The organism is Bordetella tumulicola (assembly GCF_054779135.1).
Genome location: NZ_BAAGYU010000006.1, coordinates 913,340 through 999,545, shown reverse-complemented (window position 1 = coordinate 999,545; position 86,206 = coordinate 913,340). Strand labels below are relative to the sequence as shown.

Annotated in this window: 72 protein-coding genes and 1 pseudogene (1 of these 73 only partly in view); 47 read left to right on the top strand and 26 right to left on the bottom strand. The window is 60.6% G+C overall.

From position 1 onward, the window contains the following. Together ACYVDM_RS08390 and ACYVDM_RS08385 are read left to right on the top strand one after the other, a co-directional pair. Window positions 1-278 (top strand): hypothetical protein (locus ACYVDM_RS08390; protein WP_460475338.1); only part of this gene is annotated, 278 nt, incomplete at its 5' end. A 19-nt stretch (window positions 279-297) separates the two neighbouring features. Further along, the gene (locus tag ACYVDM_RS08385) at window positions 298-699 is read left to right on the top strand and encodes an SRPBCC domain-containing protein (protein ID WP_415792102.1); all 402 of its coding nucleotides are present in this window, start codon (window positions 298-300) and stop codon (window positions 697-699) included. Window positions 700-716: 17 nt separating this feature from the next. Here ACYVDM_RS08385 and ACYVDM_RS08380 read toward each other — a convergent pair whose 3' ends face one another. Then, the gene (locus tag ACYVDM_RS08380; protein ID WP_415792101.1) at window positions 717-1,043 is read right to left on the bottom strand and encodes a zinc ribbon domain-containing protein; all 327 of its coding nucleotides are present in this window, start codon (window positions 1,041-1,043) and stop codon (window positions 717-719) included. Between the two features lie 93 nt (window positions 1,044-1,136). On the opposite strand from ACYVDM_RS08380, the gene ACYVDM_RS08375 reads away from it, so the two are divergent. Then, window positions 1,137-2,501: a UbiD family decarboxylase gene (locus ACYVDM_RS08375; RefSeq protein ID WP_415792100.1), complete on the top strand. Its 1,365-nt coding sequence runs from the start codon at window positions 1,137-1,139 to the stop codon at window positions 2,499-2,501. Between the two features lie 45 nt (window positions 2,502-2,546). After that, a complete protein-coding gene (locus tag ACYVDM_RS08370; protein ID WP_415792099.1) occupies window positions 2,547-3,338 on the top strand; it encodes an aminoglycoside adenylyltransferase family protein in 792 nt (263 codons plus the stop codon). Between the two features lie 36 nt (window positions 3,339-3,374). On the opposite strand, the gene ACYVDM_RS08365 is transcribed toward ACYVDM_RS08370, so the two are convergent. Next, on the bottom strand, window positions 3,375-3,998 hold the full coding sequence (locus ACYVDM_RS08365) for a LysE family translocator (RefSeq protein ID WP_415792098.1): 624 nt from the start codon (window positions 3,996-3,998) through the stop codon (window positions 3,375-3,377). A 191-nt stretch (window positions 3,999-4,189) separates the two neighbouring features. Beyond that, window positions 4,190-4,840 (bottom strand): dihydrofolate reductase family protein, encoded by a 651-nt coding sequence (locus tag ACYVDM_RS08360; RefSeq protein ID WP_415792097.1) that lies wholly within the window; start codon window positions 4,838-4,840, stop codon window positions 4,190-4,192. A 255-nt stretch (window positions 4,841-5,095) separates the two neighbouring features. Here ACYVDM_RS08360 and ACYVDM_RS08355 point away from each other — a divergent pair, with 255 nt between their 5' ends. Continuing rightward, window positions 5,096-5,884 carry a nucleotidyltransferase domain-containing protein gene (locus ACYVDM_RS08355; protein WP_415792096.1) on the top strand — a complete coding sequence of 263 codons (789 nt, stop codon included), beginning with the start codon at window positions 5,096-5,098 and terminating at the stop codon, window positions 5,882-5,884. Between the two features lie 260 nt (window positions 5,885-6,144). Here the strand turns inward: ACYVDM_RS08355 and ACYVDM_RS08350 are convergent, their stop codons facing one another. Beyond that, window positions 6,145-6,627, bottom strand: a complete 483-nt coding sequence (locus tag ACYVDM_RS08350) for a cupin domain-containing protein (protein WP_415792095.1) — start codon at window positions 6,625-6,627, stop codon at window positions 6,145-6,147. A gap of 232 nt (window positions 6,628-6,859) precedes the next feature. On the opposite strand from ACYVDM_RS08350, the gene ACYVDM_RS08345 reads away from it, so the two are divergent. From ACYVDM_RS08345 to ACYVDM_RS08245, 21 genes are all read left to right on the top strand, one after another. After that, the gene (locus ACYVDM_RS08345) at window positions 6,860-7,654 is read left to right on the top strand and encodes a citryl-CoA lyase (protein WP_415792094.1); all 795 of its coding nucleotides are present in this window, start codon (window positions 6,860-6,862) and stop codon (window positions 7,652-7,654) included. A gap of 9 nt (window positions 7,655-7,663) precedes the next feature. After that, window positions 7,664-8,638: a Bug family tripartite tricarboxylate transporter substrate binding protein gene (locus ACYVDM_RS08340; protein WP_415792093.1), complete on the top strand. Its 975-nt coding sequence runs from the start codon at window positions 7,664-7,666 to the stop codon at window positions 8,636-8,638. Further along, complete coding sequence (locus ACYVDM_RS08335; protein WP_415792092.1) at window positions 8,638-9,786, top strand: acyl-CoA dehydrogenase family protein; 1,149 nt, start codon at window positions 8,638-8,640, stop codon at window positions 9,784-9,786. Before ACYVDM_RS08340 ends, ACYVDM_RS08335 begins: the two co-directional genes overlap by 1 nt. 16 nt (window positions 9,787-9,802) lie before the next feature. After that, window positions 9,803-10,498, top strand: a complete 696-nt coding sequence (locus ACYVDM_RS08330) for a dienelactone hydrolase family protein (protein ID WP_415792091.1) — start codon at window positions 9,803-9,805, stop codon at window positions 10,496-10,498. Then, the gene (locus tag ACYVDM_RS08325) at window positions 10,495-11,661 is read left to right on the top strand and encodes a CaiB/BaiF CoA transferase family protein (RefSeq protein ID WP_415792090.1); all 1,167 of its coding nucleotides are present in this window, start codon (window positions 10,495-10,497) and stop codon (window positions 11,659-11,661) included. The genes ACYVDM_RS08330 and ACYVDM_RS08325 overlap by 4 nt, the downstream gene beginning before the upstream one ends. Window positions 11,662-11,685: 24 nt before the next feature. Next, window positions 11,686-12,660, top strand: a complete 975-nt coding sequence (locus ACYVDM_RS08320) for a Bug family tripartite tricarboxylate transporter substrate binding protein (protein WP_415792089.1) — start codon at window positions 11,686-11,688, stop codon at window positions 12,658-12,660. After that, complete coding sequence (locus tag ACYVDM_RS08315; RefSeq protein WP_415792088.1) at window positions 12,660-13,775, top strand: mandelate racemase/muconate lactonizing enzyme family protein; 1,116 nt, start codon at window positions 12,660-12,662, stop codon at window positions 13,773-13,775. Before ACYVDM_RS08320 ends, ACYVDM_RS08315 begins: the two co-directional genes overlap by 1 nt. Next, window positions 13,772-14,233 (top strand): MaoC/PaaZ C-terminal domain-containing protein, encoded by a 462-nt coding sequence (locus ACYVDM_RS08310; protein ID WP_415792087.1) that lies wholly within the window; start codon window positions 13,772-13,774, stop codon window positions 14,231-14,233. The genes ACYVDM_RS08315 and ACYVDM_RS08310 overlap by 4 nt, the downstream gene beginning before the upstream one ends. Further along, on the top strand, window positions 14,230-15,783 hold the full coding sequence (locus ACYVDM_RS08305) for a class I adenylate-forming enzyme family protein (RefSeq protein ID WP_415792086.1): 1,554 nt from the start codon (window positions 14,230-14,232) through the stop codon (window positions 15,781-15,783). The genes ACYVDM_RS08310 and ACYVDM_RS08305 overlap by 4 nt, the downstream gene beginning before the upstream one ends. A gap of 22 nt (window positions 15,784-15,805) precedes the next feature. After that, entirely contained in the window at window positions 15,806-16,786 is a 981-nt protein-coding gene (locus ACYVDM_RS08300; protein WP_415792085.1) for a Bug family tripartite tricarboxylate transporter substrate binding protein, read from the top strand. 18 nt (window positions 16,787-16,804) lie between these two features. After that, on the top strand, window positions 16,805-17,977 hold the full coding sequence (locus ACYVDM_RS08295; protein WP_415792084.1) for an acyl-CoA dehydrogenase family protein: 1,173 nt from the start codon (window positions 16,805-16,807) through the stop codon (window positions 17,975-17,977). A 49-nt stretch (window positions 17,978-18,026) separates the two neighbouring features. Continuing rightward, a complete protein-coding gene (locus ACYVDM_RS08290) occupies window positions 18,027-18,983 on the top strand; it encodes a LysR family transcriptional regulator (protein WP_415792082.1) in 957 nt (318 codons plus the stop codon). Between the two features lie 138 nt (window positions 18,984-19,121). Continuing rightward, complete coding sequence (locus ACYVDM_RS08285) at window positions 19,122-20,105, top strand: Bug family tripartite tricarboxylate transporter substrate binding protein (protein ID WP_415792081.1); 984 nt, start codon at window positions 19,122-19,124, stop codon at window positions 20,103-20,105. Window positions 20,106-20,111: 6 nt separating this feature from the next. Next, complete coding sequence (locus ACYVDM_RS08280; RefSeq protein ID WP_415792080.1) at window positions 20,112-20,588, top strand: (2Fe-2S)-binding protein; 477 nt, start codon at window positions 20,112-20,114, stop codon at window positions 20,586-20,588. Then, the gene (locus ACYVDM_RS08275) at window positions 20,585-22,744 is read left to right on the top strand and encodes a molybdopterin cofactor-binding domain-containing protein (protein WP_415792079.1); all 2,160 of its coding nucleotides are present in this window, start codon (window positions 20,585-20,587) and stop codon (window positions 22,742-22,744) included. Before ACYVDM_RS08280 ends, ACYVDM_RS08275 begins: the two co-directional genes overlap by 4 nt. Window positions 22,745-22,767: 23 nt before the next feature. Beyond that, window positions 22,768-23,460 (top strand): molybdate ABC transporter substrate-binding protein, encoded by a 693-nt coding sequence (locus ACYVDM_RS08270; RefSeq protein WP_415792077.1) that lies wholly within the window; start codon window positions 22,768-22,770, stop codon window positions 23,458-23,460. 68 nt (window positions 23,461-23,528) lie between these two features. Then, window positions 23,529-24,398, top strand: a complete 870-nt coding sequence (locus tag ACYVDM_RS08265; RefSeq protein ID WP_415792076.1) for a fumarylacetoacetate hydrolase family protein — start codon at window positions 23,529-23,531, stop codon at window positions 24,396-24,398. A gap of 24 nt (window positions 24,399-24,422) precedes the next feature. Continuing rightward, window positions 24,423-25,157 carry a FadR/GntR family transcriptional regulator gene (locus ACYVDM_RS08260; protein ID WP_415792075.1) on the top strand — a complete coding sequence of 245 codons (735 nt, stop codon included), beginning with the start codon at window positions 24,423-24,425 and terminating at the stop codon, window positions 25,155-25,157. A gap of 121 nt (window positions 25,158-25,278) precedes the next feature. Continuing rightward, a complete protein-coding gene (locus tag ACYVDM_RS08255) occupies window positions 25,279-26,763 on the top strand; it encodes a phospholipase D-like domain-containing protein (protein ID WP_415792074.1) in 1,485 nt (494 codons plus the stop codon). A gap of 111 nt (window positions 26,764-26,874) precedes the next feature. Continuing rightward, entirely contained in the window at window positions 26,875-27,303 is a 429-nt protein-coding gene (locus ACYVDM_RS08250) for a DUF2231 domain-containing protein (RefSeq protein ID WP_415792073.1), read from the top strand. Continuing rightward, window positions 27,300-28,628: a PQQ-dependent sugar dehydrogenase gene (locus tag ACYVDM_RS08245; RefSeq protein ID WP_415792072.1), complete on the top strand. Its 1,329-nt coding sequence runs from the start codon at window positions 27,300-27,302 to the stop codon at window positions 28,626-28,628. The genes ACYVDM_RS08250 and ACYVDM_RS08245 overlap by 4 nt, the downstream gene beginning before the upstream one ends. A 74-nt stretch (window positions 28,629-28,702) precedes the next feature. Here ACYVDM_RS08245 and msrA read toward each other — a convergent pair whose 3' ends face one another. The 5 genes from msrA to ACYVDM_RS08220 form a co-directional block, all read right to left on the bottom strand. Continuing rightward, complete coding sequence (gene msrA / locus ACYVDM_RS08240; RefSeq protein ID WP_415792071.1) at window positions 28,703-29,446, bottom strand: peptide-methionine (S)-S-oxide reductase MsrA; 744 nt, start codon at window positions 29,444-29,446, stop codon at window positions 28,703-28,705. A 24-nt stretch (window positions 29,447-29,470) separates the two neighbouring features. After that, a complete protein-coding gene (msrB, locus tag ACYVDM_RS08235; protein ID WP_415792070.1) occupies window positions 29,471-29,971 on the bottom strand; it encodes a peptide-methionine (R)-S-oxide reductase MsrB in 501 nt (166 codons plus the stop codon). Window positions 29,972-30,035: 64 nt separating this feature from the next. After that, the gene (locus tag ACYVDM_RS08230) at window positions 30,036-30,347 is read right to left on the bottom strand and encodes a pentapeptide MXKDX repeat protein (RefSeq protein WP_415792069.1); all 312 of its coding nucleotides are present in this window, start codon (window positions 30,345-30,347) and stop codon (window positions 30,036-30,038) included. 45 nt (window positions 30,348-30,392) lie between these two features. Continuing rightward, window positions 30,393-31,184 carry a molybdopterin-dependent oxidoreductase gene (locus tag ACYVDM_RS08225; protein ID WP_415792068.1) on the bottom strand — a complete coding sequence of 264 codons (792 nt, stop codon included), beginning with the start codon at window positions 31,182-31,184 and terminating at the stop codon, window positions 30,393-30,395. Between the two features lie 10 nt (window positions 31,185-31,194). Further along, window positions 31,195-31,827: a cytochrome b/b6 domain-containing protein gene (locus tag ACYVDM_RS08220; RefSeq protein WP_415792067.1), complete on the bottom strand. Its 633-nt coding sequence runs from the start codon at window positions 31,825-31,827 to the stop codon at window positions 31,195-31,197. A gap of 150 nt (window positions 31,828-31,977) precedes the next feature. Here ACYVDM_RS08220 and ACYVDM_RS08215 point away from each other — a divergent pair, with 150 nt between their 5' ends. Genes ACYVDM_RS08215 through ACYVDM_RS08205 form a run of 3 tightly spaced genes read left to right on the top strand, consistent with a single transcriptional unit; the run spans window position 31,978 to window position 34,550 of the window. Then, window positions 31,978-32,694, top strand: coding sequence for a response regulator transcription factor (locus tag ACYVDM_RS08215; RefSeq protein ID WP_415792066.1), 717 nt, complete (start codon window positions 31,978-31,980; stop codon window positions 32,692-32,694). Continuing rightward, window positions 32,691-34,157, top strand: coding sequence for a sensor histidine kinase (locus ACYVDM_RS08210; RefSeq protein ID WP_415792065.1), 1,467 nt, complete (start codon window positions 32,691-32,693; stop codon window positions 34,155-34,157). The genes ACYVDM_RS08215 and ACYVDM_RS08210 overlap by 4 nt, the downstream gene beginning before the upstream one ends. Before the next feature lie 51 nt (window positions 34,158-34,208). Beyond that, entirely contained in the window at window positions 34,209-34,550 is a 342-nt protein-coding gene (locus ACYVDM_RS08205) for an enoyl-CoA hydratase/isomerase family protein (protein ID WP_415792110.1), read from the top strand. A gap of 106 nt (window positions 34,551-34,656) precedes the next feature. On the opposite strand, the gene ACYVDM_RS08200 is transcribed toward ACYVDM_RS08205, so the two are convergent. The 10 genes and pseudogenes from ACYVDM_RS08200 to hutC all read right to left on the bottom strand — a co-directional run bounded on the left by ACYVDM_RS08200 (window position 34,657) and on the right by hutC (window position 43,853). After that, a complete protein-coding gene (locus tag ACYVDM_RS08200; RefSeq protein WP_415792064.1) occupies window positions 34,657-34,905 on the bottom strand; it encodes a helix-turn-helix transcriptional regulator in 249 nt (82 codons plus the stop codon). Beyond that, window positions 34,906-35,316, bottom strand: coding sequence for a hypothetical protein (locus tag ACYVDM_RS08195; RefSeq protein ID WP_415792063.1), 411 nt, complete (start codon window positions 35,314-35,316; stop codon window positions 34,906-34,908). Between the two features lie 140 nt (window positions 35,317-35,456). Then, window positions 35,457-36,251 (bottom strand): N-formylglutamate deformylase, encoded by a 795-nt coding sequence (gene hutG / locus ACYVDM_RS08190; RefSeq protein WP_415792109.1) that lies wholly within the window; start codon window positions 36,249-36,251, stop codon window positions 35,457-35,459. A gap of 30 nt (window positions 36,252-36,281) precedes the next feature. After that, window positions 36,282-36,707: pseudogene (locus ACYVDM_RS08185) on the bottom strand (HutD/Ves family protein); the annotation flags it as partial. Then, on the bottom strand, window positions 36,707-37,528 hold the full coding sequence (locus tag ACYVDM_RS08180; protein WP_415792061.1) for a phosphate/phosphite/phosphonate ABC transporter substrate-binding protein: 822 nt from the start codon (window positions 37,526-37,528) through the stop codon (window positions 36,707-36,709). The gene ACYVDM_RS08180 and the pseudogene ACYVDM_RS08185, both read right to left, overlap by 1 nt. Before the next feature lie 4 nt (window positions 37,529-37,532). After that, window positions 37,533-38,537, bottom strand: coding sequence for an ornithine cyclodeaminase family protein (locus ACYVDM_RS08175; RefSeq protein WP_415792060.1), 1,005 nt, complete (start codon window positions 38,535-38,537; stop codon window positions 37,533-37,535). A 13-nt stretch (window positions 38,538-38,550) separates the two neighbouring features. Continuing rightward, the gene (locus tag ACYVDM_RS08170) at window positions 38,551-39,537 is read right to left on the bottom strand and encodes a Bug family tripartite tricarboxylate transporter substrate binding protein (protein ID WP_415792059.1); all 987 of its coding nucleotides are present in this window, start codon (window positions 39,535-39,537) and stop codon (window positions 38,551-38,553) included. A gap of 42 nt (window positions 39,538-39,579) precedes the next feature. Beyond that, window positions 39,580-41,358 carry an HAL/PAL/TAL family ammonia-lyase gene (locus tag ACYVDM_RS08165; RefSeq protein ID WP_415792058.1) on the bottom strand — a complete coding sequence of 593 codons (1,779 nt, stop codon included), beginning with the start codon at window positions 41,356-41,358 and terminating at the stop codon, window positions 39,580-39,582. A 36-nt stretch (window positions 41,359-41,394) separates the two neighbouring features. Next, complete coding sequence (gene hutU, locus ACYVDM_RS08160; RefSeq protein ID WP_415792057.1) at window positions 41,395-43,077, bottom strand: urocanate hydratase; 1,683 nt, start codon at window positions 43,075-43,077, stop codon at window positions 41,395-41,397. 20 nt (window positions 43,078-43,097) lie between these two features. Beyond that, a complete protein-coding gene (gene hutC, locus ACYVDM_RS08155) occupies window positions 43,098-43,853 on the bottom strand; it encodes a histidine utilization repressor (protein ID WP_415792056.1) in 756 nt (251 codons plus the stop codon). A 104-nt stretch (window positions 43,854-43,957) separates the two neighbouring features. Between hutC and hutI the strand changes: the two genes are divergently transcribed. Continuing rightward, window positions 43,958-45,205: an imidazolonepropionase gene (gene hutI / locus ACYVDM_RS08150; RefSeq protein WP_415792055.1), complete on the top strand. Its 1,248-nt coding sequence runs from the start codon at window positions 43,958-43,960 to the stop codon at window positions 45,203-45,205. A gap of 32 nt (window positions 45,206-45,237) precedes the next feature. Then, the gene (locus ACYVDM_RS08145; protein WP_460475334.1) at window positions 45,238-46,626 is read left to right on the top strand and encodes a formimidoylglutamate deiminase; all 1,389 of its coding nucleotides are present in this window, start codon (window positions 45,238-45,240) and stop codon (window positions 46,624-46,626) included. A gap of 146 nt (window positions 46,627-46,772) precedes the next feature. Here ACYVDM_RS08145 and ACYVDM_RS08140 read toward each other — a convergent pair whose 3' ends face one another. The 4 genes from ACYVDM_RS08140 to ACYVDM_RS08125 form a co-directional block, all read right to left on the bottom strand. After that, window positions 46,773-47,765, bottom strand: a complete 993-nt coding sequence (locus tag ACYVDM_RS08140) for a Bug family tripartite tricarboxylate transporter substrate binding protein (protein ID WP_415792052.1) — start codon at window positions 47,763-47,765, stop codon at window positions 46,773-46,775. A gap of 69 nt (window positions 47,766-47,834) precedes the next feature. Continuing rightward, window positions 47,835-48,749, bottom strand: a complete 915-nt coding sequence (locus ACYVDM_RS08135; protein ID WP_415792051.1) for an NAD(P)-dependent oxidoreductase — start codon at window positions 48,747-48,749, stop codon at window positions 47,835-47,837. Between the two features lie 53 nt (window positions 48,750-48,802). After that, a complete protein-coding gene (locus ACYVDM_RS08130; RefSeq protein ID WP_415792050.1) occupies window positions 48,803-49,594 on the bottom strand; it encodes an SDR family oxidoreductase in 792 nt (263 codons plus the stop codon). Continuing rightward, window positions 49,591-50,412, bottom strand: coding sequence for an N-acyl homoserine lactonase family protein (locus ACYVDM_RS08125; protein WP_415792049.1), 822 nt, complete (start codon window positions 50,410-50,412; stop codon window positions 49,591-49,593). Before ACYVDM_RS08125 ends, ACYVDM_RS08130 begins: the two co-directional genes overlap by 4 nt. A 118-nt stretch (window positions 50,413-50,530) precedes the next feature. On the opposite strand from ACYVDM_RS08125, the gene pcaC reads away from it, so the two are divergent. Further along, window positions 50,531-50,941 (top strand): 4-carboxymuconolactone decarboxylase, encoded by a 411-nt coding sequence (gene pcaC / locus ACYVDM_RS08120; protein WP_415792048.1) that lies wholly within the window; start codon window positions 50,531-50,533, stop codon window positions 50,939-50,941. Window positions 50,942-51,034: 93 nt separating this feature from the next. Here pcaC and ACYVDM_RS08115 read toward each other — a convergent pair whose 3' ends face one another. Continuing rightward, on the bottom strand, window positions 51,035-51,745 hold the full coding sequence (locus tag ACYVDM_RS08115; protein ID WP_415792047.1) for a GntR family transcriptional regulator: 711 nt from the start codon (window positions 51,743-51,745) through the stop codon (window positions 51,035-51,037). Between the two features lie 76 nt (window positions 51,746-51,821). Further along, on the bottom strand, window positions 51,822-52,865 hold the full coding sequence (locus ACYVDM_RS08110) for a TRAP transporter substrate-binding protein (protein WP_415792046.1): 1,044 nt from the start codon (window positions 52,863-52,865) through the stop codon (window positions 51,822-51,824). Window positions 52,866-53,022: 157 nt separating this feature from the next. Between ACYVDM_RS08110 and ACYVDM_RS08105 the strand changes: the two genes are divergently transcribed. Beyond that, window positions 53,023-55,122: a TRAP transporter large permease subunit gene (locus tag ACYVDM_RS08105; protein WP_415792045.1), complete on the top strand. Its 2,100-nt coding sequence runs from the start codon at window positions 53,023-53,025 to the stop codon at window positions 55,120-55,122. Continuing rightward, window positions 55,119-56,519, top strand: coding sequence for an MmgE/PrpD family protein (locus tag ACYVDM_RS08100; protein WP_415792108.1), 1,401 nt, complete (start codon window positions 55,119-55,121; stop codon window positions 56,517-56,519). The genes ACYVDM_RS08105 and ACYVDM_RS08100 overlap by 4 nt, the downstream gene beginning before the upstream one ends. Window positions 56,520-56,637: 118 nt before the next feature. Here the strand turns inward: ACYVDM_RS08100 and ACYVDM_RS08095 are convergent, their stop codons facing one another. Further along, window positions 56,638-57,099 (bottom strand): methyltransferase family protein, encoded by a 462-nt coding sequence (locus ACYVDM_RS08095; protein ID WP_415792044.1) that lies wholly within the window; start codon window positions 57,097-57,099, stop codon window positions 56,638-56,640. Window positions 57,100-57,533: 434 nt separating this feature from the next. On the opposite strand from ACYVDM_RS08095, the gene ACYVDM_RS08090 reads away from it, so the two are divergent. The 13 genes from ACYVDM_RS08090 to ACYVDM_RS08030 all read left to right on the top strand — a co-directional run. Continuing rightward, window positions 57,534-58,040 (top strand): UpxY family transcription antiterminator, encoded by a 507-nt coding sequence (locus ACYVDM_RS08090; RefSeq protein WP_415792043.1) that lies wholly within the window; start codon window positions 57,534-57,536, stop codon window positions 58,038-58,040. Window positions 58,041-58,388: 348 nt separating this feature from the next. Beyond that, complete coding sequence (locus ACYVDM_RS08085) at window positions 58,389-68,885, top strand: SDR family NAD(P)-dependent oxidoreductase (protein ID WP_415792042.1); 10,497 nt, start codon at window positions 58,389-58,391, stop codon at window positions 68,883-68,885. A gap of 11 nt (window positions 68,886-68,896) precedes the next feature. Then, a complete protein-coding gene (locus ACYVDM_RS08080; protein WP_415792041.1) occupies window positions 68,897-70,675 on the top strand; it encodes an aminotransferase class III-fold pyridoxal phosphate-dependent enzyme in 1,779 nt (592 codons plus the stop codon). A 6-nt stretch (window positions 70,676-70,681) separates the two neighbouring features. Beyond that, the gene (locus ACYVDM_RS08075; protein ID WP_415792040.1) at window positions 70,682-74,335 is read left to right on the top strand and encodes a beta-ketoacyl synthase N-terminal-like domain-containing protein; all 3,654 of its coding nucleotides are present in this window, start codon (window positions 70,682-70,684) and stop codon (window positions 74,333-74,335) included. 163 nt (window positions 74,336-74,498) lie between these two features. After that, a complete protein-coding gene (locus tag ACYVDM_RS08070) occupies window positions 74,499-77,072 on the top strand; it encodes an efflux RND transporter permease subunit (protein ID WP_415792039.1) in 2,574 nt (857 codons plus the stop codon). Window positions 77,073-77,138: 66 nt separating this feature from the next. After that, window positions 77,139-78,047 (top strand): outer membrane lipoprotein-sorting protein, encoded by a 909-nt coding sequence (locus tag ACYVDM_RS08065; protein WP_415792038.1) that lies wholly within the window; start codon window positions 77,139-77,141, stop codon window positions 78,045-78,047. After that, a complete protein-coding gene (locus ACYVDM_RS08060) occupies window positions 78,044-79,411 on the top strand; it encodes a DUF1302 family protein (protein ID WP_415792037.1) in 1,368 nt (455 codons plus the stop codon). Before ACYVDM_RS08065 ends, ACYVDM_RS08060 begins: the two co-directional genes overlap by 4 nt. A 25-nt stretch (window positions 79,412-79,436) precedes the next feature. Continuing rightward, on the top strand, window positions 79,437-80,720 hold the full coding sequence (locus tag ACYVDM_RS08055) for a GMC family oxidoreductase N-terminal domain-containing protein (protein WP_415792036.1): 1,284 nt from the start codon (window positions 79,437-79,439) through the stop codon (window positions 80,718-80,720). A gap of 62 nt (window positions 80,721-80,782) precedes the next feature. Continuing rightward, the gene (locus ACYVDM_RS08050; protein ID WP_415792035.1) at window positions 80,783-81,535 is read left to right on the top strand and encodes an SRPBCC family protein; all 753 of its coding nucleotides are present in this window, start codon (window positions 80,783-80,785) and stop codon (window positions 81,533-81,535) included. Window positions 81,536-81,555: 20 nt separating this feature from the next. After that, entirely contained in the window at window positions 81,556-82,929 is a 1,374-nt protein-coding gene (locus tag ACYVDM_RS08045; RefSeq protein WP_415792034.1) for an ANL family adenylate-forming protein, read from the top strand. A 16-nt stretch (window positions 82,930-82,945) separates the two neighbouring features. After that, window positions 82,946-83,683, top strand: a complete 738-nt coding sequence (locus tag ACYVDM_RS08040; protein WP_415792033.1) for an SDR family NAD(P)-dependent oxidoreductase — start codon at window positions 82,946-82,948, stop codon at window positions 83,681-83,683. A gap of 18 nt (window positions 83,684-83,701) precedes the next feature. Next, complete coding sequence (locus tag ACYVDM_RS08035; RefSeq protein WP_415792032.1) at window positions 83,702-83,968, top strand: acyl carrier protein; 267 nt, start codon at window positions 83,702-83,704, stop codon at window positions 83,966-83,968. A gap of 62 nt (window positions 83,969-84,030) precedes the next feature. Then, window positions 84,031-86,206: the beginning of an SDR family NAD(P)-dependent oxidoreductase gene (locus ACYVDM_RS08030; protein WP_415792031.1), read on the top strand. The gene runs 13,862 nt beyond the window's last position; only the first 2,176 of its 16,038 coding nucleotides appear in the window; it begins with the start codon at window positions 84,031-84,033; its stop codon lies off the right edge, out of view.

Below are 86,206 nucleotides of genomic sequence, written 5' to 3'. Positions count from 1 at the left end.
ACCTGGATGACAAGACCACGTTGCGGGCCTATGCGGCCTTCGGGCTGCGTTATACGCCGGACAACACGCATCGCATTGACGCCAGTTTTGCGAATGCGACGGCGGATAACGGCACGTTCACCGACCGGGTGCGTTCGCCGGAGCTGCTGGGCAAGGTGGACTTGGGCTTGCAGATGTTCCGCGCGGGCGGGTTGGAGATCAAGGCGGGCTATAGCGCTGACTTCAGCAGCTCGTTCCTGAGTCAGTCGGCGAACATCCGACTGGGTTATTACTTCTGACTTCAAGGCAGGCCAATTCATGATGACGCATTCACTTCGCCACGCCGTCAATATCAGCGCGGATCACGCCAGGGTTCGGGAAGCGTTGACCACCGCCCGCGGCCTGGAGCACTGGACCGCGGCAAAGGTTTCCGATCAGGGTGCGGCAGGCGAGTGGTCCTTTAAACACCTTGATGGTCCGAGCTTCGTATGGAGGATCACATTGCCTGATGCCGATACGGTGGTCTGGACCTGCATCGCTGGTCCTGGCGATGCCGCGGGTACGACGGCGACCTTCCAACTGGCCAGCGCAGCCGATGGCCGGCTCCATCTGACGCTGGATCATGGCGGCTGGCCCCATCAAGAAGGCAACTTCGTCAAGTGCAACAGCCTGTGGGGCATGATGCTGCACAGGCTCCGCGATTATGCGGAGCAGCGGTAGGTTGACTGCTCCCTTCCCTAAAGGGAAAGGGATTCCCACTTCACAGAACCGAGCCATTGCGCATCAACACTCATGCACTCAGGTCTTACCGTTTCTCCATGGGCTAACACCGCCAGCCCGGCGGCTAATACGTTATGTGCTGCGTTGAGGTCGCGGTCGCGGTCGTGGTCTGTGCGGCAAGCCGAACAAGTCCAACGTCGCACTCTCAACGGCAGCTTCGGTGACACATATCCGCAAACGTGGCAACGCTTGCTCGGGCGTGGGATAGAACCGGAATCGGTAGACACGTTTGGTTTGGATGCCCAAGATACTATCCGCGCCAAACCAAATAACTGGATATTCATCCAGATAATCGCTCAAATCAGACCAATCCTGCAGCCTTACGGCTGCGCCCCTTTCCTCCCCGGCATGAATGCCGAGGTTTCTCGGAGTAATGGATGAATGGAATGTGCTATCAGGATTTCCGCGCGTTTCTTGCTGTTCTACGCGATCAAGGTGAGCTGGTCGATATCGACCGGCCGATCGCGTTGAAGTACGACGTTGCCAAGGCGCTTGCGAAAAGTAGTTCGGTCGACGGGCCGGCGCTGATGTTCCGGAACAACGGCACGGCCTTTCCGCTGGTTGCGGGTTTATTCGGCACGCGTCGGCGTGCCTTGATCGCGTTCGGCGCGGACGACCTGACGATTCATGACAGGGTGCGCAAAGGCATCGAACAACCCATCGGGCCGGTCGACTTCGAAGGCATACCGCCCTGCCAGGATGTCGTGCTTACCGGTGAGCAGATCGACTTGGCCAGACTACCCGTGCCCATCTACAGCCCCAAGGACGGCGGCCCGTATATTACGGCGGGGATCGTCATTTCCGAAAACCCGGAAACCGGCATTCCAGATATCGGGAATTACCGGTTTCAAATTCATGGACGCGACAGGATGGGCGTATTTTCGGCGCCCAATCACCGGTTCGGCAAGAATATGGCCAAGGCGACGCAGATGGGTGTGCCCCTGCATGGCGCGCTCGTCGTTGGCCTTGACCCAATGACGGCCCTGTCGTGCCAAGTGCAATCCAGCGACAAGACCAACGACTGGTTTGTCGCGGGCGGCCTACGGGGCGCGCCGGTCGCGTTGGCCAATGCCGTCACCAGCAGCCTGAAAGTGCCTGCCTATTCAGAGTTCGTCTTGGAATTTACAGTGGATACGGTGGACCAGCAGATGGAAGGCCCCCTTGGCGAATACACGGGTTATTACACCCCCGCCACCCTTAAACCTACCGCCAAGGTCACCGCGATTACGCATCGCAAGGATGCGATCTTCCAAGGACTGTTGACCGGCAAGCCGGTTACCGAGAACCATGTCCTGAAGCAGATACCGTTCGAGGCGTCGATCTTGCGCCAGCTCCAAACCCAGTTCCCGACCATACGGGACGTGGCGATTACGAGTTCCGGCGGCGTTCAAGTGTATGTGGTCATCGCGATCAGCCCCCGCTATGCGGGCGAGGCGCGGCAAGCGATTCTGGCCGCCATGGCGTCCAACCTGCATCCCAAATGGATTGTGGCCGTGGATCCCGATATCGACATCCGTAAGTCCGCCGAGGTGGAGTGGGCGATGTCATTTCGGGTCAAGCCCCGCCAGGACGTGTTTATTGTCGATGGCACGGCAGCCGCGCCGCTGGACCCCTATACCGACGGCGGCTATTCATCCGCAGTAGGTATCGACGCGACCCGCCCCTTTGGGGTCGAGTTTCCGGAAGTTTCCGAAGTACCCGGCTGGCGTGACTTTGACTTGCCGGAGATCGGAAGGCGGTAGTTCCCGGGCGCGTTTGCGCTTTGCGCTGTTTGTTAGTATCCCGCAATGCGCAACAATCGTACATTTTCAATTGAACATCAGGTGGCTCAGGCGCGCGTCATACTTGAACGGCATCTGGGGCCGAGCATCGTGGCAATTCACTTGTTCGGCTCGGCTGTTGATGGTGGGCTTCAGCCTTATAGCGATATTGACTTGCTTGTTACCGTGGACAAGCCTCCCGGCGCAACGGCGCGACATGAGCTCATGCGGGAACTGCTGACCGCCTCGTCCCCTCCAGGCGTATCCACTTCACTACGCGCACTTGAGGTCACTGTGCTGGTGCTTGCGAGCATCGTGCCTTGGCACTATCCCGCGAGGCGAGAGGTTCAATTTGGCGAGTGGCTGCGTGAAGATATTCTCGCGGGTGTTTTTGAGGCGCCGACCATAGACCATGACTTGGCTATTCTTATTGCGAAAGCCCGGGCACACAGTACCGCCATCGTCGGCCCTGCGGCCCACATTCTATTTCACCCGATACCACGAGCCGATCTTGAACGCGCGCTTCTGGATACCGTGGCGCAATGGAGCAAGCCTGAGGATTGGGCAGGCGATGAACGAAATATCGTGCTCGCCCTTGCCCGCGGTTGGTACACCGCCGTTACTGGCGACATCACGTCGAAGGACGCGGCTGCGACTTGGCTAATGGAGAAAATTGCACCTCGACATCAGCCTGTGTTGAGCAGGGCGCGCGCAAGTTACTTGGGGCAAGAGCAGGACAGCCTGAGCAATTATCCGGCTGACGTCGCAGGATTTATTGCCTACGCCAGAAGATCAATCGAGCAAATCTGCTCTGCGTGAAATGTCGCGTTGGGACAGGCTGCTGGCCCTCTCGCGTTAACGGCTGCTGGCCAATCGAATCCCCAATCCCACGAGTGCTGCGCCCATCAAGGCATCGACGACTCGGCTCACGCGTGCATAGACGGATCGCACGCGCCCCACGGAAAAAAATGCAGCAAGAGTCCCCAGCCACCCTGCCGTTATCAGGCCGACCATTGCGACCAGGCTGACATACACCCAGGTGGGTGCGTCGACCGGCAGTACGGTCACGAATAAGGTGGCAAAGAAGGTCGCTGTTTTCGGATTGGTGATGCCGACCATGAACCCTTGGCGCCACGCTTGCAGTGCTCCGACTCGCGGAGCGCCGTCCACGCGTGGTTCGCTGTTCCTGGCCCTGAAAGAGGCAATCAGCATCCGCGAGCCGAGGTAGATCAGGTAAGCCGCGCCGGCCAGACGGATGGTTTCATAGAGCCAGAACAATTCCTTGATCAGCAATCCAAATCCGAGGACAGCCAAGGTTGCCCAGATGACGACCGCGCAAGCGATGCCCAGGCCGACGAACATGCCGGATCGGCGGTCATTCAAGGCATTGGACGTGACGGCAACGAAGTCCGGCCCGGGACTGATGCAGGCCAGGAGAACGATGCCCGAGAGCGTGAGCAATTGAGGCAGGTATTCCATGAATCCAACTCGAGACGTGATTGATCGGAGCTCAGCGAATGCGCCAGCTGGGTATATGGAACCTTACCATTGCCTTAGCACCGATTGCGCATGGCGTCGGCCGTTGGATTGCACAACACACCGCGTACGGTCGAGCTAAAGCCGCAGGCCATTACGGACGTTGGCCTTTCAGCGACTGATTGGGCGTTCGTTTATCCTTGGCGCCTTAGGACGACATGCGTGGCCTTTTCCGATGCGGCGAATTCAACGCATTCGTATCCCAGAGCCCGCAAGTCAAGTCCATCGAACAGCGATTCCCCCCGGCCGAGCAGAACCGGCGCGATAGCGATATGCAGTTCGTCAATGAGGCCCTCACGAAGATACTGTCGGATGGTGTCCGGCCCACCACCGATCCGTACGTCTTTTCCGGCAGCGGTTTCGCGTGCGCGGTCGAGCGCCTCGCGAATGCCGCCTGTGATGAAGTGGAACGTCGTGCCACCTTCCATCTCGATGGAAGGGCGCGCATGATGGGTCAAGATGAAGGCTGGAACATGATACGGTGGGTTGTCTCCCCACCAGCCTTTCCAGGTAGTGTCCGGCCAGTCCCCGCGAATGGGGCCGAACATGTTCCTGCCAAGAATCCAGGCTCCGACATTCCGAAAGCCACGGGCCGCGAAATCGTCGTCAAGCCCAGTCGTACCGTCGTCCTTGCCGAACAAGGCCCGCTGGAACGTGCGTGTTGGGAATGCCCACGGGTGCAGTTCCGTTCCGCCAACGCCTAGCGGATTGTTGATGTCTTGATCCGGACCGGCTCCGTATCCGTCGAGCGAGATGGTGAAGCCCTCAACGCGAACTCGTGTCATCTTTGTCTCCGTGTAGAAAAAACTCGAACACGACCTGCTGCAAGAACAAACGACCTTTCAGGCCTCTTTAGGACCCGCGAGCTCACTCGCGAGAAGGGGTGAAGTACCCTCGAAAGCACGGTCACGGAGTTTTTTAACAGATTTTGCCCGAAGCGGACGCTCCACGACAGACAACATCCCGCCACTCACTCGGGAGTGCGTTTGTATGGCGAGAACGAGTTTAGTAATCTGAGCTGCCGGCTATCAGGGGTTTATATGTCAAGCACACTACCTACGTTACATCGGGAATTCGTGGAGCGGGTTCGCAGCGAAGTGCAGCGCGACCGGCGGTTAACGGCGTTGTTGGCTGGCGGTTCGTATATCCACGGGGGATTTGATGAACACTCAGACCTTGATTTCGTTGTCGTTGTAGAGGAAGAGTATTACAGCGAGGTCATGGCCTCGCGGCAAGAGATAGCGACGAGGGTCGGAGGGCTGTTGGCCGCGCTCAGTGGCGAGCATGTCGGAGAGCCGAGGCTGCTGATCTGCCTTTACGGGCCATCGCTGATACACGTCGATCTGAAGTTCGTGACGCCATCAAATCTGGACTGTCTAGTCGAGCGTCCCGCCGTGCTGTTCGCGCGTGATCGAGATCGACTCGAAGGTTATCTCAATGCAGCTGTTATCGCGTGGCCCAATGCATCGCCAGACTGGTTCGAACAGAGGGCGTGGATATGGCTCCATTACGGGGCGACAAAGCTGGCCCGCGGCGAGCTCTTTGAGGCGATCGGAATGTTGGGCTTTTTTCGAGATCAGGTGCTTGGCCCGATGCTACATCGCCGTGCAGGACACCCACAGCGTGGCGTGCGCAGAATCGAGATGATCGGGGGACTCTGCATCGAGCCGTTGGCAAACACGATCCCGACGTTTGATGCGGTATCGGTGCGCAACGCATACATGGCCGCAGTGGATTTGTACGTCGAACTTCGCGCTGATCAGCCCCCGAGTCAAACCGTCAAGTACATGCCGCAAGCGATTAGAAGCTATCTTGGGGCGAGTGCGTAAGCGGTTCCTTTGTTGGATCAGAGGGCACCACCTCGGTGGCCCATCCGCAATAGAGGCTGGTTCTGGCCGATGGCTGGCCCTGGTATTTGATGATACTTCCATCTCCGTACGGAACCCGCACTGAGCGATCGGCATGCGGGTTCACGTGCATGCCGATATCGAATAGGCAGTGGCCGCAAAAGCATTATGCGGCTCAGACCTTTCTCCACATAACTCTTCAAACAATAAGTCCGGTTCGCGTGACCGGCCATGCCACGTACTCAATCTGGCATCCCGTTATGGTCCCCTAGTGGTCTGGCAGGCCAGTCCACCCAGCGGTCCGCGAGGGTAGGTTCGTACGCTTCGTTGAGCGGGAAACGGACACGGTTGTCATCGCGTGGACGTTCCCCGATCACCATCAGCCGCACTTCGTTTTTCGTATTGTTAATGAAGGTGTGGCAGATTCCGGTGCCAGCCGGAAACGCGACGGAATCGCCTTCAGTAATGGGATGCAGTATGCCGTCGATCCACACCTCGGGCTCGCCCTCGAGCACGTACACAAACTCCTGCTCGGTACTTTCGGCATGCGGATATGACGTCCGTCGGCCGGGCAGAAGCCTGACATGATGAATGCCTATACGCGTGACGCCGAGTGCTGCGGAAAGCGGCGCGTCTAGCGCCATTGGCTCGGTATCGCCGGGATAGGTCTGCGCATCCGGTTCTTCGAGTTCAGTCCAGTGTTTGATGAAATCTGGCCGGCGCATTGGCTGTCCTCCTTTAGGTCAAGTATCGATAGTAGCGGTTGTGGATCGGACGTCAGCCCGCCGGTGTTTTCCGTGGGCTAGCGTCGCTGCGTACGACCCATTATTCGTTTCATGCATACTGGGAATGATGGCCTTCTATTGGACAGGTTCCAACGGCAAGGCCTATCTTTCGTCTCCAAGAGGTGGCCGATGTCACCCACAACAGGCTCCATCCAAAGGGGCAGGAGACGGTATGAACCAAACACGCCAGCCTATCCGCAGTGGCATGGGCCGTAGCACGCCCGACCAAATTTTCGTTCGAGGCCACGATCTGGTCCAGGATGTCATCGGCAAGCTCAATCTTGGCGATATGGCCTATCTGGAGATGACGGGGCGGCTGCCCGATGAGCATCAATCCCGCGTATTCAACGCCATTTTGGTCACGCTCGTGGAACACGGCATGACACCCATGGCGATTGCGACCCGACTTGTCTACCTGGGTGCACCGGAATCCCTGCAATCGGCGGTGGCGGCGGGTCTGTGCGGTATGGGGACGACCTTTGCCGGAACTGCCGAAGGCGCCGCCCGCATGCTGCAGGCGGGATGGGCGGATAACAGCAGCGAGGACGCCGACGCACTGGCCCGGAACATCGTGGCTGACTTTCGCAAGCGGGGCCTGTCCATCCCCGGCATAGGGCATAACCTGCACAAGCCGCACGACCCTCGCACAGCTCGTCTGTTTGAAGTCGCCACGGAAGAAGGCTACGCCGGGCGCTACGTGGCACTGATGACGGCCATTGGCCAACACGCGCAAGTCGCGTACGGCAAGCCGTTGCCGGTCAATGCGACGGGTGCCATCGGTGCCTTGTGTTGTGAACTCGGTTTTTCGTGGAAGGCAGCGCGCGGGGTCGCGGTGATCGGGCGGGCTGTCGGACTGGTGGGGCACTTGGTGGAAGAACAAGCCAATCCCATTGCGCGCGAGATCTGGCTGCGTACCGAAGAAGAAGCAAGCCGCCAGGATGAGACTGCGGTCGACACCGGCCGATAAGGAGGCCCCATGTTTATCAAAGCAAGGTGGTGCAAAGCTGTGGTGGCCCTGTGCCTGGTACTGACTGCACAGGCCGCGGAAGCAGAATGGCCGGATAAGCCTATTAGGTTCATTGTTCCCTACCCCGCCGGCGGGGGAACCGATATCGTGGCGCGTGCTGTCGGCAAGAAGATGGCCGATAGTCTTGGGCAACCCATCATCATCGAGAACCGGCCGGGTGCAAGCACCATCATCGGCACCGAGGTGGTGGCTAGGGCGGCGGGCGATGGTTACACCATTGGCCTGATCACCGATTCGCATGTGCTGAATCCCATTTTCTTTGGGAAAAAACTGCCTTACGACTCGAGCAAAGACTTCGCGCCGGTCAGCCAATTGGTATCCGTGCCGTTCATTCTGGTGGCAAATCCGAAGACCGGCGTGTCTACCGTCGGAGAGCTGATCGAGGCGGCCAAGACGCACCCTGGCAAGATTACTTACGCATCGATCGGCAATGGCACGCCGCACTACCTGGCCATGGAATGGGCCAGGGCGCTGGCCGATATCGACCTTGTGCATGTTCCCTACAAGGGCGTGGCGCCAGCGCTGGCCGACGTGGTGGGCGGACAGGTGGACGTGATGTTTACCGGCATGTCCTCGGGCTTGCCGCACGTGCGCGGTGGCCGCTTAAAAGGATTGGCCGTGTCCGGCCCGCAGCGCTCACCTATTGCGCCCGACTTGCCGACCGTGGCTGAGTCGGGGTTGGACGAGTTCGCATTCATGACGTGGTACGGCGTGGTGGCGCCGGCCTCGACGCCGCCAGAACTGGTGTCGCGGCTAAGCGCCGAGCTGCGCAAGGCGCTCGAAAGCCCAGAGATACAGGATCGGTTTCTTCAACTGGGTGTCGAGGCGGCGCCGTCCAGTCCTGCGGACTTTGCCAGCTTTATGGACAAGGAGTCGGTCAACTATGGCCGCATCATCAAACTGACCGGCGCGAAAGGTGAATAGTGGAATTGACTGATGAGCAGCGGCTTATCCGCGATACCGTACGCGCGCTAGCGCAGAAACAGTTTGCGCCGGTGGCGGCTCGTGCCGATAAAGAGTACCGGCCGCCGGTCGAGAATCTGAAGGTCCTGGCCGAGCATGGGTACACGGGAATTTTTTTGCCCGAGCGCTATGGCGGTGCGGGATTAGGGTTGCTGGAAACAGTCTTGGTCGTGGAGCAACTGGCGCGATCGTGCGCCAATACGGCCATGCTGTTTTCCTGCACAGATGGTGCCACGCCGCGCGCCATTTTGCAGATCGGATCGGAGGAGATCAAGCGCCGCTATCTTCCCGCTTTCGCGAAGGCGGAACTGTACGCCGCGTGGAGCATGTCCGAAGCGAATGCGGGTTCGGATGTGGGTAACGTGCAGACGCGGGCCGTCAGGCAGGGCGACCATTACGTGCTGAACGGCAGCAAGCTGTGGTGCAGCGCCGCCCAGGTGGCCGATGTGTTCCTGGTGCTGGTACGCCTGTCTGACGAGCCTGGCATGAAGGGTGTCGGTGCGGTACTAGTAGAGCGCGGCGCGGCGGGTTTCTCGGTGGGGCGTCATCTGGACTTGCTGGGCCTGCGCGGCACGGGCATGGCTGAACTGGTGTTTCAGGACTGCCGGGTACCAGCGGAAAGCCTATTGCTGCCCTCCGGCAGGATGAAGGATCTGCTGCAGGTGCTTGATGCCGATCGCATTACCGGGAATCCGCCTATTTGCCTGGGGCTGGCACAGGCCGCCCTGGCGCAGGCCGTGCAGCACCTGAAAGACCGGATCCAGTTCGGCCGACCCCTGGCCGACAACCAGGGGTTGCAATGGAAGCTGGCAGACATGGCGATGGATATCGAGGCGGCGCGTGCGCTGGTTTATGGGGCGGCCGTTGGCCTGGACCAGGGGCGACATTCGGTTGCGCAGGTGTCCATCGCCAAGACCTACGCCAACGAAATGGCGGTAAGAGTCACGAATCAGGCCATGCAACTGGCCGGTGCCTATGGGCTGTCTGAAGAGTACCCCTTCGAGCGGTATTTCCGCGATGCGCGCGGCATGTCCATCGGCTACGGAACGACAGAGATTCATCGCAATTCGATTGCGCGCGAAATACTGAAAGGCAATTACCTGACCTGACCCGGACGAGGATTCCATGCATTCCAATATCGAACTGATCGAAGCGGCGGATGGCCGCTCATTCCAGGCCTACATCAGCAAGCCGGCGCGTCCCAACGGACATGCGGTAATCGTTTTGCAGGAGATCTTCGGCGTGACGGCCACGATCCGCCAGGTGGCCGATCATTATGCGGAGGAGGGCTACCTGGCGCTGGCTCCGGACCTGTTCTGGCGTATCGAACCAGGTGTTGAGTTGGGCCACGACAAGGCCGGCGTGGCGCGTGCCTTTGAATACCTGCAACGTTTCGACGAACTGGCGGGCATTGAGGACATCGGCCGCACGGTGGAGCATGTTCGCACTATGGAGGGCTTTCATGGCCGAGTGGCGGTGATTGGGCTGTGCATGGGCGGGAAGCTGGCTTATCGGGCGGCCGCAAAGCTTCCGATTGATGCCGCCGTGGCTTTCTATGGCGTTGGAATAGAAAAGAATCTGGACGAAGCGGCTGCGTTGCAGTGCCCATTGATGTTGCACTATGGCGACCTCGACCGCTATGCGCCGCCGGAAGCCGTCGATCTGATCGAGGCGGCGTTGCCCGCGGCGCCGCGCGCAGTGTTGCATCGCTATCCGCAGGCCGATCACGGTTTCTATACCCGCGGTGCGGCGCAGGATGCCGACTTGGCGCATGCACGCACGCAGCGATTCCTGGTGTCGGTGCTGGGGGTGGATCAATGAAGGTCCTGCAGGGCGTCCGGATATTGGATCTGGGAAATTTCATTACCGCACCACTGGCCGGCATGCTGCTGGGTGAGTTGGGCGCCGACGTGATCAAGGTCGAGCGGCCCATTACCGGCGATCCGTTCCGTGCGTTCAAGGGCGGGTTGTACAGCCCGCAATTCCAGGCGCACAACCGGAACAAGCGTAGCCTGTCATTGGACTATGCGCGGCCTGAAGGGCTGGCGGTACTGGATCGGCTTGTCGCTGGGGCCGATGCCATCATCCTGAATATGCGTCCTGGCGTGGAAGAAAAGTTGGGGCTGGGCGCACAACGGCTGCAGACGCTCAATCCGCGTCTGGTGTATTGCGCGATCACGGGGTTCGGGGCAACCGGCCCTTATGCGACCCGGCCTGCCTACGACAACGTGGGGCAGGCCGCCTCGGGCTGGTTGTCCATGTTTCACGATGGGCCGGATCCCAAGGTGGCAGGTCCGGCGGTGTCGGACGCGGCCGCCGGTATCTATGCCGGGTTGGGCATACTGGGCGCGCTGGTCGAGCGTGCGCGTACCGGCCGGGGACGCAAGGTCGAGGTCAGCATGCTGGAAGCGATGATCGCGATGGCATGCGAACCGCTGGGGTCGATGCTGGCTACTGGTCAAGTCCCTTCCTTGTACAGCCGAGCGGCAATGTCTCAGTCTTATGTGGTGACCTGCCGCGACCAGCGCCGGATCGGGCTGCACTTGTCTTCACCCGAGAAGTTCTGGCGTGGCTTGGTGGCGGGCATCGATCGCCCCGATCTATTGATCGCTTACCCGACGCGCACCGAACGCGTCGACCGCTACGTCGAACTGGCCGCGACACTGGCGGCGGTGTTTGCGGAGCAGGATCGCGAGTATTGGGTTCCTCGCCTCGAACAGCATGACGTTCCGTTCACGCCCGAACGCCGGTTAGACGAACTGGCGGACGATCCGCAGGTTCGTCACCAGGGCGTGTTCTATGACCAGGTTCATCCGCGTCATGGCACCTTGCGTGCCGCGCACCGGCCCATCCGGTTCGACGGCGACAACCGTAGTGATTTTCTGCCTCCGCCCGATTTGGGCGAGCACACCGACGATGTGCTGCACGAGGCAGGCCTGTCAGATGAAGAGTTGTGGGATCTGCGCCAAACCGGCGTTGTCTGAACAGCTTTGAAAGGGGAGCGTCACATGAGCACACTGATGCAATGCGCACGCGCCGCCGCCGCGATGCTGCTGGGCCTGGTTTGTGGAGCGGCTCATGGCGCCTGGCCCGAGCGGCCCGTGCGCCTGGTGGTGTCGTCGGGAGCGGGCGGAACCGCGGATATTCTGGCCAGATCTCTGGCCGAGAAATTGACGGCGGCGCTGGGTCAGCCGTTCATCGTGGAAAACAAGCCGGGCGCGGGCGGTCACCTGGGTGCGGCTCAGGTGGCTCGCGCGCCGGCCGACGGCTATGTGTTCCTGGTAAGCGGCAGCCCGACGCATTCGGTCGGCCCGCACCTGTACAAGAATCTGACTTACGACCCCATGCACGATGTGCCGCCGGTGGCCATGGTGGCAGTGGCGCCTAATTTGTTGGTGGTGGATACCGAGTTGCCGGTCCAGTCTGTGGCGCAACTAGTGGCTCTGGCAAAGCAGCGCCCCGGCGAACTCACGTACTCGTCGGCTGGCAGCGGAACGTCGGGCCATCTGGCGGGCGCCATGCTGCAGAGCATGGCGAACATCCGCATCAAGCACGTTCCGTATAAGACCGGGCCCGAGGCGGTGACCGCCGTGTTGGCTGGAAATGTCTCGATGACCTTTTTTACGATGCCATCAGTGCTGCCCCAGGTGCAGGCCGGAAAACTGCGGGCCCTGGCGGTGACATCCAGTACGCGTACTGCGCTGGCACCCTCAGTGCCCACGATCGCCGAAGCGGGTTATCCCGGTTTCGAGGCGTTGGCCTGGTATGGACTGTTCGCGCCCAGAAATACGCCGCGGGAGGCCACGGACCGGTTGAGCGCTGAGATCAAGCGCATCGTGCAGCATCCGGACATGAAAGAAAAACTGATCCGATTAGGGGCAGAGCCGCATTACTTGAACGCCGAGCAACTGGAGGCGTATGTGCGAGTGGAGTCCCCCAAGTGGAAGGCGTTGATAGATGCCTCCGGCGCGGAGTCGGATTGATGGACACCTCTATGCCGAACGCCGAGCGGATCACGGGCTGGAAGGTATATGTGCGTCAACTGGCCTACGCTCGGCCGGTTCAATGGAGCGATCTGACCGAATCGGCGGCGAGCTTCGTGGTGTTGCGCATCGAGACGGAATCCGGCTGCGCGGGTGCTGCCGAATTGGCCGTCAAGCCCACTTGGGTCGGTGCCACGGCCGCCAGCCTGCGCTGCGTGTTGGCGGAGGTATTCGAGCCATTGGTCCGCAGACAAGGCCTGTCTGACCCGCACCATTTGCGCGTCGCCCTGGAAGCCATTCCTGGTAACCAGCCTGCCAAGACACTGATCGATAACGCATGCTGGGATTGGCTGGCCGCGCGTTCTGGCGTGCCGCTGTGGCGTCGACTGAACGGCACACAAAAGGTGTCCATGTCGTGGGCTGTTACGCGCCAAGCGCCCGAGACGATGGCGCGCGAGGCCCAGGACATGGTGCAACGCTTCGGATTCCGGACCCTGAAGATAAAAGGTGGGCAGGGGCAGACCACGGATCTGGCTTGCATGGCCGCGGTCAGGCGGGCTGTGGGGGACGGCGTCACGCTATATGTGGATGCCAATGGCGCCTATCCGGCCAGCGACGCGCCGACCTATGCCCGGGCCATGGTCCAGGCAGGCGCGGTGCTGGTCGAGGATCCTTGTCCGTTTCATCCGGACCGCGCTTTTGCGACGCTACGGCAGGAAGCGGGCGTGCCGCTGCTGGTGGATTTCGGTATGACGAGCCTGCGCGACGCGCGCCTGTTCCTGGAGCGTGGCGCAAAAGGGCTGAGCCTCAAGCCCGGCCGTTTCGGCCTATCGGATGTATTGGCAATGCAGGAATTGGCTATCGCTTCCGGTTGCAGCATGGTGGCAGGCCTGATGGGCGAGAGCGCGCTGGGAACATGGTCCGGCCTGCAGTTCGCCGCCGCTATGCCTGACCCGGTATTGCCGGCCGAGCTCAGTTGGTTTCTGGCAATGCGCGAGCAATTCATCGCCGACGTGCCATGTGTCATCGATGGAGAGGTTGCCATGCCCGAGTGGCCGTCGGTGTGCGAACGGGTCGACTGGACGGCGATGGCCGATTTCCAGGTGGCGCCATGAACCCCGTGCGCTATCGCGATCTTGCCGTGGGGGCAAGCTACGTTGGTACCGCCCGCACTTTGACTCAATCCGACCTGTCGCTGTCGTGCATGCTGACGGGAGACTGGCATCCCATCCACGCGGATGAGGTCTTCTGTCGCGCCGAAGGCATGCCAGGGCCCATGTTTCATGGGCCCTACGGAATCCTATTGGCCATGGGCATGTCGACCCGCCTGCCCGAGTTCGCCGAGCCGGTGATCGGAGCATTGGGCCTGAGAGAGTGGTGCTACCGGCGTCCCCTGGTGGTAGGCGATACCGTGCACGTTCGCACCTCGATTTGCGAGAAGCGTATCGCGTCGAGCGGCGGGCGTGCCGTGGTCGAGCGGCGTTTCGAACTACTGGACACCCAGTCACGGATCATCCAGGAAGGCTACGGCAGCACATTGCTGCGCTTGGTTTCGGAAGAGGAAGAAACATGATTCTTGGAGATGTCATCGAGCGCAACGCGCGCTGTTATCGCGACCACCCGGCCTTTGTATTCGAGGGGTGCAGCATCAGCCATGGCGAGTTCGCCGAGCGCGTACGGCGATTATGCAACGCTTTGATCGACCTGGGCCTGGAGCGAGGCAGCCGGATCGCCATCCTGGCCCAGAACTGCCCAGAGTACCTGGAACTCTACGCCGCCGCGGGCACCTGCGGATTCATCGCCGTCGGGCTCAATTACCGACTGGCGCAGGCGGATCAGGCGGGTATTCTGCGCGACTGCGAACCCAGTCTGTTGGTGTACGAGCCAGAATATGCCGAGCGAGTTGCCGCATTGCGAGCGGTATTGCCCGAGCATGCACAGGTACTGCGTCTGGGGCCCGGGCCGGATCCAGAGAGTTATGAGCACGCCGTGGCCCGCGCTGACGCGAGCATGCCAGCCTGGCGAGCGCAGGCGGGCGACACCTTGTTCCTCATTTATACCAGCGGTACGACGGGCACACCCAAAGGCGTCATGCTGGGCAACGCGGCGCAGGTGGAGCAGGCACGTATGCTGGCCCTGACCCATGGGGCCAGGCAGGACGACAGGATGCTCATAGTGATGCCCGCCTATCACATCGGTGGGCCCACCGAGTTGCTGAGCTACCTGATATGCGGTGCGACCATCGTCCTGCATCGGAAGTTCGACCCCCGCGAGATACTGACCAGCATCGAAAAGCATCGGGTCACCGCGGCGCATTTCGCACCGATCATGATTCAGGCCATGATTGATGTGCAGACCCGGACGCCTTTCGATGTGTCCAGTTTGCAGATGGTGTGCTACGCCTCTGCGCCTATGTCGGTGGCATTGTCTCGCTTGGCACGCGCGACATTCGGGCCTATTTTTATGCAGGTCTACGGGATGACAGAGCACGGGCCGGGAACGGCCTTGCTCAAGCACCAGCATCTGCCAGACGGTTCGATCTCCGAAGCGTCGCGCATGGCCTCGGCCGGGCAACCCATTCTAGGCGTGGATATCCGTATCGTCGACGAGCACGGCGCTGTGCTGTCCGATGGCCAGATCGGTGAAATCCACATGCGCTCCGCCGCCATCATGCAAGGGTACTGGGGCAAGCCGGACGAGACCGCCGTCGCGTTACAGGATGGCTGGATGAGGACGGGTGACCTTGGCTACTTCGACGAGGACGGCTATCTGTTCATTGTGGATCGCAAGAAAGACATGATTATCTCCGGCGGCGAGAATATCTATTCGCGCGAGGTCGAAGAGGCCTTGCTACTGCATCCGGCGGTGAACGAGGCCGCCGTTATCGGCGTGCCCGACGAGAAATGGGGCGAAGCGGTCAAGGCCTTCGTGGCCCTCAAGCCGCATGCGAGCGTGGATGAGGCAACGCTGATTCAGCATTGCCGCGATCTCATCGCCAGCTACAAGAAGCCGCGCAGCATTGAGATCATGGATGCGCTGCCCCGCCTGCCCAGTACTAACAAGATAGACAAGAAGGCGTTGCGAGCGCCGTACTGGCGCAAGGGTGCCAGACAAGTTGCTTGATATCCAATAACCGGAGACAACAATGAGCGTGATCAGGAAATTGGCAATAGGGGTTGCCGCACTGGTCCTGGGAGCGGGCCAGGCGGCTGCTCAGGACGAGGCATTTCCCACGAAGATGGTGCGCATCGTGGTTCCCTTTACCGCCGGCGGGTTGGCCGATACTGTCGCCCGCGGGCTGGCTCACGAGCTGGCCAGTCGATGGTCGCAATCGGTCGTGGTCGAGAACCGGCCAGGTGCCAATACCATCATCGCGGCCGAATATGTGGCACGGTCCGAGCCGGACGGCTATACCTTGCTGATGGCTAATGATCCCACGGTGTCATCCAATCAGTATCTGTATAGCAAGTTGCCCTATGACCCGGTCAAGGATTTCACGCCAGTCGTCAATGTAGTGCAGACCCGGGAAATCCTGTTGGTGAGTAATGATTTTCCGGCCGGAGACGTGCAGGAACTGATTGCGTTGGCCAAGGCCCAGCCCGGCCACCTTACCTACGGATCCTACGGACAGGGGAGCAAGGCGCACCTGGATGCCGAGACGTTTTCCGCGCTGGCGGGAATCAAAATGAATCACGTGCCTTACAAGGGTGTTACCGACGTCATGACGGCGCTGGTGGGAGGGCAAATCAACATGGCCATGGTGGGCGTGCCGCCGTCCATCCCCATGGTCAAGGCGGGCAAGGTGCGTTTGTTGGCCGTGGCCGCACCGCAGCGGATCGCGGCCTTTCCCGATACGCCCACGTTCGCTGAACTGGGCTTCGAAACAATGGTATCGCAGGCCTGGTTTGGACTGATTGCCCCCGCAGGGACGCCGCCCGCCGTCGTCGCGAAGATCGCGGCCGATGTCCAACAGGTAATGAGACAACCCGCGTTCCAACACAGATATGTCACGAGCGTAGGGTTGGAGCCCCTAGACCAGGGACCTGAAGAATTCGCCCGTTTCCTGGCGCAAGACCGCCGGGAATACGAGCGCAGCATACGTGCCGTGAACGTGAAGCTGGACTGAGAGGCAGGAGAGTTACTCATGAATTTCGAGCTTGCGCCTGAGCTGCGCATGTTGCGCGACTCGGCCCGGCGTTTCGTGGCAGAAGAACTCGCGCCGCTGGAAGCCCGCTACGCCAATGAGCCAGACATTCCGGACGATGTGCGCCGGGTGTTGCAGGACAAGGCGAAAACGCTCGGCTTCTGGGCCTTCGACTTGCCTGAAGAGGTGGGCGGAGGCGGCGTCGGGGTGACCGGCATGTGTGTCGTTTTCGAAGAGCTGGCGCGTTGCAACGTGCCGTCGTTCCGTGCTCCTACGGTGTTCACCCCTTATCTGGGGCCGGTACTGTTCCATGGCGACGAACGCCAGAAGGCACAATACCTGATGCCCGTCGTGCAGGGTTCGAAACGAACTTGCTTTGCTTTGACCGAAGCGGGCGCGGGCTCGGATCCGGCAGGCATGAGAACCACCGCCGTGGCCGACGGTGTGGATTTTGTTATTAATGGCGCCAAGATTTTCATCACTGGCGCCGACAAGGCAGACTTTGTGCAGTTGTTTGCCAGAACGATGCGAGACGGGCAAGACCTGGGCGTTTCATGCTTTCTGGTTGATCGCGCCACACCAGGCCTTCGACTGGGGCAATGCTTTGATCTGATGTCGCCAGACAAGCCCTGGGAACTACTGTTCGATAACGTCAGGGTGCCGGCCGAGCAGATTGTGGGCGGAATCGGCAGGGGATGGGAACTGGCCCGCGAGTTCCTGGACATGGGGCGCCTGATTCACGGACCCAAGTCGATCGGCCGGGCGCAGCGGGCGCTGGAACTCGCCATCGATTACGCGAATACTCGCCATACCTTTGGGCAACCGCTGGCCAAGCGACAGGCCATTCAGTGGATGATCGCTGATTCTACGGTGGAGCTGCACGCGGCGCGTGCCATGGTCTACCATGCCGCATGGAAGGCCGACCAGGGGCTGGATTATCATCTCGAGGCGTCTGCCGTGAAGCTGTATGCGGACGAGATGTTGATTCGGGTCGTCGACAGGGCGATCCAGATACACGGCGGCCTGGGGCTATCGCGCGAATTGCCACTGGAACTGATGTATCGTGACGCCCGTAGCCGAACCATTACCGAGGGGTCATCCGAGATGCAACGGATGATCATCTCGACAGGCGTGCTGTCCGGCCGGCATGGAGTGAATCGCTTCGACACCTGAACCTGCCGCGCCGTCACCAGCGAACAAGATCGCTCTACGGACAAGGACGATGAATATCGAGACTATCGATCTGAATCTGCTGGTGGCATTCGATGCAATGATGCAAGAGCGCAATGTGACCCGCGCGGGCTTGCGGATAGGCTTGTCGCAGCCCTCGATGAGTCATGCCCTGGTCCGCCTCAGGCAGTTGTGCGGCGACCCATTGTTCGTCAGGGTCAAGAGCGGCATGGAGCCCACCCCGTTCGCCCACCGCATGGCCACAAGTGTCAGGGCGGGGCTGTCCATCTTGCAGGCTGGACTGGAAAGTGCAGTGGCTTTCGATCCGACACAGTCTGAACGTATCTTCCAGGTGTTGCTGAGCGACCTGGGAGAGGTCGTCTACCTGCCGCGCCTGATGCGGCATCTGAAGTCGGCCGCGCCCGGCGTCAGCCTGCGAATTTTGCAGTTGCCGCGCGAAGGCTATCGCGACGCCCTGGAGACCGGGGATGCCGACCTGGCGATAGGTTTTCTGCCGGCATTATCGGCGGGGTTCTACCAGCAGCGACTGTTCAGCGATCAACACGTTTGCCTCATGCGGGCCGGCCATCCCCGCATTGGCCGCCGGCTGAACATCAGCCAGTTCACGGCGGAATCCCACATCATGATCGAGCCAGCGGGTTCGCGCTATAGCCGCGTTTCTCCGCATTCATCGACCACTACGCTGATCGAGCAGTACCTCGAAAAACAGGGACTGCGCCGCCATGTGGCATTGCGGGTGCCGCACTTCACGGTGGTGCCCGAGATTCTCGAAGCGACCGATCTGCTGGCTGTCATCCCCAGCACTGTGGCCCGGGTCATGGCGCCGCTGCGGCGCATCAAGATTCTGCCACTGCCGCTGACGGCGCCCGACTTTGAAGTCAAGCAATTCTGGCACGAGCGCAGCCACCAGGACGAAGGGACGCGTTGGCTGCGAGGTGTGATCGCCAGCCTGTTCATGGAGAGCCGGCCCGTACCAACGGCACCATGAAAGTCTCCACGTTTTGCATATACCAATATTTGTACCAATATAAAAATAGGTTTTCAATTTGGTCTGGTACTGGTACGCTTTGCTGCCATCCAGATGGCGTGATGGCCCACTAAAAATGTCAGAACAAGGAGGAGCACGGTGAATAAAAAAATATTGGTACCGCTAGCTTTTGCGGCAAGTATGGCGTTCTGCGCCGCATTGTCGAACGCGGCGGAGCCGGCCGACTCCTACCCTCAGCGACCTATTGTCATAGTTGTACCATTTGGTGCTGGTGGTTCTGCGGACGTTTACGCGCGTTATCTGGGTGAGCAGCTACAGAAGCAGTTCGGTCAGTCCGTCGTCGTCGAAAACAAACCCGGCGCCGGCGGCGTCATCGGCACGGCTGCCGTGGCGCGCGCTCAGCCTGACGGCTACACCCTGCTGGTCATGTCCAATACGCAGACCGTTAACGAGACCCTGCTCAAGGATAAGCCCTACGACTTGATGAAGGATTTCGAACCTGTTGCGCCGATCAACGAGGCGAGCCTTGTTTTGGTCGGCAAGAAAGGCCTCGACGTCTCCAGCGTGCAGGAGCTGATTGCGCTCGAGAAGAAAAAGCCAGGCGAACTTAACTATGCAAGTTCCGGTATCGGCACGCCGTACCACATCGCCGGCGCCTTGTTCGGGTCGATGGCGGGGACCGACGCGCAGCATGTGCCCTACAAAAGCAGTGGCCAGGCGCGAACGGGCGTGGCGGCAGGGGAGGTGGACTACATGTTCGATGCGATCGCCACGATGCAGGCGTTCGTGAACGACGGCCGCGTCAAGGCGCTGGCCACGACAGGTAAGAAACGTTCGCCCGTGTTTCCGGATATCCCCACTGTCAGCGAAGCCGGCCTGCCTGGCTATGAGGCCAATATCTGGCTGGGTCTGCTGGCCCCTAAGGGTACGCCGCCTGGCATTGTCGCCAAGCTGAATCAGGCCGTCAGCGCGATCGCCAACAATCCGGCTGTCCAACAACAATGGGCCAAGGACGGGGTCGCCCCGATGGCGATGACCCCCCAGGCCTTCCGGGAATACCTGCAGCAGGACATCGCGCGCTTGCGCAAGATCGCGTTGGACGCCAACATGGTTCAGCACTGAAATCAGATGATGCCAGTGAACATTCATGTAAACGGCACGCGTCACGAGATCGTTGCACAAGATCAGCGTTTTCTGCTGGACATCCTGCGCAACGAGCTCGGCTTGAAAGGGTCGCATTTTGGCTGCGGCGAGGGCAATTGCGGCGCGTGCATGGTTTTGGTCGATGACGTGCCGGTCTATGCTTGCAATACCCCTCTATGGTCGGTGGCCGGCAAGCAGGTGGTTACGGTAGAGGGGCTGGGCCGGCATGGCGCCGGCGCTGCCGTGCAGTGCGCCTTTATCAAGCACGGTGCGGCACAATGCGGCTACTGTACGTCCGGCATGGTGGTGGCGGCCACCGGACTGCTGATCAACTGTTCGTCTCCGGACGGCAACGCAATCCGCGAGCACATGGCCCGCAATTTGTGCCGCTGCGGCAGCCATCTGCGGGTGATCCGGGCTATTAACGAGGCGGCGGCCGATATCGGTGCAGACCAACCATGAAAGCCGCATTTTCCCCGCTTGCCTCTGATGATGGTGTACCGGTCAGCCTGAAGAGCAACCCGATGCTATCCACCTGGATCAGCATCGCCACCGAAGACGCTGGATACGTGTGCATACGCTCCGGTAAGGTCGAACTAGGGCAGCACATTCTTACCGCGCTCGCGCAGATCGCGGCGCAGGCGCTGGCCGTGCCCATCGCGCGCATCAAAATGGCGCCGGCCTGCACGGATAGCAGTCCCGATGAATCCTTCACGTCGGGGAGTCTGTCCATCCAGCATTCGGGAATGGCACTGCGTGTGGCATGCACTCAGGTACGGCAGCTGTTCTTGCAGCACGCGGCATCTGTGGCCGGTGTGGATGCAAGCGTGATCAGCGTGCGCGATGGAGTTTTTTTGGCAGTGGACCGGGAACTGGGCACTTACTGGAGTCTGGCTCGCGATGTGGATCTGGCGGTGCCGGTCGAACCGAATTCTGATCTGGTCGCGGCCCGATTCGAGGCCGGGTCGAGCGAACCGGCGTTCGGTCTGGCTGACAAGGTGCATGGCCGGTATGGTTTCATTCATGACATGCCGCTGCCGGATGGTTTGCATGGCCGCATGTTGCGGCCGCCCGCTATCGGCGCTCAGCTCTTGCACTTGGATCTGGCTGCTGTGCAGGGTCTGGAATGCGCCGTGCAGGTAATACGGGACGGTTCGCTCGTGGGTGTGTTGGCCGAACAGGAACACGTGGCCGATTTGGCCGTGACCAGGCTGGCGTCATCCGCTCAATGGCGCGAGCAAGCCTGCCTGCCGACCCAGGACGAACTGCCGGCGTGGTTGCGTCGCCAGCCGTGCGATACCCTGGTCTATCGGCAAGCCGGGCAAGCTGACCTGGACGGCGTGGCCGTCGCGGCGACATATACAGGCGATTACTTCAAACCCTTCATCAAGCATGCTTCGATTGGGCCGTCTTGTGCGTATGCCTGCCTGCGCGACGACGGCACACTGAAAGTGTGGACGCACGGCCAGGGCATCTACAACCTCAGGGCCGACCTTGCTGTTTCGTTCGGTATGGATCCAGAGCAGATCGTCGTCGAGCATGTGCCGGGGTCGGGCTGCTATGGCCACAACGGCGCCGACGATGCCGCCTTTGACGCAGCCTGGTTCTCATTACATGCGCCAGGGCGCCATGTGCGAGTGCAGTGGTCCCGCGCCGATGAATTGTGCTGGGCGCCGCAAGGACCGCCGATGTCCGTGCGGCTGCAGGTTGATGTCGATGCACAAGGCCGGATACTCGACTGGCGCACTGACGCGTGGGGACCAGGCCACAGCCTGCGGCCCGGCCGGGCGCAAACGCCGACGCTGCTGGGCAGCTGGTATCGAGAATCTCCCAGCCCGTGGCTATCGGCGATCAACGCACCGATAGCGGCGGGTGGAGGTACCGAGCGCAATATCATTCCTTGCTATGACATCCCGTGCAGCGCGCTGTCGTCGCACCGTGTCATCGATATGCCGGTACGCACCTCTTCGCTGCGCTCTCTGGGGGCGTTCGCCAATGTGTACGCCATAGAGGCCATGGTCGACGATATCGCGCGGGCCCATGACATCGATCCGGCGCAATATCGCTTGAGCATGCTGTCTGATGCGCGTGCCATCGCCGTCATCAACGCCGTGCGTGACATGAGCGGCTGGGACACCAGGCAGGGCGGCGGCCAGGATATCGGGTGGGGAATGGGTTTTGCCCGCTACAAGAACAAGGGCGCGTACTGTGCCGTTGTTGCCCGAGTGTCGGTGGCCCAAAAAGTGTCTGTGCATGATCTGTTCATCGCGGTGGATGTGGGCGAAGTCATCAACCCGGATGGGGTGATGCAGCAGATCGAGGGCGGTGCCATCCAGGCTTGCTCTTGGGCCATTATGGAACAGGCGCGCTTCAGTGACAGGATGCTGATCGACGACACATGGGACAAGTATCCGATCATCCGGTTTACCGATGTTCCTGATGTGCAGGTACGGATACTGGCCCGGCCGGACGAGCCTGCGGCCGGCGCCGGAGAACCCTCGTTGGGGCCTGTGGCAGGGGCAATCGGGAACGCAGTGCGTGACGCGCTGGGGGTGCGGGTGTCGACTTTGCCCCTGGATTTTGACAATATCGTGCGGGCCATCGAGGCTGCCGCATGACGTGTGCAATAAAAGGAGCATAAATGAAGCTGTCCATCTTGAGCGGGGGCGCTGCCTTGGGCCTGGTCGACACGGTGCGTGCCGGATTCGAAGCCGAAACCGGTTGCCGAATTGAGGGTGAGTTCGGCGCCGTGGGTGCCATGAAAGAAAAATTGCTGGCCGGGGCCGATTGCGATGTCGCGATCCTGTCGCGCAAGCTGGTCGATGATCTCGTCAGCGCCGGCCAGTTGCAGGCGCAGAGCGTGCGCGACCTGGGCGTCGTGAGCACCGGCGTGAGCGTCAAAGCAGGCAATCCGTCGGTGTCCGTGGATTCGCCAGCGGCATTCGGGCAGGCCTTGCAGGATGCAGACGCGATCTATGTGCCAGACATGCAACAGTCCACGGCGGGAATACACATGAAGAAAGTATTCCAGCAATTGGGTGTCCTGCAAGACATTGCCGCGAAGATCAAGGAATTTCCCAACGGTGCTACCGCCATGAAAGCAATGGCGACGGCACCTGGCCGGCCTTTGGGCTGCACGCAGATCACCGAAATCCTATATAGCCCGGGCGTGCAAGCGGTGGGCCTGCTGCCCAAGGGTTGCGAACTGGACACGGTGTACGCCGCTGCCGTGTCCACCGACACTCGCCAGGCTGAGCTGGCACGCCAGCTTATCGATGTGCTGACCGACAGCGGCCTGGACGCATACAAGAACGCGCATGGATTCCGAGTGTGATCCCGGGTATCGGCGTTTGCGCAGACGGCAACTAGACGGCAACCATTTTTAACGAAAAAGGAATCAACGTGAGGCTAGCAGCATACGAAGAACAGGGCATTGCCCGTATCGGCATCGTCTCGGATGACGGTCAGTCGATCCAACCCCTGGATCTGGACGGTGTGGATGCCAGGTTAGGGATCCTACCCCTGATTACCGCGCAGTTGCCTCTTGCCGATCTCGCCCGCCAAGCGGGTCCGGCCCGCTCGTTGAGCGGCGTGCGCTTGCGCGCGCCCGTACCGCGACCCGCACGCAATGTTTTTTGTGTGGGCCGCAACTACCATGAGCACGCCAACGAGCTATCTGGCTCCATCTTCAAAGACAGCAAAGACGGCGAGGATTGGCCCATTATTTTCTCGAAGGTGCCCGAATCGGTCGTGGGCCCCACCGACGATGTGCGCTTGCCCCAGGGGATATCTGCAGATATCGATTACGAGGCCGAACTGTGCGTGGTGATCGGCAAGCAGGGTAAGAATATCACCCGCGCTGATGCGCTAGACCACATCTACGGCTACACCATTGTGAACGACGTGACTGCACGCGATGTACAGCAGCGGCATCGTCAATGGCACCTGGGCAAATCGTTCGACACGTTCTGCCCCATGGGCCCCTGGATCGTCACCGCCGACGAACTGCAAGCCGGTAGCCTCGACATTCGCTGCCTGGTCAACGGCGAAGTCCGGCAGTCAGCCAATACGCGCGACCTGATTTTCGATATCGGCACCATCATCGAAAACTGCTCGCGCGGTATCACGCTGTATCCTGGAGACGTCATCGCGACGGGTACGCCGGCGGGTGTCGGGATGGGCATGAACCCGCCGTGTTTCCTGAAAAACGGTGATGTCGTGCGCGTCGAAATTCAGGGCATCGGTCACATCGAGAACGTGTTCAAGGTATAGTGTGCGCTCTTCCTGAGCCACACCATGCAAAACTTCCCAGCCGATGATCATGCTCATCCGGGCAGCCTGGCGGTGCCGCTGGCATCCGCCGTAGGCTCGAAGGCGGCCAGGCTGTTCTGGCAGCATCTCGACGCGCAATTGTCCAGCGGCAAGCTGCCGCCTGGTTCTCGGCTGCCGCCCGAGCGGCAGTTGGCCGAGCAATTCCGCATATCCCGAGGAACCGTGCGCCGGGTGCTCAAGCACCTCGAGGCTGAAGGCCGCATCGTCGGTATTCGCGGCAGCGGCACCTTCGTCCAGTCCGCCCCCGATGGCCAGGCCGAACCGCCGCATGTTCCCGAACTTGCCAGCCCGGCTGAACTGATCGAAGCGCGCATCTATATCGAGCCCCTATTACCGGAATTGGTGGTGCGCAATGCGCACGCCGATGATTTCAATGCCATGGAGCAGTGCCTGCGCCGCGCGGAGCAGGCGCAGACTCTGGCTGAATTCGAAACACTGGATCACGAGTTGCACCGGCTCTTTGCTGTGGCTACGCACAATTCTTTCTTTATCCACATCATGGATATGGTTGGCAAGGCGCGCACAGAGGGGGGCTGGGGCGTCCTGAAACAGCGCAGCTACACACCTGAACGGCATCGGCAGTACATGCAGCAGCATCGCGCCATCGTCGAGGCGCTCAAGAACCGCGATCTGGACGAGTCGCGCCGACTTATGACCGAACACCTGGTGCTGATCCGCAAGAATCTGTTTGGCGATTGAAGCGTTGCGGCTGGGCGCGACTGTCCCGGGCGACCTGGTCGGTGCTTGGAGCCAACAAGCATATTGGCAGCTACCATTAGTACTCCAACGTACAGCCCAAGATCCGCTAGGGAGATAGCTGATGGACAAATCCTCATCGATAGAAGACCCGGACACGCGTCTGCTCGTCTTGGAACGCAATTGCTGGCGTATCGAACAAGCGGATCGGTTTGCTTTCATTGTCGATGCTGATGATTACTTCAGGGCGGTGCGGGTCGCCATGCTCAATGCGCGTCAAAGCATCTTCCTGATTGGTTGGGATTTTGACTCACGCATCCAATTGGAGGCTGGCGAGGGCGACACGGGGCCGTTGACCTTAGGCGATTTTTTCCTCTGGCTGGTGCGGCGGACGCCCGCCCTGGAAATCAGGCTGCTACGCTGGGACACCGGCGCCTTCAAAGCGATCTTCCGCGGCAATACCTTGGCTACCGTCCTGCGCTGGAAGGCCCACCCCCGCATTACGCTGAAGCTCGATGGTGCGCATCCGATTGCCGCCTCTCATCACCAGAAAATCGTTGTGATAGACGACAAACTGGCTTTCTGTGGCGGTATCGACATTACCAGCGAGCGCTGGGATCGGCGCGAACATGCCGATGCGGATCCGAGCAGGCTACGGCCCAATGGCACGCCGTACGGCCCCTGGTATGATGCCACCAGCGCTCTGGACGGCCCCGCCGCGCTGGCGATGGGCGATCTTGCGCGCCATAGATGGCAATTGGCGACGGGAGAACAGCTCAAGCCCGTTTCTTGCGAGTCCGATCCCTGGCCGTCGGGTCTGGCGCCCACTTTCGAGGATGTCTCGCTAGGCATAGCACGGACCATTCCGCAAATGGATGACGAGCCAGGTGTTTATGAGATTGAGCAGATGTACCTGGACCTGATCACCAGCGCCAAACGAGTCATCTATGCGGAAAGCCAGTATTTCGCGTCACGCAAGATTGCTCGTGCAATAGCCCAGCGCCTGTGCGAGCCGGACGGGCCGGAGATCGTCATCATTAATCCGAAAACCGCTGAAGGTTGGCTCGAACCACTGGCGATGGATAGCGCGCGTGCGCGGTTGGTAGAGGCGTTGCGGCGAATTGATAAGTATGGGCGGTTTCAGATCTATCATCCGCAGACGGCGAGCGGCGAGTCCATCTATGTCCACGCCAAAGTCCTTATCGTGGACGATCGTTGGCTGCGAGTCGGATCGTCCAATTTCAACAACAGGTCCCTGCGGCTGGACACCGAGTGCGACGTGACGGTGTCGGTCGATCAGTCCGACGCGGTGCCCGCTCGCGCAAAGATCGCTGCCTTGCGCGATGATCTGCTTGCCGAGCACTTGAACACCGAGCCAGCGCACGTCGCCGAGACACTGAGCCAGACGCGATCCCTCATCGCCACGATAGAACGCCTACGTCAGCCCGGCCGTACGCTCGTGCCGTATGTCATTCCCGAATTGAGCGATACAGAGCAATGGCTGGCAGACAACCAGATCCTCGACCCGGAGGGGCCTGAGAAAATCTTCGAACCCCTGAGCCGACGGGGTCTATTCAGGAAATGGCGACGACCGACCAAGCGCCCTTGACGCTGCGGACGACGCGCGTAAAGCCACAACTGCATTGCGCGTAGGCACGGTACTTGCTGCGTCTCCTTCCAAATCACGCATGTGACCTGGCGACTAAGGAGGCGATCAAAAGTGACCCAACTCATTGACCATCGATATGCCCTGGTTGTGCACCCAGTGCAAGCGGTATTTCTGGCGGGGGCTTTTCCCTTGTTTCTCGGGGCTGCCCTCAGCGATGCAGTCTATGCGCAATCTTTTCACATCCAGTGGAATAACTTCGCATCGTGGCTTCTGGTGGGCGGTCTGGTGTTTAGTGGTGTCGCGCTGATCTTTGCGATTATCGATCTCTTTCGGCCTCATCAACGCGCACGGGGAATCATTCCCTATGTCTTGGTGCTGCTGGCGGTGTGGGTCGTGGGTTTCTTCAATGCGCTCGTGCATGCCCGCGATGCATGGGCGAGTATGCCTACCGGTCTGGGCCTGTCGATAATCGTCGTGGTGCTTGCCTGCGCGGCGATATGGCTGGGCTTTCGTACCCCGCACATCAGAGGCGCGACATGAAATACCTTAGCTTGCTTGCCGTGGTCCCGCTGTCTGCGGCGTTGGGCGTATGCAGCGGCCAAGCCGGACCTGCGCAGATCGGCCCGGACCCTGAATTGCCCCAGCCCGAACGGGGACTGCTGCCCGACATGGTGATTGCAGAACCGGCAGAATGGGGGGACAAGGTACCGACGGTGCCAGACGGCTATACGATTACCGCCATCGCGACCGATCTCAAAATACCGCGACAGACGCTGGTATTGCCCAATGGTGACATCCTGGTGGCTGAGGGCCGTGGCGGCAACGCCCCGCCACTCAAGCCTAAAGACGTGATCGCCGGCGTGATCAAGGCCAAGGGCACCAGCCCGATAAAGGGCGGTAATCGCTTGACGTTGCTGCGCGACGCCGACGGCGATGGCACCTATGAAACGTCGACTTTCGCGGAAAACCTGAATGCGCCGTACGGCCTTGCATTGGTGGATAACAATCTCTATGTCGCCAACCAGGACGCCGTGGTGCGATTCGACTACCAGCCAGGACAAACCAAGGCGAGCGGTCCACCTGAAACGGTGACGCCCTTGCCATCGGAAATCAACCACCACTGGACCAAAGCCATGGCCGCCAGTGCCGATGGGCAATATCTGTATGTAGGCATCGGCTCCAATAGCAACATCACGGAACGCGGCATGACGGCGGAGGTCGACCGCGCTCTTATCTGGCGAATAAATGCCCGCACCGGCGAACACAAGGCGTACGCCACGGGGCTGCGCAACCCCACCGCACTGACTATCCAGCCCGATACGGGTCAATTGTGGGCAGTCGTGAACGAACGCGATGAGCTCGGTCCGAACTTGGTCCCCGACTATCTGACAGCTGTCCAGGAAGGTGCCTTTTATGGCTGGCCGTACAGTTATTGGGGCCAACACGTCGACGAGCGTGTGCGACCGCAAGACCCGGAGAAGGTCGCCGCTGCGATCAAGCCGGACTACAGCTTGGGGTCGCATGTCGCGGCACTGGGCGTCGACTTTTCGGCCGACGCGATGGGTGGACAGTTCGCCAACGGGGTTTTCGTCGGAGAACACGGCAGTTGGAACCGCAGCGAACCCGCGGGCTACAAAGTGGTCTTCGTGCCATTTCGCGATGGGCGGCCGTCCGGTGCGCCCGTAGATTTCGTCGCGGGGTTTCGCGATAGCGATGGCAAGACCCGTGGCCGTCCGGTGGGTGTGACAGTCGACCCACGCGGCGCACTTATCGTTGCGGATGATCTTTCGAATACGATTTGGCGCATAACGCCGACGCAGACTACACAGGCGCCACAGCCGGTCGTGACGGCGCCGAAGAACTAGGCAGTCTCAAACGGAGCATGCCTCGACGCGTAGTACTCGCAGTCTATTTTCATTCACGTGCTCGTGCGGACACATCAGCCTCCTACCAGGACCGGCGTCTCCCGGTAGCGGTCGGGATATTCCTTAGCCAGGTTCTCTACCTTGGGCTGATCGTTGATGACAATGTATAGACTGTCGGGATGATGCACCAGGTAGTCCTGGTGATATTGCTCGGCTGGATAAAAACCCTGCAGATTCTCGATCGTGGTTGCCACTGGACGGGGATAGACGCCCGAGCGGTCTAATTGGGCGATGTAGGCTTGGGCAACCTGCCGCTGCGCTTCGCTGGAAGGAAAAACTGTCGATCGATACTGGGTGCCTGTATCGGGGCCTTGCCGATTGCGCTGGGTGGGATCGTGGGCCACTGAAAAATAGATCTGCAATAGTTGCCCGTAGCTGATGCGACTGGGGTCGTAGGTAATCTGCACGGCTTCGGCGTGGCCGGTGCTGCCGCCGCTGACGGTGTTGTAGTCGGCCGTGTTGGCGTTGCCACCGGCATAGCCCGATAGGGCCTGGGTGACCCCCTCGACGTGCTGAAACACAGCTTGTACGCCCCAGAAACATCCACCAGCGAGCACGGCGGTGGCCGTTTTGGCGCCGCCTGCGGACAAGTCGGCCGCGGGCGGCGGGATATGAAAGACGGTTTCGGCGGCGCGGCTCGGCGCGAGGAAGGCGAACCAGGCACTGCCGGCCAGTAGGGCTGCGCCAGCCAACCTGAAGTAGGTGCGGCGGGCATAGTCGCTAGGATTTGCGGCTGATGTGGCGCGTGTGGGGCTCATGGTGAACTCCTGTAGGATCGTTTTTCAAGAGGCCGTCGCGGTGAAGGCCAGAGCCACACCATTCATGCAGTAGCGTAATCCGGTGGGCTTGGGGCCGTCGTCGAAAACATGGCCTAGATGGCCGCCACAGCGACCGCAATGCACGGCGGTGCGCACCATGCCAAAGCTACGGTCGCTCGTGGTACCGATCGCGTGCGGCAGCGGCTGCCAGAAACTAGGCCAGCCGGTACCACTGTCGAACTTGGTATCTGATGAGAACAACGCCTGTTCGCAGCCAGCGCAGGCATAGGTGCCATCGCGGTGTTCATGGTCCAGGGGGCTGGAATAAGGCCGTTCAGTATCGGCCTGGCGCAATATGGCATATTGCGTCGGGGTCAGCAGGACACGCCATTCGGCGTCGCTGTGCATGACGGCAAAGGTTTGCGCCGCACGCGCTTGCGCGCTCGGGCCGGCCAGCGCGCCCAGCATCGCGGCCAGGGTGGCGCCGCCGCTGGCGGCCAGAAATAGCCTGCGAGTCGATTTCATGATTTGCTCCTATGGGCCGGTAGCGTTTGCGAGCGGGCGCCACCGGCTACGCCGCGACGGGCGATTATTTTTTCATGCCATCGTGGGACATTCCGTCTTTCGTCATGCCGTCTTTGGACATCGAGCTCTTGGACATACCGTCTTTGGCCATGCCATCCTTGGACATCGAGTCTTTCGACATCCCGCCCTTCTTCATACCGTCCTTGGACATCGAGTCTTTCGACATTCCATCCTTCTTCATGCCATCCTTGGACATCGAACTCTTGGACATGCCGTCCTTGGACATGCCATCCTTGCTCATGTTGTCGGCGGCATAGGCGCCGCCGGCCGCCAGGGCCAGGCACATCGAGACAGCGTAGATCGCGCTTTTTTTCATGGTGAAAGCTCCAGTTTGTTGCGGCGTCGCCGCGGGAAAAAATCGTTAGCTGCCGCCGAACCAGTTGTATCCCTGGTCTTCCCAGTAACCGCCAGGAAACGTGTTCGTCACGTAGATGGCCTGGATATGCTTGGGATTTTTGTAGCCAAGCTTGGTCGGCATGCGCAGCTTCATGGGAAATCCGTATTCGGGCGGCAGCGGTTGGCCGTCGTAGGTCAAGGCCAGCAAGGTTTGCGGGTGCAGCGCGGTGGGCATGTCAATGCTCGTGTAGTAGTCATCGGCGCACTTGAAACCCACATACTTGGCCTGCAGATCGGCGCCCACATGCCTCAGAAAATCCGCAAAGCGTACGCCACCCCATTTGCCGATGGCGCTCCAACCCTCTACACAGATGTGACGCGTGACCTGATCCTCCTGGGCCATCGCGCGCAACTGATCGAGACGCCAGGCACGCTTGTCGTTCACCAAGCCAGCCAGCTCGAGCCGGTAGTCGGTCTCGTCGACCTGCGGCACGTCTTCGATGCCGTAATAGGCATTGAAAGGAAACGGTCGCGTGATCATCGATTCAGGGTAGGTGGGTGCCAATTGGCCGGGATCGAATATCCATCCCTGCACTCCATCATTGAAGCGGGACACAGCGGTCAGGGCTTGTTCGACGCTTTCGTCGTCGCTGAGGCTGCAACCCGACAATAGTGCCAGCCCGCCCAGGCTCAGTGTGCGCTGCAGGAACGCGCGGCGTGTCGGCTGTTCAATACGCGGGGCAAGTAGCTTGCGTGCCTCTCGCAGGATGGCCGGGCCATCCAGACCGGGCAGGGTAGGGCGTTTGCGCGGAGTCATTCCGTATCCTTTATTTGCCGCGAATCATGGTCAGCAGGGTGCGCGGCACCAGCGCTACCATCAACACATGCACCATCACGAATGCGGCCAGCAGCGCCATCGCGATGAAATGCACATAGCGGGCCGCCTCATAACCGCCCATCAGCGCGCGCAGCGTTTCGAACTGCACGGATTTCCAGAGCACCAGGCCGGACAGCACCAATACCGCGATGTCGAGCATGATGAACAGATACGCCAGCCGCTGTACGGCGTTGTAATCTCGTGGATCGGCATGCGACAGGCGGCCGCGTAGCGCGGCGCCCAGGTCGGCGGCAATAGTGCGAGGCGACAGCGGGAAAAAGCGGCGTAGCAGGCGGCCACTGCCCAGGTTCATGCCCAGGTACAGCAATCCGTTGCCGGCCAGCAGCCACATGCCGGCAAAATGCCACTGCAGTGCGCCGCCCAGCCAACCCCCCAGGGTGATACCCGCCGGAAAAATGAAGTCGAACAGAGGCGATGCGTTATAAATACGCCATCCGCTGGTGATCATGATCAGCACAGCCAGCGCGTTCACCCAATGGGTTATGCGCAGCCAGACGGGGTGAACGACCCGGGTATCGACCGCGGTGCCAGCCTGCGGATAAGGATGCAATGGAGTAGCCATGTAGGCATTCTTGCCTGCCCCCCATGGCGAAGTCCTCACGAAAACTTAAATTAAATGTGATAACTAGCACGCCGCAATTGGCGACAATAGGGGGTAACCGGCACGTACTGCCCTCCCATATTTCCCACCCGCATTTCCCTCTATCGTCATATGTCCAAGCGCATCCTGATAGTCGAAGACGACGTCCATATCGCAGACCTGCTGAACTTGCACCTGCGCGACGAGGGCTATGCGGTGACCCACGCGGCAGATGGCGAAGCGGGCTTGCGCCATCTGGAATCCGGACGTTGGGACGCGCTGGTGCTGGATTTGATGCTACCGGGCGTCGATGGCCTGGAAATCTGCAAGCGCGCCCGCGCCATGACGCGCTATACGCCTATCATCATTACCAGTGCACGTTCCAGCGAAGTACACCGCATTCTGGGCCTGGAGTTGGGCGCCGACGACTATCTGGCCAAGCCGTTCTCGATGCTGGAGCTAGTGGCTCGCATCAAGGCGTTGCTGCGCCGTGCCGACGCGCTGGAGCGCAACGCCCGGCTGGATGCGGGGCGGCTTGACGTATCGGGCCTTTCCATCGATCCCGTCGCGCGCGACGCCACGGTCGATGACCGGCCGCTGGATCTGACGCCGCGCGAATTCGATTTGCTGTATTTTTTTGCGCGCCATCCAGGCAAGGTATTCTCGCGCATGGACTTGCTGAACCAGGTGTGGGGCTATCAGCATGAAGGCTACGAACACACGGTCAATACCCACATCAACCGGCTGCGTACCAAGATCGAAGCCGATCCGTCCGAGCCCAACCGCATCCTGACCGTGTGGGGCCGAGGCTATAAATTTGCCGCGGCGGCCGCCGGAGAGCCGACATGAAGCGCCTCACCCTCACCCAGCGCCTCTCGGTAGTGTTCGCGCTGCTGCTGCTGACCTGCTGCGGGGCATCTGCCTTGTTGCACATGGCTGCCAATGAACGCTATCAACAAGAAGTCGTGCAGCGACTGTCCAGCGGCCTGGCCGCGCACATCGCCGGCAGCCGCCCACTGATGGATGCCGATGGCTGGAAGCCAGAGTCGGTGCGCGTGCTGTTCGATCAATTGATGGCCGTGAACCCGGCGGTAGAGGTTTACCTGCTGGGTAACGACGGCCGCATCGAGGCCGATGCGGCGCCAGCCGGCCATGTCAAACTGGACCGGGTAGACATGGGACCCGTACGCCGTTTCTTGGCCGGCGATGCCTTGCCTATCCTGGGTGTTGATCCGCGAAATACCGGCGTACGCAAGGCGTTTAGCGCGGCGCCGATTCGGATCGGTGGGCAAGATCGCGGCTACGTTTATGTGGTGCTGCAGGGCGAGGCGCACGATGCCCTGGCCTCCATGGTATCGGCCAGCGCGGTCCTGCGCACCACGCTGTGGTCGATTGCTCTGGTCACGCTGCTAGGGCTGGTGGCTGGGCTGGCGGCGTTTGCGCTTATCACGCGGCCGCTGCGCGCACTGACGCAAGCGGTGCGCAATTTCGACGGCGATGGCGCCGCCGCAGCGGCACTCTATCGAGCCGACGACACCGACGGGCATGGCGACGAGATCGCCGTGCTGCGGCGCGCGTTCGGGCAGATGGGGCAGCGGATTGCTGAGCAGTGGCGCGAACTGACGAGGCAAGACCAGCAGCGGCGCGACCTGGTCGCCAATATCTCGCACGACTTGCGCACGCCGCTGACGTCGCTGCATGGTTACCTGGAAACCTTGCGCTTCAAGGACCAAGCGCTGCAGCCCGATGAGCGGCGCCGCTATCTGGATATTGCCCTGGGCCAAAGTGGCAAAGTCGGTCGGCTGGCTCAGGAACTGTTCGAACTGGCCCGGCTCGAATCCGGGCTGGTGCACCCCGAGCTCGACACGTTCGCATTGCCGGAGCTGGTGCAGGACGTGATCCAAAAATTTGAGCTGGCAGCCGAAGCCCGGCGTCAGCGCCTGAGCACTGATTTCCCCAGTGCGTTGCCGCCCGTGCGTGCCGACCTGGGCATGATCGAGCGAGTGCTGACCAACCTGCTCGACAATGCCATCCGTCACAGTCCCCCGGGTACTGACATTCAGGTGCGGCTGGGCAGCGCGGGCCAGGAGGTGGAGGTGCAGGTCAGCGATACGGGTCCGGGGATCCCGGCCGAGCTGCGCGCGGGGCTGTTCACGCGCGCTTCGGCGCTCAGCCAGCACCGGCGTGACGGCGGAGGGCTGGGACTGGTGATCGTGCAGCGCATTCTGCAACTGCACCGCAGCGAAATTCGTCTGCTTGACGAACCCGGACAAGGTGCGGTGTTTCGGTTCGATTTACCAACGGGACGATAAGCGAAACCTTCGGGTACCAAGAGAGCGTCGAAATGGAAGCTAGGTTCGCATCTGCCACGCATTGTTGGTCGTCATCGCGCCTTTGAACTGCTGTTCACGGGGCGTGTCTTCGATGCCAAGGAGGCGGCAGAGATGGGATTGGTGTCGCGGGTGGCGTCATCTGGGCAGGCAATGACGGTGGCTAGAGAGCTTGCCAACACGCTGTGCACCAAGTCGCCCGAGGTTGTGCGCAATGGCCGTCAGGCGTTCATGCACGCCAACGACAATGGCTATCGTGCCGCGGTTCGGGCGGCTGCGGACAGCTTCTGCGTAGCCGCCGGACGGCCCAGTGCCCGGGAAGGCATTGCCGCTTTTGTTGAAAAGCGCAAGCCCGTCTGGCCGGCCGATGGTTGATGTTTATCTCTAGTGGTTTCCCGCGTGTAAGTGCATCACCTAAGATCGATAGGGGGACGACTTGAATTACTTGCGTGTGGGTCTTGCCTTTCTGCCAATTCCATCATCAGATGCCCGGTTGACCCATTCCCTCAGGAGCCTTAACTGAATTGACCGGGCTTCGATGAGGATTCTCGAAAATATCTTCGACAGACCGCTTGAAAAGCGTGCTGATCCGAAATGCCAAGTCTAAGGATGGGTCGTGCTTTTCCGTTTCGATGGCATTGACGGCTTGGCGAGAGACACCCAATCGCTGCGCCAGATCCGCTTGCGTCCAGGCAGCCTCGGCGCGCAGTACTCGTAATCTATTTTTCATTCACTTGCTCGTGCGGACAAAGGGCGAAGCCAGCGCGTACATTGCCCAGAAGAATGGATAGATGAGCCAACCGGGAATATGGGGCGCAGCCGCGTAAGTCTCGCCAAATCCCCATGCTGTCCAGAGCGTCATCGCAGCGCCCGCGGCCAGGATGAAGCACTTGGCGACAATCACGCGCACGTATTCATCGCTCTCAGCCATGAGCCGCAGGGTGGCCCAGATCTGACCCGCCACAGGCAGGGCGACCGCCGCGGCAATCACCCATCCTTCGGGCTGTCCCAGGACGCTGTCGAACAGCCCCAGGATGGCGGCGACGTTGATCAGTATGTAGATCCCCATGAAGGAAAAAGTGCGAACGATGTAAGTACGAACAGTCGAAGGGGGGTGCAGACGATTGATGCCAGTATGCATACTGAAGGTTCCTTGTAAAGTAAACATGACTTTAATGATGTCAAGAAAACCTGTCAATAAGTAATTAACTCATTACATTGTTGTGAGTCTGTGATCTGTCCTCTGGACCCGGAGCACCCACCACATGGCCTGTCAGCGGTTCAGGCCATAAAGGCCCGCACCATGTCGCGGAGGTGGTGCTGTAGCGCGCCCGCCTTGTCCTCGTCGTAGGCGTAAGGCGGCCTCTCTTCCATGTAGGTCATCTGCGACAGTTCAAGCTGGATGGCGTCGATGCCGTGGTCCGGGTTGCCGTACCGGCGCGTGATGTAGCCGCCCTTGAATCGGCCGTTGAGTACTGCGTTGTATTCCTGTGCTTGGCGCGTCAGTGCCATGATGCGGTCGGCAAGTTCAGGCCGGCAACTGGCGCCGTCGGCGGTACCGAAGTTGAGGTCTGGCAAGCGACCCTCGAACAGGCGGGGTATTGTGGATCGGATTGAGTGGGCGTCCCACAGCCGGGCGTATCCATGCAAGCTATGCAGACGCTGCAGTTCTGTCGCCAGCGCGTCATGATACGGGCGCCAGTACTGCTCTACGCGCTGCGCGATTTCAGTATCGTTCGGTTCTTGGCCGGGCTGGTAGAGCGCCAGCTTGTCGAAAGTATCGAGGGGACACAGGGCCGTGGTGTCGCGCCCGGGATATAGGTTGGAGTTGTCGGGTGGACGATTCAGGTCGATGATGTAGCGAGAGTGAGTCGCCACGATCAACGAGGCATCCAACTCAGTGGCAAAGGCATAGAGTTTTTCAAGATGCCAGTCGGTGTCGTCCAGCGGCGCCGCATATTGTGTCATGCGGCGCGCGTAGGCATCGGGCAGTTCGGTGCCGACATGCGGCATCGAGATCAGCAGGGGCGATTTTCCTTGTCGCAGTGCAAAAGCGGGCAAGATGCGGTCGATCATAATGTGTGGCTCGTTGATGAAATATCGTTCAGTGGTGTGGCCGTTCGAGAACTCGGCCACGATGTGCCGCCCGCTGACATGCGCCGTGTCCGTCCAGACCGAGCCGTGCGCGGTCATCAAGTTGAGTACACGGCAGGGGCCTGCATGCAGGTGGGCCGTTACCGCGGCGTGTCCATCGAAAGTGCAGGCGTCACCGCGAACGCGTAACAGGACGTCGCCCTCATCCGCGATCTGCAGGGTCAGTCCGCCACCGTCCAACAGCACCAAGGTGCGCCGCACGCCGGGAAAGGACGAGAAGGCGCCTGTCTGTTTGATATCGGCAAGGCTAAGGCGCCACACAAGCGGGGCGTTGACATCGCTGGGGCAGCGAGCGATCTCGCGGGTGGTGCCGCCGCCGTTGCGCCAGCATTGCACGGGCAGGTCTTGTAGGAACAGGGTGCGAGGCGTGCCGGGCATCAGCGGATCTCCGGGTAGCCGCGCGCGAGGGCCTCGCGCTCCATGTCGATCAATCGTACGTAGCGGGCCGCTTCGGGCAACACGAAGCGCGCCACCCTAGCATCGCGCAATAGCTGTGCGTGCTGCGGATCTTCGTGCATCGTGAGCAAGACCCGCGACAGGCGTGCCGCGGTGGCACTGTCCACATCGGGACCGGCCACTAGCAACGGGTTGGGCGTCCAGGGGGTATAGGCCAGCGTGCGCAACCCAGCCAGTGCATCGGCGTCGTGTACGCGCAGCAGGTCCAAGTACCAGCCGTCCACGGCGGTCAGGTCAATCTCGTTACCGGCCAGTGCGCGCAGCAGGCCGCGCGGATTGCCGTACGGCCCCTTGGACTCGCTGAACAATGCCCCGCCGTGGATTGCCAACTTGGCCAGTACCGCGCGTGGCGCATTCCAGCCGGATTGCGAATCGCGCACCATCCAGCCGTAGCGGCTACCGGCCGCGTCGGCAAGTGTGCACCATGGACTGTCCGCACGCACCAGGAACTCGCTGCGGTAGCGTGGCTGGCCTTGGTAGGCCGGCCAGTCCGGCACGACGCTGGCAACGGCGGTGTAGGCGCGCCCTGCTTGCAAGGCCAGTGCGTAGGGCCAGCCGCACATGAATGCGCCGTACAGCCCGGGCAGACCCCATAGTTCGCCAATGGGTGTCGGCCAGCGGTACTCGACGAATCGCGCGTCCAGGCCGGCACGTGCTTGCGCGGCGCCCAGCAGCGCATGCCAGGCGGCCTGTGCGGCGGGGGCCACGTCGTACATGCGAGTCGAGGCGATGAGTTCCATCATGCGCCTAGGCGAATTTCAGCGTTTGGCCCAAGCCCATTTTTCGCGCCTTCTGAAGCATGGCGTAGCCCAGTGCGATGTCGGTCGTGGATAGGCCGCGATGCCAGAAGAGGATGGTTTCGTCATCGCGCTCGCGACCGGGCTTTGCGCCGGCTACGATCTGGCCGATCTCGGCGTGCAGATTCTCTTCGGTGATACGGTCGCTGTCGACGTGCGCGCGCAGCGAGCCATAGGGCAGACCCTTGCGGCACTGGCCCCAGTCGTCGACCACGACCTTGCTCATGATGTCGGTTAGGCTCAGTTCTACCGCGCTCATGGTGCCGTAGGGCATGACTAACGCACCCGGCTTGATCCATTCTGTCTTGAGCAGCGGCGTGGGTTCTGGCAGGCGCGAGGCCTCGACGATGATGTCGGCGCCGCGTACGCAAGACTCCCAATCGTTGACCACTTTGACCGGCTTGTTTAGGTCCCTGGATAGGCGCTCACCGAAGGCCCTCTGACTTTCGGGACGGCGGGAATGCACCCGGATCTCATCGAAGTCGTACAGGCTATCGAGCAGCCGCACGTTCCAGTACGAAGTGCCGCGCGAGCCGATGTGGCCCAGCACCTTGCTGTTCTTGCGCGCCAGGTGCTTGGCGCCCAAGGCGGTGACCGCGCCGGTTCGCATGTCGGTGATGGCGGTGGCGTCGATGACGGCCAACGGCTTGCCGTTGACGGGATCAAACAGGTTGAGCAGCGCCATCTCTGAAGGCAGGTCGATCTTGTAGTTGTCCACGAAGTCGCTGACAACCTTTACCCCTGCGATATGCAACGGTTCGACGTAGCCGCGCAGCACGTTGAAATGTCCCTTGGCCGAGGACTCGGGCACCAGGTGCATGCGCGGCTCGATGACGGTCTTGCCGCGGCCTTGTGCGTCCAGCGCGCTTTCCACGGCATCCAGGATCTCCGCGTCGGTCAGGTCCAGCGCATGCACGTCGGGCCCGTTAATGTAGGTGATGTCGATGGACTGCATGGTGTCTCCTCGGTTATTGAATGGGTTGAATGCCGGCTTTCTTGACGATGGCGGACCACTTGCGAGTCTCGTCCTGGATCGTACGGGTGAAGTCCGCGCGGTTGGAGCCGGCCGGATCCACGCCCAGACCGGCGAATTTCTGGCGCACTGATTCTTGTTGTACGGCAGCTGCGATATCGGCCTGCAACTTGTCAAGTATGTCTGCCGGGACCTCGGCGGGGGCGACAATGCCATACCAGGAGGTCACGTCGAAACCTGGGTAGCCGCTTTCGGCGACGGTAGGCACGTCTTTCAGTTGTGGCAGACGCTCGGGGCTGGCGACCGCCAAGGCCCGCAATTTGCCGGCCTGAATTTGCGGCAGCACGGTGGACACGCCCGCGAACATCATGTCGACGTTGCCGGCCACTACATCATTGACGGCGGCCGCCATGGCGTTGTACGGAATGTGCCGGATGACTATGCCGGCGGACTGATTGAGCAGTTCCCCGGCCAGGTGCGCGCCGCTGCCAGGCCCGGGTGACGAGTAGTTGAGCTTGTCGGGGTTCTGGCGGGCGTAGTCCACCACTTCTTTGAGGGTCTTGGCAGGTACGCCGTCATTGACCACCAGCACGTTTGGCGAGGTGGCCAGCAATGTCACGGGGGCGAAGTCCTTGGCCGTATCGAAGGGCAGTTTTGTGTAGAGCAGCGGGTTGACGGTCATGTTGCCCGCTGGCGCCAGGGCCAGCGTGTAGCCGTCGGGCTTGGCGCGGGCCACGTAGTCCATACCGATGTTGCCCGAGGCACCCACCTTGTTCTCGATGATGACGGGCACGCCCCATTGTTTGCTGAGTTCTTGTCCGACGATGCGCGGCAGGGCGTCGGCGATGCCACCCGCGCCAAAGGGCACGATGATGGTGACGGGTTGATCGGGATACTTTTCATTGGCGCCAAGCGCCGGCGCCGTGGATAAGACGCTGGCCAAGATGACACCGGTTATGCGGATGGCGAGAGACGTGTTCATGATTTCCCCTATGCAGATCTCACTGCTGTATTGACCCGATACTCACTGTGCGGCGTCGCGGGTCTCTTCAAGAAAGCGGCCAGCACGCGCGATGTCGTCGGCCAACCGCCGGTCTTCCGAAAGAAATGCCACCTGTGCGCGGAACGCCTGGAGCAGGGCACTGGTGCCTTGGCCCAGTGAGCGTTGCGGATCAGCGCGGGTGCGCAGGTCTACGGCCTGCGCCGCGTGCATCAGTTCGATGCCCAGCAGGGTGCGGAGCAGCCGCACTTGCTGTCGGACGCGTTGTGCGGCCAGCGGCGCATTGGTAGCCACGTCTTCGATGTGCCCGGCGACGACCAGCGCATCCGATGACACCGGGTGGGATAGCGCACGTATTTCGGTGGCCAGTGCCGAGACCGGCTTTTGGATAGTGGTGTACGCCAGTGTCTTGCTGTCGGGGGACAAAAAGCGCGACAGTTGCGTAAAGGAAGGGTCGCCCAGGCGCAGTACGCGTTGCGCTGATGATTGCGCGACATGCGAAAGCGCCACGCCAACCGATTCTAGTGGCACGACCCAGACCGTGGGGTCAAAGCCGGCGCTGGGCAGGATGGCTCCGCGTACATTGCCCTGGGTAACGTAGTAACGCGCCTCTTGCGGCGTGACGCCGACGGGCGGCACGGCGTCTAGCGCCACAGTGGGGTTGTCATCTGAGCTATTGATTTGGATGGTCAACTGCGCGTTTAGCGTCCGAAGGGCCTCGCGGGCCGCGCCGTTGACCTGGCTGACAGTGCGAAAGCTCAAGGGATCTTGCAGCCGTCGCTTGTCGTCCACTTGCCAGAGTGCGCTGCCCTTCAACAAGTCGAGGATGCGTCGAGCGGTCTGCTGTTGCCCCGCGTACGGACGCTGGGCTTGCGTGGCCGGCAGCAGGGGCGCGATGTTGCCGTTCAGACCCTCGAGCGACAGGGCCGCGACTTCGTCGGCGCGATCCAGTATCTGCTCGGCATCGTGCGCCCCCAAGATGGCCAGCGCGGCGCCGTACGCATTCGAACTAAGCAGCGATAGCGCGTCTTTGGCGTAAGGCTTGACTGGCTCAATAGCGGCATCGCGCATGGCGCGCGCCGCTGGCATGATCTTGCCGTCGACTTCGACTTGTCCTTCGCCCATCATCGCTAGCCCGATCTGCGGCAGAATGCCGATGTCGGCCTCGCCCACAGATCCCTGACCCAGCACCACCGGCGTCAGGCCCTTGTTCAGGAACGCCACATACTGGCGTACCAGCGCAGGACTCATACCGGTGCCGCCGAACAGCGCCGTGTTCAAACGCACCACCATCGCGGCGCGAACCACGTCGGCAGAGGCCGGTTCGCCGTAGGCCACAGTATGCGACAGCAGCATGCGGTGGTTGAAGGCTTCGGACAGCGCGCGAGCCTGGTCCGATACCGTGTCGCCCGAGAAAATCGTCTGGTCTTTGTTTTGTCCCACGCCGCGGTTCAGACCGTAGACGGGTTGGCCCAGGCGCGCATACTCCAGCAGCAACTCGTGCGAGCGGGCCACACGCCGCCAGGCGGCATCGGTGGGCGCCACGGCCTGGCCGTGACGCGCCACGTCGATCACTTGAGCGGCCGTCAACGACTCGCCGTCCAATGCCAGCGCTGTTTGCCGAACGGAGATATTGGTAGTGGTCTCGTGGTGTTCGGCCACCACGCTGGCGGCGTGGGCGCCAGGTGCCAACAGGGTGCTGGTAATACATGCCAGGGCTATGAACGCTGTGCCGGCTTTAAGCCGCAATGACAGGGGTAGAGTCGGTAAAGCTCGGTCCGCGGACCGTAGGGGGTAGTGCATTACAACTCCTTGGGCGCGAAGGGGGGTAGGGCACTTCTAGGTTTTGAGCATTGGCAGGTCGAGCCCGACGGCTTGGGCGCAGTCGATCGCGATGTCGTAACCGGCGTCGGCGTGGCGCATCACGCCGGTAGCCGGATCGTTGTGCAATACGCGCGCCAGGCGCTGATCGGCTTCGGCCGTACCGTCGCAGACGATGACCACGCCCGCGTGCTGCGAGAAACCCATGCCCACGCCGCCGCCGTGATGCAGCGACACCCAGGTGGCGCCGCCGGCAGTGTTGAGCAACGCGTTGAGCAGCGGCCAGTCGGATACGGCGTCCGAGCCGTCGCGCATGGATTCGGTTTCACGGTTGGGGCTGGCTACCGAACCCGAGTCGAGATGGTCGCGGCCGATCACGATGGGCGCGCTCAGTTCACCCGTTCGCACCATTTCGTTGAAGGCCAGAGCCAGTCGCGCGCGGTCGCGCACGCCTACCCAGCAGATGCGCGCCGGCAGTCCCTGGAAGGCAATGCGCTCGCGCGCCATGTCGAGCCAGTTGTGCAAATGCTTGTCGTCCGGGATCAATTCCTTGACCTTGGCGTCGGTCTTGTAGATATCTTCGGGGTCGCCCGACAGCGCTACCCAGCGGAACGGTCCGATGCCTTCGCAGAACAGCGGTCGGATATAGGCGGGGACGAAGCCGGGGAAGTCGAAGGCGTTGGTCACGCCCTGTTCCAACGCGACTTGCCGGATGTTGTTGCCGTAGTCCAGCGTGGCGGCGCCGCGCGCTTTCAGTTCGAGCATGGCGCGTACGTGTACGGCCATGGATTGCTTCGCCGCGGTCACTACGGCTTCGGGATCGCTTTGGCGTTTGTCGCGCCAGGTATCCATGGTCCAGCCTTGTGGCAGGTAGCCGTTCAAAGGGTCGTGAGCCGATGTCTGGTCGGTCAGGCAGTCAGGCGTAATGTTGCGGCGGACCATTTCCGAGACGACATCGGCGGCGTTGCCCAGCAGACCCACCGAGACCGCGCGATTCTCGGCCCGCGCTTTTTCGACGATCGTCAGCGCATCGTCCAGCGAGGTAGCCTTGACGTCGATATAGCGAGTACGGAGTCGGAAATCGATGCGCGACTCGTCGCATTCCACGGCGATCATGCTAAAGCCCGCCATGGTAGCTGCGAGCGGCTGCGCGCCACCCATGCCGCCTAGCCCCGCAGTGAGAATCCAGCGTCCCTTTGGGTCACCGTCGAAATGCTGATTGGCGACCGCGTAGAACGTTTCGTAGGTCCCTTGCACGATCCCCTGCGAACCGATATAGATCCAGCTGCCGGCCGTCATCTGGCCATACATCATGAGGCCCTTACGGTCGAGCTCATGGAAGTGTTCCCAGGTGGCCCAGTGTGGCACCAGGTTCGAATTCGCCAATAGGACGCGGGGCGCATCGGCGTGGGTCTTGAAGACGCCTACCGGCTTGCCCGACTGGATCAGCAGGGTCTCGTCGGCCTCAAGCCGGCGCAGCACTTCCAGGATCTTGTCGTAGGCAGGCCAGTTGCGGGCAGCGCGACCGATGCCGCCGTACACCACTAATTCGTGCGGGTGTTCTGCGACCTCAGGGTCCAGGTTGTTCTGGACCATGCGATAGGCGGCCTCGATCAACCAGTTCTTGCAGCTCAGGGTGTTGCCCCGGGGCGCGCGGATTTCGCGCGAGGCATCGTGGCGGGTGGGGGTGTTCTCGCTCATGGCTTGTCTCCGTCAGGTTTCTATTGGCTTTGGGCGCCTTGGCCAGGCTGCGCAGGTACGGTGGCGTAGCCGCTCAAGCGGTACGAGTCGCCCGGATGGATCAGGCGGGCGAACGTCGCGATATGAGGGGACGTCCAGGTGCGCCGCAATACCTGCAGGCAGGCCTGTGGGTCTGCGAGGCCCAGCCAGGCGGCGATCTCGGCGTTAGGCAGGATGGCTTCGATGGTGTGCTCCACCGCCGACAGGGGCGCCACGCGGCTCAGATACGCATTGGGCGTTTCGCGGCTGAAGTCCTGCTCGAGGTATCTCGGGGCGGTTTGGGGATTGACGTAGCGGTCTTCCAGTTGCACCGGCACGTCGTTGTCCAAGTGCAAGATGACTGAATGGAAGACGGGGTTGCCGGGTGCGATACCCAGCGCAATGGCGATGCCGTCGGTGGCCGTGTCTTGTTCGAGCGTGATGATGCGATTGCTGTAGCGGTGGCCTCGTTCGGCGATCTCGTCCGCAATGTTGCGTACTTCCAGCACGGGCAACATGGGCCGGCGTTCAGCCACGAAAGTGCCCACGCCCTGGCTGCGCACGAGCATGCCGTCCTGGGTGAGTTCGAGGATGGCGCGGCGCGCTGTCATGCGTGACACGTCGAACTGGGCGGCAAGCTGGTTCTCGGAGGGCACCTGTTCATTGACGGCCCACTGGCCCGACTCGATGTGCTCAATGATGTGCCGCTTGATGCGAGCGTAGGGGGCGAGGGGCAGGTCGCGGAGTGCGGCATTCATAGAGGGCTTCCAACAGGGTCATCGATGGAATGATTTAACTTGGATATACAAGTATAGTCAAGTAAACTTTCGTCCTATGCTTATTCAGAATAAGGAGCCGTTCCATGGCGCATCCAGGGACCGACAGGATTTGGGATACGTTGATTGTCAACGCCCGGCTGGCGACCTTCGCACCGGAGCGCGAAGGCGACTACGGCGTGGTCAACGATGCCGATGCACTGGCGATTGACCAAGGCCGCATCGTCTGGATCGGCGCTGCGGCCGACCGGTCAGCCCGGCATCAGGCAGCGGTCACGATCGACGCTGGTGGTCAGTGGGTCACACCGGGCCTGATCGACTGCCATACGCATCTGGTCTACGCCGGCTCACGTGCGCGTGAATTCGCGTTGCGCTTGAATGGCGCCAGCTACGAAGAAATATCGCGTGCGGGCGGCGGCATCGCCTCTACCGTACGCGCCACTCGCCACGCCAGCGAGTCCGCACTTATTGAGCAAGCTCGGCCGCGGCTGCGGGCGTTGATGCGCGAGGGGGTCACTACAATCGAGATCAAGTCAGGCTATGGTCTGAATCGCGACACCGAGCTGGCAATGCTGCGCGCCGCGCGTCACTTGGGCGAAACTGAGGCAGTCACGGTGCGCACGACCTTTCTGGGTGCGCACGCTTTGCCGCCCGACTATGCGGGCAGAGCGGATGCTTATATCGACATTGTTTGCGACGAGATGCTGCCTGCGGCAGCCGAGGCCGGGCTGGTCGATGCCGTGGACGTCTTCTGCGAAAACATTGGCTTCGATGTCGCCCAGACTGAACGCGTGTTCAAGACCGCCGCTGCACTCGGACTGCCGGTAAAACTGCATGCCGAACAACTGAGCAACCTGGGCGGCAGCGAACTGGTGGCGCGGTACGGCGGCCTGTCATCGGATCACCTGGAGCACCTGGACGAGGCGGGCGCGCGTAGCCTGGCCGCTGCCGGTACGGTGGCGGTGCTGCTGCCGGGCGCCTATTATTTCCTGCGTGATACCCATACGCCGCCCATCGCTTTGCTGCGCAAGCACGGTGTGGCGATGGCGGTGGCCTCCGACTGCAATCCCGGCACCTCTCCCTACGCGTCGCTGCTGCTGATGCTGAACATGGCGTGTACGTCGTTCCTGATGACGCCAGCCGAAGCCCTTAACGGCGTGACACATGTGGCGGCGCGGGCTCTGGGCATGGACAAGGACATTGGTAGTCTGGCCGTGGGCAAGCAGGCCGATCTGCTGTTCTGGCAGGTGGCCGATCTGGCCGAACTCTGCTACAGCTACGGCACGCACCTGCCCACTCGCGTGTTGCGCGCGGGCGTTGCACGTAGCGCCTAAACCTTATCAACCCTGCACCGCTGGACATTCCAATGCGCTATTTCGCAAGCTCTGCATTATTGCCCGATGGCTGGGCCGACAATGTCGTCCTGGATGTGGACGAGGGCGGCACGTTGCGGGGCGTCGCGCTCGGGCAGGACTGCCCGGCCGATGCCGAGCGCTTGGGCGGCTTCGTGGTGCCGGGTCTGGCCAACGTACATTCGCACGCCTTCCAGCGCGCCATGGCTGGCCTGACCGAATTCAGGGGGCATTCGCAGGACAGCTTCTGGACGTGGCGCGACCTGATGTATCGCTATGCCTCGCGCATCACGCCCATGCAGATGGGTGACGTAGCGCGCTGGCTCTATATCGAGATGCTTAAGGCCGGCTATACCGGTGTGGCCGAGTTTCACTACTTGCATCACGACGTCGGCGGTGTGCCCTATGCGCCGGCAGGCGAAATGTCGCACTGCCTGCTACGCGCGGCAGAAGATACCGGTATCGCCATTACTCTGCTGCCCGTGCTGTATGCCTATAGCGGCTTCGGTGGCCGGCCGGCCACCGACGGACAGCGTCGCTTCCTGCACGATCTGGATGGCTACGCGGTCCTGCTTGCCGACTTGCATACCGAGTTGCGCGGCACGTCGCGGGCACGTCTGGGCATGGCCTTTCATTCATTGCGTGCGGTGGACGCCACGCAGATCGCCGGCGGACTCCAGGCGCTGAACGCGCTCGACCCACAGGCGCCCGTGCATATTCATATCGCGGAGCAGACGGCCGAAGTGCAAGACTGCGTGCGTTGGTCGGGTCTGCGGCCGGTGCAATGGCTGTTCGCGCACGCCCCGGTCGATGCGCGTTGGTGCCTGGTGCACGCCACGCACCTGGACGATGCCGAAATTGGTCAAATCGCGGCCAGCGGTGCGGTGGTAGCTATCTGCCCCAGTACCGAGGCCAACTTGGGCGATGGTTTTTTTCCCGCGCGACCGTACCTGGATGCGCCGGGACCATCGAACTGGGCCATCGGGTCGGATAGCCACATCACGGTGGATGCGGCCGACGAGTTGCGGCTTCTGGAGTATGGCCAGCGTCTGCTCTATCGGCAACGCGCCGTGCTGGCCAGCGCGACCTGCCCCTCTGTCGGTCGCAGCCTGTACACAGGCGCCGCGATCGGCGGCGGGCAGGCGCTGGGCCGCGATTGCGGTCGTCTGGTCGTTGGCGCACAGGCCGACTGGGTTGTACTTGATCCCGTTCATCCGGCCCTGGCGGGCCGGCGTGGCGATGCCGTGCTGGACAGCTGGATCTTCGTAGGCCAGCGCGCTTGTGTGCGAGACGTGATGGTGGGAGGGCAGTGGCAGGTGCGCGAAGGACGGCACACGCAAGAGGAGCAGGCTTACCAGGCGTTCCGTCGCGTAATCGACAGCCTGCGAGCGAATTCAGGCTAGCATTTTTGTCACATGCTCTCCGAGCTCGCGGTTGACTGCCCGATCACGCGCATCCCAGTCAGGTGGCGGATTTCCCCTGCCCGACTTGCTCTAAACACGCGATAAGCACCGTCGTCGCTTTCATAGGCGCGCTTGCAGGGACAAACCTACTCGAGCTTGATACCCGCTTCGTCGACCACCTTCTTCCATTTGTCGATCTCTGTCTCCAGCGCGCGCTGAAAGTCCGCGGGTTGACTGCCGACGGTCTCGATGCCATCCTGCGCCAGCCGTGCTTTGAGTTGCGGATCGGACAGCACTTTCACAATCGCGGCGTGCAGGGTCTGGATCACCGGTTGGGGTGTGCCGCTCGGCGCCAGCACCGCATGCCAGGCCGATGCTTCGTATCCGGGCAGGCCGGCTTCCTGTACCGTGGGCACGTTGGGCAGCAAGGGAGAGCGGCGCGAGCCGGTAACGGCCAGCGCCTTGACGTTGCCGGCTTCGGCTTGCTTGGAGGCGGACGCCGCGTCGCCGAAAGTCATGTCGACTACCCCACCGACCACGTCCAGCAAAGCTGGTCCCGCACCCTTGTACGGGACGGGAATGACCGAGATGCCGGCTTGCCGCGTGAAGAGTTCAACCGCCAGGTGTGATGAGCTTCCCTGTCCGGCTGTCGACAGCGTGAGCGTGCCGGGCTCGCGCTTGGCAAGCTCGATCAACTCGCGCAGATTGGCGACCGGTAGTTTGTTCTTGACGGCCACCACATAGGGATAGCTGGTCAATTGGGTGATGGGGGCAAAATCCTTGCGCGCATCGTAGGGCAGTTTGCTGTAGACGGCGGGATTGATGGCGTTCGGGCCGCTTTGGCCCAGCAGCAGCGTATAGCCGTCGGGGTCGGCCTTGGCCACGGCGTCGGTGCCGATGATGCCGCCCGCCCCTCCGCGATTGTCGATGATGAATGATTGGCCGAGTTGTTCGCCTACGCCCTTGAATACCAGGCGAGCCACGATGTCAGCGCCGCCGCCGGCGGCAAACGGCACGATGACGCGCACGGGTCGTTCTGGATAGGCCGCCTGGGCCGCCGTTGCGCCCAGCAAGGCAGCAGCGCCCATGAGCAGTCGCGGGAAGAGGCCGTGTGCCGCCACTTTTAGTAAATCAAACATGAGGAAATCTCCGTGTGCGGTTAGTTTTTTTGATTAATGTCTGGCAGACTGCGTCAATGCTGCTCGCGCTCATGCTTTGCCGGCGGCCTGGCCGCGCACTTGCACACCCGCTGCTTCTTCGACGTAGCGAATGATCTCGGTCAGGTCGGCGTCGTTGCCGAACTTGTCTCGTGTATCGTCGACCAAGCGGCGAGCCGCATCGCCGACCCGCAGGGGCACGCCCAACTGTTCGCTTTCTTCCAGGCATAGGCGCACATCTTTGGCCGACAAGCCGATCGCAAAGCCAAAATCGAAACTGCGCGTCAACACGAAGCGCGGAATCTTGTCTTCCGATGCATTGGTGCGGCCCGATCCGGAGTTGATGACCTGCAGCATGACGTCCGGATCCAGGCCAGCCTTTACGCCCATGACCATTAATTCTGAGGTAACACTCAATGCCGTTACGGAGATGAGGTTGTTGATGACTTTCATGGTTTGCGCCATGCCGGCTTGCTCGCCGACGTAGACTGACTTGCCCAGTGCGGCAAACACTTCTTGCAGGGCGTCATAACGGGCACGTGGACCGGAAATCATCAGAGCCAGCGTGCCGCGTTTGGCGCCCGTTACACCGCCGCTGACTGGGCAGTCGATGCTGTCTATCTTCAATGCCCCCAGGCCGTCGGCCAGCATGCGCGCCGCTTGTGAACCACTGGTGGACAGGTCGACCACGGTGCGCACGACGCTGCCGCGGGCCAGGCCTTCTTCGCCCAGCGCTACCTTCAACACGATATCGGGTGTTGGCAAAGACACTAGCACAGTGGCCGCGGCATCAGCCACGGCCTTCGGGGATGAGGCGATCTGGGCCCCTTTGGCGGCCAGCGCCTGTAGTGCGTCGGGCTGGGTGTCGTAGATCGTCAAGGTGTAGCCGGCGTCGAGCAGGCGTTCGGCCATGGGGTGGCCCATGCGGCCGATGCCCACGAAGCCTAGATGTTTTTCCGTCGTCATGATGCGTCTCGCTGTCGTAAAGGTGATGTAGGGTCGATCGCCACCCGGAACCGCTATGCGGCCGTCCAGCCACCGTCGATAGGCAGTGTCGCGCCGGTAATGTCGCGGCCGGCCTCGCTGCACAGGAAGATGACCAGGGCGGCTACGTTTTCCATCGAGACAAACCGGCCTGTGGGCTGGCGCGTCGCCAGGTAGTCGCGTTCGGCCTGTTGCGGCGACACACCGGTGCGCTGCGCAATCTCGGCGATACGGTTGACGATGGCGGGTGTGGGCGCGGTGCCAGGCGCGACGGCATTGCAGGTAATCCCGCTGGCCGCGGTTTCGACGGCCAACGCGCGGGTCATCCCCAGCAAGGCCGTCTTGGTGGTGACGTAGCCAATCCGGTTAGGGGTTGCGCCAGCGCCATACACCGAAGATAAATTGATGATGCGGCCCCACTGCTGGGCCAGCATGCCGGGCAGCGCCAGGCGCGCCAGATGAAAGGGCGCCGAGAGATTGACCGCCAATGACTCGTCCCAATGCTGGCGGGGCAGTTCGTGTGCGGGCTCAAAGTGACGGATGACCGCATTGTTGACCAGGATATCAACACGGGGAATATCGTCGAGCGCCTGACGCATCATGGCCTCGACTTCGTCGACGTTGCGCAGGTCCGCATGCAGCAGCCGCACCTGGGTGCCATGAGCGCTGGATAGCGTCGCTTGTGCGTGACGGGCGGCCTCATCGACGTGCAGGCAGTGCATGATGATGGACGCGCCCGCAGCGGCAAGGGCGTCGGCAATGGCATAGCCCAACCCGGCCTCTGCGCCCGTGATCAGGGCATGTCGCCCTGCAAGCGGGGTGCTCATCCGAGCGCTCCGCCGCCGGTCGTGGGGGCGACATCCAGGCGGACGATCTTTCCTTGCAAGGCGGGTTCCGGGGCAGGGTAGCGCAGCATGACCTGGGGATCATGCCCGGGCACGATATGGTCTTCCGATTCTGCCAACTCACGCACGATTCGGTAGCCCTCCAGCATGTCGCCGACGTTATAGACAACCGGGAAGGGGGCGCTATTACCTATGTTGCCGTAAAGGTGGCTGGCATCGGACGCCAGCACGACCCAGCCACGCTGCGTCCAGACCCGGACGATCTGCAAGCCTCGGGTGTGGCCACCGACCAGGTGCAGCGTCAGGCCAGGCGCCACTTGCGCCGTCCCGTTGTGAAATGTGACGCGGCCCGCATAGAGCTTGCGCACATATTGCACGATGTCTTCGACGTCGTAGGGATGGCGCAGTGGCGCGTGGCACATGCAGCGCCCGGTGACGTAGGTGGGTTCGGCGTCCTGCACATGGAAGGTCGCGGCCGGAAAATCGGCCAGCGTACCCGCGTGATCGTAGTGCAGGTGTGTAAGAATGACGTTTTGGACCTGGGCCGCATCGATGCCCAGCAAGGCCAGGCCGGCGGAGGGCCGCATGAACAGCTCGCGACCGCGCTGGCGCGCCGCCTCTTCGCCAAACCCGGTATCGACCAGATAAATCTCGTCGCCGCGGCGCAGTACCCATACGTAGTAATCAAGGTCGGATTCAGCGTCGTGGAAATCGACCTTGCCCAGATAGTTGTCCGCCGCTATGCGTCCGGCATGGCGGGCATAGCGGATCGCAAACACGTCGAAAGGTGCGCAATTCACAGTGTCTCCTCGTTGAGAGTGCGTTTTTATAAATACAATAGGATTGTATTATAGTAATACGTAATGTGGTGGCAAGTGGATGTTCCGCTGCCCCGCTTTACTCAACGGAGACACCATCATGGCATTGCGGCCTGAATTTCAAAGCGAGCAGTTTCAAAAGGGCCTGGAAGTCCGCCGATCCGTCGTGGGCGACGTCTATGTGGACAAGTCGCTCAACGGGGCCGACGATCTGACCGCTCCGTTGCAAAAGCTGGTTACAGAGTACTGTTGGGGAGAAGTCTGGACCCGCCCCGGGCTTGAGCGCAAGACGCGCAGTTTCTTGAACCTGGCCATGCTGATTGCGCTGAATCGGCCGAACGAACTGCGCTTGCATATGCGCGGCGCGATCAATAACGGTGTAACCAAAGACGAGATCGTCGAGGTGGTGCTGCAGGCGGCCATCTATTGCGGCGTCCCCGCCGCACTGGACGCCATGAAAGCGGCACGCGAAGTGATTACCGACATGGAAAAAGAGGGCGCCTTTGGCTAACCGGCCTGAGCGTGGCGCTTGCGTTGCCGGTAATGCGTGGCCGCATTGTCGGCCGCGGGCCAGGGCACATTAACCTTGCATCGGGCCGTGGCGTCAGTCGACCGCGGCCGCGTGTTCCATCGAACGCTGCAGGATAGCGATGGCAACGCTGGCGGCATTGCGCACGTGCAGGCTGCCTGCCTTGCGGGCGGCCCTGGCATTCCGTGCCTCTAGGGCCTGCAGCAGGTCGGAAATCTCGGCCACGCTGTGCTTGGCGCGGCCCGGCGCTTGCATCGACGTCGAGCGCAGCAGCATGACACGCGAATTGAGTAGGCGCAGGGTGGAGGTCAGGGCTTCGTTGCCTGCACCATCAAGCAACTGCTGATAGAAGGCGTTCTTGGCGGCGATCTGTTCCAGCGCGGTGCCTCGTGTCAGCGCGCGCTTGAGCAATTGGAAAGCCTCGCGCAGGGCATCCAATTGGGCGTCGGTGGCTTCTTGCGCAAACAGTTGGCAGGCCAGGCCTTCGAGTTCTTCGCGGACCTGATAGATACCGCGGGCCTGCTCCGGCGAGAGCCGCTCAACCACCGGACCGCGATGCGGGATGACGATGATCAGCCCTTCGGATTCCAGTTGGCGCAGCGCCTCTCGCACCAGGGTGCGACTGACGCCGGTCATTTCGCAAAGTTCGCGTTCGGGCAGGCGTTCACCCGGGCGAAAGCGGCCGACCAGGATGGCATTGCGAATGCTCTCGGTCACGCTATGCCGCAGCACGGATGCAACGCGCTGGACTTTGAAATTGTCTTGGGGCTCTACGGAGGAAGTCATGCGTTCGTGATGCCGAATGAAAAAGGTGTCCGTCGCGCGCCAAGCGCCCCGGACACCGGTGAAAGGGTAGCCCTGATCAATTGTTTGCAGTCTTGCCCAGCACCTTGCGGATACGCTCAAGGTAGGCAGGGCCATCGAATCCTACTTGCTGGGCACGCTTGTTCCATGCGTCATAGGAGGGGCCGATGTATTGCTTTTGCATTAGTTTAGCCCGTTCTGCCTCGGGGGCGACCCAGAACGTCACGCCCTTCTTTTCCATTTCCTGTTTGGCATTGTCGACAAAGACGTCGTAGTTGCCAAAAGCCTCTTGTTGCAGTGCCTCCATCGCGCCCTGTACTTGTTCCTGCACGTCTGGCGGCAATTTCTGCCAGCTGTCGGGATTGACGAGGATGGCCCAGCCGTTCACCGGACCCAGACTCCAGTTCTGCACGTTCTTGGCAATGCGCCAGAATTCCAACGCGCCGCCTACGCAGGTCGAGATGAACAGGCCGTCGATCACGCCGCGTTCCAGCGCGGGAAATATCTCGGTGGTGGGCATGGCGACCGGCTTGCCGCCCAGAGCATTGACCACTTCGGCGGTCTGCGGGTTGTGCACGCGCAGGCGCTTGCCCTTGAAATCCTCGAGCTTGTGGATAGGATCTTTGGAGAACAACTGCTGGGTGCACCAGGCGCCTTCCGCCAGTACGATGGCGTTCCATTTGTCCTTCCAGATCTTGCGCGTGTCTTCGCACCAAAAGGCGTCGCAGACCTGCTTGTATTCCTTGATGTCGTTGATCAGCCCGGGCAGGTTAAAGATGCCCATGCGCGGCTCGTCGGCGGCAAGATAGGTGTGCAATGCCGCGCTCATATCGACGCGACCCTCTCGTACAGCCGTCGCTATCTGAGCGGGCGGCACCAGGGAATCGCTGACGGTGACTTTGACCTTGCCGTCGGTCGCCTTGGCAACCCGTTCGGGCACCGAGGCGGTAAGGATGGAATAGCCGTCTCCCGGGGCGGTGATGACGGACATGGTCAGGTCGTAGGTCTGAGCGGCCGCGACGCCACTCCAGCTTGTGGCGCAGAGCGCCGCCGCCATGAGCGCGGCACAAAGGCCGGCAGGTTGCCGGATGTCTCGGGTCATAGTGCTCCTCCTGGTAGTAATGCGCAGTGCGCTGTAAGAAATTCGAGCATGCAATAATACAATATGCATATAATATCGTCATAACATAATTCCAGATGGCTCGCTCCGTCAGGGAAAACCACCAGCACGCAGGGCGTGCCAAGTAGAGGAGACCCCAATGAGCAGCATCGAGATATCAGCGCCGATGGCGCCGATGGAGGTGGAGGTGTTTTCCGGCGCCTCGCCTTATCCCTTGGCGACGACGCATGACTTCAGTCTGATTCGCGCAATGGCTGCCCTATCGCGGGCGTCTGGTACGGTGGCCACGGTGGCACTGATACTGATGGCATTTTCGATGTGCTACGAGATTTTCTCTCGCTATGTCTTGAACTCGCCGACCGCTTGGGCAACGGAAATTTCCGGCTATTTGCTGGTCGCCACCGTGTTCTTCGGGCTGGCGGCGGCGCAGGCATCCAATTCGCATGTCCAGGTAGAGCTCTGGGTCGATCGGTTGTCGGCGACCGCGCGACTGCAGGTCGAGCTGCTGTGCCAGTGGCTGGCCTTGCTGTTTTGCGTGGTGCTGGCCTGGCAGATGGCGAGCTTCAATGCGCGCGAGTACGTCAACGACACCCGTGATTGGGGGTTGTTGTCCACGCCGCAATGGATACCGGAGTTGGCCGTTTCATTGGGCCTGTTGACCTTTTGCATGTCCATCCTGGTCGACCTTTATCGTCTTAGCCCGCCGGCAGCGGTCTGGCGTCGCTGGCTGGCACCGGCGGCGCTGGCGCTGATGGTGATGCTGCTGGCGGGCCTGGGTGCCAATGCGGTGCCATTGGCCGGCACACGCCTGGATTGGGGCATGGCGCTGATCGCACTGGCGTTTACGGTCAGTGTATGGGCATGGAGCGGTGGCCGCTGCCTGCTCCGCGTTCTGGCTATCGTGGGCGGCTGTGCCGTGCTGTATGCGTTGGCGCGCGGCCAATCGCTGGGCTGGTTGGCGGCTCTGTTAGTGGCCAGCATGATGTTGCTGCTGTTTCTCGGCGTGCGTATTGGCGTCGCACTGGGTCTGGTGGGGCTGTTCGGTGTGTACTTCCTGTTGTCGCGCCCGCAATTGTCTCTGCTGGCCGAGCGCGCATGGAGCAGCACCAATACTTTTACGTTGACCGCCGTGCCAATGTTCATTTTTATGGGCGGGCTGTTGCTGCGCAGCGGTATCACCTCTGGGATGTTCGATTCCCTGGTGCGCTGGTTTGGCCGTGCGCCCGGTGGCTTGGCGCATGCCTCGGCCGGTGCGTCGGCGGTGTTTGCCGCCGTTTCCGGTTCCAGCCTGGCCACGGCCGCGACGCTGGGCAAGGCGGCCTGCCCCGACATGATCGCGCGCGGTTACAGCCCCAGGCTGACCTATGGCGTGGCGGCTGGCGGCGCCACTCTGGGGATCCTGATTCCCCCCAGCATACCCATGATTATCTATGGGACCACCGTTGGTGCGTCCGTGACGCACCTGTTCCTGGCGGGCATCATCCCTGGCCTAGTGTTGATGGGATGCTTCATGCTGGGCGTGCTGGTCTGGGCATTGATGGTGCCGGGCGCGGCGCCGGTAGCCCGGTCGTACACCTTGCGCGAAAAAATGGGAGCATCGCGCAGCATGATCCCATTCGTGGTCATTATCGGCGCGGTGCTGGGGTCCATGTACGCCGGTGTGGCCACGCCCACCGAGGCGGCGGCTATCGGCGCGGTCAGCGCATTCGTGCTGTGTCTGTTGCGGCGTCAGCTGACGTGGAAAGCGCTGATCGAAATAGCGCAGGATTCGGCCAAGGTGACGGCGCTCTTGCTACTTATTGTGGTGGGCGCAAGTATTTTCAGTTGGGTGTTTGACTATTTGAGGCTGCCTCGCGAGGTGGTCAACCTGATCGAGGGCGCGGACGTTCCGCCGGTGTTGGTGATGGGCGCGATGGTGCTTATCTATCTGGTGTTGGGGATGTTCGTCGAGTCGATCGCTATGATGCTGATGACCTTGCCCGTTACCTATCCGATCGCGATGGCGCTAGGCTTGGATCCGATCTGGTTCGGCGTGTTCCTGGTATTGATGATCGAGGTCGGGCTGATCACCCCGCCTGTCGGCATGGTGCTGTTCGTGCTTCGCAGCATGAACGAGAAGGCGCGCTTTACCGATATCATGCGTGGGGCCTTGCCGTTCGTGCTGATCATCCTGCTGTTCCTGGGGCTAATCTATGTGTTTCCGCAGATCGTGATGTGGCTTCCTCAACAAGTGAGTTGACATTGAAACAAGCAGTCGTACCGTGGACCGATGCACCGACAGTCAGCGCCGCGCTGGCAGACTTTGTTGCCACCAACCGCTGGGAGGACGTGCCGGCGAAGGTGCGCCATGAGGCGCGCCGGTCGTTGTTGAACTTCTTTGCCGTGGCGTTGGCGGCTGCCCGCGATCCCGCGCTGGACATCGCCAGCCGTGTCTACGGGCGCTTTTCCGCCGGCCCGCTGGCGACGCTGGTCGGACGGGCTCAGCGCGTGGACATGCTCAATGCCGCCGCCCTGAATGCCATGATGGCCAACGTCTATGACTTTGACGATACGCATCATCCGACCATCATCCATCCTACTTCGCCTATTGCGCCGGCCCTGTTCGCCTTGGCTGAGAGCCGCCCGGTGACGGGCGCCGAATTGCTGCATGCCTTTATCTTGGGCGCGGAGGCGACCTGCCGGATTGGCAACGCGATATCGCCGGAGCACTATGCTCGCGGCTGGCATATCACGTCGACCTGCGGCGTGTTTGGATCGGCCATGGGCGTGGCCCGCTGCCTGAACCTGACGTCGCGCCAGAATTTGCATGCGCTGGGTGCGGCGGCGGTTCAGTCCGGCGGCTTGGTCGAGGCATTGGGTACCTCGGCCAAGAGCATCAGCGTGGGTAATGCCGCGCGCAATGGGCTCGTGGGCGCCTTGCTGGCAGCCGAGGGTTTCGATGGCCCGGCGCGGCCATTGGAAGGCGAGCGCGGGTTTCTGCGCGTGGTGGCCGACGCGCCGGTATTCGGCGCTATTTCGCAGGGGCTGGGCGAGACGTGGGAACTGCTCAACAACGCCTATAAACCGTATCCCTGCGGTGTTGTGTTGAATCCTGTGATTGACGCCTGCCTGGCACTGGCTGCCGATGCGCGTATTGCCGGCGGCGGCTGGAACCGTATCACGCGCATCGCACTGACGGGACATCCCCTGTTGCGCCAGCGCACGGACCGGCCGGGTGTTACCACGGGACGCCAGTCCCAGGTAAGCGCGCAGCATGCCGTGGCGGTCGCGTTGGTACGGGGGAGCGCCGGCTTGCCGGAGTTCTCGGACGAGGCGGTCGCCGATCCGGGACTGCAAGCCCTGGGCGCACGATTGACGTTCCATGACGACGACACCATGTCCGTCGATGCCGTGAAGCTGCGTATCGAATTCGATGACGGCACCATGTTGCACCGCGACGTCGACGCCGCGCGTGGCTCACTCGCCCGTCCGCTCGAAGATCGTGAATTGGAAGAGAAGCTGCGCGAGCTGCATCGCCACGGTGGGGCGACGGTGGATGTCGAGCGGTTGATCGAGGCCGTCTGGTCGCTGGACAAAGCGCCGGATGCCGGCTTTGTCATTCGCGTGGCCGGTGGTGGGTTCGATGGCTGGAAGTAATCCAGGCAGCAGGAAAGGATGAAAAAGTCTTGTCTGTTGGCCCTCGCCGGGTAGGGCCCGGGCAACAAGTCAACCTCGCGTGGCATATAGCTAAGCACCTCGCGAGCGCATCGCGCAATTAGATCCATCTGCGGACCTTGGCGCAGTAGGCTTCGTAGTCGGCGCCAAAGTTTTGTTTAAGAAAACGTTCTTCGGGCTCGATCTGATAGCGGTTCATGTAAACGATGAAGGCGGCGATGCCCAATAATGAAGATATGTTCGCCAGGTAGACCGCCCAGCCTATCAGTACGATAAGCCCGCCCAGATACATGGGGTTGCGGGTGTACTGATAAACACCCGCGGCAACCAGCGCGGATGCTCCGCCCGGGTTCTTCGGGTCGGCGGTGGTTCTCGCGCGGCTCAGGGCGATAGCCCCTGCAGCGCCGGCGGCCAGCCCAATCAGGCCGATGATGATGGCCACGGTCGAGTTGCTGATAGCCGCCACTGTCAGTGTGGGAAAGAGGGCAGCCAACAGCCTCATGAGCGCGCCTGCCCCGAGCATGACAAAGGGTGGGTAAATAAGCATTTCGAGCGACTTCATGGGTGGCTCCGGGATGGGTAGAAAAATGGGTCATGCCGGTGTCTGGGATGCTATTGCCGTCTGCTTGCCAACACGTGGTCGTATAGATAGCGGTTTTCCCAGACCTGAGATGGTTATTGTGAGCGATTGAGGTTGCTAAATTAATGCGCCGTCGATTCGTTGAGAAGCGTCTCAGGTTGGCTTGCGCTGAGACATCACCACAGATCTAAATTTCGTCAGTCATGAATTATTCACATGGTTATTTTTAATAATAAGATCAATAAGATAAATTGATTGCGGCTGACATCGCCTGTATTTTTATTGATACTGGCGGGAACTTTTTCGAAGTTGTTTTTTATCTGTCACGATGAACTCGTAAGATCGCTCCCTTTAAAACTCGATGTGCTTTGGTCGACGTTTTTGTTTGTTTCCGGTAATGATGGAGCGTTTCAGAAATGAGCGAGTTCTGTTCCAGCTCGTGGCTGGTGTTGCGCACGAAGAGCCGACATGAAGGCGTGGTGGAACGCGCTTTGCAACTGAAGCAAATTACTTCGTACCTTCCCACGCAGAGATTGATGCGGCAACGCCAAGGGCGCAAGAGAGAGGTTGAACTACCGCTTTTCCCTGGGTACGTGTTTGTCCGTCCGCGTGACGATCAGTACGAAGGCATGCGCTACATCAGGGGGTCATGCGGGTTGATTCTTTCATCCAATAGCACTCCTGCAACAATCCCGGAGCAAGATCTCGAGGCTGTGCGTGTGTTGGTCAATCGTTGTTCTAGTGTGTCGGTTGACGATGGGTTGGTGGAAGGCCAGCGTGTGCGCGTCATAGACGGGCCACTTGCGGGAATCGAAGGTGAGTTGGTCCAGATAAAGCAACAACATCTGCTGGTGCTCAACGTAGAGTTGATCAACCGCAGCGTGCGTGTAGAAGTGGATAGGGATCTGATAGCGGCGCTTTAAGCCGCATCAATGGCAGGCTGAAGGCGGTGAGGCCGCCTGAGTACATGTAGTGCAACAGGCTGTTTGTGGCTCCCGGATGGGACGTCACACGGCGGAGCTTTTGTCCAGTGAATGATGAAGCGCCACTCCTGGTTTGTTTGTGAGAACCGGGGGGCTGAGCAAATGGGCACCGTGGTCAATGACCCGTCAATCAATACGATGACGGCGAACACTGCACCTCTCGAGTTTCCTCTTTTTGTCCCGATACCTTTTCGTTATCCGAAGCGCCCTGGCTAGTTGCCTCGGTCTGCCCGGGTTCGTTGGTATGTCCGATGATGGATATGGATGCGTCGCAGCGTCCGGAACAACATGCTCAATCACGAAATGCTGCTCGAATACGCTGAGTCGTATTTAAAGTCCCTGATTGCCGAGGTTTCTCCCGACCTGGGCACGGATTTCGATTCGTCTGCGCCATTTGGCGAATTGGGTATCGACTCATTCCATGTGCTGAAGGTGGTGAAAGCCATGGAAGTGGATTTTGGGACCTTGCCCAAGACCTTGCTGTTCGAGAATTTCAACGTTGATGCGTTGGCGCAGTATTTTGTCGATAAGCATGCGCAGACACTGCAGGCCAAGCATGCCGGTGCCAACGGTGCAGTACGCGATACGAGTGCCGCCCGTCCGATGAAGACAGCTGGTCTCACGACTGCCAGCCCCAAGACAGCCAGCTCTAAGACCACCAGCCCCACTACGGTCCTCCCCATACGTATGCTGGAGACGGATCTTGCGCGGTATCCATCGCTGCAGGCCGACATCCAGGCGTTGTACGAGCGTTACAAGAACGAGGGCGGCGTGTCGCGCGGTACGCGCAACATTGCGCCCAATCTGTTCATCGGCAGCTCACGCAAGGGTTACTTCAATTACAGCCGTGGCAAGGACGTGGTGCTGGTCTATGCCTATACGGGACCGGAAGACTATTTTTCCGAGATTGCTGCGGAGATGCATCGCTATTGCAACGAGCGCAAGCTGCAATTGAGCATTTTCATCGACCGGGAGTTGGGGGAGATAGACGGCGTCGCCTATTCTTCAACGCCTTTCGGCGCTTTGCAGCGAGTGCGCGATGTCCCGTCGTTCTCGCTGGAAGGCGGCGCGATGCGGCGGCTGCGCTATCAGGTTTCCAAATTCGAAAAAGCGGGTACGTGCAGGACGGTGGAGTACCGCTGCGGTACAGACCAGTCGATCGACCAGGATATCGCCAGCGTCATGGAGCGCTGGTGCGAAACCAAAACGATGGTGAATCCGCTGATTCATATCGTGAAAAAAGAGATCCTGGCCGGGACGCTGCACGATCAGCACAGGATTTTTCTGACGTATCTGGATGACGTACTGCAAAACGTCATTTTGATTACCGGCTTGTGCGGGGAGCTCAATGGCTATTTGATGGATCTGGAGTTCTACCCGCCGGATATGCCGCAGGGCGGGCTGGAATATGCCATCGTCAACATTGTTCGATTGCTGGCCACCGAAGGCTGCGACCTGTTCAGCCTGGGCGGCACCTATGGCTGCCGACTGACGAAGTCGGAGACTGCCGATCCGGAATTGGATCGCATTCTGGACGAACTGCATCGACAGAATATTTTCAACGACGAAAGCAATCTGCAGTTCAAGAACAAGTTTCGTCCCGAGAACCGGACCATATATATTTGCCGCCCTGCCGATTGCGGCAATGCGGACAATATTGTCGACATCATCATGATGATTGCCGATCCGGGGAAAGCGCAAGCCGCGGAGATCGAGGATTTCAACGTGGCCGAGGTGATGGGTGGCAAGGGCAGCCACCCCGCCGTCCCGAATCCGTCACCGGCACCAATGGCGGGTTTGATCGAGGGTGAGGCGGGTGTGCGTGCGGCCATGCTGGCAGACTATGGATTCAATCCGCTGAATTTACCGTCTCAGCACGTTGAGTTCGATCTGAAGACGGATTCCTGGGCTCAGCTGGATACCCCGTATGTTGCCAGCCACGGGCGGTTTCTGCGTTCGCAACTACAACAACCCGCGAGCCTGGGCAACGCGTTGCGAGAGATGTTTCCGTTCAAGCATTTCGTGCTGACCGACGCCGGGCGCACGGCCGAGTATTTGTTGTGCAAGGCTTGGCCAAGCAAGGGCATCGTCCTGCAGAACCTGCTGTTTCCCACCGGATTGTTCCATCAGGTCGACCAGGGTTTCACGCCTGTCGAGATTCCTGATCCGTCGGTGTTCGATCTGTCGTCTTCCGAGGTGTACAAGGGGGGATTGTCGTGGCAGGATCTGCAGGAACAGGTGGAGCGCCGCGCCGGCGAGATTGCGTATGTATGTGTCGAGTTGGCCGATAACGCCAGTGGTGGGCATGGCGTTAGGGCAGAGCATCTGGCGCAGGTAAAGGCGCTGCTGGGCCCCCGTCATATTCCGCTGGTGGTGGATGCAACTCGCGTGCTGGACAACGCGCTACTGCTGACGCGCGACGCGGCTCACGCCGGCAGGAATATATGGGATGTGGCGCGAGACCTGCTCTCGTATGCCGATGTGGTCGTTGGCAGCCTGGCGAAAAATTTTGGTGTCGCCAAGGGCGGCATTGTATGCACCAATGACGATGCCCTGATGCACCGTTTGCAATCTGTCCTGCAGAATGATGGTGGGGGATTGAGCGCGCTGGACAAGAAGCTGATCGCCGTCGCATTCGGCCAACGCAAGCGTCTGGAAACCTTCATACAGCGACGTGGCGCGGCGGTGCAGACCGTGTGGCAGGCGCTTGCGTCGCAACAGATTCCCGTGGTTCATCCGGCGGGCGGCCATTGCGTGCTGATTGACGTCAAGAGAATTGCCGAGTTCGCGGGTTTCGCACACCCGGTCGCGGCGTTCGTCGCCTGGGTATATCTCAGGACGGGAATACGCGTGGGCGCCCACAGCGTGGGTATGCAAAAGAGGACGCCTCTGAATGGGCTGGTGCGCGTGGCCATCCCAGTCGGTCTGAAGCCTGAGCAGGCGGATGAGATTGCCCGCCGATTGGTGCGCCTGTTCCAGGACATGTCGGATATTCCGGAACTGGCGTTACCCGGCTCGGCGAACGCGGCCGTCGGCAATATCAATGCCGAGTATGTGTTGGTGAAATATCACAACGCCAGCCTGGCGACACACATAGAAGGCACGGTAGTGAACCGTGATCAGACGGATCTCGGCGCAGCGCCGTTGGCGCGGGTGGCGCCGGCGCATGCCGTCTCGCAACAGACGTCGCCGCAGCCGCAGGCACGGAGCGTAGTCAGTCCGCGGACTGCGGACACCGTGATCGCCGTCGTTGGGATGGCGGGCCGCTATCCTCGTGCCAATAATCTGGTTGATTTTTGGGACAACCTGCGCAACGGACGTGACTGCATAACGGAGATATCCGACGAACGCATGGCTCGCCGAGCCAATCATGTATCCACCCGACGTTATCGCGGCGGGTTCATTGATGGCATCGACAAGTTTGATTCCCTGTTCTTCAATATTTCGCCTCGTGAAGCGGAGGCCCTCGATCCGCAGGAGCGCCTCTTCCTGGAGGTGGCGTGGGAAACCCTGGAAGATGCGGGCTATTACCCGGAAATCGTTGGCGGCGGGCAGGGCAGTCGCGACGTGGGCGTGTTCGTGGGCGCTGTGTGGACGATGTACCAGATCGTGGGCGTGGAAGAAAAACTCGCCGGTAATCATGTCAATCCAAACTCCTTTCTCTGGAGCATCGCCAACCGAGTCTCGTACTGGATGAACCTGACGGGTCCCAGCCTGACGGTCGATACCGCCTGTTCGTCCAGCTTGACGGCGTTGTACCTGGCTTGCGAGGCGATATCGCGCGGCGATTGCTCGAGCGCCATCGTGGGCGGGGTGAACCTGGATCTGCATCAACACAAGTTCGATATCAACTGGGCTGGCGGCGCGCTGTCGCTCGATGGCGTGTGCCGCAGTTTCGGCGACGGCGCCAACGGTTATGTCGCCGGTGAAGGCGTGGGTGCCATCTTGATCAAGCCGCTGGAGCGGGCGTTGGCGGAAGGCGACCACGTTTATGGCGTGATACGCAGTGCCACGGCGAACCATGGCGGGCGCACCAGCGGCTACACCGTGCCGAACCCCAAGGCCCAGGCAGAATTGATCTCGCTGGCGTTGCAACGCGCGCAGGTGGATGCGCGCAGCATCGGATATATCGAGGCCCACGGCACGGGTACCGAACTGGGCGATCCTATTGAGATTGCCGGCCTGGCCAGCGCCTTTGAGAGGGATGGTGCCCCTGCGCAAAGCTGCGCGATCGGTTCCGTGAAGTCCAACATAGGCCACCTGGAGGCGGCTGCCGGCGTGGTGAGCGTCAGCAAAGTGCTGTTGCAGATGCGGCACCAGCAGATCGTGCCTTCGCTGCACGCGACGCCGGCAAATCCGCACATCGACTTCGATCCGTCACCGTTCTATGTGCAGAAAGAGCTTGCGCCGTGGCCTGAGCGCACTGTCGATGGACAAGCGGTACCCCGCCGCGCCGGGGTGAGTTCATTCGGCGCCGGCGGTGCCAACGCCCACATCGTGCTCGAACATTATGTCGTGCCCCGGCATGCCGAAGTCGTGCCGAAGGGCGGCTACGTCTTTCCGCTGTCGGCGCGCACCGAGGATCAGTTACGCGATGTGGCACGACGCCTGCACGACCATCTGGCAAGGGATAGTGTCGAACACAGGCTCGACGATATTGCCTATACATTGCAGAATGGCCGGAAATCGTTCGAATACCGGACTGCCATTATTGCTGGCTCCTGGCGCGAGTTGAGCGACAAGCTCGCGGCTTTTGTTGCGGGGCGGGCGGATACCGATGTCCTGAGCGGACGTGCCGGTAATTCGGAAAGCATCCTCAAGATGCTGAGCCGCAAGGAAAGGCAGCAGTTTGTCGACATGTTGGCACAAACGCGTGAGCCGCATCGGCTGGCCCAACTCTGGATAGACGGTCTGCTGGCTGATTGCCCGGGGTTTTCGCAGCAAGGCAGACGAACGTCGCTACCGACCTACCCATTTGCCGACAAGCGCCATTGGATCGACAGCGGACCCGCCCGACCTGCCGCTTCGGCGCCCAGGATGGCGATGGCGGCGGCAGCGTTGCATCCAATGCTGGACAGCAACGAGTCGACCTTTCAGCGCCAACTGTTCAAAAAGCGTTTCCACGCGCAGGAAATGCTGCTGCGGGATCACGTGGTGGCCGGCCGGCCCACCCTGTCGGGAACGTCATATCTGGATATGGCGCGCAAGGCCGGCGAGCTGGCCGCTGGCCGGAAGATCGATCGTGTCAGAAACATTATCTGGGTCAATCCGCTGGCGGTGGAAGGCGATGCGGCGACCGATGTGGTGATCGAGCTCAAGCCCGGCGCCGACTCGGCCTTGTTCGAAGTCTTCAGTCTGACGGGCGACGGCAAGCGCACGCTTTTTGCACAGGGTCGGCTGGTCTATGCGAATGACGACGCCAGTGCGTCAACCGTTCCGCAAGTCATCGATATCGAAGCGATACGTGCAAAGGCGACCAGGACGATAACCGGCAGCGACGCCTATGCGTCGTTCCGTTCAGCCGGGCTGGAGTATGGCCCGAGCTTTCAATTGCTGCAGTCCGTGCACATCCATGGCGATGAGATTCTCGGGCGACTTGAGCTGCCCCAAGCCAGTATGCAAAGCTTCGGTCAGTTCGTGTTGCATCCCTGCATTCTCGATGCGTCCATGCAGGCAGGCGTGGTCGGACAACTGGGCGACGCATCGGGCGTGATGAAGATCCCGTACTCCATTGGTGAAGTGGAGATTCTTCACCCCTTGACGCCGGTCTGCTACAGCTATGTCACCAAGGCACAGGGCGATGCCTCCGCAAGCGGCATGTCGCGCGAGAACGTTGCCATCGTTGACGAAAGCGGTAAGGTCCTGGCACGCATACATGAATCGGTTGGAGTGGCGCTGTCGGGCGCTCGTGCCGAACCGCCTCGCACGGCGGTGCCTCAGTCGGTGATCGCCCAGCCGTTGGCGGCTGATGGCGAGGAAACGTTCGAGCGGCTGTACTACGTGCCGACATGGGAGATATCGCCGCCGCTAGAAATGAATGGCGATGTCGAAACGCTAGTGCTGTTCGATGTCGACACGACGTTGCGCGATGCTTGCCGGGCCAGAAACCGCAAAGTCGTGTTGGTCATGCCTGGAGACGGTTTCGCCGAGTTGGGTGCCGATACCTATGTCGTCAATCCTCTGAATCGCGACGATTACGAGCGGCTGTTCCGCGCGCTGGAATCCGACCGTGTCGCGCTGGCCAAACTCTGCTACGCCTGGACAGAATCCATCGTGCCGGAAGACGCCCGGGCGTTGGCGGCGGGAATGAAGCGCGGCGTCCAGGCTTTCTTTGTGCTGTGCCAGGCCTTGTTCCAAGCGCGTCGGCTGTGGAAGAAGTTGCAGTTGCTGTATGTCTACTTCACCGACCTGGGTGCGTCGCAACCGCACAACGCGGCGATGGCCGGATTCGCGAGTAGTCTGCGGCTGGAGGCACCGCAGCTCGATTGCAAGGTACTGGAGATCCAGAGATCGGGCAGTGTCGAAGATACGGCCATCCAACCTGCAGACCGTGTCCTTGCCGAGTTGCACGCCGATGCCCAGCATCAGAACGTGGTCCGCTACGTGGGTGGCGCTCGCTATACGCGCTCGCGCAAAGCCGTGCGCCCCGCCGAACTGCTGATGGCCATGCCGGCCGTGGCCACCCCCGAGATGGCGCTCAAGCATCACGGCGTCTACCTGATTACCGGCGGGGCGGGTGGACTGGGTCTGGTTTTTGGCCAGTATCTTGCGCAAGCCTGTCAGGCCCGCCTGGTGCTGACCGGCAGGTCGAGCCTGAATGAGGAACGCCAGCGGGATCTTGACACGTTGCGCGATCTGGGTGCGGAGGTGGTTTATATCTCTGCCGATGTGGCCCGGCGTGATGATGTCGAAACCCTGTTACAGCAGATTCACAGCCGCTTTGGCAGTCTGAATGGCATTGTGCACAGCGCCGGTGTGCTGCGCGACTCCCTGCTGGTCAAGAAATCGCTCCAGGATCTGGACGAGGTGTGCGGGCCCAAGGTGTTTGGCGCATTCCATCTTGACGAGCTAACGCGCGACGAGCCGCTGGATTTCTTTGCGCTGTTTTCATCGCTGGCGGCATTCGGCAATATCGGCCAGGTCGATTATGCATTTGCCAATCACTACATGGACGCGTTTGCGTTCGAACGCGAGCAGCGCCGCACCCGGGGTGAACGCTACGGCAAGACGCTGAGTCTGAACTGGTCGTTGTGGGCCGAAGGCGGTATGACGCTGGATGCGGCAACCGAGGCCTTTTTCCGTCGGCAGTTGGGGATCCGGCCGTTGAGCACCGAATTCGGTCTGGCGGCGTTCACCCAGGGCTTGCTGGCGGAGGCGCCACAACTGGCGGTCCTTGATGTCATCCAGGGGCGCATAGAGCGCGCCTGGGGGCTGGCGGTCGATGAGATATCCGCGCCGTCCCCGGCGGCCGATACGTCGTCGCCAGATCTGACGGGCGCGGTCACCAAGGCATTGTCGGCGTCGGTGATCGAACTGTTGAAGCTCGATCCCACCGATTTTTCAGTCGATGGTGTCTTGACCGACTTGGGCTTTGACTCCATGGGTCTGATGGATTTTGCCAATGCCATCAACGAGCGCTACGGTCTGGATGTCAACCCCACGATGTTCTTCGAGTTCCCCTCGGTGCGGACAATCGCCGGCGCCCTGGTCGACAAGCATTATCAGGAGGTCAACCGGCGTCACGCCACGAGCGGTTTCGCAGCGCCGACACAGGCAGCGCCGCAGGCGCTGTCCTCGGATAGCGGTGCATTCTCGGGCGGCCACTTGCCGATCGACAAGAGCGACGGCGCCGGTGTCCTTGCCGCTCGCGGCGCCGTGGCGGCATCCGGTGATGGGGTCTCGCGTACCCGCCGCTTTGCCGATATGCCGATCGCAATCGTCGGCATCGGTGGCGTCATGCCTCAGGCCGAGAATCTCGAGGTGTTCTGGGAGTCGCTCAAGAACGCGCGCAACCTGGTGACGGAAATTCCGCGCGACCGCTGGATCTGGGAAGAATACGACGGTAATCCGGTGAAAGAGGTGAACAAGTCGAATTCGCGCTGGGGCGGGTTCATGAACGAGGTCGACAAGTTCGATCCGTTGTTCTTCGGCATCACGCCGCGCGAAGCTGAAATGATGGATCCGCAGCAGCGCATCTTCCTGCAGACGGTATGGAGCGCAATCGAGGATTCGGGTCAGAAGGTGTCCGACCTGGCCGGCAGCAGAACCGGCTTGTTCGTCGGCGTATCGGCCAGCGATTACGTGGATGTCCTGGATGCGAGCGACGCCGCGCTGGACGGCTTCTCGGCGTCGGGCAACTCGCATTCTATCCTGGCCAACCGGGTGTCCTTCTTGCTCAATCTGCGTGGTCCCAGCGCGCCCATCGACACCGCCTGCTCGAGTTCGTTGATTGCGCTGCACCGGGCGGTGGAGTCCATCCATACCGGCAGTAGCGATATGGCCATCGTCGGCGGGGTGCAGGTCATGCTGACGCCGGTGGGACATATTTCGTTGAGCTCGGCGGGCATGCTGAGCGTGGACGGCAAGTGCAAGACCTTTGACAAGGACGCCAACGGCTATGTGCGCGGGGAGGGCTCGGGGGCGGTGTTCCTCAAGCCGCTGGCGCAGGCCGAACGCGATGGCAACCCTATCTATGCTGTCATCCGGGGTACGGCGGAAAATCATGGCGGTCGCGTCACCATGCTGACCGCGCCCAACCCCAAGGCGCAGGCCGAGCTGTTGGTGGAGGCCTACGAAAAGGCGGACGTCGATCCGGCCACGGTGGGGTACATCGAATGCCATGGCACGGGCACCGGCCTGGGCGATCCGATCGAGATCCAGGCCTTGAAGTCGGCATTTGGTGATTTGTACCAGCGTTGGAACAGACCGGCGCCGACGGCTCCGCATTGCGGTCTGAGTTCGGTCAAGACCAACATTGGCCACTTGGAGCCCGCCGCCGGCATCGCTGGGCTGCTCAAGGTGTTGCTGTCGATCAAGCACAAGCAGATCCCCGCGTCGCTGCACTTCGAGACACCCAATCCCTATATCGATCTGGCGGGCACGCCGTTTTATATCGCCAGTCAAACCAGGATTTGGGATGCCGTCTTGGCCGCGGATGGCGTGCCCCTGCCGCGCCGAGCGGGTGTCAGCGCTTTCGGCTGGGGTGGTGCGAATGCGCACATCGTGTTGGAAGAATATGTGCCGGCTGCGCCAGCGCAGCCACGGTCTGTCAGCGGACCACAACTGGTTGTGCTGTCCGCGCGCAACGACGCTTGCCTCAAGACTTATGCGCGGAACCTGGCAGAGTATCTGAGCCGGCATCCCGAGAGCCTGGCGGACGTGGCATACACCACGCAGATTGGGCGGGACGCGATGCAAGAGCGGTTGGGGGCGGTGGTCGATTCCGTCGAGCAATTGGTGACGGGGCTTGTCGCCGTTGCCGATGGCGCGGAACTGCCTGATAACTTTCACCATGCACAAGTGAGCCGCTATCGTCGCAATGAACGCGGCCTGACCAGCGTCGCGACGGTGGACGCGGATAGCGCCAAAGACATCGCCGGTTGGATTGCGTCGCGCGATTATGCACGCTTGGCCCGCGCCTGGGTCAAGGGCGCGACGATTGACTGGGCTGCATTGCACACCACGGCCAGGCCGCGCCGTCTGAGCCTGCCGACATATCCGTTCGCCCGCGAACGGCACTGGATTACACCGCGCAAGCGAGACGTTGCAAAGGAGCGCACGCAAGCCGCCGCATTGCATCCGTTGCTACACGCGAACGATTCGACGATGCATCGCCAGTATTACCGCTCGGTTTTCACGGGTCGGGAGTTCGCCTTGTTCTCCGACTCGCGCCGCATGCCGGCCGCGGTCCAGCTGGAAATGGCGCGTGCCGCGTTTGTTCATGCCAAGACCGCTGCCGATCTCACCGCCGTCATGGTGCTGCGCAATGTCCACTGGGCGTCGCCGGCGTCGGGGACCGGCAGTCAGCAAGTGGTTCTGGATCTGTTTGAGCGTGGCAATGGCCAGGTTTTGTACGAAATCCACAGCGACGAACAAGGGGCCTCGGGGCAGGTATCGCGTTGTCTGCATGGATCTGGCATTGCCGCCTACGAACCGCGGGCCGAACAGGTACGCCTCGATCCGGCACATATACGTGCGCTGATGCGTGCAGGCGAGCTAGATGCTCCCGCATTGGCGAGGTTCAGGGCTGCGCTGCGACAAGGCGACGATGCGGCGCTATCAGTGGTGCGAAGGGTCTTTCATGGCCATCGCGAGGCGTTGCTGGAGTTGGCTTTGCCGACGATCCTTGAGCAGGATCGCGAGGCCTACGGCCTGCATCCCGCATTGCTCGATGCGGTACTGGGCGGTGCGCAATGGTTGGCCCACGACATGAAGCCGGACACGGAACTCATCTCTGCGCCGAAAAACATGGCCCGGCTCGAGATGCTGGTGCCATGCCAGGGCGACCTGACCGCATGGCTGCGCTATGCACCGGGTAGCAAACCTTCCGACGAAGTCATCCATGTCGATATTGATGTCATGGACAGCGCAGGGTCGATTTGCAGCAAGCTGCGGTCGGTGGCTATCGAGAACCCCCACGCCCGCTCGGTCGCGCCGGTCGAGCATGAGGAAATTTCACAACTGCTGGACGCGGTCTATCGGTCCCGTGCGGACACGCCTGTAAGACCTGATGCCGACAATGTGGCGAATGACGAGTTCAGGAAACCTCTGGAAGAGATCCTGTAAAGGGAGAAGACATGGATACTTCGGCTGACGATGTGTTGGGACACATACTCGGAAAACAGATCGACAAGCAGGACGCGTTGCAACGCGTCAATCTGCTGGCTCCGGACGAGCGTAGCCGCGTGGTAGCTACGCTCAAGGCGACACTGAACACCGACGTTGAGGCAGACGCACCGCCTGACGCGCACCCGAAGCGTTTGGCCGTGACGCGCAAGCCGGTGCACGAGGGCGAGCTGAGCGAACAGAACAAGCAGTTCATCGAGACACTGATCGAACTGTTCGTCGAGCGCACGGCGACGTCCAAGCGCAATGCGTTGATGCACCAGGCGTACTTTGTCGATCAGCGCAAGGTGGCGGGGCTGAAGCGGGCGCTCAAGCCCATGCAATACCAGCTTACCTACGAGAAGGCCGAGGGCGCTTATCTCTACGATGTCGATGGCAATAAATATGTGGACATTACGGGTGACCAGGGCGTCAACTTCTTTGGTCACCAGGCAGGATTCATCACGCAAGCCCTGAAGACGCGTCTGGGCCAAGGCTACCCCTTGGTGGGCTATAGCGAGGACTTGTTCGAGGCCGCCAGACTATTTTGCGAACTGACCGGACACGAGCGCATGGTGTACACGCAAAGCGGCACCGAAGCCGTGATGTGGGCGGTGCGCATGGCGCGCGCGGCGACGGGAAGAAAGAAAGTGGTGATTTTCGATGGCTCATATCATGGGCTGTCCGATACTGTGCTGGCCATGCGTGGCCGCGACGGTTCGACCTTGTCGGCCGGCCTGGGCATGCTGCAGGAGTTTGCCGATCAACTGATCATCGTCGATTACGGCGATATGGACCATTTGTCCCTGATCGAAAAAAACGCAGCCGACATCGCCTGCGTACTGACCGAGCCCATTCAGTCCCGCTTCCCGTCGCGCCAGCCGCATGAGTTCGTCAAGGCCTTGCGCACGTTGACGCTGGAGAAGGGTATCGTCCTGATCTTCGACGAAATGATCACCGGCTTTCGTGCCGGCCGGAAGGGGGCCGAGGCTTTCTATCAGGTCAAGCCCGATCTTGCCACGTACGGCAAGGTGGCTGGCGGCGGTATGCCGACGGGCATCATTGCGGGATTGTCGAAGTACATGGACTATATCGATGGCGGGGTGTGGGAGCTGGATGACGCCTCTATGCCCAGCCTGCGACGGGCGGTCATGGCGGGCACCCATACGCAGAATTCGCTGAAAGTGTCGGCCAGCCTGGCGGTGATGCAGGAGATGCAGCGTCTATGCATTGCCGACGAATGCAGTCCTCTGACATGCGCTTGCCCGATAGGCCAGTTGAATCGCCGGACCAAGGCGATGTGTGACGACATCAACGCCTATTGTCATGACAAGCGAGTGCCTTTGAGCATTGAATACTTCACTTCGCTGTTCCGCGTGTCGCTGGGACACGATCCCTACGGGATCGTGCGCGAACTGCTGATGATTTTGCTGAAGACAAACGGCGTCGAGACGTCGTTGTCGGGTAACAATTTTCTTAATCTGGCGCATACCGATGAGGACGCTCGCGGGGTAGTCGACGGCTTCAGGCGCAGTGTCGATACCCTGCTTGAGCATGGCTTTTTTGTCGAAAGCGAGATGACGGAAAAGGCCAGCACCGCGACAGCCGAAAAGTACGCCGCGATACGGATTTCCGGCGCAGCAGCGTCCGGCGAGAAGTCGATCTCCGGTGGTTCCGATACTGAATTCCCGCTTCACCGTTTGATGGAAATGGTGCTGGCGGATCTGCGCAGCGTCAACACGCAAGGGTGATCCAAAATGGTTAAGACCGCTGAAATCGATGTCCTGAGCGAGATCTTGCGAGTGATCGAGTCGACCTTGAAGGTGCCGGCCGAAGAGATCGATATCGACGCCAACATGGAGACCTTCGGCATTAATTCGCTGATCGTGATGGAGTTGATGGAGAACGTCGAGAAGGAATTCGACGTCACCCTGTCCCCCACGCAATTTTCGGATGTCGAGACTGTGCGCGATCTGTCGAGTTTGATAGAGAGCCTGCTGGAAGAAAAACTCAGTGCATCCGCCGCACCCACGGCGGCTGCGACGGCGGCCACGCCAGTGTTGACGTCAGAGCAGAGCACCCAAGGGCTACCGCCACATGTCATGGAGTACGTCAGGCAGCGTTACGGCATCGATCTATCGGGCCGTCGCTTTGCTTCGGTAGAGGAACTGGCGAACGCGCTGGTGTCTCAGCATAGCGGTGAGCTGATGAGGCACTACGGGCTGGGCGAAAATCCCGTCGAGACGAAGAAGTCCCGGGTTGCCATCGTCGGCCTGGGCTGCCGCCTGCCTGACGCGGAGAATCCGACGCAGTATTGGGCCAATTTGCTGGCACGCAGGAATAGCGTGCGGGAAATCCCCCAGGCGCGCTGGAACTGGGAGGACTATTACGCCGAGGAAGTCGCGCCGGGCAAGACGGTGTCAAAATGGGGCGCGCTCCTTGATCAGGTGGATTGCTTCGACGCGGAGTTCTTCGGCATTCCTGCCGAAGAGGCGGCTTCCATCGATCCCCAACTACGCCTGTTACTGGAAGAGGCCTATCACGCGGTCGAAGACGCCGGCATCAACATGAAAAGCCTGTCTGGCTCTCGCACGGGTGTCTTTATCGGCTACGAGTATGGTGAATACGAGCACCATCTGCGCCGATTGAACAACCAGGACTTCACTAAAGGGCCGCTGTTCAGTTCGTCCAGTCCCTCCTATTACCTGGCCAATCGCATATCGCACACTTTTGATCTGTGTGGGCCGAGCGAGTCGTACAACGTCAATTGCGCGTCGTCCGCTGTCGCCATCAACCAGGCCTATTCCTCGTTGTTGAATGGGGAAAGCGACGTGGCGATCGCCGGCGGCGCATCGCTCAACCTGTTCGCCGGAGACTACGTCGCCGCGTCGCAGTACGGCATTCTTTCGCCGGATGGCACCAGTGGCGTGTTCGACGATGATGCCAAGGGATTCACGCGTGGCGAGGGTGTGGGCCTGGTGGTCCTCAAGCGCCTGGCCGATGCCGAACGCGATGGCGACCGCATTTATGCCGTGATCCGGGCGGTACACGAGAACCATCGTGGCGCCGCGCGCAATATTTCCGAGGTGAAGCACGAAGCGATTACGGCCGCGCTGCGGGATTGCTATGAGCGCGCCAAGGTCGATCTCGAGAGCATCGATTACGTCGAGGTGGATGGCTACGCCAGCAAGTGGGCGGACTCGTTCGAGTATGAAGGCGTCAAGGCTGCCTTCGCAGGTAGTTCGGCCGGCAAAAAGCATGTGGCGCTGGGCAGCGTCAAGGGCAACATCGGCAACACCGAGCCCGTCAGCGGCGTGGCCAATGTCATCAAGCTGGCGTTGGCGCTGCATCACAAGCGTTTCCCCGCGACGATATCCGTGAAGAAGGTCAATACCTTTCTGGACGTGCATCAGGCGTCGCACCCACTGTACATTGCCGACACCGAGATCGCGTTCGACGAGATCCGTGGCGAGCAGGACCGCCCGATCCGCGCCGGTGTCAATTCGTTTGCCGATAGCGGCACCAACCTCCACATTCTGCTTGAAGAGCACATGGCGGCGTTATCCAGCCCGGGCGCATCTACGGGCGAGCGTCAGTTGTTCGTGTTATCGGCGAAGAACGCCGCCAGACTGGGCGTTTATGTTGGCAAATACATTGAATACCTAGCCGACGAAACGGTGACAGATGCCTTCGACGACCTGATCTATACGGCCCAGACCGGCAGAGAGCCCCTGGCACAACGTTTGGCTGTGGTGGCAACGTCGCGCACCGAGCTGCTGGACAAGCTCAGGCAGGTGATGAAGGCTGGCATCAAGGACGGACTCGGCCTGGAACGCAAGGGCATCTACGATGGCAGGCTGGACGCGGCCGCGCGCAACCCTCTGGCCGGGCTGATTACGCCGGACATGGTACGCATGCAGCTGACGCACAGCCAGCAATCAGGGCAGTGGGCGCAGATGGCGCAATTGTGGGTGAATGGCGTGGACGTTCCATGGGCGACGATCTGGTCGCGGCCGGCCCGTCGGCGCGTCAACTTGCCGACGTATCCCTTTGCGCGCATCCGGCACTGGGTGGATATCGAGATGGCCGCTACCCTCGAAAGCGACGTAAAAAGGGTGGTGCACCAGGCACCGGCCGCCGCGGAACCCGACATGGCCACCGAGCTGTCTTCCGCCGTGCCCACGCAGTGGTATTTCTACTTTCCTTCTGAGCAGGCCGACGTGCAGACCGATGAAAGCGGACTGAGCGGTGAAGAGAAGATGACGTTGTTCCTGCGCCAGGAGATCGCCCTTCGGCTGCATCAACCGATAGATGATGTGTCGCTGGACATCGACTTTATCGAGCTGGGCATGAGTTCAATCGGCATCGCCGAGATGATCATCAAGGTCGATCAGATGCTGCAGACGAATCTTTCGCCTAGCGTGATTTTCCAGAATCCCGACATCAGCTCGTTGGCGACGTATCTGGCGCGCACCCACGCCGACATGATGGACGCCATGCTGGTGAGCGCCGACGAGCCGGATCCCGCCCATGTGCGGGCCGCGGCGAGCGCACTGCCGGCCACAACGGTGGCGTCTCCGGCCGAGATACTCATCGGGTTGCAGCTCAAGGGTGACCGGACGCCGCTGTTTGCGGTGCCGGGTGCCGGCGGCAATGCGCTGTCGCTGCAACAGATCAGCCATGCGCTGGGAACTCGCCAGCCGTTTTATTGCTTTGACCCCGTAGGGCTGGATGGTGCGGCGCCGCTGACGTCGGTTGAGGAAATGGCCGGCCTGAACGTCCAGATCCTGCGTACGGCCCATCCGTCGGGGCCTTATCGCCTGTTGGGCTATTCCAACGGCGGTATCGTCGCGTTCGATATGGCCAGGCAGTTGATGGCTGCCGGCGAAACCGTGGAGAAGCTGGTGCTGCTCGATTCGCTGGCCCCGCCATTGCTGAGTAGGGAACCAATGGAATCGATGACGATTGCGGTGTTCAATCACTTCATCGCTTCGTTGGGTGCGACTTCCAGCATGGACGTGGCGACCTTGCAGGCCGTGCCGCTGGAGGGTCGGGCCGAGTACTTGTACGACTATGCCGTCGGATTGGGGCTGGATCTTCCCAAGCGGCAGTTTGTCGCGACATTTGAGGTGGCCACCGCCAGTGAAGTCGCGTGTCGCAGTTACGAGCCGGTGCCCTTGTCCGGCGAAGTGGAGGTTGTCCTGTATCGCGCCAATCAGGGTTTTGGTGATGTGCCGGACGATTATGGCTGGAATGCCTTGATTTCCGCCCGGTTGCAGGTGTGCGAAATCGCCGCGGACCACTTCAACCTCTTGGAAAAAGATCCCATCGGTGTGGTGGCACGGCATCTGAATCCCATCCTCGCCAAATCCTCGCGCAAAGGCAAGGATCGCACGGCAGCCGTCGCATAGGACCGGCTCACGCTACTGAGCCACGACCGGGCCTAGGGTGGGCCGGTCGCCACGGCGAAACACGCTCGCATTAATTGGAATACGGCAGCAGCCCGGCGCGTTCTCGCGAGGCGCCGACGCAGCTGGTGCGTTCTGGAATCTCTCTCTCCCTCTGGAATAGTCGATGAAACGCCTTATGAATTGGTTGGCGCAATATTTCTCGCAGGTTCCTGACAAGGTGCTGCGACGCAAGCGTCTGGTCTGGATTCTGTTCATTGCCGCGACGGTGTTCTTGGTCGCAGGAATGGGTAAGGTGAAGTTCGACACTTCCATCGAAGGCTGGTTCGACAAGAATGATCCGCTCATTGTTGCGTTCGACTGGTTCCACCATGACTTCGGCAGTGATGATCATTTGTACGTCGTCTATGAACCCAAGGATGGCGACGTATTCTCGGACCAGTCGCTTGCCACCCTGTTGAAACTGCAGCAGGAGATTGAACAGCGCGTGACCGAGGCGCAGGCAGTAGAGGGGTCCGCGTTGCAGCACGTGGTCAAGGTCAATTCGTTGATCAACGCCCGGGTGACGTATGCCGAGGACGGCTCGCTGCGTTCCAGGCGCCTGGTTGGGGACAAGGTGCCGGACACCGAGGCGGGGCGGAAGCGGGTACGCGAGGTAGCGGAATCCCAGCGTAGTTTTCCCCTGCAGTATTTCTCCAAGGACTACAAATACGGCGGCATGATCATAGAAACCGACTTCGGCGCGATTCCGCTGGAGGCGGCGCAGGCGTCCGGACCGGTTTCCGTGGAAAGCTTGTCGTTCGACGCGCCTGCCGAGGGAGGCTATGCGCAGCAACGGCCGCAGTTCAAATCAACCGACCTGGCGGACTACGTCGCGTTGATGGATGAGGTCGAGCTTATTCTGAACAAGCCCGAATACGCAGATCATTTCGAGTACTACCCTGTGGGTAGTACCGCCGCCGCCGAGTACAACGTGGCGATGATCTCGGAGATGGGCGTGCTCAATATGGTGGCCCTGATCATCATCATGGTCCTGCTATGGGTGTTGTTCCGTTCTTTCAGCGCGGTGGTCTGGCCGATCTCTATCGTTGTGTTGAGTACGGTCTGGATGGTGGGCATTACCGCGTGGCTGGGTTTACCCATTACCGGATTTGTGATGGTGGCGGTGATGTTGGCACTGGCGCTAGGCGTGGCCGACACGGTTCATGTCATGTCGGCTTACCTGACTTCGCGACGTAACGGTCTGGACCACAGGGAAGCCTTGCGTCACGGTTTTCGACACGTGGGCGTGGCGTGTTTGCTGACGACCGTCGCCAATGCGGTGGCGGTGGCTGCATTGAGTATCACCCCCATCGTACCCATACAGGTTTTCGCCTTCATGTGTGTGCTGGGCGTCAGCTTGCCGTTCTTTTTTTCGGTGTATCTGCTGCCGCTGATGCTGGACCTGTGGACGCCCAAAACATCGACGACCGCAGATAAGGCGGGCAAGCGCGGCAGTTGGCTGCCGAATATCTCCGAATGGCTGTCGCGCAAATTGGAAGGCGTGTTACCGGCAGTCGAGAAACGTCCAAAATCCATCATTGCCGTGTTCATGGCGATATTTGCGCTGTGCATTTATGGCGCTTCTCAAACCGTGGTGGATACGGACCCCGTAGGGACATTTCCCCAGGATTCAAAGATACGGCAGAGCGTGCGCCTGGTCGACGCCAACATGATGGGCGCGCAGAGCATGGAGATCTATATCGATCTGGATGAGATCAATGGCTTTCACGATCCTTTCGTGCTCAAGACGATAGAGAAACTTCAGGCGACGCTGGAACAGCAGCACCCTGACCTGATCGTGAGAACGACCTCGGTCGTCAACACCGTCAAGGAGTCGTATCAGGTGTTGCACCTGGGGCAGGAAGACAAATACAGGGTGCCTGACACTGTCAACGAGGTGTCGCAGACGCTATTCCTGTTCAATCAGTCGAATCCGGAAGACCGCCGCCGCATGGTCGCGGACAATTATGACCGTGCGCGGATCAGTGTGCGCCTTTACAACCGGGGTTCGCATCAGTACACCGAAGCATGGGAGGCCATGCAGGTGGAGATCGATCAGGCGGCCGCGCAGATCCAGCAAAAATATCCCAACGCCATGGTGGCTATCACCGGCATGTTGCCCCTGATGATGCAGGGCTCCGACATGCTGACCACGGGCGAGTTGCAAAGCTTCGGCCTTGCCCTGGTGTTGGTCAGCATTATGTTGCTGCTGATTTTCGGCACCGTGAAGGCGGGGATTATCGCGCTGGTACCCAACCTGATTCCGGCGTTGCTTGCCTACGGGGCACTGGGCTTGTTGGGCATACCGCTGGACATTACCACCATGATGATCGCGCCCATCATCATCGGTATCGCCATCGATGACACCGTCCACTTCATCACCCGCTATCGCAGCGAGTACGAGTTGCTAGGCGATATCCGCAAGGCTCTGGACGTCACCATCCGGGAGACCGGCCATTCGGTGGCGTTCACCACCGCCGTGCTGGGCCTGGGCTTTGGCGTCATGGCGTTTGCCGCCGATGCCGGTGCGTCGAATCTGGGGACATTTGGTTTTGCGGCCATTCTGATGGGCCTATTGAATGATTTGTTCCTGCTTCCCGCGTTGATCCTGGTTTTCCATTTGACCTTTCCCCGCGAAAGGACAAGTGCCTCCCAGTCCGCCAACGCCAATCTTTCCGCGTCCGGCGTGGAACCCTGAACGGGCGCGTCGAGGCATGCCTTGCCCCGACGCGAGGGAGTCCGTTTTTGATCTCTTGAGGAAATTATGGCTTTTATCTCGACGAAACTGCGTGCCTTTGCGTTCTCCATGGCATTGGTCCCCGTTCTTGGCGTTGCGGCCGAAGAGTCTGCCCAGGCCATCATGGAAAAGGTCGACCATGCGACGCGTAAAAGTTTCGACACCCAGCTCGCGTTTGTAAAGATCACGACCTGCAAGTACACCGTGGTCAAGGGCAGCGTCCAATGTACCGAGAGACCGCGCGAGGTGGTGGCGGAAAACACCAAGAAGGTCAGAATCGAAAATGGCCTGTTCTACGACAATTCGCTGTCCATCCAGCGCGATCCCATCAGTGATCGCGGCACCAGCCTGCTGGTTTACGAATACGGTGAACGAGGCCGCGCCAACGACAATTGGATTTACCTGCCGGCGCTGGGAAAGATCAATCGCGTCATTGCCAACGACGACGAGGCGGGGAGTGTGTTCGGCTCGGAATTTTCGGTGGAAAGCACAGAGAACCCCGAAGCCCGCAAGGTATATGAATACACCTACAAGATTCTCGATGAAGTCAAACAGGACGGCCGGGACGCCTGGGTGATCGAGTTGTTGCCGACACCGGAAAAAGCCAGGACCACGTCCTACACCAAGGTCGTTGCCTGGATCGACAAGAAAACCTATCTGACCCTCAAGGAAGATCTGTATCGCGGCGCCAAGGTGCACAAGCAGCGCACGCAATCCGGTATCAAGGAAGTCGATGGCGTGTATGTCACGACAATCGCCATCATGAACAATCTGACCACGTCCCGCATCAGCCAGATGGCAAAGCTGTCGATGCGCCACAACATTCCGGTCAACGACGAGTTTCTCACGCAGCGCGCGCTCACGGATTTCTCGTTCCGAGAGCGTAATCTTGCCCAGTTCCGTGCGGCTTTGAACGTCGAGCCGGCCAGCCAATGAAGGGACGCTGTACGGCGCTGCTATTTGGCGTCCTGCTGAGTGCACAGGGATTGGCGCAGGAATCCGATTCGGCGACGGATACCTCGCCTAGTCTGGATATGACGCAACCGCTGGACTTGTCGAACCTGAATTTGAGCGCGCCTGGCGGGCTGGGGTTGGAGGCTCCGGAAACCAGCGATATCGCGCCCAATGCCTACCGTTTCACGCTGGGGTATGAGTTGTCGGCGCTCACCAACGATTGGTCGGAACTGGTGAACAACCGAAGCTGGATCCGCTTTGAGTACTCGAAATTTTTCAGCAACAACCTCTATGTGCGGCTGGACACCAAGCAAAACGTGTATTGGAGTCAAGATCATCGAGCTGAGGCGCTTGACCGGACGGTCTACTTTGAGAACAGTACACCGGAAGCTTTTGTGCAGTACAGCCGGCCAGATGGCCAGACGGCCTTCCGGCTGGGCGTACAGCGCATGATCTGGGGTGAGTCTCAGGCTGGCGCGATTACCGATGAGGTCAGCCCAAGAAATTTGTCTGAGCTATTCCTGGTTCCCCTAGAGGAATCGCGCCTGGGACAGTTCATGCTGAGCGTGGATCATTTTTCATCGTTGGGTGACTTTACGGCTTTTTATGTGCCGCGGCCGCGGTTCAACAAGTATGCCGATGAAGATACGGCGTACTACCTGGATCCGTTCGATGGACAGGCCTATGTTCATGATGTCGTGGGCAGTGATCGCAATGAGTACGGCATGCGCTGGCGCAAGGCATACAGCGGAAGCGATGTCAGCTTAATGGCGGCCAGCCTGATCGACAACGACTATGCCATGCGCTACGACGGCGTGGATGCCGATGGCCGTCTCCATATGACGCGTCTGGCAAATCGCATCGGCATGGTAGGCGGTGCATTTAACTATGCCAGCGGAAAGTTTCTATACCGCGGCGAGTTGGCATACAAGTCGGGCCGGCTGTTCAGCGATGCCAACTATCAACTTGTTGAAAAGGACGTAATCGACGCGGCGCTAGGTTTTACGTATTCGCTGGGCGGCTCTAACACGATAGGCATGGAGGTGGTCAACAGCCATGTTGTGGATTGGGATAGCAGCATAACGGGCATCCCGCGCGATACCACCTCGCTGGTGCTGGACGCCAATTTGTTCTTCTTGAATGACATGTTGTCGGTGAGTTGGTTGACGGTGTTCACCCAACCGTACACCAGTATCCAGACATCGATCCGCACCGCATACAAGTGGAGCGACAACCTGACCTACAGCCTGGATTTGCACGCGTTGGCGGTACCCGACGAAAACAACGCCCTGTATCCGTTCCGTGATATGCACCAGGTGGTGTTGCGGGCGGAGTACAGGTTCTGAACGCCCCTCAATCGAGATCTCACGCATGAACAGCAACGACCGACATGATGAGTACGACGCCATCATTGTTGGCTCAGGTACGGCAGGCGCCACCATCGCCAGCGAACTCAGCCGGAGCAAAAAGAAGGTCTTGATCCTGGAGAAGGGGGAGACGGTGGTCTTGCGCGAAACCCTTGCCGGCATTCTCGCCATCGCGCAGGAGGTCAAGCTGGGCAAGGGTCGACTCTCCACGGTGCGCGCGATCACCACAGGTGGCTCTACCGGCATGTATTTTGGCGTCGTTGGCTACCCCGATCTGGACATTTTTTCTGCCCTGGGCATTGATCTTTCGTGGGCCCTGGCCGAGGTCAAGGCCCAGTTGCCGATCGCGCCCATACCGGACGAATTGCTCACGCCGCAGGCAAGCCGCTTGCGCGACAGCGCCAATACGCTGGGACACGTCTGGGGGAAGTACGACATGCTGGTTGATTGGTCGCGTTGCCACGGCGGCTATAGCTACGATGCCAAATGGAAGGCGCGTAGCCTGGTGGAGTCGGCTCTCGACGATGGGGCGGTGTTGACGACGCGTGCCACGGTGGACCGCATCCTGGTCGAGGACGGCATCGCTGTTGGCGTTGAATATCACGAGAAAAATGGCCTGTGGCGGTCGAGGCAGAGAAGGGCCTTCGGCAAGAAAATCGTGCTGGCGGCCGGCGAGCTTGCCACGCCGGGGATTTTGCGCGACAGCGGGTTGCGTGACGTGGGCGATCGCGGCTTCGTGTGCAATCCGGGCTATGCGATCTATGGCCTGGTTCCCGATATGCAGGGCATCAGCGGCTTTGTCGGCAGTATGGGCTGCATGGACGACGACGGTATTGAACTGGGCGACGCCAATATTCCGCGTCCCATCCATGGTCCGATGATGTTGGGCGGTTTGAATTTTCGTCATCTTTTTTCGTTTCCGAAAACCCTGGGCATCGGCGTCAAGGTCAAAGATGAGTTTGGCGGCGAACTCACCGACGATGGCCGATTTCGCAAGCAGATCAGCGTCGCAGACCAGGCAAAACTGGACAAGGGCCGGCGTCGTGCCGTCGAGATTCTCAAGCATGCAGGCGCTCGCCACATCGTTGACTTTGGCGTGACCGCAGCGGGTCGCGTGGGCGGCATGGTTCGCATCAACGAACACATCGACAGCCAGTTGGAGACTCCTTATCGCAATCTGCACGTTTGCGACGGGTCGATCATTCCGGAAGCATTGCGGGTCCCGCCTACGCTCACCCTCGTCTGCCTGGGCAAATATTTATCTCGACATTTGTCCACGCAAATTTAAGCGGGCTTGCCGGCTCGCTTGTCTCCCTATTTTTTTTACCCCATCTCTATCACGGAGTCACCATGGAACAAGCTCTGAACTCTCCCGAGGATACGCGCGTCGCCGCGACATCGGCGCCGCCCCGAAAAAGAAGGCGCATCCTGCGAGTCCTGGGATACATCGTGCTGGCGCTTGCTGTCATTGCCTTGGTTGCTCATTTTGTCTGGCGCGCTTCGGGTTCGAACGAGTGGGAGCTGGCAAAGGACGAAAACGGCGTCAAACTGTGGACGCTCAAGACGCCGGGATCCGGCCTGGTACGGGTACGTGGCCTGGTCGAAGTCGATTCCAGGTTGGCCGGCATGATGACGCTGATCGAAGACCTCGATAGCTGCGTCGACGCGTTTTGCTACGACGAAAAGCGTCTGGACCAGATCCCTAGCGTGAAGGGGCGCGCCGCGACCTATGTCCGGTACAAGTTCGATATTCCTGGGCTGAAGACGCGGGATTATGTGTTGTTTGCCGAGCGCAATCAGCAGCCCGGAAACAACCAGGTCGACGTTAACGTCATCGCCGCGCCCAACAGACTGCCGCGTGATGAGTGCTGCGTGCGCGTTACGCACTTGCACAATCACTGGAAGTTGACGCCATTGCCCAACGGCAAGCTCGAGATCGACTTCATGCAGGACACCGACCTGGGCGGGCTGCCTTATTTTTTCACGAATTTCGCGTTGACCGAGGGTACGTTCCAGGTGTTGCGCGATATGCAGAGCATTCTCGACAAGGACCGCTACAAGAACGCGGTGGTCGAGGATATCCGTGAGTACGGCGAGAACTGAAAAAGACGAGGGTGGCAGCAATGGAATGGATGACGGAGCGGCTTCATCAGTTCGATGGCCGGGCCATAGCCGAGGGGGATGCGGCTACGTTGACCTACGCCGGCTTTGTTGAGCGCATCGCGCATTGGCGCGATGTCCTGGATCAATGGAGAATCGCGCCAGGTGAGCGGATCGGTCTTGTCGCTGATTATCACATTGAGGTGGTGGCACTGATCGTGGCCCTGATCGGTAACGGTTGCGTCGTCGTTCCGTTGCCTGATGACGAAGCCAGCGTATTGGACGAAAGATTGGACATCGTTTGTGCCACCCGCCTGATCCGTGTGGTTGGGGGCGCAACGCAGGCCACGTGCCACGATCTGGCGTTCAGCGGCGAGGTGTCGCCGCTGTTGAATCAGCTGGTAGCACACCACAAGCCCGGGTTTGTGATTTTCACGTCTGGTAGCACGGGCAAAAGCAAGGCGGTATTGCTCGATTTCGAGCGCATGGTAGAGAAGTTTCGGAGCAAGGCGCGCAACGGGTTTCGCACGTTGCTGTTCCTGAAGCTGGATCACATCGGCGGGCTGAATACCCTGTTTTCCGTGATTCTGAATGGCGGCACTGTTGTGACCTGTGGGGGACGTCAGGCTGCCGAGATTTGTGCCTGCGTGGAAACGAACGCGGTAGAGCTACTGCCGACGACACCGTCATTTTTGACGATGTTGCTGATGTCCGGTGTTTATCGCGACTACGATTTGTCCTCGCTCAAGGTGATTACCTACGGCACCGAGGCGATGCCGGAATCCACGCTGGTTGGCCTGCATCGGGCGTTTCCCGGCGTTGTGCTCAAGCAGACCTATGGCTTGTCGGAGCTGGGCATCCTCGCTACTCAATCCAAGGATTCTTCTTCCCGGTGGATGAAGATAGGCGGCGCCGGCTATGAAGTAAAGGTACAGAATGGCACCCTGTGGATCAAGAGCGCAAGCGCCATGCTGGGCTATCTCAACGCGCCCAGCCCGTTCGATGCCGACGGCTGGTATGACACCGGCGACAAAGTGGCGGTGGACGGCGAGTACGTCCAGATACTGGGACGTGAGTCTGAAATCATCAACGTCGGCGGCGAGAAGGTGTTTCCGATAGAGGTCGAGAGCTTTCTGCTGACGCTGGACAATGTGCGCGATGTCATCGTGCGCAACAAGCCCAGTCCCGTTCTTGGCCAGATCGTGTGGGCCGAGTTCGTGCTCGCACAGCCCGAGGACGCCGCTGCGTTTCGCAAGCGGGTGGTAGACGCTTGTCGCGGACGGTTGGCGCCGTTCAAGATCCCCGGGCTAATTACGCTTGCCAGGGCAGACACTCTGGTGGGAGACCGGTTCAAAAAGATTCGCAAGAGCAAAGCCGCAACGCCGGCCGTGCCCTGATTCATCTGGAGTTTTCATGGCAAAAAACAAACAAAAAGTGGCTGTCGTCAGCGGCGGCAGTAGGGGGCTCGGTCTGGGCATTTGCAGCATGTTGGTGCAAGAGGGCTATGCCGTCGCGACATTCAGCCGCAAGCGTACGACGGAACTGGACGACTTGATGGCCAGCGTGCCGGGGCGCATGTATTGGCAATCGGTGGACGTCGCTGATCAGAGCCAAATCGTGAATTTTCTGCGCAACGTCAAGAAAGAGCTGGGACGTTGCGGCTATCTGGTCAATAGCGCGGGCATGGCCAACGAAGGCCTGCTGACTATGATGAAGAACAGCGAAATCTCGCGCATGATCCAGGTCAACCTGGATGGCTCCATTCGTCTGGCTCAGGCTTGCGTCAAGCACATGCTGGTGGGCGGCGGCGGGGCGATCGTCAACGTGTCATCGGTGGTGGGTGTACGCGGCTTCAAAGGGGTCGCGGCCTATGGCGCGACCAAGGCGGCGCTGGATGGGTTCACCCGCGGACTGGCCAAGGAAGTCGGCTCGATCGGCATCCGCGTCAACTCCGTGGCGCCGGGTTTCATGGAGACCGAGATGACGGCTGAGCTTACTGAAAAACAGAAAAGACGCATCGTACGCCAGACGCCCTTGAATCGGCTTGGCACGGTGGGAGATGTGGCATCGGCAATCCGGTTTCTGTTGTCCGATGAATCGCGGTTTATCACAGGCCAGACCATTGTGGTCGACGGCGGCCTGACAGTTTGAACAGGGGAGTGTCTGGAAATGGATATCAACACTAGAGAGCAGGTCGAGCGCGTGGTGAGAATGGTTGCGCAGGAGCATGGTCTGGAAGTCACGCTTATTTCGGATGACACGGCCATCGTCGACGAACTGGGGTTTACCTCCATGATGGTGGCGACCTTGATCGCCAATTTGGAAGAGGAATTGGGCGTCGATCCTTTTGCCGATGAGGACGTCATGATCACCGACGTGCGAACGTTTGGCGATCTGCACTCCGTGTATGGACGCTGTCTGGAGAGCGCGCGCTAGCCGTGGATTGTCTGCGGGCCGGGCACGGGTGCCCGCCACTGATTTTTATGAGATAGAGAAGCATGGGTATCAAAGCTGACGATGTTGCGGTGATCGGTATGGCGGGCCGGTTTCCGGGGGCGAACAGTGTTTCCGGGTTCTGGAGCAATCTGTGCGCTGGGCAACAGAGTATTCGTCAACTCTCTGACGAGGAGCTGCGGCTCGCGGGGGTAGGCGACGAGGACATCGCGGATGCGTCGTACGTGAAGGCGGCCGCGCCGCTAGATGATGTCGACAAGTTCGATCCCGGCTTCTTCAAGATATCGCCGCGTGATGCGGAACTGATGGATCCACAGTTGCGGCTGCTGTTGCAGTGTGCGTGGGAAGCCCTGGAAGATGCGGGCTACGCCACACATAGTGCGCAAAATGTGGGCGTTTTTACGGGCGGTGGCGGGGTGACGACGGGTTATCTGTCGCACTTCATGAATCGCAATCCTGATTTTGACCACTTCACCGTCAGCCCTACCCACCTCGGCAACGACAAGGATTTTCTTTCCACCTATATTTCCTACAAGCTGAACCTGACCGGGCCCAGCATGACGGTGCAAACCGCATGCTCGACTTCGCTAGTGGCTTTGCACCAGGCGCGTTCGAGCTTGCTGTCTGGCGAATGCGACATGGCGCTGGCCGGTGGCGTCACCATACGCGTGCCTCATGCTCAGGGGTATTACTACAAGCCTGGGCACATTTTCTCGAAATCCGGCCGACTCAGCGCTTTTGACGCCGAGGCGGATGGCGTCGTGTTCGGTAGCGGTCTTGGCCTGGTGCTCGTCAAGCGGCTGGCCGACGCCGTGCGCGACGGCGATCATATTTATGCAGTGCTCAAGGGCTCGGCCATCGTCAACGATGGCAAGGGCAAGATGAGCTACGCGGCCAGCAGTGCCCGCGGGCAGATAGCTTGCGTCCGAGCCGCCCTCAAGACCGCCGGTATCGCCGCAGACGCCGTCGGGTTTGTGGAGTCGCACGGCACGGGTACCGCAATGGGCGATCCGGAAGAGGTCAAAGCGTTGTCGGCCGCCTTCAGGGAAGACACCGACAAGAAGTCCTACTGCGCGTTGGGCGCGGTTAAATCCAATATTGGTCACTTGGAAGCGGCCGCCGGCATTACCGGCTTTATCAAGGCGGTGCTGGCAGTCGAGACCGGGGTGATTCCGCCTACGGTGAACTATTCGACACCGAACCCGCGTATCCACTTCGAGAACACGCCGTTCTACATGAATCGCGAAGCCCAGACCTGGGGAGAGCGGCGTAAGCCGCGCGTGGCCTTGGTCAATAGCCTGGGCGTGGGCGGCACTAATGCCTTCGTGGTGCTGGCGTCCTATCGCCCGGCTCGGGTGGTGGCTCGCAAGGCCGCTAAGGGACCTTTTGTGGTTCCGCTCTCGGCGAGAGACGATAGTAGTTTGCGCGCTTATGCGCAGCGTTTGGCGGTATTCGTGTCGGCGTGGGATGACAGCCGCACCAGCGTCGATCTGCAGGACCTGGCGTATACCCTGCAAGTAGGCCGTGTGGCGATGCCTCGCCGCGTTGCCTTCGTGGTGGCCTCCATCGACGAACTGAATGGCGCGCTGGAGGCGTTCATCAACGGCACAGCGGTGGCTATGCCGGAGCATCCCGCCGGCCAGTTGGCGGCGCAATGGAGCGCGGGAGAGCAGGTGGATTGGTCTTCTATGCATGGGGGAACAAAGCCCAGGCGGATCAGCCTGCCCACCTATGTATTCGCTCGCGAGCGCTATTGGGCGGAGCTGGGGGCTGTGGCCACGCTGTCGACGACGCGGCCGCTGTCGCTTGAAAATACCTCGGACCTTCGGGAGCAGCGCTACAGCACGACCTTGACTGGAGACGAGTTTTTCCTCAAGGATCATTGTGTCTCGTTGCTACAGGGAGCCGACAGGGCGGTGGTGAAAGTCCTGCCCGGCGTCGCCTACCTGGAAGTGGCGCGTGCCGCCCTGCAGTTGGCGGCACCGGAGGACTATCAGGCCGGCATCGAACTACGCGACGTGGTGTGGCCGCAGCCGCTGAGCGTGGTTCAAGCCACGCCGCTGCATATTGCACTTGCTGAGCATGAGGTGGGCGAGGGTGCCCCGGCTGTTATCGACTTTGAGATTTATACCCAGGATGATACGGTGCACGGTCAGGGTCGTTGCCGTATCGGTGACGGCGCGCCAGTCGAGTCTATCGACATCGCGGCGCTGACCGCCT

What these genes read in the sequence shown, in the direction of transcription:
- ACYVDM_RS08075 (WP_415792040.1), top strand. Translation starts at nt 70,682, where the DNA reads ATGGTTAAGACCGCTGAAATCGATGTCCTGAGCGAGATCTTGCGAGTG.
- ACYVDM_RS08145 (WP_460475334.1), top strand. Translation starts at nt 45,238, where the DNA reads ATGCGCTATTTCGCAAGCTCTGCATTATTGCCCGATGGCTGGGCCGAC.
- ACYVDM_RS08055 (WP_415792036.1), top strand. Translation starts at nt 79,437, where the DNA reads ATGAACAGCAACGACCGACATGATGAGTACGACGCCATCATTGTTGGC.
- ACYVDM_RS08065 (WP_415792038.1), top strand. Translation starts at nt 77,139, where the DNA reads ATGGCTTTTATCTCGACGAAACTGCGTGCCTTTGCGTTCTCCATGGCA.
- ACYVDM_RS08090 (WP_415792043.1), top strand. Translation starts at nt 57,534, where the DNA reads ATGAGCGAGTTCTGTTCCAGCTCGTGGCTGGTGTTGCGCACGAAGAGC.
- ACYVDM_RS08050 (WP_415792035.1), top strand. Translation starts at nt 80,783, where the DNA reads ATGGAACAAGCTCTGAACTCTCCCGAGGATACGCGCGTCGCCGCGACA.
- ACYVDM_RS08290 (WP_415792082.1), top strand. Translation starts at nt 18,027, where the DNA reads ATGAATATCGAGACTATCGATCTGAATCTGCTGGTGGCATTCGATGCA.
- ACYVDM_RS08080 (WP_415792041.1), top strand. Translation starts at nt 68,897, where the DNA reads ATGGATACTTCGGCTGACGATGTGTTGGGACACATACTCGGAAAACAG.
- ACYVDM_RS08070 (WP_415792039.1), top strand. Translation starts at nt 74,499, where the DNA reads ATGAAACGCCTTATGAATTGGTTGGCGCAATATTTCTCGCAGGTTCCT.
- ACYVDM_RS08330 (WP_415792091.1), top strand. Translation starts at nt 9,803, where the DNA reads ATGCATTCCAATATCGAACTGATCGAAGCGGCGGATGGCCGCTCATTC.
- ACYVDM_RS08195 (WP_415792063.1), bottom strand. Translation starts at nt 35,316, where the DNA reads ATGCATACTGGCATCAATCGTCTGCACCCCCCTTCGACTGTTCGTACT.
- ACYVDM_RS08380 (WP_415792101.1), bottom strand. Translation starts at nt 1,043, where the DNA reads ATGAATATCCAGTTATTTGGTTTGGCGCGGATAGTATCTTGGGCATCC.
- ACYVDM_RS08095 (WP_415792044.1), bottom strand. Translation starts at nt 57,099, where the DNA reads ATGAAGTCGCTCGAAATGCTTATTTACCCACCCTTTGTCATGCTCGGG.
- ACYVDM_RS08135 (WP_415792051.1), bottom strand. Translation starts at nt 48,749, where the DNA reads ATGACGACGGAAAAACATCTAGGCTTCGTGGGCATCGGCCGCATGGGC.
- ACYVDM_RS08040 (WP_415792033.1), top strand. Translation starts at nt 82,946, where the DNA reads ATGGCAAAAAACAAACAAAAAGTGGCTGTCGTCAGCGGCGGCAGTAGG.
- hutU (WP_415792057.1), bottom strand. Translation starts at nt 43,077, where the DNA reads ATGAGCGAGAACACCCCCACCCGCCACGATGCCTCGCGCGAAATCCGC.
- ACYVDM_RS08225 (WP_415792068.1), bottom strand. Translation starts at nt 31,184, where the DNA reads ATGACTCCGCGCAAACGCCCTACCCTGCCCGGTCTGGATGGCCCGGCC.
- ACYVDM_RS08110 (WP_415792046.1), bottom strand. Translation starts at nt 52,865, where the DNA reads ATGACCCGAGACATCCGGCAACCTGCCGGCCTTTGTGCCGCGCTCATG.
- hutC (WP_415792056.1), bottom strand. Translation starts at nt 43,853, where the DNA reads ATGAATGCCGCACTCCGCGACCTGCCCCTCGCCCCCTACGCTCGCATC.
- ACYVDM_RS08105 (WP_415792045.1), top strand. Translation starts at nt 53,023, where the DNA reads ATGAGCAGCATCGAGATATCAGCGCCGATGGCGCCGATGGAGGTGGAG.
- ACYVDM_RS08175 (WP_415792060.1), bottom strand. Translation starts at nt 38,537, where the DNA reads ATGCAGTCCATCGACATCACCTACATTAACGGGCCCGACGTGCATGCG.
- ACYVDM_RS08130 (WP_415792050.1), bottom strand. Translation starts at nt 49,594, where the DNA reads ATGAGCACCCCGCTTGCAGGGCGACATGCCCTGATCACGGGCGCAGAG.
- ACYVDM_RS08385 (WP_415792102.1), top strand. Translation starts at nt 298, where the DNA reads ATGATGACGCATTCACTTCGCCACGCCGTCAATATCAGCGCGGATCAC.
- ACYVDM_RS08085 (WP_415792042.1), top strand. Translation starts at nt 58,389, where the DNA reads ATGCTCAATCACGAAATGCTGCTCGAATACGCTGAGTCGTATTTAAAG.
- ACYVDM_RS08115 (WP_415792047.1), bottom strand. Translation starts at nt 51,745, where the DNA reads ATGACTTCCTCCGTAGAGCCCCAAGACAATTTCAAAGTCCAGCGCGTT.
- ACYVDM_RS08215 (WP_415792066.1), top strand. Translation starts at nt 31,978, where the DNA reads ATGTCCAAGCGCATCCTGATAGTCGAAGACGACGTCCATATCGCAGAC.
- ACYVDM_RS08305 (WP_415792086.1), top strand. Translation starts at nt 14,230, where the DNA reads ATGATTCTTGGAGATGTCATCGAGCGCAACGCGCGCTGTTATCGCGAC.
- ACYVDM_RS08035 (WP_415792032.1), top strand. Translation starts at nt 83,702, where the DNA reads ATGGATATCAACACTAGAGAGCAGGTCGAGCGCGTGGTGAGAATGGTT.
- ACYVDM_RS08350 (WP_415792095.1), bottom strand. Translation starts at nt 6,627, where the DNA reads ATGCGCCGGCCAGATTTCATCAAACACTGGACTGAACTCGAAGAACCG.
- ACYVDM_RS08140 (WP_415792052.1), bottom strand. Translation starts at nt 47,765, where the DNA reads ATGTTTGATTTACTAAAAGTGGCGGCACACGGCCTCTTCCCGCGACTG.
- ACYVDM_RS08165 (WP_415792058.1), bottom strand. Translation starts at nt 41,358, where the DNA reads ATGCACTACCCCCTACGGTCCGCGGACCGAGCTTTACCGACTCTACCC.
- ACYVDM_RS08325 (WP_415792090.1), top strand. Translation starts at nt 10,495, where the DNA reads ATGAAGGTCCTGCAGGGCGTCCGGATATTGGATCTGGGAAATTTCATT.
- ACYVDM_RS08295 (WP_415792084.1), top strand. Translation starts at nt 16,805, where the DNA reads ATGAATTTCGAGCTTGCGCCTGAGCTGCGCATGTTGCGCGACTCGGCC.
- ACYVDM_RS08220 (WP_415792067.1), bottom strand. Translation starts at nt 31,827, where the DNA reads ATGGCTACTCCATTGCATCCTTATCCGCAGGCTGGCACCGCGGTCGAT.
- ACYVDM_RS08355 (WP_415792096.1), top strand. Translation starts at nt 5,096, where the DNA reads ATGTCAAGCACACTACCTACGTTACATCGGGAATTCGTGGAGCGGGTT.
- ACYVDM_RS08260 (WP_415792075.1), top strand. Translation starts at nt 24,423, where the DNA reads ATGCAAAACTTCCCAGCCGATGATCATGCTCATCCGGGCAGCCTGGCG.
- ACYVDM_RS08170 (WP_415792059.1), bottom strand. Translation starts at nt 39,537, where the DNA reads ATGAACACGTCTCTCGCCATCCGCATAACCGGTGTCATCTTGGCCAGC.
- ACYVDM_RS08375 (WP_415792100.1), top strand. Translation starts at nt 1,137, where the DNA reads ATGAATGGAATGTGCTATCAGGATTTCCGCGCGTTTCTTGCTGTTCTA.
- ACYVDM_RS08210 (WP_415792065.1), top strand. Translation starts at nt 32,691, where the DNA reads ATGAAGCGCCTCACCCTCACCCAGCGCCTCTCGGTAGTGTTCGCGCTG.
- ACYVDM_RS08230 (WP_415792069.1), bottom strand. Translation starts at nt 30,347, where the DNA reads ATGAAAAAAAGCGCGATCTACGCTGTCTCGATGTGCCTGGCCCTGGCG.
- pcaC (WP_415792048.1), top strand. Translation starts at nt 50,531, where the DNA reads ATGGCATTGCGGCCTGAATTTCAAAGCGAGCAGTTTCAAAAGGGCCTG.
- ACYVDM_RS08315 (WP_415792088.1), top strand. Translation starts at nt 12,660, where the DNA reads ATGGACACCTCTATGCCGAACGCCGAGCGGATCACGGGCTGGAAGGTA.
- ACYVDM_RS08280 (WP_415792080.1), top strand. Translation starts at nt 20,112, where the DNA reads ATGATGCCAGTGAACATTCATGTAAACGGCACGCGTCACGAGATCGTT.
- ACYVDM_RS08270 (WP_415792077.1), top strand. Translation starts at nt 22,768, where the DNA reads ATGAAGCTGTCCATCTTGAGCGGGGGCGCTGCCTTGGGCCTGGTCGAC.
- ACYVDM_RS08370 (WP_415792099.1), top strand. Translation starts at nt 2,547, where the DNA reads ATGCGCAACAATCGTACATTTTCAATTGAACATCAGGTGGCTCAGGCG.
- ACYVDM_RS08360 (WP_415792097.1), bottom strand. Translation starts at nt 4,840, where the DNA reads ATGACACGAGTTCGCGTTGAGGGCTTCACCATCTCGCTCGACGGATAC.
- ACYVDM_RS08320 (WP_415792089.1), top strand. Translation starts at nt 11,686, where the DNA reads ATGAGCACACTGATGCAATGCGCACGCGCCGCCGCCGCGATGCTGCTG.
- hutI (WP_415792055.1), top strand. Translation starts at nt 43,958, where the DNA reads ATGGCGCATCCAGGGACCGACAGGATTTGGGATACGTTGATTGTCAAC.
- ACYVDM_RS08365 (WP_415792098.1), bottom strand. Translation starts at nt 3,998, where the DNA reads ATGGAATACCTGCCTCAATTGCTCACGCTCTCGGGCATCGTTCTCCTG.
- ACYVDM_RS08340 (WP_415792093.1), top strand. Translation starts at nt 7,664, where the DNA reads ATGTTTATCAAAGCAAGGTGGTGCAAAGCTGTGGTGGCCCTGTGCCTG.
- ACYVDM_RS08200 (WP_415792064.1), bottom strand. Translation starts at nt 34,905, where the DNA reads ATGAAAAATAGATTACGAGTACTGCGCGCCGAGGCTGCCTGGACGCAA.
- ACYVDM_RS08275 (WP_415792079.1), top strand. Translation starts at nt 20,585, where the DNA reads ATGAAAGCCGCATTTTCCCCGCTTGCCTCTGATGATGGTGTACCGGTC.
- hutG (WP_415792109.1), bottom strand. Translation starts at nt 36,251, where the DNA reads ATGATCGACCGCATCTTGCCCGCTTTTGCACTGCGACAAGGAAAATCG.
- ACYVDM_RS08300 (WP_415792085.1), top strand. Translation starts at nt 15,806, where the DNA reads ATGAGCGTGATCAGGAAATTGGCAATAGGGGTTGCCGCACTGGTCCTG.
- ACYVDM_RS08245 (WP_415792072.1), top strand. Translation starts at nt 27,300, where the DNA reads ATGAAATACCTTAGCTTGCTTGCCGTGGTCCCGCTGTCTGCGGCGTTG.
- msrB (WP_415792070.1), bottom strand. Translation starts at nt 29,971, where the DNA reads ATGAAATCGACTCGCAGGCTATTTCTGGCCGCCAGCGGCGGCGCCACC.
- ACYVDM_RS08060 (WP_415792037.1), top strand. Translation starts at nt 78,044, where the DNA reads ATGAAGGGACGCTGTACGGCGCTGCTATTTGGCGTCCTGCTGAGTGCA.
- msrA (WP_415792071.1), bottom strand. Translation starts at nt 29,446, where the DNA reads ATGAGCCCCACACGCGCCACATCAGCCGCAAATCCTAGCGACTATGCC.
- ACYVDM_RS08310 (WP_415792087.1), top strand. Translation starts at nt 13,772, where the DNA reads ATGAACCCCGTGCGCTATCGCGATCTTGCCGTGGGGGCAAGCTACGTT.
- ACYVDM_RS08045 (WP_415792034.1), top strand. Translation starts at nt 81,556, where the DNA reads ATGGAATGGATGACGGAGCGGCTTCATCAGTTCGATGGCCGGGCCATA.
- ACYVDM_RS08180 (WP_415792061.1), bottom strand. Translation starts at nt 37,528, where the DNA reads ATGATGGAACTCATCGCCTCGACTCGCATGTACGACGTGGCCCCCGCC.
- ACYVDM_RS08345 (WP_415792094.1), top strand. Translation starts at nt 6,860, where the DNA reads ATGAACCAAACACGCCAGCCTATCCGCAGTGGCATGGGCCGTAGCACG.
- ACYVDM_RS08255 (WP_415792074.1), top strand. Translation starts at nt 25,279, where the DNA reads ATGGACAAATCCTCATCGATAGAAGACCCGGACACGCGTCTGCTCGTC.